106 protein-coding genes and 1 tRNA gene (2 of these 107 only partly in view) are annotated in these 113,534 nt (G+C 65.1%); 70 read left to right on the top strand and 37 right to left on the bottom strand.

The window, feature by feature from the left end:
* The 3 genes from MHY23_RS00795 to MHY23_RS00785 all read right to left on the bottom strand — a co-directional run.
* Positions 1–12 carry the 5' end (the start) of an ABC transporter family substrate-binding protein gene (locus MHY23_RS00795; protein ID WP_239306009.1) on the bottom strand. 1,695 nt of this gene lie to the left of the window's left edge, so only the first 12 of its 1,707 coding nucleotides appear in the window; it begins with the start codon at positions 10–12; its stop codon lies off the left edge, out of view.
* 374 nt (positions 13–386) lie between these two features.
* Positions 387–923: a DUF402 domain-containing protein gene (locus MHY23_RS00790; RefSeq protein WP_239306008.1), complete on the bottom strand. Its 537-nt coding sequence runs from the start codon at positions 921–923 to the stop codon at positions 387–389.
* 3 nt (positions 924–926) lie between these two features.
* Complete coding sequence (locus tag MHY23_RS00785; RefSeq protein ID WP_239306007.1) at positions 927–1,598, bottom strand: hypothetical protein; 672 nt, start codon at positions 1,596–1,598, stop codon at positions 927–929.
* A gap of 164 nt (positions 1,599–1,762) precedes the next feature.
* Between MHY23_RS00785 and typA the strand changes: the two genes are divergently transcribed.
* The 8 genes from typA to MHY23_RS00745 all read left to right on the top strand — a co-directional run bounded on the left by typA (position 1,763) and on the right by MHY23_RS00745 (position 9,807).
* A complete protein-coding gene (typA, locus tag MHY23_RS00780; protein WP_239306006.1) occupies positions 1,763–3,679 on the top strand; it encodes a translational GTPase TypA in 1,917 nt (638 codons plus the stop codon).
* 11 nt (positions 3,680–3,690) lie between these two features.
* Positions 3,691–5,376, top strand: coding sequence for an ABC transporter family substrate-binding protein (locus tag MHY23_RS00775; protein WP_239306005.1), 1,686 nt, complete (start codon positions 3,691–3,693; stop codon positions 5,374–5,376).
* Positions 5,373–6,245: an N-acetyl-1-D-myo-inositol-2-amino-2-deoxy-alpha-D-glucopyranoside deacetylase gene (gene mshB, locus MHY23_RS00770; RefSeq protein ID WP_239306004.1), complete on the top strand. Its 873-nt coding sequence runs from the start codon at positions 5,373–5,375 to the stop codon at positions 6,243–6,245. Before MHY23_RS00775 ends, mshB begins: the two co-directional genes overlap by 4 nt.
* On the top strand, positions 6,242–6,565 hold the full coding sequence (locus MHY23_RS00765) for a hypothetical protein (protein ID WP_239306003.1): 324 nt from the start codon (positions 6,242–6,244) through the stop codon (positions 6,563–6,565). Before mshB ends, MHY23_RS00765 begins: the two co-directional genes overlap by 4 nt.
* Positions 6,566–6,578: 13 nt before the next feature.
* Positions 6,579–6,902: a ferredoxin gene (gene fdxA, locus MHY23_RS00760; protein ID WP_181192369.1), complete on the top strand. Its 324-nt coding sequence runs from the start codon at positions 6,579–6,581 to the stop codon at positions 6,900–6,902.
* A 4-nt stretch (positions 6,903–6,906) separates the two neighbouring features.
* Positions 6,907–8,007 (top strand): succinyldiaminopimelate transaminase, encoded by a 1,101-nt coding sequence (gene dapC / locus MHY23_RS00755; RefSeq protein WP_239306002.1) that lies wholly within the window; start codon positions 6,907–6,909, stop codon positions 8,005–8,007.
* Between the two features lie 60 nt (positions 8,008–8,067).
* On the top strand, positions 8,068–8,631 hold the full coding sequence (locus tag MHY23_RS00750; RefSeq protein WP_239306001.1) for a GtrA family protein: 564 nt from the start codon (positions 8,068–8,070) through the stop codon (positions 8,629–8,631).
* Between the two features lie 87 nt (positions 8,632–8,718).
* Complete coding sequence (locus tag MHY23_RS00745) at positions 8,719–9,807, top strand: HNH endonuclease signature motif containing protein (RefSeq protein ID WP_239306000.1); 1,089 nt, start codon at positions 8,719–8,721, stop codon at positions 9,805–9,807.
* Here MHY23_RS00745 and MHY23_RS00740 read toward each other — a convergent pair.
* The 5 genes from MHY23_RS00740 to MHY23_RS00720 are packed head-to-tail and all read right to left on the bottom strand — an operon-like array spanning position 9,750 to position 15,008.
* Entirely contained in the window at positions 9,750–10,295 is a 546-nt protein-coding gene (locus MHY23_RS00740; protein WP_239305999.1) for a GNAT family N-acetyltransferase, read from the bottom strand. The genes MHY23_RS00745 and MHY23_RS00740 overlap by 58 nt on opposite strands.
* A complete protein-coding gene (gene dapD / locus MHY23_RS00735) occupies positions 10,285–11,259 on the bottom strand; it encodes a 2,3,4,5-tetrahydropyridine-2,6-dicarboxylate N-succinyltransferase (protein ID WP_239305998.1) in 975 nt (324 codons plus the stop codon). The genes MHY23_RS00740 and dapD overlap by 11 nt, the downstream gene beginning before the upstream one ends.
* A gap of 5 nt (positions 11,260–11,264) precedes the next feature.
* On the bottom strand, positions 11,265–12,629 hold the full coding sequence (locus tag MHY23_RS00730) for an amino acid permease (RefSeq protein WP_239305997.1): 1,365 nt from the start codon (positions 12,627–12,629) through the stop codon (positions 11,265–11,267).
* Entirely contained in the window at positions 12,629–14,017 is a 1,389-nt protein-coding gene (locus tag MHY23_RS00725) for an amino acid permease (protein ID WP_239305996.1), read from the bottom strand. Before MHY23_RS00725 ends, MHY23_RS00730 begins: the two co-directional genes overlap by 1 nt.
* Positions 14,018–14,075: 58 nt before the next feature.
* Positions 14,076–15,008, bottom strand: coding sequence for a succinyltransferase (locus MHY23_RS00720; protein WP_239305995.1), 933 nt, complete (start codon positions 15,006–15,008; stop codon positions 14,076–14,078).
* A 29-nt stretch (positions 15,009–15,037) separates the two neighbouring features.
* Between MHY23_RS00720 and dapE the strand changes: the two genes are divergently transcribed.
* Genes dapE through MHY23_RS00685 form a run of 7 tightly spaced genes read left to right on the top strand, consistent with a single transcriptional unit; the run spans position 15,038 to position 19,870 of the window.
* On the top strand, positions 15,038–16,129 hold the full coding sequence (gene dapE, locus MHY23_RS00715; RefSeq protein ID WP_239305994.1) for a succinyl-diaminopimelate desuccinylase: 1,092 nt from the start codon (positions 15,038–15,040) through the stop codon (positions 16,127–16,129).
* Positions 16,130–16,132: 3 nt separating this feature from the next.
* Entirely contained in the window at positions 16,133–16,918 is a 786-nt protein-coding gene (locus MHY23_RS00710; RefSeq protein ID WP_181888174.1) for a TIGR00730 family Rossman fold protein, read from the top strand.
* The gene (folP, locus tag MHY23_RS00705; RefSeq protein WP_239305993.1) at positions 16,911–17,762 is read left to right on the top strand and encodes a dihydropteroate synthase; all 852 of its coding nucleotides are present in this window, start codon (positions 16,911–16,913) and stop codon (positions 17,760–17,762) included. The genes MHY23_RS00710 and folP overlap by 8 nt, the downstream gene beginning before the upstream one ends.
* Positions 17,759–18,475 (top strand): glucosyl-3-phosphoglycerate synthase, encoded by a 717-nt coding sequence (locus MHY23_RS00700; protein WP_239305992.1) that lies wholly within the window; start codon positions 17,759–17,761, stop codon positions 18,473–18,475. Before folP ends, MHY23_RS00700 begins: the two co-directional genes overlap by 4 nt.
* A gap of 10 nt (positions 18,476–18,485) precedes the next feature.
* A complete protein-coding gene (locus MHY23_RS00695; protein ID WP_181888176.1) occupies positions 18,486–18,794 on the top strand; it encodes a cell division protein DivIVA in 309 nt (102 codons plus the stop codon).
* A 15-nt stretch (positions 18,795–18,809) separates the two neighbouring features.
* A complete protein-coding gene (locus tag MHY23_RS00690) occupies positions 18,810–18,980 on the top strand; it encodes a DUF3117 domain-containing protein (protein ID WP_070475087.1) in 171 nt (56 codons plus the stop codon).
* Positions 18,981–19,006: 26 nt separating this feature from the next.
* On the top strand, positions 19,007–19,870 hold the full coding sequence (locus MHY23_RS00685) for an SAM-dependent methyltransferase (protein WP_239305991.1): 864 nt from the start codon (positions 19,007–19,009) through the stop codon (positions 19,868–19,870).
* A gap of 7 nt (positions 19,871–19,877) precedes the next feature.
* Here the strand turns inward: MHY23_RS00685 and MHY23_RS00680 are convergent, their stop codons facing one another.
* Both MHY23_RS00680 and glgA read right to left on the bottom strand, forming a co-directional pair.
* Positions 19,878–21,278: a GH32 C-terminal domain-containing protein gene (locus MHY23_RS00680; protein WP_239305990.1), complete on the bottom strand. Its 1,401-nt coding sequence runs from the start codon at positions 21,276–21,278 to the stop codon at positions 19,878–19,880.
* Positions 21,275–22,432 (bottom strand): glycogen synthase, encoded by a 1,158-nt coding sequence (gene glgA, locus MHY23_RS00675; RefSeq protein WP_239305989.1) that lies wholly within the window; start codon positions 22,430–22,432, stop codon positions 21,275–21,277. The genes MHY23_RS00680 and glgA overlap by 4 nt, the downstream gene beginning before the upstream one ends.
* A 67-nt stretch (positions 22,433–22,499) precedes the next feature.
* Between glgA and glgC the strand changes: the two genes are divergently transcribed.
* Positions 22,500–23,717 carry a glucose-1-phosphate adenylyltransferase gene (glgC, locus tag MHY23_RS00670; RefSeq protein ID WP_239305988.1) on the top strand — a complete coding sequence of 406 codons (1,218 nt, stop codon included), beginning with the start codon at positions 22,500–22,502 and terminating at the stop codon, positions 23,715–23,717.
* Here glgC and MHY23_RS00665 read toward each other — a convergent pair.
* Positions 23,714–24,388: an O-methyltransferase gene (locus MHY23_RS00665; protein ID WP_255713740.1), complete on the bottom strand. Its 675-nt coding sequence runs from the start codon at positions 24,386–24,388 to the stop codon at positions 23,714–23,716. The two genes, glgC and MHY23_RS00665, sit on opposite strands and share 4 nt — an antisense overlap.
* 76 nt (positions 24,389–24,464) lie before the next feature.
* Between MHY23_RS00665 and sigE the strand changes: the two genes are divergently transcribed.
* Genes sigE through tatB form a run of 3 tightly spaced genes read left to right on the top strand, consistent with a single transcriptional unit; the run spans position 24,465 to position 25,865 of the window.
* Positions 24,465–25,058 (top strand): RNA polymerase sigma factor SigE, encoded by a 594-nt coding sequence (gene sigE / locus MHY23_RS00660; RefSeq protein ID WP_239305986.1) that lies wholly within the window; start codon positions 24,465–24,467, stop codon positions 25,056–25,058.
* A 17-nt stretch (positions 25,059–25,075) separates the two neighbouring features.
* A complete protein-coding gene (locus tag MHY23_RS00655; RefSeq protein WP_239306096.1) occupies positions 25,076–25,435 on the top strand; it encodes an anti-sigma factor in 360 nt (119 codons plus the stop codon).
* Between the two features lie 10 nt (positions 25,436–25,445).
* Positions 25,446–25,865, top strand: coding sequence for a Sec-independent protein translocase protein TatB (gene tatB / locus MHY23_RS00650; RefSeq protein ID WP_239305985.1), 420 nt, complete (start codon positions 25,446–25,448; stop codon positions 25,863–25,865).
* Here the strand turns inward: tatB and MHY23_RS00645 are convergent.
* Complete coding sequence (locus MHY23_RS00645) at positions 25,858–26,994, bottom strand: Mrp/NBP35 family ATP-binding protein (RefSeq protein ID WP_239305984.1); 1,137 nt, start codon at positions 26,992–26,994, stop codon at positions 25,858–25,860. The two genes, tatB and MHY23_RS00645, sit on opposite strands and share 8 nt — an antisense overlap.
* Before the next feature lie 52 nt (positions 26,995–27,046).
* On the opposite strand from MHY23_RS00645, the gene MHY23_RS00640 reads away from it, so the two are divergent.
* Both MHY23_RS00640 and MHY23_RS00635 read left to right on the top strand, forming a co-directional pair.
* Complete coding sequence (locus MHY23_RS00640) at positions 27,047–27,562, top strand: general stress protein (protein ID WP_239305983.1); 516 nt, start codon at positions 27,047–27,049, stop codon at positions 27,560–27,562.
* Positions 27,555–28,268 (top strand): hypothetical protein, encoded by a 714-nt coding sequence (locus MHY23_RS00635; protein WP_181888187.1) that lies wholly within the window; start codon positions 27,555–27,557, stop codon positions 28,266–28,268. The genes MHY23_RS00640 and MHY23_RS00635 overlap by 8 nt, the downstream gene beginning before the upstream one ends.
* Positions 28,269–28,359: 91 nt before the next feature.
* On the opposite strand, the gene MHY23_RS00630 is transcribed toward MHY23_RS00635, so the two are convergent.
* The 3 genes from MHY23_RS00630 to MHY23_RS00620 all read right to left on the bottom strand — a co-directional run bounded on the left by MHY23_RS00630 (position 28,360) and on the right by MHY23_RS00620 (position 36,688).
* On the bottom strand, positions 28,360–32,094 hold the full coding sequence (locus MHY23_RS00630) for a multifunctional oxoglutarate decarboxylase/oxoglutarate dehydrogenase thiamine pyrophosphate-binding subunit/dihydrolipoyllysine-residue succinyltransferase subunit (protein ID WP_239305982.1): 3,735 nt from the start codon (positions 32,092–32,094) through the stop codon (positions 28,360–28,362).
* Between the two features lie 123 nt (positions 32,095–32,217).
* A complete protein-coding gene (locus MHY23_RS00625; RefSeq protein WP_370645785.1) occupies positions 32,218–35,826 on the bottom strand; it encodes an ABC transporter ATP-binding protein in 3,609 nt (1,202 codons plus the stop codon).
* On the bottom strand, positions 35,822–36,688 hold the full coding sequence (locus tag MHY23_RS00620; protein WP_239305980.1) for a hypothetical protein: 867 nt from the start codon (positions 36,686–36,688) through the stop codon (positions 35,822–35,824). The genes MHY23_RS00625 and MHY23_RS00620 overlap by 5 nt, the downstream gene beginning before the upstream one ends.
* An 82-nt stretch (positions 36,689–36,770) precedes the next feature.
* Between MHY23_RS00620 and MHY23_RS00615 the strand changes: the two genes are divergently transcribed.
* Together MHY23_RS00615 and MHY23_RS00610 are read left to right on the top strand one after the other, a co-directional pair.
* Positions 36,771–38,354 carry a carboxylesterase/lipase family protein gene (locus MHY23_RS00615; protein ID WP_239305979.1) on the top strand — a complete coding sequence of 528 codons (1,584 nt, stop codon included), beginning with the start codon at positions 36,771–36,773 and terminating at the stop codon, positions 38,352–38,354.
* 91 nt (positions 38,355–38,445) lie between these two features.
* Entirely contained in the window at positions 38,446–39,285 is an 840-nt protein-coding gene (locus tag MHY23_RS00610) for a hypothetical protein (protein WP_239305978.1), read from the top strand.
* A gap of 9 nt (positions 39,286–39,294) precedes the next feature.
* On the opposite strand, the gene MHY23_RS00605 is transcribed toward MHY23_RS00610, so the two are convergent.
* Positions 39,295–39,819 carry a hypothetical protein gene (locus MHY23_RS00605; protein WP_239305977.1) on the bottom strand — a complete coding sequence of 175 codons (525 nt, stop codon included), beginning with the start codon at positions 39,817–39,819 and terminating at the stop codon, positions 39,295–39,297.
* 158 nt (positions 39,820–39,977) lie between these two features.
* Between MHY23_RS00605 and MHY23_RS00600 the strand changes: the two genes are divergently transcribed.
* From MHY23_RS00600 to MHY23_RS00550, 11 genes are all read left to right on the top strand, one after another.
* Entirely contained in the window at positions 39,978–41,186 is a 1,209-nt protein-coding gene (locus MHY23_RS00600) for an MFS transporter (RefSeq protein WP_239305976.1), read from the top strand.
* The gene (locus tag MHY23_RS00595) at positions 41,183–42,178 is read left to right on the top strand and encodes a nucleoside hydrolase (RefSeq protein ID WP_239305975.1); all 996 of its coding nucleotides are present in this window, start codon (positions 41,183–41,185) and stop codon (positions 42,176–42,178) included. The genes MHY23_RS00600 and MHY23_RS00595 overlap by 4 nt, the downstream gene beginning before the upstream one ends.
* A 199-nt stretch (positions 42,179–42,377) precedes the next feature.
* Entirely contained in the window at positions 42,378–43,472 is a 1,095-nt protein-coding gene (locus tag MHY23_RS00590; protein ID WP_239305974.1) for a DNA cytosine methyltransferase, read from the top strand.
* 33 nt (positions 43,473–43,505) lie between these two features.
* On the top strand, positions 43,506–45,419 hold the full coding sequence (locus MHY23_RS00585) for an ATP-dependent endonuclease (RefSeq protein WP_239305973.1): 1,914 nt from the start codon (positions 43,506–43,508) through the stop codon (positions 45,417–45,419).
* Between the two features lie 126 nt (positions 45,420–45,545).
* On the top strand, positions 45,546–46,337 hold the full coding sequence (locus tag MHY23_RS00580; protein WP_239305972.1) for an ECF transporter S component: 792 nt from the start codon (positions 45,546–45,548) through the stop codon (positions 46,335–46,337).
* Positions 46,338–46,346: 9 nt separating this feature from the next.
* Positions 46,347–47,045 carry an energy-coupling factor transporter transmembrane component T gene (locus MHY23_RS00575; RefSeq protein WP_239305971.1) on the top strand — a complete coding sequence of 233 codons (699 nt, stop codon included), beginning with the start codon at positions 46,347–46,349 and terminating at the stop codon, positions 47,043–47,045.
* Positions 47,036–48,190, top strand: a complete 1,155-nt coding sequence (locus MHY23_RS00570) for an ATP-binding cassette domain-containing protein (protein ID WP_239305970.1) — start codon at positions 47,036–47,038, stop codon at positions 48,188–48,190. Before MHY23_RS00575 ends, MHY23_RS00570 begins: the two co-directional genes overlap by 10 nt.
* A gap of 93 nt (positions 48,191–48,283) precedes the next feature.
* Complete coding sequence (locus MHY23_RS00565) at positions 48,284–49,222, top strand: DNA (cytosine-5-)-methyltransferase (RefSeq protein WP_239305969.1); 939 nt, start codon at positions 48,284–48,286, stop codon at positions 49,220–49,222.
* A complete protein-coding gene (locus MHY23_RS00560; protein ID WP_239305968.1) occupies positions 49,219–50,109 on the top strand; it encodes a DNA cytosine methyltransferase in 891 nt (296 codons plus the stop codon). The genes MHY23_RS00565 and MHY23_RS00560 overlap by 4 nt, the downstream gene beginning before the upstream one ends.
* Positions 50,093–51,922, top strand: a complete 1,830-nt coding sequence (locus MHY23_RS00555) for an McrB family protein (RefSeq protein ID WP_239305967.1) — start codon at positions 50,093–50,095, stop codon at positions 51,920–51,922. The genes MHY23_RS00560 and MHY23_RS00555 overlap by 17 nt, the downstream gene beginning before the upstream one ends.
* A gap of 3 nt (positions 51,923–51,925) precedes the next feature.
* Positions 51,926–53,398: an LlaJI family restriction endonuclease gene (locus tag MHY23_RS00550; RefSeq protein ID WP_239305966.1), complete on the top strand. Its 1,473-nt coding sequence runs from the start codon at positions 51,926–51,928 to the stop codon at positions 53,396–53,398.
* A gap of 71 nt (positions 53,399–53,469) precedes the next feature.
* Here MHY23_RS00550 and MHY23_RS00545 read toward each other — a convergent pair whose 3' ends face one another.
* Positions 53,470–54,429, bottom strand: coding sequence for an L-lactate dehydrogenase (locus tag MHY23_RS00545; RefSeq protein WP_239305965.1), 960 nt, complete (start codon positions 54,427–54,429; stop codon positions 53,470–53,472).
* Positions 54,430–54,553: 124 nt separating this feature from the next.
* On the opposite strand from MHY23_RS00545, the gene hisD reads away from it, so the two are divergent.
* A complete protein-coding gene (hisD, locus tag MHY23_RS00540) occupies positions 54,554–55,867 on the top strand; it encodes a histidinol dehydrogenase (protein ID WP_239305964.1) in 1,314 nt (437 codons plus the stop codon).
* Here the strand turns inward: hisD and MHY23_RS00535 are convergent.
* The 3 genes from MHY23_RS00535 to MHY23_RS00525 form a co-directional block, all read right to left on the bottom strand.
* Complete coding sequence (locus MHY23_RS00535) at positions 55,852–56,166, bottom strand: hypothetical protein (RefSeq protein WP_239305963.1); 315 nt, start codon at positions 56,164–56,166, stop codon at positions 55,852–55,854. The two genes, hisD and MHY23_RS00535, sit on opposite strands and share 16 nt — an antisense overlap.
* Positions 56,154–56,822: a hypothetical protein gene (locus tag MHY23_RS00530; RefSeq protein ID WP_239305962.1), complete on the bottom strand. Its 669-nt coding sequence runs from the start codon at positions 56,820–56,822 to the stop codon at positions 56,154–56,156. The genes MHY23_RS00535 and MHY23_RS00530 overlap by 13 nt, the downstream gene beginning before the upstream one ends.
* A 101-nt stretch (positions 56,823–56,923) precedes the next feature.
* Complete coding sequence (locus MHY23_RS00525; protein ID WP_239305961.1) at positions 56,924–58,327, bottom strand: amino acid permease; 1,404 nt, start codon at positions 58,325–58,327, stop codon at positions 56,924–56,926.
* Between the two features lie 660 nt (positions 58,328–58,987).
* Between MHY23_RS00525 and MHY23_RS00520 the strand changes: the two genes are divergently transcribed.
* The gene (locus MHY23_RS00520) at positions 58,988–61,069 is read left to right on the top strand and encodes a DEAD/DEAH box helicase (RefSeq protein ID WP_239305960.1); all 2,082 of its coding nucleotides are present in this window, start codon (positions 58,988–58,990) and stop codon (positions 61,067–61,069) included.
* 109 nt (positions 61,070–61,178) lie between these two features.
* The gene (locus tag MHY23_RS00515; RefSeq protein ID WP_239305959.1) at positions 61,179–61,955 is read left to right on the top strand and encodes a S1 family peptidase; all 777 of its coding nucleotides are present in this window, start codon (positions 61,179–61,181) and stop codon (positions 61,953–61,955) included.
* 224 nt (positions 61,956–62,179) lie between these two features.
* On the opposite strand, the gene MHY23_RS00510 is transcribed toward MHY23_RS00515, so the two are convergent.
* Genes MHY23_RS00510 through putP form a run of 3 tightly spaced genes read right to left on the bottom strand, consistent with a single transcriptional unit; the run spans position 62,180 to position 64,870 of the window.
* Positions 62,180–62,662 carry a DUF2269 domain-containing protein gene (locus MHY23_RS00510; protein WP_181888206.1) on the bottom strand — a complete coding sequence of 161 codons (483 nt, stop codon included), beginning with the start codon at positions 62,660–62,662 and terminating at the stop codon, positions 62,180–62,182.
* Between the two features lie 33 nt (positions 62,663–62,695).
* The gene (locus tag MHY23_RS00505; protein WP_181888207.1) at positions 62,696–63,295 is read right to left on the bottom strand and encodes an HNH endonuclease family protein; all 600 of its coding nucleotides are present in this window, start codon (positions 63,293–63,295) and stop codon (positions 62,696–62,698) included.
* Between the two features lie 6 nt (positions 63,296–63,301).
* Entirely contained in the window at positions 63,302–64,870 is a 1,569-nt protein-coding gene (putP, locus tag MHY23_RS00500) for a sodium/proline symporter PutP (RefSeq protein WP_239305958.1), read from the bottom strand.
* 161 nt (positions 64,871–65,031) lie between these two features.
* Between putP and MHY23_RS00495 the strand changes: the two genes are divergently transcribed.
* From MHY23_RS00495 to MHY23_RS00470, 6 genes are all read left to right on the top strand, one after another.
* Positions 65,032–68,136 (top strand): DEAD/DEAH box helicase, encoded by a 3,105-nt coding sequence (locus MHY23_RS00495; protein ID WP_239305957.1) that lies wholly within the window; start codon positions 65,032–65,034, stop codon positions 68,134–68,136.
* Positions 68,129–68,950 carry a hypothetical protein gene (locus MHY23_RS00490; protein WP_181888210.1) on the top strand — a complete coding sequence of 274 codons (822 nt, stop codon included), beginning with the start codon at positions 68,129–68,131 and terminating at the stop codon, positions 68,948–68,950. Before MHY23_RS00495 ends, MHY23_RS00490 begins: the two co-directional genes overlap by 8 nt.
* 57 nt (positions 68,951–69,007) lie before the next feature.
* Entirely contained in the window at positions 69,008–70,159 is a 1,152-nt protein-coding gene (locus tag MHY23_RS00485) for a metallophosphoesterase (RefSeq protein WP_181888211.1), read from the top strand.
* Positions 70,160–70,162: 3 nt separating this feature from the next.
* The gene (locus MHY23_RS00480) at positions 70,163–72,811 is read left to right on the top strand and encodes an AAA family ATPase (protein WP_239305956.1); all 2,649 of its coding nucleotides are present in this window, start codon (positions 70,163–70,165) and stop codon (positions 72,809–72,811) included.
* 11 nt (positions 72,812–72,822) lie between these two features.
* On the top strand, positions 72,823–73,296 hold the full coding sequence (locus MHY23_RS00475) for a MarR family winged helix-turn-helix transcriptional regulator (RefSeq protein WP_239305955.1): 474 nt from the start codon (positions 72,823–72,825) through the stop codon (positions 73,294–73,296).
* 89 nt (positions 73,297–73,385) lie between these two features.
* A complete protein-coding gene (locus tag MHY23_RS00470; RefSeq protein ID WP_239305954.1) occupies positions 73,386–73,616 on the top strand; it encodes a PspC domain-containing protein in 231 nt (76 codons plus the stop codon).
* Here MHY23_RS00470 and MHY23_RS00465 read toward each other — a convergent pair.
* Both MHY23_RS00465 and MHY23_RS00460 read right to left on the bottom strand, forming a co-directional pair.
* On the bottom strand, positions 73,613–74,431 hold the full coding sequence (locus tag MHY23_RS00465) for a polysaccharide deacetylase family protein (protein WP_239305953.1): 819 nt from the start codon (positions 74,429–74,431) through the stop codon (positions 73,613–73,615). The two genes, MHY23_RS00470 and MHY23_RS00465, sit on opposite strands and share 4 nt — an antisense overlap.
* Before the next feature lie 67 nt (positions 74,432–74,498).
* Positions 74,499–75,026 (bottom strand): YceI family protein, encoded by a 528-nt coding sequence (locus tag MHY23_RS00460; RefSeq protein ID WP_239305952.1) that lies wholly within the window; start codon positions 75,024–75,026, stop codon positions 74,499–74,501.
* A 190-nt stretch (positions 75,027–75,216) separates the two neighbouring features.
* Between MHY23_RS00460 and MHY23_RS00455 the strand changes: the two genes are divergently transcribed.
* Both MHY23_RS00455 and MHY23_RS00450 read left to right on the top strand, forming a co-directional pair.
* Entirely contained in the window at positions 75,217–75,903 is a 687-nt protein-coding gene (locus MHY23_RS00455; RefSeq protein ID WP_239305951.1) for a hypothetical protein, read from the top strand.
* Positions 75,893–76,348 carry a hypothetical protein gene (locus MHY23_RS00450; RefSeq protein WP_239305950.1) on the top strand — a complete coding sequence of 152 codons (456 nt, stop codon included), beginning with the start codon at positions 75,893–75,895 and terminating at the stop codon, positions 76,346–76,348. The genes MHY23_RS00455 and MHY23_RS00450 overlap by 11 nt, the downstream gene beginning before the upstream one ends.
* Positions 76,349–76,399: 51 nt before the next feature.
* Here MHY23_RS00450 and MHY23_RS00445 read toward each other — a convergent pair whose 3' ends face one another.
* The gene (locus tag MHY23_RS00445; RefSeq protein WP_239305949.1) at positions 76,400–76,651 is read right to left on the bottom strand and encodes a hypothetical protein; all 252 of its coding nucleotides are present in this window, start codon (positions 76,649–76,651) and stop codon (positions 76,400–76,402) included.
* Between the two features lie 137 nt (positions 76,652–76,788).
* Positions 76,789–76,983 carry a hypothetical protein gene (locus MHY23_RS00440; protein ID WP_239305948.1) on the bottom strand — a complete coding sequence of 65 codons (195 nt, stop codon included), beginning with the start codon at positions 76,981–76,983 and terminating at the stop codon, positions 76,789–76,791.
* A 1,014-nt stretch (positions 76,984–77,997) separates the two neighbouring features.
* Between MHY23_RS00440 and MHY23_RS00435 the strand changes: the two genes are divergently transcribed.
* Together MHY23_RS00435 and MHY23_RS00430 are read left to right on the top strand one after the other, a co-directional pair.
* Entirely contained in the window at positions 77,998–78,357 is a 360-nt protein-coding gene (locus MHY23_RS00435) for a helix-turn-helix transcriptional regulator (protein ID WP_181888220.1), read from the top strand.
* The gene (locus tag MHY23_RS00430; protein WP_200803038.1) at positions 78,357–78,956 is read left to right on the top strand and encodes a cadmium resistance transporter; all 600 of its coding nucleotides are present in this window, start codon (positions 78,357–78,359) and stop codon (positions 78,954–78,956) included. Before MHY23_RS00435 ends, MHY23_RS00430 begins: the two co-directional genes overlap by 1 nt.
* A gap of 340 nt (positions 78,957–79,296) precedes the next feature.
* On the opposite strand, the gene MHY23_RS00425 is transcribed toward MHY23_RS00430, so the two are convergent.
* The 5 genes from MHY23_RS00425 to MHY23_RS00405 form a co-directional block, all read right to left on the bottom strand.
* A tRNA-Arg gene (locus MHY23_RS00425) sits at positions 79,297–79,373 on the bottom strand.
* A 210-nt stretch (positions 79,374–79,583) separates the two neighbouring features.
* A complete protein-coding gene (locus tag MHY23_RS00420; RefSeq protein ID WP_239305947.1) occupies positions 79,584–80,258 on the bottom strand; it encodes an LUD domain-containing protein in 675 nt (224 codons plus the stop codon).
* Positions 80,259–81,812 carry a LutB/LldF family L-lactate oxidation iron-sulfur protein gene (locus tag MHY23_RS00415; protein ID WP_239305946.1) on the bottom strand — a complete coding sequence of 518 codons (1,554 nt, stop codon included), beginning with the start codon at positions 81,810–81,812 and terminating at the stop codon, positions 80,259–80,261.
* Positions 81,809–82,594, bottom strand: coding sequence for a (Fe-S)-binding protein (locus MHY23_RS00410; protein ID WP_181888230.1), 786 nt, complete (start codon positions 82,592–82,594; stop codon positions 81,809–81,811). The genes MHY23_RS00415 and MHY23_RS00410 overlap by 4 nt, the downstream gene beginning before the upstream one ends.
* Positions 82,595–82,685: 91 nt before the next feature.
* Positions 82,686–84,356: an L-lactate permease gene (locus tag MHY23_RS00405; RefSeq protein WP_239305945.1), complete on the bottom strand. Its 1,671-nt coding sequence runs from the start codon at positions 84,354–84,356 to the stop codon at positions 82,686–82,688.
* A gap of 166 nt (positions 84,357–84,522) precedes the next feature.
* Here MHY23_RS00405 and argS point away from each other — a divergent pair, with 166 nt between their 5' ends.
* The 4 genes from argS (at position 84,523) to thrB (ending at position 89,920) form a co-directional block, all read left to right on the top strand.
* Entirely contained in the window at positions 84,523–86,175 is a 1,653-nt protein-coding gene (gene argS / locus MHY23_RS00400) for an arginine--tRNA ligase (RefSeq protein ID WP_239305944.1), read from the top strand.
* The gene (gene lysA / locus MHY23_RS00395) at positions 86,176–87,540 is read left to right on the top strand and encodes a diaminopimelate decarboxylase (RefSeq protein WP_239305943.1); all 1,365 of its coding nucleotides are present in this window, start codon (positions 86,176–86,178) and stop codon (positions 87,538–87,540) included.
* 86 nt (positions 87,541–87,626) lie between these two features.
* Positions 87,627–88,979, top strand: a complete 1,353-nt coding sequence (locus MHY23_RS00390) for a homoserine dehydrogenase (RefSeq protein ID WP_239305942.1) — start codon at positions 87,627–87,629, stop codon at positions 88,977–88,979.
* Positions 88,980–88,990: 11 nt separating this feature from the next.
* Positions 88,991–89,920 carry a homoserine kinase gene (gene thrB / locus MHY23_RS00385; RefSeq protein WP_239305941.1) on the top strand — a complete coding sequence of 310 codons (930 nt, stop codon included), beginning with the start codon at positions 88,991–88,993 and terminating at the stop codon, positions 89,918–89,920.
* Here the strand turns inward: thrB and MHY23_RS00380 are convergent, their stop codons facing one another.
* From MHY23_RS00380 to MHY23_RS00370, 3 genes are all read right to left on the bottom strand, one after another.
* On the bottom strand, positions 89,921–91,228 hold the full coding sequence (locus MHY23_RS00380) for an HNH endonuclease signature motif containing protein (RefSeq protein ID WP_070474839.1): 1,308 nt from the start codon (positions 91,226–91,228) through the stop codon (positions 89,921–89,923).
* A 331-nt stretch (positions 91,229–91,559) separates the two neighbouring features.
* Positions 91,560–92,705 carry a glycerol dehydrogenase gene (locus tag MHY23_RS00375; protein ID WP_194989515.1) on the bottom strand — a complete coding sequence of 382 codons (1,146 nt, stop codon included), beginning with the start codon at positions 92,703–92,705 and terminating at the stop codon, positions 91,560–91,562.
* Between the two features lie 29 nt (positions 92,706–92,734).
* Entirely contained in the window at positions 92,735–94,465 is a 1,731-nt protein-coding gene (locus tag MHY23_RS00370; protein WP_239305940.1) for a long-chain fatty-acid--CoA ligase, read from the bottom strand.
* 240 nt (positions 94,466–94,705) lie between these two features.
* On the opposite strand from MHY23_RS00370, the gene rho reads away from it, so the two are divergent.
* The 19 genes from rho to MHY23_RS00275 all read left to right on the top strand — a co-directional run bounded on the left by rho (position 94,706) and on the right by MHY23_RS00275 (position 110,924).
* Positions 94,706–96,448: a transcription termination factor Rho gene (gene rho / locus MHY23_RS00365; protein ID WP_370642075.1), complete on the top strand. Its 1,743-nt coding sequence runs from the start codon at positions 94,706–94,708 to the stop codon at positions 96,446–96,448.
* On the top strand, positions 96,448–97,527 hold the full coding sequence (gene prfA / locus MHY23_RS00360; RefSeq protein WP_181888238.1) for a peptide chain release factor 1: 1,080 nt from the start codon (positions 96,448–96,450) through the stop codon (positions 97,525–97,527). Before rho ends, prfA begins: the two co-directional genes overlap by 1 nt.
* On the top strand, positions 97,514–98,359 hold the full coding sequence (prmC, locus tag MHY23_RS00355; RefSeq protein WP_239305939.1) for a peptide chain release factor N(5)-glutamine methyltransferase: 846 nt from the start codon (positions 97,514–97,516) through the stop codon (positions 98,357–98,359). The genes prfA and prmC overlap by 14 nt, the downstream gene beginning before the upstream one ends.
* Before the next feature lie 25 nt (positions 98,360–98,384).
* Entirely contained in the window at positions 98,385–99,041 is a 657-nt protein-coding gene (locus MHY23_RS00350; protein ID WP_070844085.1) for an L-threonylcarbamoyladenylate synthase, read from the top strand.
* 6 nt (positions 99,042–99,047) lie between these two features.
* A complete protein-coding gene (locus tag MHY23_RS00345; RefSeq protein WP_070844087.1) occupies positions 99,048–100,211 on the top strand; it encodes an MraY family glycosyltransferase in 1,164 nt (387 codons plus the stop codon).
* A gap of 19 nt (positions 100,212–100,230) precedes the next feature.
* Positions 100,231–100,629, top strand: coding sequence for a hypothetical protein (locus MHY23_RS00340; protein WP_070844173.1), 399 nt, complete (start codon positions 100,231–100,233; stop codon positions 100,627–100,629).
* A 355-nt stretch (positions 100,630–100,984) separates the two neighbouring features.
* The gene (gene atpB, locus MHY23_RS00335) at positions 100,985–101,779 is read left to right on the top strand and encodes a F0F1 ATP synthase subunit A (RefSeq protein WP_181888242.1); all 795 of its coding nucleotides are present in this window, start codon (positions 100,985–100,987) and stop codon (positions 101,777–101,779) included.
* A 97-nt stretch (positions 101,780–101,876) separates the two neighbouring features.
* On the top strand, positions 101,877–102,122 hold the full coding sequence (locus tag MHY23_RS00330) for an ATP synthase F0 subunit C (RefSeq protein WP_034999811.1): 246 nt from the start codon (positions 101,877–101,879) through the stop codon (positions 102,120–102,122).
* A gap of 47 nt (positions 102,123–102,169) precedes the next feature.
* A complete protein-coding gene (locus tag MHY23_RS00325) occupies positions 102,170–102,742 on the top strand; it encodes a F0F1 ATP synthase subunit B (protein ID WP_239305938.1) in 573 nt (190 codons plus the stop codon).
* Between the two features lie 5 nt (positions 102,743–102,747).
* Positions 102,748–103,581: a F0F1 ATP synthase subunit delta gene (locus MHY23_RS00320; RefSeq protein WP_239305937.1), complete on the top strand. Its 834-nt coding sequence runs from the start codon at positions 102,748–102,750 to the stop codon at positions 103,579–103,581.
* 8 nt (positions 103,582–103,589) lie between these two features.
* Positions 103,590–105,254: a F0F1 ATP synthase subunit alpha gene (atpA, locus tag MHY23_RS00315; protein WP_181888244.1), complete on the top strand. Its 1,665-nt coding sequence runs from the start codon at positions 103,590–103,592 to the stop codon at positions 105,252–105,254.
* 51 nt (positions 105,255–105,305) lie between these two features.
* Entirely contained in the window at positions 105,306–106,274 is a 969-nt protein-coding gene (locus MHY23_RS00310) for a F0F1 ATP synthase subunit gamma (protein WP_181888245.1), read from the top strand.
* A 3-nt stretch (positions 106,275–106,277) separates the two neighbouring features.
* On the top strand, positions 106,278–107,789 hold the full coding sequence (gene atpD, locus MHY23_RS00305) for a F0F1 ATP synthase subunit beta (RefSeq protein WP_236883397.1): 1,512 nt from the start codon (positions 106,278–106,280) through the stop codon (positions 107,787–107,789).
* 11 nt (positions 107,790–107,800) lie between these two features.
* Positions 107,801–108,169, top strand: coding sequence for a F0F1 ATP synthase subunit epsilon (locus MHY23_RS00300; RefSeq protein WP_239305936.1), 369 nt, complete (start codon positions 107,801–107,803; stop codon positions 108,167–108,169).
* 140 nt (positions 108,170–108,309) lie between these two features.
* Positions 108,310–108,774: a DUF2550 domain-containing protein gene (locus tag MHY23_RS00295; RefSeq protein WP_239305935.1), complete on the top strand. Its 465-nt coding sequence runs from the start codon at positions 108,310–108,312 to the stop codon at positions 108,772–108,774.
* A 22-nt stretch (positions 108,775–108,796) separates the two neighbouring features.
* Positions 108,797–109,489, top strand: a complete 693-nt coding sequence (nucS, locus tag MHY23_RS00290; protein ID WP_239305934.1) for an endonuclease NucS — start codon at positions 108,797–108,799, stop codon at positions 109,487–109,489.
* On the top strand, positions 109,489–109,776 hold the full coding sequence (locus tag MHY23_RS00285) for a hypothetical protein (protein WP_239305933.1): 288 nt from the start codon (positions 109,489–109,491) through the stop codon (positions 109,774–109,776). Before nucS ends, MHY23_RS00285 begins: the two co-directional genes overlap by 1 nt.
* A gap of 10 nt (positions 109,777–109,786) precedes the next feature.
* Complete coding sequence (locus MHY23_RS00280; protein ID WP_181888249.1) at positions 109,787–110,089, top strand: MTH1187 family thiamine-binding protein; 303 nt, start codon at positions 109,787–109,789, stop codon at positions 110,087–110,089.
* Position 110,090: 1 nt separating this feature from the next.
* Complete coding sequence (locus MHY23_RS00275) at positions 110,091–110,924, top strand: tetratricopeptide repeat protein (RefSeq protein WP_239305932.1); 834 nt, start codon at positions 110,091–110,093, stop codon at positions 110,922–110,924.
* Here the strand turns inward: MHY23_RS00275 and glgB are convergent.
* Together glgB and MHY23_RS00265 are read right to left on the bottom strand one after the other, a co-directional pair.
* A complete protein-coding gene (glgB, locus tag MHY23_RS00270) occupies positions 110,921–113,110 on the bottom strand; it encodes a 1,4-alpha-glucan branching protein GlgB (RefSeq protein WP_239305931.1) in 2,190 nt (729 codons plus the stop codon). The two genes, MHY23_RS00275 and glgB, sit on opposite strands and share 4 nt — an antisense overlap.
* Before the next feature lie 8 nt (positions 113,111–113,118).
* On the bottom strand, positions 113,119–113,534 hold the 3' end of the coding sequence (locus MHY23_RS00265) for a maltotransferase domain-containing protein (protein WP_239305930.1). The gene runs 1,612 nt beyond the window's last position; only the last 416 of its 2,028 coding nucleotides appear in the window; its start codon lies off the right edge, out of view; the stop codon is at positions 113,119–113,121.

Below are 113,534 nucleotides of genomic sequence, written 5' to 3'. Positions count from 1 at the left end.
GCGTTTGCTCATGGTCCGTTCCTTTCGTAGGTCGTCCGTCCGCAGATTGCTTTGCGACGGTTGCCCAAGGCGGGCAATGGTGCCGGAGAAACTTCCGGCGGCCCCTGCACACGGTTCGTACAGCACCGTTCGGTAAACACGACGTGAATCAGGTTGAACACAACCTACCGCACGTGTCATCCAGTTCACATTGATTTGGGAAAGTATTTTGCGTTTTATGCCCAGCTTGCCTCCAGCAAACTCGAATAGTCTGACAAAACGGCACTTCATGCCGGGTGTGACGTGTGAACAGCGAAAGCTGCCGGACTATAGAAAATGTGAATGATATTCACAGAACGCAAAAACCCCATCCACCGTGGCGGTGGATGGGGTGAACGCGAGGTAAATTACCCGACCGGTGTCAGCTCCACATTGTCGGCCCACGTCAGTTCGATGCCCTGAGCACGTAGCCACTCCATGGCGTCGTCGCCGTGGCGGGTGATGCCTTCGACGGCGGCCAGCGTGACGTCGATAGCCTTCTCCGCGTCCTCGGCGGTGATGTATCCCGCAGACGTGGCGGCGGCGAGCTCGTCGATGTCCAGCACGTCGATCGGATTGCCGGTAAGTGACACGATGTCGACGTAGAGGTCGCGGGTGCGCCACACGTCGCCATCAACTTCGATGTCGGCGATATCGAAGTAGAAGTCATGCTCGTACCCGGCGCCTTCGCGCCAGTGGAAGATGTTTGCCCGTAGCCCAAGCTCCGGCAGTAGCCAGCTCTCCAGGTAGCCAAACTCCGGGTGGTCGGCGCCGCGGCCCATGTACAGGCCGAAGTCGGTGACGTGGAACGTGTCCACCTCGCGCAGAAACCCCTTCGGGTCGGTGTTGATGTTCGTTGCGGTGTCGAACGTCTCCTGCTTCACGGGGTGCAGATCGGCGGCCATTGGTTACCTCACGTCAATAGATGCGGCGGTCGGTGCGAAGGGACAGAGCTTGTCGACGGTGCGCACACTCCCGTCAACGACTGCCAGAACCCGCCCAGAGCCCGTGTCCGCGGTCGCGGACAGGGTGGCCGGTCCTGTTGGGTTAATACCGTTATTGCCCAACGGCGTTACGCCGGTGCGGAAATTGCCCAGGTTGATCCAGTACACCTTCATGCCGCCCTGTTCCTTCGCGGCCGCCGGGGTGCCCAGTGCGGTGAAGACGAAGGTGGTCTGGCCCGCCTTTGCGCCCGGGGCGGGGGATTGGGCCGGGCCGGGCACCGCGATCGCGGAAGCGGTGGAGTGCAGTCCCTTGCCGATGCAGTTGCCGGAGACTGTGGGCCAGTAGAACTGGGTGAACCGTGGGGCGTCGGCAGGCAGGGGCGGTCCTCCGATTTCATCGCCGCCTGCGTAGAACTGCACCGCAGTGCGCAGCGCATTGCCCACTGCCTGCGGGACGTGAGGCTGGTCTGCGAACGCGTTCACGCGCGCGACCGTCTCAGGCGTGGGCCGGCCCAGCGGGTCGAGGAAAGAGGACTGCGCAGAAGCAGTTTGCTTAGCGACGCCTCCGGTCACCAACAAACCGGCAGCGCACACCGCCGCAACGACGGTCCTGGAGAGCGAAAGATAGTTGTGCACTTGCGCCACATTAGTCACATCCGTAACAACGTCAAGCGGAACTGGGATATTACTGTGGGAATCGTGCGCGCGCAGGCTGCGGTTCGCAGGCGGGATAATGCGATTCAGCGCAGGCGGGAGTATCGTTTAGGCGTTATTTCCGCCAACGCAAAGGACCTATCTCTGTGTCGCACCCTGAATTTCGCAACGTAGCCATCGTCGCCCACGTCGACCACGGTAAAACCACCCTGGTCAACGCCATGCTGGAGCAGTCCGGCGTGTTCGGCGACCACGGCGAACACGGCGACCGCGTGATGGACTCCGGCGAGCTCGAGTCCGAGCGCGGCATCACCATTTTGGCCAAGAACACCGCCATCCGTCGCGCCGGCAAGGGCAAGGACGGCGCGGACCTGGTCATCAACGTCATCGACACCCCGGGCCACGCCGACTTCGGCGGCGAGGTCGAGCGCGGCCTGTCCATGGTCGACGGCGTCGTTTTGCTTATCGACGCATCCGAAGGCCCGCTGCCGCAAACCCGATTCGTCCTGGGCAAGGCACTCGAGGCGAAAAAGCCGGTCATCATCTGCGTGAACAAGACGGACCGCCCGGACGCCCGCATCGACGAGGTTGTCGAGGAGGCTCAGGACCTGCTCCTCGAGCTCGGCGCAGGCCTGGAAGACCCGGAGGCCGCCGAGGCCGCCGAGAACCTGCTCGAGCTGCCGGTGCTCTACACCTCCGGCCGCGCGGGCCGCGCCTCCCTGGAGAACCCGGGCAACGGCAACCTGCCGGACAACGAGGACCTGCAGCCGCTGTTCGACGTCATCTACGACGTGCTGCCGGAGCCGTCCGCCGAGATCGACGCGCCATTCCAGGCGCAGGTGACCAACCTGGACTCCTCCTCCTTCCTCGGCCGCATCGCGCTGATCCGCGTGTACAAGGGCGCCGTGAAGAAGGGCCAGAATGTCGCCTGGGTCCACTACGACTCTGAGGGCAACCAGCAGGTTAAGAACGTCAAGGTCGCCGAGCTTCTGGTCACCGAGGGCCTGGACCGCGTCCCGGCCACCGGCGACGTGGTCGCAGGCGACATCGCCGCCATCTCCGGCGTCGAGGACATCATGATCGGCGACACCCTCTGCGACCCGGAGAACGTTGAGCCGCTGCCGCGCATCGCCATCGACGACCCCGCGATCTCCATGACCATCGGCGTGAACACTTCCCCGATGGCCGGCCGCAACGGCGGCGACAAGCTCACCGCCCGCATGGTCAAGGCCCGCCTGGACCAGGAGCTGATCGGCAACGTTTCCATCAAGGTGCTGCCCACCGACCGCCCGGACGCGTGGGAGGTGCAGGGCCGCGGCGAGATGGCCCTGACCGTGCTCATCGAAACCATGCGCCGCGAGGGCTTCGAACTGACCGTGGGCAAGCCTCAGGTGGTGACCAAGGAAGTCGACGGCAAGACCTACGAGCCGTACGACCACATGATCATCGACGTGCCCGCCGAGCACCAGGGTGCCGTGACCCAGCTGATGGCCAACCGCAAGGGCCAGATGACCTCGATGTCCAACACCGGCTCCGGCGACTGGGTGCGCATGGAGTTCGACGTGCCGTCGCGAGGCCTGATCGGCTTCCGCACCACCTTCCTCACCGAGACCCGCGGCGCCGGCATCGCCAACTCCTACTCCATCGAGCACCGCCCGTGGGCCGGCGAGATCAAGGGCCGCCCGACCGGCTCCCTGGTCGCCGACCGCTCCGGTCAGGTCACTGCCTACGCCCTGCAGCAGCTGGCAGACCGCGGCGACTTCTTCGTCGAACCCGGCGCGGAAACCTACGAGGGCATGGTCGTCGGCGCGAACTCCCGCGACGAAGACATGGACATCAACATCACCAAGGAAAAGAAGCTGACCAACATGCGCTCCGCCACCGCGGACGCCACGGTCACGCTGCAGAAGGCCCGCACCCTCTCCCTGGACGAGGCCATCGAGTTCTGCGACGACGACGAGTGCGTCGAGGTCGCCCCCGAGGCGATGCGCGTGCGCAAGATCATCCTCAACGCCACCGAGCGCGGCCGCGCCCGCTCCCGCGCGAAGCAGAAGAACAGCTAGCCTGTTCTTCCATGCACCCAAGTAGAACGCGCCGCCCAGCCACCCGTGCTGCGGCGGCGTTTTCCGTGCTCTGCCTCGCGGCGTCCTGCGCGGCCAATCCGGGCCCGCCGCCGCTGGTGGAGCCGGAGGACCGCCCCGACGCGGTCTCGGAGAACGACAGCGCCGACGCGGACAACGCCGACGCCGAACACGCCGACGAGCAGGACGCCAACCACGAGCCCGCCAGCGGCCGTCCGCAGGCGCAGGTGGGCGTGGACCCGGTGCGCGCGGGGTTCAACCCGCACTTGGTCGGCGACGAGTCCGCCGTCGTGCGCGGCATCGCGGACCTGGTCCTGCCCAGTGCGTTTAGGGCGGGTGGAGCGAAGGACCCGAACCTGCTCGTCGGCGCGTCGGTGCTGCCGACGTCCCCGGCTGCGTTCACGGTCCGCTACGTCATCGCGCCGAACGCCCAGTGGTCCGACGGCACGCCGATCACCGGCGCGGATTTCGCCTACCTGTGGCGCGGTATGACAAAGACGCCTGGGGTGGTGGACCCGGCCGCGTACCGCGCGGTGGCGGACGTGCGCGTCAGCGGGCCCGGCGGCAAGGTCGTGGACGTGGATTTCGCGCAGCCGGTGGGGGACTGGCGCGTGCTGTTCCGTCACCTGCTGCCGTCGCACCTGCTCGCCGCGGACGCCGCCGATTTCGCTTACGCGCTGCGCAACACGGTGCCGGCATCGGCCGGCCGCTACCTGGTGCGCAGCGTGGACCGCGCGCACGGCACCGTCACGCTCAACCGCAACGACAGGTTTTGGGGCCCGGACCCGGCGCCGATTGACATCCTCACCCTCGCCGCGGCGCGCGACACCACCCAGGTGGCCGACCAGTTGCGCAGCGGCCAGCTCGCGTTCGTGGACATGGTGCCGCAGGACACCTCGGCGGATGTGCTGGGGCTCGTTCCGGGCGCGGAGACACGCACGTTCCCGGGCACCCGCACACTCGGGGTGACGCTGTCCGCCACCAGCGGGCTGTCTACTCAGGCGCGCGCGGAGGTGCGTTCGCTTATCGACGTCCCCCTGCTCGCCCACATCGCCGCCCGGCGCAGCACCAACGTGGATGCCGCGGCCCCGACCGACCCTGGTTCGCTGGCGCTGCTTCACGCCCTCGCCGCCGACGGCAAGGTGTTGCGCGTCGCCGCGGACGCGGCTGACCCGGCCGCCAGCTCTGCCGCGCGCTCGCTGGTGGATGTGCTCAACAACGCGGATGTGCCCGCCCGCATCGTGGCCAACGAGTTGCCCGCCATCGCCGCGCGCGGCCTGCCAGCGGGCGAGGTGGACATCGTGGTGCATTGGCGCAACGACGGCGATTTCGCAGACGCCCCCGCGAACAGACTGGCCAGCCGCATCGCCTGCCCTGCAGAAACCGGCCGCGCTGGCAACCTCGCGGGCTTCTGCTCTGTCGCCGGCGACGAGCTGGCACGCGCCATCCTCGCCGGCGACATCCCGCCAGAAATAGCCGCCGAACGTGTCGCGGCGATCGAGCACCGAGAAGCGCTCTGGGTGCCCCTGCTGCGCGAGACCCGTCTGGCCGCCACCGCGGGCGGGGTGCGCGCGGCGGGCACGCAGCCGGGGCAGTGGCCCGGCGGGCTGTCGTCCGCGGGCGCGTGGACGCTGGCCGATACAGTGGGGCGGCGAACAAAAATACAGGAGGTTCCATGACCGATAGAGACCTTTCTGGCTACCGCGTTGTAGCCGTGCACGCCCACCCGGACGACGAGGCGATCACCACCGCTGGCGCGCTCGCAGACCTGTCGGCACGCGGCGCGGACGTGCTGGTGGTCACCTGCACCCTCGGCGAGGAGGGTGAGGTCATCGGCGAGCCCTACCAGCACCTTGTCGCCGACGAGGCGGACCAGCTCGGCGGGTTCCGCATCCAGGAGCTGCAGCGCTCCCTCAACGCGATCGGCGCGCGCGGGCAGTTCCTCGGTGGCGCCGGTTGCTTCCGCGACTCCGGCATGGCGGGATCGCCGGCGAGTAAAAATCCGCGGGCGTTTGTGAATTCGGGTGACGTGGCCGTCGAGAAGCTTGCTGCCATCTTCGACGCGGAAAAGCCGCACCTTGTGCTCACCTACGGCCCCGACGGCGGCTACGGCCACCCGGACCACATCCGCGCCCACGAGATCACCCACGCCGCCGCCGAGCGCGTGCACGTCCCGCGCATTATGTGGGCGGTGCGCCTCGCCGAGGAGACCGCCGCGCTCATGCCCGCCGAGGCGCCCGAGGGCTGGCGCCTGCCCGACGACGGTGAGCTCGACGGCGTGGACACCTCCGACGTCCGCGTCGAGCTCAACGACGCCGCCTACAGCGCCAAGGTCGAAGCGATGCGCGCCCACGCCACCCAGCTGTGGATCGCGGACGGGCGCACCACCGACGTCAACCCCCACGCCGCGCTCGCCGCCGGCCCGGTGGTCTACTACGCGCTGTCGAACCTGATCATCCAGCCGATCCAGCGCGTCGAGCACTACCAACTGGGCGCGGGGCTTCCGCTTGACGACGGCGCTTCGCTGCTCACCGGGATCGCCCGATGACACGACCCGCAGTGCGCGACGACTTCTCCCGGGGCGAAGCGATCGCCGGGCTGGTGTGGCTCAGCGTCGGCGCGCTCGTCTCCCTCGTGCTGGAGGTGGTCTACCTCAACTGGATCTGGGTGGTTGTGGCGCTGCTATTCAACGCGGTGCTGACGAAAACGGCGCGACTGTGGTCGGAAACGTGGGCGCTCGCGCCGCTGGGCGTGTGGGGATGCGCGTTTTTCATTTCACTGGCCGTACTCCCGCCAACCGGCTGGTCGTTGATGCTATTCGTTGCCGGCATAGTGGGTGGCGTTTGGCCCATGATTCAACGGAAGTGACATACTGTTTGCCATGACTTACGTGATTGCTCAACCGTGCGTCGACATCATGGACCGCAGCTGCGTTGAAGAATGCCCCGTTGATTGCATCTACGAGGGCAAGCGCATGCTCTACATCCACCCCGACGAGTGCGTCGACTGCGGCGCCTGTGAACCTGCATGCCCGGTCGAGGCCATCTTCTACGAGGACGACACCCCCGACGAGTGGAGCGAATACTACGACGTCAACGTCGGCTTCTTCGACGAGCTCGGCTCCCCGGGCGGCGCCGCCAAGACCGGCCCGCAGGACTACGACCACCCGTTCGTGGCCGCCCTGCCGCCGCAGAACCAGGACTAAACCGTTGGCTCGCACTCCACTCGGATCGCGGCTGCCGGATTTTCCCTGGGACACCATCGCGGACGTGCGCGAGCGCGCCGCCGCGCACGAAGGCGGGCTGATCGACCTGTCCGTCGGCGGCCCCGTCGACCCGGTTGCGCCGTCAATCCAACTCGCGCTGACCGAGGCCGCCGCAGCCCCCGGCTACCCGCAGACCGCCGGCACGCCCGAGCTGCGTGCCACGATCGTCTCCTCGCTTGCGCGCCGCTTCGGCATCGCGGGGCTGAACGAGCGCTCCGTGCTGCCCGTGATCGGCCTGAAGGAGGCCGTGGCGTGGCTGCCCACGCTGCTTGGCCTGCGCGGCGCGAAGGTAGTCATCCCGGAGGTTGCGTACCCCACCTACGAGGTCGGCGCTCTCATGGCCGACTGCGAAGTCGTGCGTTGCGACGACCCCGCGGCCGCACCGCGCGACACCGCCTTAGTCTTCGTCAACTCCCCGTCGAACCCGACCGGGGCAGTGGCGTCCGCGGACGAGCTGCGCGCCTGGGTGGAATTCTCCCGCGACACTGGCGCGATCATCGCCTCCGACGAGTGCTACCTCTACCTCGGCTGGTCCGCGGAGCCGGTGTCGATCCTGCACCCGTCCATCACCGGCGGCGACAACACCGGGCTGCTCGCCCTGCACTCGCTGTCGAAGACGTCCAACCTGGCGTCGTATCGCGCCGGCACCATCTCCGGCGACGAGGAACTGGTGCAGGAGCTGCTGCTCGTGCGCAAGCACTCCGGCCTCATCGTGCCCGGCCCCATCCAGGCCGCCATGGTCGCAGCCCTCGGCGACGACATGCACGAGGAAATGCAACGCTCCACCTACGCCATGCGCCGCGTCGAACTCATGAAGGCGCTGCCTGAAGCAGGCTTTACTATCGACGACTCTGATGCCGGGTTGTACCTTTGGTGCCGTCGAGAAGCAATGAGCTCCCGCGAAACGTTGGACTGGCTCGCGGACCGCGGCATCCTCGCAGCTCCCGGCCACTTCTACGGACCCGCAGGCGCAAACCACGTGCGTATCTCGCTGACCGCCACCGACGAGCGCATCGCCGAAGCCGCCAAGCGCCTGGTTTCTTAACTTCGACCTCCCGGGACTACACTTACGTAAGTTTTGCGTACTTTTACGAGGAGGTTGTCCGTGACGCACGAGCACGCCGCCGCACCAGCCGGCGGGAGCACCGCGGTGCGATTCGTTGCCGGGCTGCGCCAATTCCTGCGCTTCGGCATCGTCGGCGGCTCCGGCGTGCTGGTGAACTTCGTCGTGTTCTACCTGGCCAACAAGGCCTTGGAAAACGGCCTTGACCTTCACGCCAACGACGTGGTCATGCAACTCGGTGCCACACGGTGGAACGTTCGCTGGTACCACGTCCTGTCCACGCTCGCGTTCCTGCTGGCGAACACCTGGAACTATCAGCTCAACCGGTCCTGGACTTTCCGCGGGGTGCACGCGCGCACCTGGCTGCGCGGCTTCTTCCCGTTCTTGGCTACCGGCGCGCTCGCGTTCGCCGTGTCGCTGACGTGCATGACGCTTTTGATGAACCCCACCACGCCGATCGGGCTGCCGGACCACATCTTCGACGACTCCTCCGGACTGCGCACCAAGTCCTACTGGGCGCAAGCCATCTCGACGTTCATCGCCATGCCGGTGAACTTCATCATCAACAAATTCTGGACTTTCGGAAAGCCAAAATCTGCCGTCTAGCTGGGGATTGTGAAATTCTCAGGAAAAGTTATCCACATTTTCGCCCGGGTCTAGATTTGGGGCTTGCGCGACCATAGCTTGTGTGCCATGACACCATTCCAAGAGTTTCTGAACACACAACCGACCATCCGCGTGCTTGAAGGCTTTGACAAGCGCGCCGCCATCGCCGCCGGCGTGATACCGAACCTGGCCAGCAAGTGGGAAGCGATCCACAAGGTCTACTTCGGGCCCACACGGTGGACCAAACACCAACGCCTCGCCCGCAAGGCCGCCGAAGCGTTCCCGCTGAGCCAGCTGGTCTACATCGAAGACCGGTTAAAGAAGATCCCCAACGAAGCCGAGCGGTGGCGCGTGCGCCGCAAGCTGCTGGAAAAGCTCACCACCCACCGCGAGCTGAAAGCCAAGGCCGACAGGCTGATTCTCAAGCCGGCACGGACAAAGCCGAAACTGCAGGTCAGGTTTGGACGGTCCGTGCATGGCAGGCGCTCGATCCAGATCACTGCCGACGAGCACGACGCCGCCGACATCGAGGCCTACCTGCGCGAGGACCTCGACCCGACCAAGCCGCCGGGGCCGCAGATGCTGCGAAGATTCCTCGATCTAGTACGGGGATGCGGCGGAGGCCTACCTTTCGCCGTTCGCCGCCCGATTGTGGTGGTGGGGCTGGACCAGCACGTGCAGATCCTCTCCGGCGACGGAGACGACGTGATCCTCGGACTCACCGACGGCACCACCATCACCGGCGCCGAATACCTAGCATCGGAGCCCGAGCTCGCAGAGGTAGCGCTGTTTCACCCGACCGAAGGCGCGCTGAACCTGTACCAGACGCAGCGCTACGCCAACGACAAGCAGCGCGACCTCGCCCGGTTGACGCTGACGGTGTGCCCGTGGCCGGGCTGCCGCCATGGTTCCGACGCCTGTGAGATCCACCACATGCAGTCCTGGGCCGAAGGCGGCGAGACGAACATACGCAACCTCGTGCCGGTGTGCCGCTACCACAACCAGGTCAACCACGACATCAGCTCGCACGCGAACCGCCGCGGCAGCGTCAAACGGGTCAAGGGCAGGCCCATGTGGGTATCACCCAACGGGATCCCCGCGGCGAACAGGTACCACCCCTACGGGGCGATGGAGGTGCTGTTCGGCTCCGGTTCCTCTGGAGCGCGGAGCACGTAGCGGGCCAGCGTGTCCTCGTGGCCGCGCAGGCGCACCGGGTCGGGGAGAAGCCCGTCGTATGTGAAGCCTGCTTTCTCGGCCGTGCGGCGCGAGGCGGCGTTGTCCACGGCGATGTGCAGTTCCAGCCGGCGCAGACCTTGGGCAATCGCGTGGGCGGCGACGAGCCGCAACGCCCGGGTAGTCAGGCCCCGGCCCCGGGCCCACGGCGCGGTGCTGTAGCCAAGCACACCGCCGGGGCGCAGCTCGATGCTTCCGGCGTAGTGGCCGTCAACCACATACGCCCACCGCTCGACGCCCTCCGGCACAGCGGCAAGGAATTCGTCGGCGTGCTCGGGCGTGTAGGGGTGCGGCACGGTGGTCCAGCGCACCATTACCGGGTCGTTGCACGACGCGATGATGTCGGCGCGCACCCCTAGCAACGATTCGACATCGCGCCAGGGGAGCAGCGTCAGCTCCGTGTCCCGGAGAAGGGGCACGTTAGTTGGCATGCAGCGCTTCGTTGAGCTCGATGCCCTTCGCGGGCACAGCCTCGACGGAGCCGGTGACGGAGTTGCGGCGGAACTGCAGACCGTTCGCGCCGGAGAGCTCGAGCGCCTTCACCGTGGCGCCAGCGTCCTTGCTCAGAGCTTCGGCAACCGGCGCGGTGAGCACGACCTTGGTGCCGGCGGTGACGTAGAGGCCGGCTTCGACGATGCAGTCGTCGCCGAGCGAGATGCCTACGCCGGCGTTCGCGCCAAGGAGGCAGCGCTCGCCGAGGGAGATGACTTCTTTGCCGCCGCCGGACAGGGTGCCCATGATGGAGGCGCCGCCGCCGATGTCGGTGCCGTCGCCGACGACAACGCCCGCCGAGATGCGGCCCTCAACCATGGAGGCGCCGAGCGTGCCGGCGTTGAAGTTCACGAAGCCTTCGTGCATGACGGTGGTGCCTTCGGCGAGGTGGGCGCCCAGGCGGATGCGGTCGGCGTCGCCGATGCGCACGCCGGACGGCACGACGTAGTCGACCATGCGCGGGAACTTGTCAACGGAGAACACCACTACCGGGCCCTTGGCGGCGAGGCGGCCGCGGGTCATCTGGAAGTCCGAGACGGCGCAGGGGCCGTAGTTGGTCCACACCACGTTGGACAGCAGACCGAACACACCGTCCATGTTGGCACCGTGGGGGCGGATCAGGCGGTGCGAAAGCAGGTGCAGGCGGAGGTAGACGTCGTAGGTGTCCACGGCTGGCTCGGCTAGGTCTTTGATCGCGGTTTCCACGGCTACGCGTGCCACGCCGCGCGCCTCGTCGGGGCCGACGAGCTCTTCGAAGCGGGCGTCGGGCTCTGCCAATCGACGCGTCCCGGTTTCCTCAACCGGCTCATCAACTAACGGGGCGGGGTACCAGACGTCAAGCACGGTGCCGTCGTGGGTGATGGTGGCGACGCCGCGCGCAATCGCGGAAGTTGGGGAATTCATGCCGATTACCTTACGGCACCCCGGTTTCGGGTGAGGAAGGACATGGCGACCAGGATCAACGACAGGACGGTGACGCTGATGACTTGGGAGCGCGAAGCATCGTCGAAAAGCATGAGCACCGTCAGCCCCAAAAGCGCCGCCAGGGTGACCCACGGCACCCACGACGCGCCGCGCACACGCACCGCGGAAGAACGGATGCGCGGGTGGAGCTTGATGAAGCTCAGGGTGATCATGATCCAGGTGACGATGAGGCAGCCGCCGGTGGCGGACATGATGAAGTCGATCATCCCCGGTGGGTTCCACCACTGCAGGCCCACCGCCACGAACGCGAAGAACACGGAGATGAGCACGGAGTTGCGCGGCACGCCGGCGGTGTTGGTGCGCGCCATCCAGGCCGGGGCGTCGCCCTCGAGCGCCTGCTGGTATCCCAGCCGCGAGGTGCCGTAGATCTGCGCGTTGAACGCGGACAGAAGCGCGAGGACGATCACGACCTCCATGAGCGCGGCGGCGCCCGGGATGTTGGCCATTTCCAGCACGGCCGTGAACGGCGAGTCGGCGGCGGAGTCCGCGCCGTCGATGGCGGCGTACGGCAGCAGCAGGATGATCACGGTTACTGAGCCGATGTAGAACAGCGCGATGCGCCAAATAATCGAGTTGACTGCGCGTTTGACGTTGTCGGAGGGATTCTCGGATTCGGCGGCGGCGATGGTGACCACTTCGATGCCGCCGAATGCGAACGCCACCGCGAGTAGGCCGGCGGCGATGCCGGCGATGCCGTTGGGGGCGAAGCCGGATTCGCGCACGTGCTCGAAGCCGACGAAGTCGCTGGCGGGCAGCACCCCGGCCCACAGCAGCACGCCGATGACCAAGAAGCCCAGGATGACGGCGATTTTGATCATGGCGAACCAGTACTCGAACTCGCCGAAGCCCTTGACCTGGGCAAGGTTCACGGCGGTGAGCACCACCACGACGACAAGCCCGGGCACCCATTGCGGCACGCCGAACCAGCCGGCCATCATGGCGGAGGCGCCGGTGAGTTCGGCGCCGCACGCCATGATGAGCAGGAAGTAGTAGATCCAGCCGAGCAGGAACCCGGCCCAGTGGCCGAACGCCATGCGTCCGTAGGTGGCAAACGAGCCGGAGGAGGGGTGCGCGGCGGCCATTTCGCCGAGCATGCGCATCACTGCGATGACGATCAGCCCGGCAATCGCGTACGCGACGAGGATCGCGGGCCCGGCGGCGCGAATGCCCACGCCGACGCCGAGGAACAGCCCGGCGCCCACGGCGGTGCCGAGCCCCATGAGGGTGAGGTGACGCGATTTCAGGCCGGAGCCCAGATCGCTATTGCTTGTCGACGTTCCTCCGGTCATCAGGCGCCCCTATTCTTGTGCACGTTTTGGTGGATCGCGCCGGCGATGGCGATGACGCCGACGACGACGGCGACCGCGAGCATCTGGAAGCGCCCGTCCGCGTCAGCCAGCATCAGCGCAATGACGCCTGCGGCGAGGGCAATCATGACCCACGGCAGGACGGCCGGCGCCCACATGCGGACCTCGGTGATTTCGCCGGTAGCCACTAGCTTCGGATGCAGTCGCACGAACGACAGAGCGACGACGATCCACAGCACGATCAGGCAGCCGCCGACCGCGTTGAGCAAAAACGCCAGCAGCCCTGGCGGGTTCCAGTACTGCAGGGCTACGGCGGCGAACCCGAAGACGACGGAGACGATGACGGCGCGCATGGGCACGCCGCGGGCGTCGGTGCGGGCGAAGGAGGCGGGGGCGTCGCCGCGCACGGCGAGGTTCTGCATGAAGCGCGAGGAGCCGTAGATCTGGGTGTTGCAGGCGGACAGCAACGCCACCACGATGACGGCTTCCATGATGCCGACGGCGCCCGGGATGTTCGCCAGCTCAAGCACGGCGGTAAACGGGGAGTCGGCGGCGGAGTCGGCCTCGCCGATTTCGTCGAAAGGCAACAGCAGCACGATCAGCAGCACGGAGCCGATGTAGAACACGGAGATACGCCAGATGATGGAGCGGATCGCGGAGTGCACGCCCGCCTGCGGGTCTTCGGATTCGGCGGCGGCGACGGTGACCAGCTCGATGCCGCCGAACGCGAACGCCACGGCCAGCAGCGCGGTGGCCACGCCGGACCAGCCGTTGGGCATGAAGCCGACCTCGCTGACGTTGCTCAACCCCACGAACCCGCTGGCGGGCAGCAGACCGAGCCACAGTGCCACGCCGATGATCAAGAACGCGACTATGACGGCGACCTTGATCAGGGCGAACCAGAACTCGAACTCGCCGAAGTTTTTCACTGCGGAGAAGTTCACCACGGTAAACGCCACGATGGCCACCAGCGCCGGGATCCATGGTGAGATGCCGAACCAGGCGGCGACGATGGCGGAGGCGCCGGTGATTTCCACGGCCATGATCATGATCATCATGAACCAGTACAGCCAGCCGATGGTGAACCCGGCCCACGGCCCGAATGCTTGGGCGGCGTAGGTGGAAAACGTGCCGGAGGACGGGCGCGCGGCGACCATCTCGGCGAGCATCTGCATGAAGCAGACGGTGATGAATCCGGCGATGACGTACGCGATCAGCACGGCCGGCCCGGCGGCTGCGATACCCACGCCGGTGCCCAGGAACAGGCCGGCGCCGATGGCGGAGCCGAGGCCCATCATGGTCAGGTGGCGTGTCTTCAGTCCGCGAGCGAGCGCGGTGGATTCCGCGACGGGGGAAACTGGTGTCGACATGTCGAACACCTTAAACGCAAGCTATTGCGCCAACGGCATTATATTCCGCATTTTTGCGCTAATCGACGCCTAAAGTGCGCCGCCGCACCACCGGCGAGGTGGAAAACGGCTCGTGTTCGATGCGCAGGTCGTCGCGCCCGGCGATTGTCTTCGCGGGCACCTGCGCGCCGGCCTCCACGTCGAAGACCATGGTTTCCGGCTCGAGCATCACGCCGACGCCGATTTCGCACCGGTCGCCCAGATCCACCCCGATCACGCCGGCGGACGGGTGCAGCCGGCAGTCCCGACCGACCCGCATCGGCGCGCGCTCGTGCTCGCTCACCCTTGACGCCATCAGCGCCGACGACAGCGACAGGTCGGTCCCGCCGCCGACCACCACAGACGACGACAAACGCCCCTCCAGCCGCGCCGGCCCCAGCGTGCCGGCGTTGTAGGAGACGTAGCCTTCGCGCATCACGGACGTCCCCTCGGCCAGATACGCCCCAAGCCGCACGCGCTCGGCTTCGGCGATGGTCACCCCGGATGGCACGACGTAGTCGACCATGCGAGGCAGCCGGTCGATGCCGTAGACGTGGATCAGCCCGCGCGCCCGGAGGTTTGTGCGCACGGTTTCGAAGTTGTCCGCCAAACACGGGCCTTTGTTGGTCCACACCACCGGCTGCAAAAGGTCCAGCGCGCCGTCCATGTTGATCGTCAGCGGCTCGACCATGCGGTGCGACAGGAGGTGCAGGCGCAAAAACACGTCGTGCGCGTCGATGGGCGGCGCGTCCAGGTCCGCGATGACGGTGCGCACCGGCACGAGTTCCACCAGCCTGTCGTGGTCCGCGCCAATAAGTTTCAGAAACTTCGGGGTGAGTTCGTGGGCGCTGACGCGGTGGGTGCCGGAGGTGGCGTCGATAGGCAATAGCTCCGGCGACGGGAACCAGGTGTCCAGCACCGTGCCGTCCATGGCGATGTTGGCGATTCCGACGGCGCGCGCTCCTTGAGACATGGCTGCGAGTCTAAACGTAGGATCGCCGTGTGACTTCCTTAGATCTCTTCGCCGACCCAATTGCACTTTCCGCGGCGCTCGTGGACATCGAGTCGCCCTCGCACCACGAGGAGGCGATCGCGGACGCCGTCGAGAACGCGCTGCGCGGCCTCGAGCACGCGGAGGTTGCGCGTTTCGGTAACACGGTGGTGGCGCGCACGAACTTCGGCCTGGGTTCGAGGGTGGTCTTGGCCGGGCACATCGACACCGTCCCGCTCGCGGACAACACCCCGCACAAGCTTCTCGACGGCACCCTGCACGGCTGCGGGTCCGTCGACATGAAATCCGGCATGGCCTGCTACTTGGCAGCGTTCGCGCGCCTGGCCGAGCCGGGCAAATCCGCCCACGACCTGACCGTGATCGCCTACGAGGGCGAGGAGGTCGCGCAGGAGTACAACGGCCTGCACCACCTGGAGCGCGACAACCCGGAGTGGCTCGAGGGCGACATCGCGCTGCTCGGCGAGCCGTCCGGCGGCATCATCGAGGCCGGCTGCCAGGGCTCCATCCGTGTGTTCGTGGACGCGGCAGGCACCCGCGCCCACTCCGCCCGCAGCTGGCTGGGCCACAACGCGGCGCACGATCTGGCCGGGGTGCTCACGCGCATCGCCGCCTACGAACCGCGCGCGGTGGAGATCGACGGCTGCGAGTACCGCGAGGGCCTCAACGTGGTCGGCCTGGAGGGTTTCGTGGCCACCAACACCATCCCGGACCACGCGCGGCTGATCGTGAACTTCCGCTACGCGCCGGACCGCTCCGTCGAGGACGCCAAGGCGCACCTCGAGGAAGCGCTTTCGCTTGAGGACGGGCTCACGCTGACCTACGACGACATCTCCCCGGCCGCCCTTCCCGGCCTGGGCGACCCCGTGGCCGCCGGCCTAGTCAAGGCTGTGGGCGGGAAATTCCGCGCGAAGTTCGGATGGACGGACGTGGCGCGCTTTTCTAGCCTGGGAGTTCCCGCGGTCAACTTCGGCCCCGGCGACCCTGGTTTTGCCCACAAGAAGGACGAGCAGTGCCCGACGGACCAGATCACGCAGGTTTTCGAGCAGCTGCTGTCGTATTTGAGCGTCAACGAAAGCGAGTAGTTAATGGCCCCGCTGAACATTCCCCGCCCGGAGCGCGACCGGAAGTTGCGCGGCCCGATCGCGTTGCGCGGTTCGGACCACCAGGCGTCCACGTTCGACCAGCGCCTGCTTGAGGCGTTCGGGCACGCGGACAGTCAGTGGCGTCACGAGGACCCGTGGCGCGTGATGCGCATCCAGAGCGAGTTCGTCGCAGGCTTCGACGCGCTGAGCGAAATGCCGAAGGCCGTCACGGTGTTCGGTTCGGCGCGCCTGGGGGAGGGCACGGAGGAGTACCAGCTGTCCTACGACGTGGGCAGGGCGCTCGTGGAGGCCGGCTACGCGGTGATCACCGGCGGCGGGCCTGGGCTGATGGAGGGGCCGAACCGCGGCGCGCACAACGCCGACGGCCTGTCGGTGGGCCTGGGCATCGAGCTGCCGTTCGAGCAGGGCCTGAACGACTGGGTGGATCTGGGCCTGAACTTCCGCTACTTCTTCGCCCGCAAGACCATGTTTTTGAAGTACTCGCAGGCGTTTATTGCGCTGCCGGGCGGTTTCGGCACGATGGACGAGGTCTTCGAGGTGCTCTGCATGGTGCAAACCGGCAAGGTGACCAACTTCCCGATCGTGCTGATGGGCACCGAGTTCTGGTCGGGCCTGGTGTCGTGGATTGAGGAGCAGCTGCTGGGCCGCGGGCTGATTTCGCCGGGCGACGAGAAGCTCTTTTTGGTCACCGACTCCGTCGACGAGGCGGTGGCGCACATCGTGGATAAGCACAAGGTGATGACGGATCAGCGCCTCAAGGATGAGTAAGCCGCTCGCCGAAGTGATGGCGATTGTCAACCGCACGCCTGACTCGTTCTACGACAAGGGCGCGACGTTCGCCTCCGAGAAAGCACTTTTGCGTATCGACGGCGCCGTGTCCGCCGGGGCCAGCATCATCGACATTGGCGGCGTGAAGGCCGGGCCTGGCGACGACGTGTCCGTGGCCGAGGAGATCGACCGCGTCGTGCCGCTGATCGCCGCCGCGCGCGGGCGCCACCCGGACGTGACGTTGAGCGTGGACACGTGGCGGGCTCCGGTCGCCGAGGCCGCGATCGAAGCCGGCGCGGACCTGATCAACGACACCTGGGCCGGCTTCGACCCGGAGCTGGTGGAGGTCGCCGGACAGCACCGGGTGGGCTACGTCTGCTCCCACACCGGCGGGGTCACGCCCCGCACCCGCCCGCACCGGGTGCATTACGACGACGTGGTCGCCGACGTCATCGCCGAGACCACCGCGCTGGCCGAGCGGGCGGCGTCGTTGGGCGTGCCGGAGGAGCGCATCTTCATCGACCCCACCCACGACTTCGGCAAGAACACCTACCACGGCCTGGAGCTTTTGCGCCGCGTGGACGAGCTGGTGGCCACGGGCTGGCCGGTGCTGATGGCGCTGTCGAACAAGGACTTCGTCGGCGAAACGCTCAACCGCGGGCTTAACGGCGCAGACATCGCCGAGCGCGTCCCCGGCACCCTCGCCGCCACCGCCTGGGCCGCCGCGCGCGGGGTAGCGGCCTTCCGCGTGCATGAAGTGGAGGCCACACTCGATGTGATCCGCATGACCGCCGCCATCCAGGGCGAGATGGCCCCGCTTCACACCGTTCGGGGGCTCGCGTGAGGGTCAGCGTGGTCATTCCTGCGTTGAATGAGGAAGCGACGGTGGCGGGGGTCGTCGAGAAGTGTCTGGCATCGCACGCCGACGAAGTGCTGGTGATCGACCCGGACTCCACCGACGCCACCGCCACACTCGCGGCGGAGGCGGGCGCGCGGGTGGTGCCGTGGCGCGAGGTGGACCCCCGCGAGCCGTGGGAGGGCAAAGGCGAGGCGCTGTGGCGCGGGGTGAAGGCGGCCGCCGGCGACGTCGTGGTCTTCGTGGACGCGGACGTGACCTCGCTCGAGCCGTGGTGGGTCGACGCGCTCGCCGAACCGTTGCGCGACGACACCGTCCACCTGGTCAAGGCCTCCTACGAGCGCGCCCGCGCCGGCGGCCGCGTCACCGAACTGACCGCCAAACCGCTCCTGCGCGCCCTGTTCCCGCAGCTCGCCCACATCCGCCAGCCGCTCGCCGGCGAGTACGCCATCCGCCGCTCCACCGCCCTGCGCCTGCCGTTCGTCGCAGGTTACGGCGTCGAGGCGGGCCTGCTCATCGACGTCGCCTCCGCCCACACACCCGCCTCCATCGCTGAAGTGGAGCTGAGCCCCCGCGAGCACCGCAACCGCCCGCTGACGCAGCTCGGGCCGATGGCGGACGTGGTCTCCCGCACGATCCTGGCGCGCGCCGGGGTGGGCGAAATCCAGGTCCGCGAGCGCCCCGCCTGGGTCGCCGGTTAAACTAGCCGTCATGCTTTCCTGGATCGTGCTAATCCTCATCCTCGCGCTGCTGAGCATCATCGGTGTGCGCGTGTTCGCCTCCGTCTTCGGCCGCGGCGAGGCGCAGCCGCCGATGCCGCCGACCGCCGACGTCAAAGAGGCCAACCGTCGCGCCGTGGAGGAGGGCAACTTCGGCGACATTCAGCTCGAGGTGGTGCACCGCGGCTACCGGATGGATCAGGTGGATGCGCTGCTGGAGCAGTTGGCCGGCGGCAACCTTGGGCCCGTCGAGAGGCAGGATGCTCAGGTAGAATCGCCTACGTCAACTATCGCGAAGTAAAAGGAGCGTAGACGAATGGCAGCAATGAAGCCGCGTACCGGCAGTGGCCCGATGGAAGCGGTGGAGGAGTCCCGCAAGATCGTGATGCGTATCCCGTCCGACGGCGGCGGCCGCCTCGTGGTGGAGCTGTCCAAGGAGGAGGCCGGCGAGCTCGGCCGACTGCTCACGGAGGCCGCAGAAGCCTAACGCGCCGAACGCGGTAGTATCGCCACATGCTCAACGACATTGTGGACGTGCTCGCCGACCCGGCAGACCTCACCCCGCTTCGGGGCGAAGACGACTTTTCGCGTCTCGTTTCCGAATCGGGGCATTCTTATGACGTGGCCAAGCAGGGCTATGTCACCCTCGCCGCCGGCAAGGGCATCGGGCACGAGGGTGACTCGCTGGAGATGGTCAACTCCCGCGAGACGTTTTTGTCCAACGGCCACTTCGCCCCGTTCGTGGAGGCCGTCTCCGACGCGCTCGCCGACGTGGTGGAGCGCGCCGCCGGCGACACCGAACACCCGGTGATCATGGAGGCCGGCGCCGGCACCGGCTACTACCTGGCGCACACCCTGGACCTGATCGAGGGCGCGCGCGGCGTCGGCCTGGACGTGTCCGTGCCGGCGGCGAAGCACCTGGCGAAGGCGCACCCGCGCGTGGGTGCTGTGGTGGCGGACGTGTGGGAGCAGCTGCCCACCCGCACCGGCTCCGTGCACGCTTTATCGGTGGTGTTCGCGCCGCGTAACCCGGCGGAGTTCGCGCGCGTGCTTGTGGACGGCGGCGAGGCCGTCATGCTCGTCGCCGACCAGGGCCACCTGGACGAGCTGCGCGAGCCGTTGGGCATCCTCGGCGTCGAGGAGGGCAAGGTCGAGCGCCTCATCGCCCAGTCCGAGGGCCACCTGGTCCCCGCGGCGGAGCCCGAGCTCATCGAGTTCCCGATGCTGCTGGAGCGCGACGCCATCGCCGCCCAGGTGGGCATGAGCCCGTCGGCGCGCCACTTGGACAAAGAGACGCTTCAGGCCCGCCTCGCGGAGCTGCCGGAGCAGATGCGGGTCACCGCTCGCGCGCAGCTGATCCGCATGCGCAAGGCCTAAAACCGCCTTAGCGCACGTAGCCGCGGCGCCACTCGGAGTGGATTTCCGCGCCGTCGTGGGCGCGGGTGCGGATGCCGGAGCAGCCGCCGTCGAGCCACACGCGCGAGGACATGACCACGCTGCCGCCGCCGGCGTAGACCTCGATGGTGGAGCCGTCGACGATGACGGTGATGTTGTCCTCGTCCTCGTCGTTGAGCGCGGCGGTGGCGGGGGAGCCGTCGAGGCGGTCGAGGGTGATCTGGTCGCCGGAGTGGGTGATCACCACGCCCGGCTCGCCGTCGCCGTCGAGGACTTCCACGACGACGGAGGAGCCCGGCGCGACCTCGCACAGCCCGGCCCACATGCGAGCGCGGTCGGTGCTGTCCACGGCGTCCGGCAGTCCCGGGGCGGGCACCTGGTAGATGCGGCCGCCCTGCAGAGTGACGCGGCGCGGCAGCGTCAGCGCGTTGGCCCAGCCTTCGGCGTCCCAGTTGGGCTCTTTGGTGGGGTCGCCGGCGCGGTCGGTGTTGGTCATGAACCCGTAGAGGTAGGCGCGCTCGTACAGCTTCGCCGTTTCCACCAGGTTGTAGGTGGTGTTGCGGGGGCGGGTGAAGTCGTGGCCGTGGTCGACGATGGTAAACGGGGTGTCCACGCGGAAGACGCTGCCGCGCAGCTCGCCGACGGCGTAGACGGCGGTGTCTTTGCCGTCGCGCTCGAGGGTGACAAACAACACGTCGCGGATTTGGTCGTCCACCTCGTCGCGCAGGCGCACGATGCGCGGGGCGACCAGGGAGGCATCAAGGTCGAAGCCGGTCTCGCCCTCGAATTCGAGGATGCCCTCGAGCGTCCAGTCGCGGCCGTCGCCTGAGGTGAGCACGACCGGCTTCGGCGCGGTTTCGGGCCCGGAGACGGCGAGCATGAGCCAGCCGTCGTGGGCGTCGTCGCGGTCGGTGTCGGCGTCCCAGTCGGGAACGACGCAGGGGGAGCGGAAGTTGCTCACGCCGGCGACGTCTTCGACGACGGCGCCGAGGCGGGACGCGGCCGCGGAAACGTCCAGGTCGGTGTCCTCGTCGAGGTCTGCGCACAGCTCGTCGACGTGCGGCACGTGCGCGACCTGGATCGTGTTGCCGGCCGCGGTGGCGGAGGTGAAGTACAGGTCCACGCCGTCGCCGGCGGCGGAGACGCTGCCGGCGCGCACGGCGATTTCGCCGCCGACGGGCACGATGACGTCGTTGCAGTCCACCCAGCTAAACGCGTCTTCTTCGCTTTGCTGGTGGCCCCAGCGGCTGGGCGCGTCGGGGGTGGGGCGGTACTGGTAAAACATGTTCCACACGCGCTCCGATGCGGCCCCAGTGCGGTAGATGCCGGCGGGGCCTTCGAGGATGCCGCGCTCGGCGGTGACGTGCAGTTCCGGACGGTAAACGGTCATCTGTTCAGCCCCTTGTAAATCTCTACGGTCTCTTGCGCGATGGTTGCCCAGGAAAAGTCGGTTTTGGCCCGCTTGAGCCCGGCCGCACCCATGGCGGCGGCGCGCTCGCTATCGCCTGCGACGGCGTTGACGGCCTCGGCCAGGGCGGCTTCGAAGCCTGCGGTGTCGTTGGCATCGTAGTCCACCAGCACGCCGGTTTCGCCGTCCACGACGACCTCCGGGATGCCGCCGACGCGCGAGGCTACCACGGCGGTTTCGCACGCCATCGCTTCGAGGTTCACAATGCCCAGCGGCTCGTAGATGGACGGGCACACGAACACGTCGGCAAGCGAGTACACCTCGCGCACCTTCTCCGCGGGCATCATTTCTTGGATCCAGAACACCCCGTCGCGAGAAGCTTTGAGCTTGTCGACGAGCCCTTCGGTCTCCGCCGCAATCTCCTCGGTGTCCGGGGCACCGGCACACAGGATGAGCTGGATGTCCTCGTCGAAGGCTTGGGCGGCCTTGAGCAGGTGGGCCACACCCTTTTGGCGGGTGATGCGCCCGACGAAGGCCACGACGGGTTTGTCCGGGTCCACGCCCAGCTCCTCGGCGATGGTGCCGGAGTCGGGGTACCACTTCTGCGGGTCGATGCCGTTTAAGACGGTGTGGACTTTAGAAGCGTCGATACGCGGGTAGGCCCGCAGGACTGCCTCCTTCATGCCGGCGGACACCGCGATGACCGCATCGGCGTACTCGAAGGCGTTCTTCTCCGACCAGGAGGAGACGTTGTAGCCGCCGCCGAGCTGCTCGCGCTTCCAGGGGCGGTCCGGCTCCAGGGAGTGGGCGGTGACCACGTGGGGGATTTCGTGCAGCTGGCCGGCCAGGTGCCCGCCGAGGCCGGCGTACCAGGTGTGCGAGTGCACCACGTCCAGCCCAGCGGCGGCATCGGCCATGCGCAGGCCGGTGGACAGCGTCTTGATCGCCCCGTTGGCGTTCTCCAGCTCGGGGTCGACGCCGTGGACATAAACGCCTTCCGCGTCGCGGGGTGCGCCCATGCAGTGCACGTCCACGTCGACGATGTCGCGCATGAAACGCGTCAGCTCGGTGACGTGGACGCCGGCGCCGCCGTAGACCTCCGGCGGGTATTCGCGGGTGAACATTCCGACTTTCATGACCGCCGAGCCTACTTACGCGCGCGATTCCCTGCAGGGACCTGAAATTCTCATTAGCCTAGCTGTCATGAAAAGCCAGCCTCGAGTTCTCGCCATCGTACTGGCCGGCGGTGAGGGCAAGCGCCTGTTTCCGCTGACCGCTGACCGTGCCAAGCCCGCCGTGCCGTTCGGCGGCAACTACCGTCTCATCGATTTCGTCCTGTCCAACCTGGTCAACGCGGGCTACATGCGCATCGCGGTGCTGACCCAGTACAAGTCCCACTCGCTGGACCGCCACGTGGCCACCGCGTGGAACGTCTCGGGCCCGACGCAGCAGTACATCGCCTCGGTGCCCGCGCAGCAGCGCCGCGGCAAGCGCTGGTACTCGGGCTCGGCGGACGCGATCGTGCAGTCGCTGAACCTGATCTACGACGACGCGCCGGACTACGTGCTGGTCTTCGGCGCGGACCACGTCTACCGCATGGACCCGTCGCAGATGGTGGAGGACCACATCGCCTCGGGCAAGGCCGCCACCGTGGCGGGCATTCGCGTGCCGCGCTCGGAGGCGCACGCGTTCGGCTGCATCCAGGCGGACGACGACGGCACGATCACCGAGTTCCTGGAGAAGCCCGATAACCCGCCGGGCACCCCGGACGACCCGGAGACCACGTTCGCGTCCATGGGCAATTACTGCTTTTCCACCGAGGCGCTGATCCAGGCGCTGCTGGAAGACGAGCAGAACGAGGACTCCGCCCACGACATGGGCGGCGACATCATCCCGTACTTCGTGGCCCAGGGCGAGGCGAACGTGTACGACTTCTCCCGCAACGAGGTCCCGGGCGCGACCGAGCGCGACCGCGGTTACTGGCGCGACGTGGGCACCGTGGACTCGTTCTACGAGGCCCACATGGACCTGATTTCCTCGCACCCGGTGTTCAACCTCTACAACAAGGCGTGGCCCATCCACGCGACGGAGGAGGACAACCTGCCGCCGGCGAAGTTTGTCATGGGCGGCATCGCGCAGGAGTCCATCGTGGCGTCCGGCTCCATCATTTCGGGTGCGACGGTGCGCAACTCGGTGCTCTCCACCGACGTGCGCGTGGAGGAAGGCGCCACCGTGGAGGGCTCGGTGCTGATGCCGGGCGTGCGCGTGGGCAAGGGCGCAGTGGTGCGCCACTGCATCCTGGATAAGAACGTCTACGTCTCCGACGGCGAAACCATCGGCGTGGACGCGCAGCGAGACGGGGAGCGCTTCACCGTCTCCGACAACGGCGTGGTCTGCGTGGGCAAGAGCGAGGTAATTTAGCGGCGCTTGGTCAGAAGCGTCAGCCCGCCGTCGAGAGGCAGGCGCGCAAGGGCGGCATCTTCGAGCGCAAGCGTATCGACGTAAGCGTCCGCCTCGCGCGCGGCTTCAGTGTCGCGGTCGCGGCGGGTGGGGTCGGCCACGGTGCCGTCGAGAAGCGAGCCCGCGATGACGAGCGTGCCGCCGGGGGCGAGCAGGGGCCACGCGGCGTCGATGAGCGGGCGCAGCTCCACGGCGGAGACGTCGGCGTAGATGAGCTGGTACGCGCCGGTGGCCAGGCGCCCCATCACGTCCAGCGGGCGGGAGGTGAGGAAGCGCACCCGCGACGGCGCGAAGCCCGCGGCGCGGAACGCCTCCTTCGCGCCCGCCTGCAGCGCCGCCTCCGGCTCGATGCAGGTCAGGGTGGCTTTCTCGCGCAGGCCGGCGAGGATGTGCAGGCCCGCAACCCCCGCGGCCGGGGTCACCGCGACCGCGCCCTGGGAGGCCTCGTTGCCCGCCGCCAGCACGGACAGCAAACCGCCCACGACCTGGCTGGGAACCGGCACGCCGTTTTCCTCGGCGTCCTCGCGGGCGCGGGCGAGCGCTTCGCCCACCGCCTCCGGCAGGTGGTCCCGGCGGGAGTCGATGTAGGTGCTCAGTTGGGTAAACGCAGTCTCACTCACACCGGCAATCATAGCGGGGCCCAAGTGTCCAGGGAGCTCACAGGAGACGCGCTGGATTCCGAAAGGTCGGTCTGGAACACTGTCCGTTATGACCTCTGAGGAAAGCCAGCTGTCCGGCACTGCCGCGTTCGACGCAGGCGAGGGGGCAATGCCCACCTGGTCGGAGCTGGTGCAGGAACACGCCGACAGCGTCTACCGCCTTGCCTACCGCCTCTCCGGCAACCAGCACGACGCGGAGGACCTGACGCAGGAGACCTTCATGCGCGTGTTCCGCAGCCTGAAGAACTACCAGCCCGGCACCTTCGAGGGCTGGCTGCACCGCATCACCACCAACCTGTTTTTGGACATGGTGCGCCGCCGCGCGAAGATCCGCATGGAGGCGCTGCCGGAGGACTACGAGCGCGTGCCCGGCACTGACATGACGCCGGAGGAGGCCTACAACGTGGCCAACCTGGACCCGGCGCTGCAGCGCGCGCTGGACGATCTCGCGCCGGATTTCCGCGTCGCCGTCGTGCTCTGTGACGTGATGGGCATGACCTACGAGGAAATCGGCGACACCCTTGGGGTGAAGATGGGCACGGTGCGCTCCCGCATCCACCGCGGGCGCGCGCAGTTGCGGGAGTCGCTGGAGAAGCAGGCGCTTGACGACGCGCACGCGAAGGAACTCATCCGCACCCGCTAACAAGCGACGTGATGTCAATGTCCAAACGCGAATTCAACTCCACCGACCACCTGAACCCGGAGGCGGTCGCCGCCTTCGTGGACGGCGAGCTGTCAGATGCGGCGTTCCGTCGCGCCGCCCGCCACTTGGAGGATTGCGAGGAGTGCAGCGCCGAGGTCGACGCCCAGCGCCGCGCCGCGAACCGGCTTCGCGTGGTGGATAACTCCAGCGTGCACGCCCCGGTGTCGCTGGTGGAGCGCCTGGCGGGCATGTGCGCCGAGGACCTCGACGGGGTGGACGAAGCACAAGCGTCGAGCGGTCGGGGCAGGAAGCTGGCCACGGACCTCGGATCGGCGCTGCAGTCGGCTCTGGGCGCGCTGAAGCGCCGCGGGGAGTAGGGTGTTGTAGGTGTTTTCCAACATCGGCTGGGGCGAGATTTTCTTCATCCTGATCATCGGGCTCATCGTGATCGGGCCCGAACGCCTGCCGTCTGTCGTGGAGGATGTGCGCGCGGCGATCTACGCCGCGAAGAAGGCGATCAACAACGCCAAGGCCGAGCTCAACGGGGAGCTGGGCGAATTCGAAGAGTTTAAAAAGCCCATCAACACCGTCTCCCAGTACGCGGCGATGGGCCCGCGCCGCGCGATGGCGAAGGTGCTGTTCGAAGACGAGGCAGGCACGGCGCAATCAGAGCCGGAACCCACCCGCTCCGGACCGCGTTCAGCGCAGTCGCAGCAGAGCCAGCCTGCGCCGCAGGAGCGGCCGAGGCCGGATCAGGCGGAGCGGCCGTCGAAAGGCAGGAGCTTCTCCTGGGAGGACATCACTTAACCCGTGGGTTGAGACTCTTGCCGGCGAGGGACTCGCGGCGCACCTTCAGCTGATCCGCGACCGCCTGGATGGCCTTGGCGGCGGGGGAGCCCGGCTCGGAGATGGTGACGGGGGTGCCGGTGTCGCCGTGCTCGCGCAGCTTCGGGTCCAGGGGGATGGAGCCGAGCAGCTTCACGTCGGAGTCCGTGAGCTGGGTCAGGCGCTCGGCGACCTGCTCGCCGCCGCCCTCGCCGAAGATATTCATGACGGTGCCGTCGGGCATGGTCATGCCGGCCATGTTCTCGATGACGCCGGCGATCTTCTGGTCCGTCTGCTGCGCGATCGTGCCGGCGCGCTCGGCCACCTCGGCCGCGGCGGCCTGCGGGGTGGTCACGATGAGCAGCTCCGCGTTCGGCACCAGCTGCGCCACGGTGATGGCCACGTCGCCAGTGCCGGGCGGCAGGTCCATGAACAGCACGTCCAAGTCGCCCCAGTACACGTCGGCGAGGAACTGCTGGATCGCGCGGGTGAGCATGGGCCCGCGCCACACGATCGGCGCGTTGCCTTCGACGAACTGGCCCACGGAGATGTGGCGCACGCCGTGGGCGATCGGCGGCATGATCATCTCGTCGACAACCGTGGGGCCCTGGTCGGTCGAGCCCATCAGGCCGGGCACAGAGTGGCCGTAGATGTCCGCGTCCACCACGCCCACGCTCAGGCCCTGCGCGGCTAGCGCGGTGGCCAGGTTCACGGTCATGGAGGACTTGCCCACGCCGCCCTTGCCGGAGGCGACGGCGAAGATGCGGGTGCGCGTGTCCGGGTCGGCGAACGGGATCGCAGGCCCGGTCTGCTCGTCGCGCAGCTTCAGCGCGAGCGCGCGGCGCTGCTCGTCGCTCATGGTGTGCAGGGTGACGGTGACGTCGCCGACGCCGTCGAGCTCCTCCAGCACCGCGCGTGTGTTGTCTTCGATGGTGTCGCGCATCGGGCAGCCGGCGATGGTCAGGTAGATGCCCACGGCCACGTCCGCGCCGTCGATACGCACGGATTCCACCATGTCCAGCTCGGTGATGGGCTTGCCGATCTCGGGGTCCTCCACGCGCTCGAGTGCGGCGAGGACGTCCTGCTCTGTGATGTTGTGTTCAGTAGCCATGTTGCCCTGCAGTATAACGGTGCCTCGCGGTCGAACGGATACACTGGTGGGCATGACAAATCCCATGAGCAACTCGTCTCGCGTGCCCGCGCGCGAGGTTCCCACGGGCTGGCCTGTCGGCAGCTTCAAAACGTACGCGGAGGCGCAAGCCGCGGTGGATGCGCTTTCTGACCGGGAGTTCCCGGTGGAGAAGCTGTCCATCGTGGGCGTGGACCTCATGCAGGTGGAAAAGATCACCGGCCGCCTGACCTGGGGCAAGGTGCTGGGCACCGGCGCGCTTTCCGGCCTGTGGATGGGCCTGTTTTTGGGCCTGATCCTCTCGGTGTTCACGGAGCCGGGCTCGGGCTGGGTGACGTTTACCACCACGCTGATCCTCGGCGCGATCTTCGGCGTGATTTTCGCGGCGGTGGCCTACGCGTTCACGGGCGGCAAGCGCGACTTCTCTTCGGCGACGGCGATCGTGGCGGGCCACTACGACGTGCTCTGCGATCCGGATGCCGCCCCGCAGGCGCGCGACCTCATCGCGGGCCAATTGCCTATCGACGACACGTCGCAGCCTAATGCGTAGACACACCCGCGCCCTGGCGGCACTTTCCGTGTGCGCGATCACGCTGTCCGGGTGCGCCGCGCTCGGACAGAAGAGCACCAGCAAGGAACCGATCGCGATCGGCATCGACGCCGACGACCCGGAGCAGCGCGTCCTGGGCGAGATTTACAGCCGCGTGCTGCAGCAGCTGGGCCGTCCCACTAGCGTCACCGCCGCCGATTTCTCGGCGGGCGACACGCTGCGCGTGCTGAAGGAAACGCCGGTGGACTTCGTGGTGACCTGCACCGGCCGCCTCGTGGAGGAAACCGACGTGGAGGCCGCCAAACGCCTGAAGAAAGAAGCGAAGGAGGAGCCGGCCGGGTTCTCGGACGTGGTCTACGACCAAGCCATCGCGGGCCTGCCCAGCACCCTGCGGACCGTGGATCCTTCGCCGGCGCAAAGCTGCGGGCGTTCCGGTGAGCTGCCGCAGAACATCATCCCGCTGTTCGACAAGTCCGGCTTCGACCGCGGCGAGATCAACCGCCTGAACTTCATCACCCGCGTCATTTCCACCAAGTCGCTGGAGGAAATGGTCGAGGACATCGAGGGCGGCGCCGACGTCCAGGACACCCTGGCGGCGTGGATGATGGAAAACGCCCACATCAACATCTACAACGACGAGCTGCCGGAGGCCGACGAGGACGGTGCCGCCGCAGGCGATTCCGCCGACAGCGCCGGCGCGCGCTAAACACGCATACCAGGCACGAGGAAGGGCCCCGGGGTCAACCCTGGGGCCCTAGCGCTTGTGGGGGAGCGCGGTGACGTGCTCCGTCGTCAAGCTACTTTGCAAATGCCTCCTCGAGCAGCTGCTTCTCCTCCTGCTGGTGCACCTTGGCCACACCGGTTGCGGTGGTGGACTGGGCACGGCGGGACACGCGGACCATCTCCGGCATGTCCGGGATCAGGGTGCGCAGGTGCTCGTTGTAGAACGGCCATGCGCCCTGGTTTGCCGGCTCGTCCTGGACCCAGCGGATCTCCTTGGCGTTCGGGTAGTTCTTGAACGCATCCGAGAGGCGGTTGAACGGGATCGGGTGGAGCATCTCCACGCGGATGATCGCGATGTCGTCGCGGCCGTCCTTCTCCTTCTTCTTCGCCAGCTCCCAGTAGATCTTGCCGGAGCACAGCAAGATGGTGGTGACCTTGTCGGTGTCGCCGACGACCTTGTTGCCGCGCTCGACGAAGTTCGGGTCGTCGATGACGGACTGGAAGCGCTCCACCTCGATGAAGTCAGCCGGCTGCGAGACAGCCGCCTTGTTGCGCAGCATGGACTTCGGCGTGAAGACGATCAGCGGTCGCTTCATCTCGCCGAGCGCCTGGCGGCGCAGCAGGTGGAAGTGGTTTGCCGGGGTGGACGGCTGAGCGATGGTCATGGAACCTTCCGCCACGAGCTGCAGGTAGCGTTCGATGCGGGCGGAGGAGTGGTCCGGGCCCTGGCCCTCGTAGCCGTGCGGCAGCAGCGCGATCAGCGAGGACATCTCGCCCCACTTGGTCTCGGAGGAGGAGACGTACTCGTCGATGATGGTCTGCGCGCCGTTGGCGAAGTCGCCGAACTGCGCCTCCCAAGCGACCACGGCTTCCTTGTTGCCCAGGGTGTAGCCGTACTCGAAGCCCATGCCGGCGTACTCCGTCAGGGCGGAGTTGAACACCTGGAAGTGGCCGCCGTCGCCGTTCTCCTGCGCGTTGTGGTCCAACGGGTTGTACGGCTCGGCGTTGTCCGGGTTGTACAGCACCGCGTGGCGCTGGGTGAAGGTGCCGCGCTGGGAGTCCTCGCCGGCGAGGCGGACAAACTTGCCCTGCTCCGCCAGGGAACCGAAGGCGAGCAGCTCGCCCCAGCCCCAGTCGATGTCGCCGTCGGTGAACGAGCCGCCGCGCTTCTTCAGCACGGACTTCAGGCGCTTGTTCGGCGTGAAGTCCTCCGGCAGGTTCGCGTACGCGTCCGCGAGGCGCTTGAACTGCTCCTCGGGGATGTTGGTGTCCAGGCCGCGGGTGAGCTCCTGGGACTCGGTGATGCCGGTCTGCTCGCTCGGCTGGCCCTTCTCTGCCTTGACGTCGGAGAAGACGGAGTCCAGCTGGTCGTGGAAGTCCTGTGCGGCCTTCTCTGCGTCTTCCTCGGTGATGTCGCCGCGGCCGATGAGGTCCTGCGTGTAACGGGTGCGCACCGACGGGTGGGAGTTGATGCGGTCGTACATGACCGGCTGGGTCACCGTCGGGTCGTCGGCCTCGTTGTGGCCGCGCAGGCGGTAGCAAATCAGGTCGATGAAGACGTCCTTGCCAAACTCGCGGCGGTACTCGGTGGCCAGCTGGGCAACCCATGCGGCGGCCTCCGGGTCGTCGCCGTTGACGTGGAACACCGGGCAGTCGAAGCCCTTGGCCAGGTCGGTGGCGTAGTAGGAGGAACGGCCGGAATCCGGGGTGGTGGTGAAGCCGATCTGGTTGTTCACCACGATGTGGATGGTGCCGCCGACGGTGTAGCCCGGCAGGCGGGACAGGTTCAGGGTCTCCTGAACCACGCCCAGGCCGGTGAAGGAAGCGTCGCCGTGCAGCATCAGCGGCACGACCGGGTGGTCCTCGCGGCCCTTGGCAAGCTTGATCTGGTCTTCCTTGGCGCGGGCCATGCCCACCAGGACCGGGTCCACGGCCTCGAGGTGGGACGGGTTGGCGGCCAGGGAGACCTTGATCTCGCCGTCGCCGAACATCTGGATGTGCTCGCCCTCGAAGCCGAGGTGGTACTTCACGTCGCCGGAGCCGCCCTGTTGGGCTGCGCGCATGTTGCCCTCAAACTCGTTGAAGATGGTGGCGACCGGCTTGCCCACGATGTTGAACAGCACGTTGAGGCGGCCGCGGTGCGGCATGCCGATGACAACCTCTTCGAGGCCCTGGCCTGCGGCGGTGTCGATGATGGCGTCCATCAGCGGGATCAGGGTCTCGGCACCTTCAAGCGAGAAGCGCTTTTGGCCGAGGTACTTGGTCTGCAGGAAGTTCTCGAAGGCCTCAGCGGCGTTGAGCTTCTGCAGGATGTACTTCTGCTCCGGGCCGGTCGGCTTGGGCATGCCGGCCTCGACACGGTCGCGCAGCCACTCGCGCTCGTCGCGGTCCATGATGTGGGAGTACTCGGTGCCCACCTTCAGGGTGTAGGCGGCGCGCAGGCGGGACATGACCTCGCGCAGAGTCATCTGCTCCTTGCCACCGAAGCCGCCGACGTGGAAGACGCGGTCCAGGTCCCACAGGGTCAGGCCGTGGGTTTCCATGAGCAGGTCGCGGGAGTCCGGCTTGGGCAGGCCCGGCTGGTGCCAGTGCAGCGGGTTGGTGTCGGCGATGAGGTGGCCGCGGGAGCGGTACGCCTCGATCAGCTGCATGACGCGGGTGTCCTTGTTGATGCCGGTGTTCGGCTCGTCCTGTGCCCAGCGCAGCGGCGCGAACGGGATCTGCAGGGAGCGGAAGATCTCGTCCCAGAACTTGTCGTCGATGAGCAGCTGGGAGATGTCGCGCAGGAACTCGCCGGACTCCGCGCCCTGGATGACGCGGTGGTCGTAGGTGGAGGTCAGGGTGACCAGCTTGCCCACGCCGAGCTCGGCGAGGCGGTCCTCGGAGGCGCCTGCGAACTCCGCCGGGTAGTCCATTGCGCCGACGCCGACGATGGTGCCCTGCCCCTTGGTCAGGCGCGGGATGGAGTGGCGGGTGCCGATGCCGCCCGGGTTGGTCAGCTGGATGGTCACGCCGGAGAAGTCGTCCATGGTGAGCTTGCCGTCGCGGGCGCGGGCGACGATGTCCTCGTACGCCTCGACGAACTCGTTGAAGGACTTGTTCTCGCACTCCTTGATGGCGGCGACGACCAGGGAGCGGGAGCCGTTCTTGCCCGGCAGGTCGATGGCCAGGCCGAGGTTGATGTGCTCCGGCTGCACCGCGAAGGACTTGTTGCCGTCCTCCTTGTAGTTCTTGTTCATGTCCGGGTGCAGCTTGGTGGCCAGGACAATGGCGTAGCCCAGGATGTGGGTGAAGGAGACCTTGCCGCCGCGGGTGCGCTTGAGGTGGTCGTTGATCAGCGCGCGGTTTTCAAACATGAGCTTGACCGGCATGTCGCGCACGGTGGTCGCCGTCGGCACCTCGAGCGACTCGTTCATGTTCTTGGCAATGGCCTTGAAAGCGCCCTTGAGCTGGAACTCGCCGGGCTCAACCTCGATCTGGTTGACCTTGTCCAGCGGGGAGGACTTCGCCGGGGCCGCGGGGCGCTTCGGCTTCGCCGCGACCTTGGCTGCTGCCTCGTCCACCTTGGTCTCGCGGCCGTCCTGGCTCGGGGCGCCGGTGCTGCGGGAGACCTTCGGGTCGGTCTTCGGAGTGCTTGCGCTCTCGTCGGAAGGGGTGACGTTGGGGGTGCCCTTCGCGGTCTTCGGAGCGCCCTTGTTCTCGAAGAGTTCGCGCCATTCGGCGTCCACCGAGTTGGGGTCGTCCTTGTACTGCTGGAACATCTCGTCAACCAGCCAGCTGTTCTGGCCGAACGTGTTTTCGCTGCTCACGGCAGGTTCTCGCCTTCCTTCTGGGTTGTGTTCGCGGAACGTTTCTTTGACTGTAATCGTCGGCGCTGGTAACGCGCTAACTTGGGTTGTTCCTCTCCACGGGGGCCCATAGTTTCACCCCCGTTATCGGTTAACAGCCCACATATGGGCATATCTTCCGCCTGCGGAGATGAGGTCCTCGTGGCAGCCGTCTTCAATGATACGTCCTTCATCCACGACGAGTATGCGGTCGGCCCGCGCGGCTGTGGCGAGGCGGTGCGCGACGACGACGGAGGTGCGCCCCGCCATCGCCTTGTCGGAGGCATCGAGCACGGCGCGTTCGGTGGCGGGGTCGAGGGTGGCCGTGGCTTCGTCCAACAGCAGCACCGCGGGTGTGAGCATCTCCGCGCGGGCAAGCGCGATGATCTGGCGCTGCCCGGAGCTTAAGCCCCGGCCGCGTTCGCCGACGCGCGCGTTGAAGCCGCCGGGGATGGTGCCGATGACGCCGAGGGCACCGATGCGCTCCACCGCGGCCTGCACCTCGGCGTCCGTGGCTCCGGCGGCGCCGTAGGCGATGTTGTCCGCGACGGTGCCGGGGAAGAGGTAGGACTCCTGCGGCACCTGCGCGAGCGCGCGCCGCCACTCCGCGAGCGGGAACTCGGCGACGTTCGTCCCCGACGCGCGCACGGCACCTTCCACCGGGTCGTAGAAGCGGGCCAGCAGCTTGACGACGGTCGACTTGCCCGCCCCCGTCGGACCAACGAGTGCCACGGTGGAGCCGGGCGAAAGGGACAAATCCATGCCGTCGATGACTGGCTCTGAATCCGGCGAGTAGCCGAAGGTGACGTCGTCAAGCGAAAGCTCCCCGGACGCGGCGGTGTGCGCACCGGGGCGGGTGCCGGTGTCGGGGACGGTGGTGCGCTCGTCGAGCAGTTCGCGGATCCGGTCGAAGCTGACGGTGGCTTGCTGCCAGGAGTCGAAGATTTGGCCGAGCTGCTGGATCGGGCCGTAGAGCTGGCTGAGGTACATGGTGAACGCGACGAGCACGCCGACCGACAGCGTGCCGTCCGCGATGCGGGTGGCGCCGACGCCGATGATCACCGCGGTCATGACCTGGGAGACGAACTGCATGCCGGGGAAGTACAGGCCCACCAGGCGCACAGAGTTCATGCGGATGCGCCGGTATTCGTCGCTCATCGCGGAAAAGCGCGACTCGAAGTGGTCTTGGGCGAGGTGGGTCTGGGTGACGCGGATGCCGCCGATGAGCTCGGCGAACTCGCCGTTGACCGCGGAAATCTGCGCTCGCGCGGCGGCGTAGAAGCGCTTGGAGAAGTGCCTGAAGCCCCAGGTGGCCAGCGCGATGACGGGCACGGCGGCAAACGCGACGAGCGCGAGCTGGCCGTCGGTGGCCACCAGCATCACCGTGACACCAGCGAGCGAGCCGACGGCGACGATGGCTTGGGCCAGCCCGGTTTGCAGGAAGCTGGACAGGGTGTCGATGTCCGTGGTCATGCGCGTCATGATCTTGCCGGACAGGCGCGACTCGAAGTAGCTCAAGCCCAGCTGCTGCAGGTGGGCGTAGGAGCGCAGGCGCAGACCGTAGAGGAGGCGCTCGCCGGAGCGCGAGGACAGCACCGTCATCACGGTCATGGACGCCCACGCCACCGCCACCACGGCGAGTGCGACGAGCCCGGTGCGGATCAGGCTTGCCTGGTCCGAGTTGGCGATGCCGCGGTCCACGGCCGCGCGCACGAGGGTGGGAAACGCCAGGTCCGCCACCACACCGACCACCAGCAGCGCCACGGTGCCGGCGATGAGCCAGCGCACTGCGCGGAACAGGTCGCGCACGTGGAAGTCGCTGGACGGGGTGCGCAGCTGCTCCAGGCGCTCGGCGCTCAAATCCGGCTGCTCGGTGGCCGCCGGGAGCTTCTCCACCCGCGCGAGCAGCTCCGGGGTGGCGTTGACCGTGGACGCGCGCCCGGTGGTGGGCACGATCACGCGCTCGCGCTCGGGCTCGGTGACCTCGGGCCACAGATCGGTGCGGGTCGGGGCCGCGGGCAGCTCCGTAGGCGTGTCCGCGGACATGGTGGCCAGGTACTCCGGGCTCTCAACCACCTCATCGCGGGGGCCACACTTGACGACGGCTCCGCCGCGCACCACCGCAACCTCATCCGCGTGGTCCACGGTGGACTGACGGTGCGCGACCGTGAGCACCGCGACGTCTGTGAGCTCCTCGCGCAGGTTGGCCAGGATGCGGGATTCGGTGACGGCGTCGATGGCGCTGGTGGCGTCGTCGAGCACGAGCACCTCCGGCTTCGCCATGAGCGCGCGGGCCAGCGCGATGCGTTGGCGCTGCCCGCCGGAAAGCGTCAGGCCTCGCTCGCCGACTTCGGTTTCGTAGCCGTCCGGCAACCGCTCGATGAATTCGTCGGCGCAGGCCAGGCGCGCCGCCTCGCGCACCGCGGCGTCGAGCTCATCCGGCGGGAGGTGAGAGCCCATGGCGATGTTGTCGCGCACGGACGAGGAGAACAAGAACGCCTCGTCGAACACACACAGGACCTTCTGGCGCAGCGCGGTGGGGGAGGCGGAGCCGTCGAGAAGCTTCACGCTCCCGGAATCCGGCTGGTAGAAGCCGCCGGCGAGCTGGACGGCCATGGTTTTGCCCGCGCCGGGCGGGCCGACGAGTGCGACCGTTTCGCCCGGTCGGACGGTGAGCGAAAAGCCGTTGAGGACGGGGTTGCCGCCGGTGGAGAAGTGCACGTTGTCGAAGCGGAGGCCGGTGCCGGTCGCGGGGGTCGCAGAGGGTTCGGCGGCCGGGGCGAGCCCCAGCACGTCGTCGAGGCGGTCGAAGGAGCTCATGCCCATCTGCAGGCGCACGTACTGGTTGGTCAGCATGGACATCATCGACGTCATGGAGGTCAAATACGCCGTGAACGCCACGAACTGGCCGATGGTGATCTGCCCGCGGATGGCCAGCATGCCGCCGGCGATGATGGTGACCACCAGCGCGACCTTGGGCAGCTGCGAGAGGACCGGCTGGAAGCGCGCCGTGAGCTTCGCCGCGCGCATCTTCACCGCGTAGAGGTGGCGGCCCAGCTGATCTAGCTGGTCGATCTCGCGCTGCTCCTGTCCGAACGCTTTGACCACGCGCACGCCGGAGACGGTCTGCTCGACGTGCTCCGCCAGCTCCGCGGTGGCGTGCTGGTTCACCCAGGTCGCGGCGTAGAGCGTTTTGCGCGAGCGGTTGGCCTCCCACAGGATCAGCGGCAACAGCGCCAGCGACATCAGGGTCAGCGGGATGTCCATCCAAAGCATCACCGCAAGCGTGAGCGCGAGCTGCACCACGCGCGTGAGCAGCATGGGCAGGTTGGCCAACACCATGTGGTACTGGTTCAAATCCGAGATGGAGCGGGAGACGATCTGCCCGGTAACAATGTCGTCCTGGCCCGGCCCGTCCAGGCGGTGCAGCGTGCGCAGGATTTCCGTGCGCAGCCAGTGTTGGGAGGTGGATGCCAGCCGGCCCGACGTGACGCGGCGGGTGAAGCTTAAGGCGTAGGTGGCCGCGGCGACGGCGACCATTGCCCACGCGGTGCGCGTCACCGATCCTTCCGCGTTGCCGGTGGCGATGTCCACCGCGTGGCCGGTCAGCGCCGGCACCGCCGTCTGGAACACGGCGGCGAGCGTGGCGGCGGCAAAGGCGGCGACGGCTGCGGGCCGGTTGGCGCGAAGGGATCTGGTGAGCAGGGGGTTAATTGTTGTCGCCGTCCTTGTCCTCGTCCTTGAACTGGCGCAGGATCCAGGCGGCGAAGTCCTTCTGGTTCAGGCTCAGGCCCTTGCCATCCTCGTCGGTGTCTTTGTCCGGCAGCGGGGTGGCAAAACCTGCCGGCACCGCGCCGAGGCCGGACTGGATGTTGCCGATCACGCCGTCGGCCAGCTTGCGGTTGGCGGTGGTGCCGGCGACCGCGCCGATGCCCAGTGGCATGAGCTTGCCCAGCCACGCGCGACGCTGGGACTTGCGCATGGAGCGCATGGCGATGCGCTGCAGCACGTTGTTGGTGTTGGACAGGGTCGGGCCGGAGAATTTGGCCAGGGTGGACTTGCCGGGGATCTTGCCGGCGTCGTCGCCAAGCATGGCGTCCACAATCGCCAGGCCCTTCGCGCCCATCAGCAGCGAGAGCACGAGCGCGCGGCGGCGCTCCGGGTCCTCGATGTCCTCGCCGCGTAGGTAGGCGGATGCCACGGCGTAGAACGCGGCGAGGTCCAAAAACAGCACAGATTCGCCCGCCACTGCGGCCGCGCCGGTAAACAGGCCGATGCCGGGCACGGCGGCTGCGGCACCCACGCCCGCGCCGGTGCCGGTGACGGTGTTTTTCAGGTGCTCGTCCATAAGATTCTGAATCTCCGCAGGCGTGGCCTCCGGGTTCTGGCGGCGCAGCCAGTTCACGTAGGTGCGGATGGTGGAGGTCTGCATCTGAACAGCCTTATCCACCGCGCCGATAAACGCGCGCCCCAGCGGGCCGGCGTCCTTTTCTAACTGCGTCGGGTCTTCGCGCAGCGCCTCTTCAATTTCCTGGCGGACGGCGAGGTCCTGGTTCTTTTTCTTGTTGCCAAACATGTAACTGTCACTTTCGTTAATCGGTTTTTTACGTCGGTCCAGCATAGTTGGATGCTGTGCGCTTGCGTCTACGCTGGATGCCATGACTGCCGTCGAGCACCCTGTCGCAGACACCACCGCGGGCAAGGTCCGCGGCGTGGTGGACGCGCGCTCCGGCATGCGCACCTGGCGCGGCGTGCCGTTCGGCGCCTCCACCGCACACACTGGCCGTTTCCGCGCCCCACAGCCGGCGCAGAGGTGGCAGGGGCTTTACGACGCCTCACGGTTCGCCCCGCCCGCCATGCAGGGCACATTCGGCTGGCGCGACGCCGTCATCGGCACCGAGGACTGCCTGACGCTAGACATCGTGCGCCCCGACACCGAGGAGGAGCTGCCGGTGGTGGTCTACTTCCACGGCGGCACCTTTGTCACCGGCGCGAGCAACGAGAAGGTGCTGCAGGGGCATTTGCTTGCCGACGCCACGCAGGTCGTCTACGTCTCCGTGAACTTCCGCCTGGGCGTGCTGGGGTATTTGGACTTCCGCTCGCTGGGCCACGACTGCGTGGCCACGCCCGCGCTGTTGGACCAGATCCTGGCGCTGGAGTGGGTGCGCGCGAACATCGCCAACTTCGGCGGCGATCCGAACCGGGTGACCATCATGGGCGAATCTGCCGGCGGGGCGGCCGTGGTGCACCTGATGTGCTCGCCGTCTGCGCGCGGGCTGTTCCACGGCGCGGTGGCCCAGTCGCCGCCGCCGGCCAGCGTGCACTCACGCCTGCAGGCCGCGATGTGGGTGCGCGAACTGGTCACCCGCATGGGCCTGCCGCGCACGACTACGCTCGCGGACCTGCGCGAGACCCGCGCCGAAGAACTCGTGCGCGCCGGGCAATCCATGCTGCTCAACACTAAGGAACTGGTGCAGCTGAACACCAGCTTCATGCCCACAGTGGACGGGGAGACGCTCACCGCGCACCCCATCGACACCTTCGAGGCCGGCGAGCAGGCGGCCGTGCCGCTGATCGTGGGCACCAACTCCGACGAGGCGAGCTTTGCCAAGGCGATCTACCAAACCACGAAGACTCGCCAGCGGGCGGCGCGCCGGGCGCTGGAGGCGTTCGACCCGGACAACGCCCAGTCGGTACTGCGCGCCTACGACTACGCCGGGGAGCGCGGCGACTATGCCGACCTCATCGCCGACGCGGTGTTCTGGGCGCCGACGGTGATCCTGGCCACCGCACACCGCAGGAAGGCGAGCACGTGGATGTACCGCTTCGACCACGCGTCTGCCGCGATGCGCATGCTGGGCTTGGGCGCGATGCACACCGCCGATCTGGGCGCGGTGTTCGGCGAACCGAACGCCACGAAGGCCTCGCGCTGGGACGTCTTCGGCGGATCTGAGGCGTTCACTGAGGTCAGCCGGGTGATGCAGCACCACTGGGGGCAGTTCTTCCACACCGGCGCGCCGGGCGAGGAGTGGCCGGTCTACGGTTTCCGCTCCGACGATAGGCCGGGACGTGCGACGGCCGTGTTCGACGCTGGTATGCGGGTGGAGTGGGACCCGAAGGCGTCGCAGCGCAGGGCGTGGGAGGGCTTTGACATGCGCGAGTGGGGCATCCACCGCCAGGACCTGATGGATTCGGCCGCATCGCTGCTCGGTGCCGCCCATCCGTCATGGGGTGACAGTTAACCCCGCCGTGACAGGGAAATGCCACGCATGCGCAAGCATTCGTGGCTAGGCTTGTGCCCGTTGTGGCCGAGCTTGGGAAGGAACCACCGACATGAGCTTTTTCGAGGACATCGCAGCGGCGCTCGACCGCGAAGGCATCGAGTCCCGCGTGGGCGGCGACACCATGTTCGTGCCCATGACGGCGGCGCTGGAGATCCAGTTCGTGGAGATCGATCCGCACTTGCCGGCCGCCAACGTCTACATCGCGGCCGCGGACGTGGACGAGGACGACGAGGATTTCGAGGCCGTGCTGGTGGCCGTGGTGTTCTCCGTGGAGGACGCCGTGGCCGCGGTTGCGGAGCACATGGCCACCGACCAGGTGATCACTGTGCTGCGCGACCTGTTGGAGGGCACCGACGAGCGCATCGGGGACCTGGAGTTTTTCCAGGACCACCTGAATCCGCAGCAGGTGCGCGCCGAGGTCGGCGACAACGCCGAGCTTCTGGTCACCATCGACACCGTCGAGGGCACCCCGCACGCCAAGGTGACCTTCATCGCGCTGCCGGACGATTACGACGACGTGCTCGACGACGCCGAGGGCGAGCTCTGGGAGTCCGACGGCGACGCGGAGCTGACCGAGGAAGACCGCGCCCGGCTTTTCGACGCCATCCACGACGAGGCCCTCATCGACGCCGAACGGCTCGAGCTGGGCAGCTTCACCGACTTTGACAGGCTTTTCGACGTGCTCTCGCTCGCCGCCGACCAGGCTGAGGACTGGGAGTCGCAGCTTTTGCCCGTGGACGACGAGTTCGACGAGCCGGAGATCTACGACCTGTTCGGCCAGGACGACGAAGACGACGACGAGACCGACGATGTCGAATATGACGAGGACGACGACGAGGGCGTCCCCGGTATCGACGAGGACGACAGCAGCGACGCCGCCCGGGGCTAGTCTGAGCCGTTAAGCAGCGCTGAGCCCATCAAACATCGACGACGGCGAGGCGACCGGCGTGAATGTGCCGTCGACGAGCCACACGTAGTTCGCCGTGCGCGTCCTGGCCAGCTCGTGCACCGCGTGCGCGCAGTCGTCGGGGATCAGCGCGCGTACCCACGCTTCGGTGAGCACCGTGTCCACAACCGCGCCGGTCGTGTCGGCGATGCGGACCTCAATCAGATAGGCCGGCACCTGGTTGCCTCCGTAGCCCTGTATCCGGGCCCGCGCCCGTGGGCCGACCCTGCGCCGTGTCACGGCCAGTGTCAGCTGCGGCCCGTTGGCCACCCGCGGCAGGGTGAGCACCGGTGGACGCCACGCGGCGGTGGGGCGGGAGAGTGAGCGCGGGTGGTGCATGACGGCCTGGGCGGACTCGAGGATCGCGGGGTGACGCTCGCGGATCTCTTCGGCGAGGGCCTCCGGGGTGTAGGCGGGGGAATGGGACTTCTCGTTTCGGCTGACGCTACGCAGCGGATTCTTCGTGTTGAACTTCATGGCGCACACACTACGAAGCGCCTCCGACACCACAGGCCGACCGTTCGAACATGTTGTCGAAAGTATCGCCTCTACCTGGGGTGATTTTGCTTTGTGGAAATTATCTGCCACATTGCCAAATCAGACCACCCCTACCCAGCGATGTACCCTAACCAGCAATGAACGCCGACAGTCCAACTCAACAGCAGACACCCCGCACTCAACCGAAGATCCCGCGCACGATCTGGGTCCTTGTCGGCGCCGCGTTCATCATCGCCCTCGGCTACGGGCTCATCGCCCCGGTGCTCCCGCAGTTCGCCGGCAGCTTCGGCGTGTCCATGGCTGCCGCCGGCGCAGTGATCTCGATCTTCGCGTTCGCGCGGCTCATTGGTGCGCCGGGGGCCGGCCGGCTCGTCGATAGGCTTGGCTCCCGCCCGATCTACCTCACTGGCCTGCTTATCGTCGCCGCCTCCACGTTCTTCGTGGCTTTCGCGCAGGCCTATTGGCAGATCCTCGCCCTGCGGTTTATCGCCGGGTTCGGCTCCACCATGTTCACATTGTCGGCCCAGGCGTTGATCGTGCGTGTGACGCACCCGTCCATCCGCGGGCGCGCGAACGCGCTGTACGCCTCGGCGTTTCTGGTCGGCAACGTCGTTGGCCCCGTCATCGGCGCCGCGCTATCCTTCCTCGGCTTCCGCGCGCCGTTTGTCATTTACGGCATCGCGGTGGCGGGCGCGGCGGTCGCCGTCGGCGCACTGACCCAGCCGAAGCCGGGCTCCGAGCCGCTGCCCGCGGCCAAGCCGAAGATGCGCGTGCGCCAGGCGTGGCACACCTCCACCTACAAGGCGCTGCTGGCCGCCGGGTTCACCAACGGCTTTGTCAACATGGGCTCGCGTGTGGCCATCTTGCCGTTGTTCGCCGCGGCCGTGTTTGAGCGCGGGGGAGCGGCCGCCGGGCTGGCGCTGACCGCCTTCGCGTTCGGCATGGCCGTGACTCTGCAGTTCTCCGGCCGCCTCGCCGATAGCCTCGGCCGCCGCCCGCTGGTCGCCGCGGGTCTTGCCACCTCGGGCGTGTTCACGACACTCCTTGGCGGCGCGACCAGTTTCTGGCCGCTCGTGCTGATGTCTGCCGCCGCAGGCATCGGCGCGGGCCTGATGAGCCCCGCGACCCAAGCCACGCTCGCGGACATCATCGGCAACGAGCGCTCCGGCGGTACAGTGCTGTCCACGTATCAAATGACGCAGGATGCCGGCACCATCCTCGCGCCGGTGCTGCTCGGCGCCGTCGCGGAGGCGGCGGGCTTCCAGGCCGCGTTCGGCGTGTGCGGGGCGGTGTGCGCCGCCACGTTCATCATCTGGCTTGTCGCCGGAAAGGAAACAAAACCGTGAGAGTCATCCTGGATTGCGACCCCGGCATCGACGACACCTACGCAATCATCTTCCTCACCGCCGCGGCCCACGCGGGGCTCATTGAGCTCGATTGCCTAACGACGACCTCCGGCAACGCCCCCGCCGACCAATGCGCCCAAAACGGCGCCTGGATCCTGGGGCTGAGCGGCCTGCCCATCATCTCGCTGGCCGCCGGCCTGCCCGAGCCGCTCGAGGTGGAGCTGACCACCACGCCCGAGACCCACGGCGACACCGGCCTGGGCTACGCTCACGCTCCCCACCGCCACGTGGAGCACGACTGGGACGCGTTGTGGATCGACTCCATCGAGCGCGGCACAGACGACCTGCACCTGATTGTCACCGGCCCCATGACCAACCTGGCCGCGTTCGCGCACACCCACCCGGAGCACTTTGCCAAGCTCAAGCACATCACCGTCATGGGCGGGGCGGTGAACTACCCGGGCAACACCACGCCGAGCGCAGAGTGGAACTTCTGGGTGGACCCGCACGCCGCCGCCGACGTGTTCGCCATGACACAGACCCCGATCACGCTGTGCTCGCTCGGCGTGACGGAACGGATGGTGCTCAGCCCGGAGGCGTTGGCGGAGTTCGTCGATAAGCTTGGCGGTTCCCCGCTCGCCGAACACCTGGAGGCGATCACCCGCTTCTACTTCGAGTTCCACGAGGAGGTGGGGGAGGGCTACCAAGCCCAGATCCACGACCTGCTCACCGTGCTGATCGCGCTGGGGCACGTGGAATACACGTGGAAGGACGCTACCGTCGATGTGGAGGCGGACTCGCAGCTCATGCGCGGCACCTCCGTGGCGGACCTGCGCGGGATTTGGGAGCGCGAACCCAACGCGCGCCTAGTCACCGGGGCTGACATCGCGATGGCCTGGGGCTGGTTCACGTGGGCCTGCGAGGTACACGCGAAGGTCGCCGCAGGCGACGCCGAGATTGTGGAGCTGCGCCACCTGCGCGCCGACGACTAGGAGTGCAACTGTATCGTTACTTTAAAGGTCTGCAGGGATCTCCTTGCGTATAGAGCGCCGAGCATCAATCTCTTAGTGCATGAGCAGGCTGCGATCTGAATCTTCGCTTGCAGTATGGTCGCATTGCGATCTTCTGCTAATAGTTATCCTTGAAGATGCTTCCGCATAGGCAAATTTCGGAAAAACTGAGGGTCAAATTGTGTATTCCGTAGTCGATCTGTTTTCGGGGGCGGGCGGGCTGTCCTGTGGTTTTCAGGCGGTGAAAAATGGGAGCGATGGCCAAATATTCAAAACTCGAATGGCTGTCGAGCTTGAAGCAGATCCAGCTGCAACGTTTAGCGAAAACTTCCCGGAAGCAACAGTGCTGCAAAGAGACATGCGGGATGTTGTCCAGGACAGGTCTATTCCGGAGTGCGATGTTGTCATTGGTGGACCACCGTGCCAAGGGTTTTCTCGTTTGGGGAAGGGAGACCCCGCAGGTCTTTACAACGACCTTTGGCGCTCTTACGCACAAGCCATAGGCCAAGCGCTTCCAAAATATTTCCTGATGGAGAACGTTCCACAGTTTTCGCAGTCCCCCGAGCGACAGTTTTTTGAGCGTGAGCTTTCGGGCGGTCTCCTTCAAGATTATGTAATCGCACCAATTAGGACAGTTAACTGTGCTGATTACGGGGTACCCCAAAACCGTAGAAGGATGGTTATCCTGGGCTCGCGTAGGGATCAACCAACGCTAGATTACCCGCCTCCCACCACAAAGGCTCCTTTAACAGTAGGTGACAGCTTCGAAGATGTGAAACAGAGGGTGAGTGACATCGATCTGCCTTCGCGTTTTACCTACTTCAACGGACTAAAACGCCCGGGTCCTTTTGAGTCGAGAGAGCTTCATCTTGGGCGGCGCTACAGTGACCTATCGCTTAAACGGTTTAAATACATTTCGGTACCTGGAGGTAATAGGTTCGATTTACCTGAGCATCTGAAGGCAGATTGTTGGAAGAGACACGAGAAGGGAAACACGGATGTGATGGGGCGTCTATATCTGGATCGGCCCTCAGTTACGATCAGAACCGAGTTCTTCAAACCAGAAAAAGGGAGATATCTACACCCCACTGAAGATCGTGCTATCACCCATTATGAGGCAATTCGATTGATGGGGTTCCCGGACGATTATCGATGGGTCGGAAGTAAGACAAGCATTGCACGGCAAATTGGCAATGCTGTACCCCCGCCTTTTGCGAGGACCATGGGTGATGCGGTGGCAAGGCTACTAGCGAAACGCTCAACCCATGTCCACTAATTAACAACTGACAGACTACTGGAGACGAATCTGATGAACGGAAGTGCCACCTCCCCCGAAGAGAAGCTTGGAAGCGTTTTCGAAAATAATCGGAAGGCCTTCGAGCCGTTCATCTCGGCGATCTGGTTTCCGCACTATAAGTCGCTTGAGGATGGCTTCCGTATTGAATTTACCTGGCCCATCACGGCGATAGTAGGACCTAACGGAACCAATAAAACCTCAATTCTTCACGCTTTAGCTGCTGCGCCTGAAAGTAGAAGTATCGCAGAGTATTGGTTTTCCACCAAGCTCGATGACATAGACAAGTGGGGCGGCGGTGAAGGTGCAAAGGCAAATACAGATCCCCATAGGTTTGTCTATTCCTACGGAGGCGAGCCGGGGCAAGCCGAGTGTAGGAAAGCACGCGTTACGCGTAAGTTTCGCGGTAAGGATGTGCCTGAACGTCTTCAAGGGAAAGCTGACCCCGACTATTGGGAGCCTACGAAGCCAGCGATCCGTGATGGAATGAAGAAATTCGAAGCTGATCCGAGTCAAGATAACAAACATCAAGACCGATGGGCGCTCATTAAGAAACCGATCTTGTTCCTTGACTTGAAGGCTGAAATCAGTGCTTTTGACAAGTTCTTAAACCACAGTAGCCCGGACAGGTTCACTGACACTTCAACGAAAAAACGCATCAGAGCGCAAGCGCGAGCCGCAAGACTTGATAAAGCACTAAAGGGTGATACAACCGCGAAAGACATCCTCTCAAGAGTCCTGGAGGGACCGCGCAGCTTGGATCGGGAGGCAGTAAAGGAAATCTCGACCATTCTTGGAAAGGACATCGACGGGATAGATGTCATCAAGCACACTCTCTTCGGGGCTCCTGGTACAACCTTTCGATTAAACCTTAAATCCTCAAGCATTGAGTACTCCGAGGCGCATGCGGGAAGCGGCGAGTTTACGGTCGTACGTCTCGTGGACGAAATACATCGAGCTCCCTCGCAATCGCTAATCTTGCTCGATGAGCCAGAGATCTCACTGCACCCGGGGGCGCAGGAAAGATTCATGGATTTCCTCATGCGCCAAGCTTTGGCTAAGAAACTGCAGGTAGTGCTCTCAACCCATTCTCCGGCAATTGTTGACACTCTACCCTCCGGCGCAATTAAGGTCTTGGGATTTGATGATGTTACGCATCAGGTCAAATTGCTTGCCCAAAGCTGTAGTCCATCCGAAGCCTTTAATGCCTTAGGGTTCAATCCTCGCAACAATACGCGCCTATGCATTTATTTAGAAGATGAACTTACCAAGGAAATCGTAGAGGCGAGTTTGAGGCGTAAACGGCCAAACTGGATGGATTTGGTCGAAATTCAGATTATTCCAGGTGGTGCTAGCTCAATAGTAAGAAAAGTTCTGCCGGTTCTGGCTATGGAAAGCAACCCGAAAACGGCTGCCACTGTGATTTTGCTAGACGGAGATCAGAAAAAGCCTGCATTCGAGAAATTCCTAGGCTTGTCAGATTTTGATCTGGATACTCATATTCGCAGAGAAGGCTTCGAAAAAACATGGGATGAATATGTTCATGAAACTGAGCCTGAAAAGTTTATCCACTGTGATGCTTCGAACGCGCAGGATGTAGAAAGCGGCCTAATTAATTTTGCTCGAACACGACTAGGGTTTTTGGGTAACTCATGGCCGGAAAGAATGCTCGCGGAGCAAATATTTCCAGACGATTTCAAAGAGGCGTTTCATGAGGGGGATTCAAGGGAAAACGAGTCGGGTAAGAGTTGGAAGCTCTGGTGGCTGTCAAAAACTGCCGATGATTTTAAGTTATCCGCTAGCGAAAGCCCAAGTGTCAAACAAACGTTCGAATATCAAAAAGTTCTTTTAAACACGCTTCGCGAGGACAATCCGATTTTCGACATGGTGGTCAACGAGATAGAGCGTATTGCTAACGGTTTCGTCTGAGTATCGGCATGATTCGTGACGTGCCAACATTCATTGCTACAATGCCCAGCCGATAGCCCAGCCGAGGTGACATAGGCGATTAGGGCTGTACTTCCTGTTCCTCCCCGCACACCACTCGGAGTTTCCATGTCACACACCGTTTCCACGCAGGCCGCACAGAAGGCCGAATGGACCCCCGCCCGCCGCGCGCTCGTCATCGCAGGCGCCGTCCTCATCGCCGCCACCTGGCTGTACTTCGTTCTGGTTCACCCGGCGGACTGGGACCAGGTCACCGGCTCCGGCCCGGGCATCGCGCTGCTCGCCGGCTATGGCATCGGCACCGCGCTGCTGCTCGCAGCCGTCATCCCGGTGCTGCCCGCGCGCACGCTGGGGCTGATCCCGATTGCGATCATCATCAACTCTGTCGTCGGCGAGATCGTCGGCTCCATCGGCCTGCCGCTGTACCTGGACTCCGTGGGCACGGTGCTCGTCGCGGCGCTCGCTGGCCCGGTTGCAGGCATGGCCACCGGCGCGCTGAACAACGTGGTGTGGGGCCTGCTCAACCCGGCCGCGCTGCCGTTCGCCGCGGGTGCGGCGCTGATCGGCTGGCTGGCCGGCGTGTTCATCCACCGCTTCAACGCGCTGCGCAACATCGCCACCGTGATCGGCTTCGGCCTGGTACTGGGGCTTATCGGCGGCATGGTCGCCGCCCCGGTCGCGGCCTACGTCTACGGCGGCACCGCCGGTGTGGGCACCGGCGCGCTGGTCAGCCTGTTCCGCGAGATGGGCGGCTCGCTCATCGCGTCCGTGACCACCCAGGCGTTCATCTCGGACCCGGTGGACAAGGTCATTGTCATGCTGGTGGCGTACTTCACTGTTAAGGCGTTGCCGAAGCGCACCGTCGCCGCCTTCGCCCCGCAGAGCAAGCAGCCCAAGTAGCCACCCAACATGCCCCAGCCCCAGACCCGCCTGAACCCGCTGACCGCCCTGGTCATCGGCGCGTCCGGCTGGATTCTCGCGCTGGGGCTGAACACTCCGCAGGCCTCGCTCGCCATCATCGCCGCGGCCCTCGCTGCTGGCACGTGGCGTACCCGCAACCCGTCCGTCGTGGCGGCCACCGCAATCCTCGCCGCGCCCGTTGCCGCGTCGATGGTGCTCATCCACGCGCCCTACGGCGAGCACCGCATCGCCCCACTGCTCACCTCCGACGGGCTCGCGGACGCCGCCCACCTCACCGCCCGCTTCACCGCGCTCGTCGCGTGCCTGCTCGCCGCCGTGGCCTGGACGCGCACCCCGGATCTGGCCAAGGCCCTGCAGAACACCAGGGGAGGCAACCGCATCGGCTACATCGCCGGCACCACGCTGCAGCTCGGCCCCCAGGGTGCCAACCGCGCGCGCATCACCCGCGACGCCAACCGTCTCAAGAAGCGCCCAATCACAACCAAAACGGTCGTCCCGCACCTGATCATGCCCGTGCTCACGGAGCTGCTCACCCAGGCCGGCGCCCGCGGCCAGGCGCTGGAAACCGCAGGCTACGACCTCACCGGCCCCCGCACCGTCCTGCGCCCGGTCCACGACAGCCCGGCCCAGCGCGCCGCCCGCATCCTCGTCCCGCTTACCTGCGTGGCGGTGGTCCTATGGATCTAACCCCGCTCAAGCAAGCACTTAACCAGCACCGCACCGTCGAGGTCATCGGCAACTCTGGCGCGGGCCTGACCACCCTCGCCGCCCAGGCGCACAACGAGTGGGCAGGCGTCGCCGTGGTCCAGCAGGACGCCACCGCGCACGTGTCCTACCTGCGTGACACGGTCATCGAGGAGGTCGCGCTCGGCCTCGAGCAGCGCGGCACACCCACCCCGGAGATGCAGCGTCGCTGCGAGCGCATCCTCAGCGCCGCGGGACTCACAGAACTCGCCGAGCGCCACCCCGCACAACTCTCCGGCGGCCAAACACGCCGCCTGGCCATCGCGGCCGTCGCGGTCCTGGAGCCGGCCATCCTGCTTCTCGACGACCCCTTCGCCGGCCTCGACCCCACCTCCGCCACCCACATCATCCGCCTACTCGAAGCCTTGCCGTCGCGCATCGTGGTCCTCGGCAACCGCCCCCGCCTCAACGCAGCAAAGCTTTCGCTTATCGACGGCATCCTGTCTCCCTCACCCCCTCCCACCCACGAAACCAGCCTGCCTCCACGCGTGGAGCCCACAGGCGAACCGATCGACCTCGGCGCGATCACCGCCACCCGCGGCGGAAAACCCCGCAGGTGGTGGCAGTTCCGCGCAAACGAGGACCCGGAGTTCACCGTCGGTCCGATCCACCTGACCGTGCGCCCCGGCCAGGCCGTGTGGCTGCGCGGCGACAACGGTGCTGGCAAGACCACACTGCTACGCGCGATGGCCGGCCTAGACGGCAACCCGGGGCTTGCTCTCGGCGTCTCCCTCGCGCTGCAGCGCGCCGCCGACCAACTCGCCGAATCCACGGTGGGGGAGTTCGTCGGCGACCCGGACGCCGTCGCCGCACTCGGACTCGACCCGGAAACCCACCCCCTGGACCTCCCGGCCGCGCACCTTCGCCTGACTCAGCTCGCCCAGGTCTTCGCCCAGAACCGCCCGCTCGTGCTTCTCGACGAACCCGACGTCGGCCTCGACGCCCCCTCCCGTGACCGCGCCCACGCCCTCATCGCCGAGGGACTTCGCTCCGGCCAGGCCGTGATCTTCACCTGCCACGACACCTCATTCGCCGCGGAGGTGGGGGAGTACGCGACAATCGGTTCTTCGCATTGTCGGAATACCTGAGATTGACCCAGGTTGAAACAAGTGTGCGATTTCGCTTAGGTCATATCGATTAGAGAGCTTAGAGTCATCCTCAATACGATTTAGAAGATTGGTGTGGAAGAGGGACGCGGTATGGGCAGTGGACAACCCTTAGGTCTAAAAGTTGTGGATTTGTTCTCCGGATGTGGAGGAATGTCCCTGGGGTTTCTAGAAGAAGGATTCAAGATTCAGGCTGCATTCGATAATTGGGGGCCTGCTGTAGAAGTTTATCGGCGAAATTTTGACCATCCTGCGTTCAAAATGGATCTTTCCGAAATCGATAGATCAATTGAACGTATCGTGCCGTTTGCACCCGACGTAATTATCGGCGGTCCTCCCTGCCAGGACTATTCGACGGCGGGTAGACAGGATGAAGGGCGTGGCCGAGCCGCGCTTTCCTTAGCTTTTAGCGAGATTGTGACGGCGCTCAGGCCAAGGTTCGTGGTGATGGAAAACGTAGCCAACAGTCAGAAATCGCAGATCTGGCAGCGATCGGTTGAAACGCTCAGAAACGCTGGCTATGGGCTGAGTATTCAAACACTCGATGCCGCGTTTTGCGGTGTACCTCAGTGGCGAAAGCGCACTTTTGTTGTCGGCTGCCTTGGTGAGGCAGACGGGTTCCTGGATCGAGGCTTAGTTGACGGGCTGGCCGAAAAACCGATGACGATGCGCGACTATTTCGGGGACTCTTTAGCGATTGAGCACTATTTCCGGGTGCCTACCAACTACAGCAGACGTGCGGTGTTTAGTATCGATGAGCCGTCAATGACGATTCGAGGCGTGGAGCGTCCTATTCCTCCTGGTTATAAAGGAAACCCTCGCGACTCTGCGCCAGTGAATGAAACTCGCCCGCTCACGATTAAAGAAAGAAGTATGGTGCAGACTTTTCCCGAGGGCTTTGATTTTTTTGGTGGCAAATCTGATTTGAACCAAATGATTGGCAATGCGGTGCCGGTAAACATGGCCCGGCATGTCGCCAAAGCATTGAAGACTTACCTGGAGGAGGGTAAGTGAAAGTTATTGACTTGTTCGCTGGCTGTGGCGGTATGACACAGGGTTTCCAAGACGCCGGACACGAGGTTGTCGCCGGGTTTGATCACTGGAAACCGGCGTTGGAAATATATGCAGCGAATTTCAATCACCCAATCTACGATCTTGATCTTGCGGACGCGGTAGCGGCCAAGACTCTTATGCAATTCGAGGCTGATGCGATCATCGGTGGCCCTCCTTGCCAAGACTTTTCAATTTCTGGTAAGAGGCATCAGGGTGAGAGGGCAAACCTGACAGTTCAATTTGGTCGCCTGGTGGCGCAGGTGAGACCTTCCTGGGTCGTCTTTGAGAATGTTTACAATGTGACCCGATTCGAATCGCTGTCCAGGATGAAAACTGTTTTGTCGGAAGCGGGTTACGGCTTAAGTGAAACAGTGCTAGATGCAAGCTATTTCGGAGCGCCGCAGGCACGGAAGCGATATTTTCTTGTAGGCAAACTCGGAGAACGCGATGGGTTTTTCGACGAAAAACTACTTGAGGGGCGAGATGAAGTGCCTATGACTGTAAGGGATTACCTGGGGGATCGTTTACAGACAGACTTTTATTATATGCACCCAAGGAGCTATAAGCGCCGAGCGGTTTTTTCGATCGATGAGCCTGCCGCAACCATACGAGGAATCAATCGCCCGATTCCAAAGAACTATGTTGCGCATCGTGGTGACGCAGCGAGGATCGAAGATGGAGTCAGGGCTTTGACTACCCGAGAGCGAGCTCTGATCCAGACCTTTCCTGATCATTTCAAGCTGCCTGGAGCCAAAACAAACGTCGAGCTAGCGATTGGAAATGCAGTTCCCCCCAAGCTGGCATTCCATTTGGCCTCTAGGATTAGCGAGTATGGACTTCCAAGCTAAAAACCAGCCGGGTTCAAGTTACTTTCGCCTGATCCAGGCTCCAGAGACATACGCGCAATCGGAGGATGACTTTCACTTTCACTACAACAGGAATAGTGGAGGCGGCCAAGCATTTCTCGGTGGGGTCTTTTTCGATGAGGAAGGTAGGCCGCAAACAGCTTCTGAACTGAATAATAAGCGAGCGAAATTGCGGATTGGCTTCCGGGACCGATTTGGCTTCCCAGCGAGCATCGATCTGGATGATCCGGAGGCTGAATATGAAATCAAACCCCGGGGTGCTGGGTCTAATTCCATGAAGTTCGTAATTGAAAATCGAATCCGACCAAGTCTCGTGATCGATGCTGCGCTCTGCCTACCCCCCACAACGACGGTGGGTAGGATTGCTGCGCCTGCCGCCTCTCCTCTTACCAGTCGTAATTACTGGTTGCAATCAATGTGGCTGGAGGTTGAGGGCTCGGAAACTAGAACTCCGATGCTGGTTCCTCGTGATCTTGTATTTGCTTCGAGTGCAGCGCTGGATGGCGAGGACACACCGCTCCGGTTCTGGAACGTTGATTTTCAAACAAGAATTCGTGACTTCCTTGAGTTCGATCTTGATTCGATTGAGCGCGGTACCGCTAGGGAGGCGGTTGAACTCTTTCAGGCTTTTTACCGAGGGGAAGCAAACTTCGAATACCAAGTGTTCTCGAAGTACCGAGATAGCTTAATGCAGTATCTAGCGAGCACATACCCAGCGGAATACGACGGCTACTCGGATCCGTTGCCCTTCATGATCGGAAAATATGATGCTCCGGCAGGAGAGATTGACCGGCAGCCCAGTAAGCTCGGAATACCCAAAGATATTGGAGAGAGTCGAAACTTAATTTTCTTTGGGGCGCCAGGAACTGGGAAATCCTACCGGTTGAATCAACTAGTAGAAGCGCACTTCGCTCCAGAGGAGCGACGCCGGATTACTTTCCATCCGGAATACACTTACTCGCAGTTCGTTGGATCGTTTAAACCGGTTTCGGACCCCAATGACTCAGGGGAGATAGCGTACCTATATGTCTTCGGTCCTTTCCTCGAAGCTTACGTGGATGCAGTTTCGAATCCTGAAAAGAATTTCGTTTTGGTGATCGAGGAGATCAACCGAGCAAACCCCGCAGCAGTTTTCGGTGAGTTGTTTCAGCTACTGGATAGGAATTCAGACGGCGAGAGTGAGTACGGAGTAAGTACGTCTCGCGAACTACGAACTGAGTTAGAGCAAAATTTCAACCACCTCGTAGCAGGGGCAGAATCTCACCCGCGTGCGTTGGAGTTGAAGCTTCCCCCGAACTTGTATCTGTGGTGCACGATGAATAGTGCCGACCAAGGGGTGTTTCCAGTTGACACTGCGTTTAGGAGACGTTGGGACTTCCGATACGTGGGGCTTAACGAGGGCTCCGCCGAGATTTCGAGCTATGCGGTTCCATTAGGGCAAACCGGATGGGTTAATTGGAATGATCTTCGGAAAGAGATAAATGGGGCATTGCGTTCTGCGGGAGTCAATGATGATCGTTTGCTGGGTCCATTTTTTCTGAAGCCATCGGATCTGGTTAGTCCGGATTTCACTCGTATCTTCAAGGAAAAGGTGCTCCTGTACCTGTACGAAGATGCCGCAAAGTTGAAGCGCAAAGCCGTATTTCGAAGTGAAGTTGGCACGAGCTACGAGGCACTTTGCGAAAGTTTCGATGAGCTAGGTGAACAGGTTTTTCAAAACATTGGAACGCTCCAACGTCAGGCGAAAATCCCCGAATTCGCTGACCGTCCGAACTCTGACCCCGATGGACTGTAAGAATTGCTTGAGCAGAAATTTATCAGCTTTCTCGAGCTTGATGTTTTTACAGAGGAATCCTTTGTGGAGTCCGCCCGCCTGGGTACGGATTTCGTATCGGAGTTTCTAAAGCAATCTCTGGAGATGGGGATCGTCAAACCAGTAGCAGCTGATAAAACTCGACAAGGTGAGCGCGTTTACCAGTGGACGTTCGTGGGGGTTGTTTGCTACCGACAGCTTTCGGTCTGGGTATATCCCAAATATATGGATGCTGAAGAACCTGATCTAGACCATTTTCAGACCGTTATGCGGGCGATTGATTCGCTTGAATCAAGCACCTTGATCGAAGAGGAGGCTCGGGAGTTATTCGTAGAAGATAACCTGCTTTCCAGCAGTGGCACGTTCTTCCTCAGACTGGTACAGCTCTTTGAGGAGTATGGACTCTACGGTGCGGAAGAGTCCACCTACGAGATTAACGGTTCTGGGGACATTGACTGGCCGCGGACTTTCGCTCTGGGCCCTTCATTCGTAAAGGGAGCGAGTTTCTATTACACCAATACGTACACGCGTAAGCAGGTTGCAGATACCGCTAGTTTAGTGAGGCAGATACATGCTGGATTACTTACTGCGAGCGGGCAGTTTCTGGAACGGAGCGGACTTGATTTTCTCTTAGGTTTGGAACTACCCCCACTAGCAGGAACGCCGCTGGAAGAACTAGGGGATACGACTACCTTGATCCACCACATTGATCGGGAAGCGATTGAACAAAACCTGCACTGGAAGCGGCAGGTGCTTGATTGTATGAGGGCGCTTCTCAGCGAGGACTACAGCGGGGTTGCTATGGAATCCCTCGTAGTCTTTGGAACTAGAGCTTTTCATGTGTTCTGGGAGGAGGCATGTAGTGCCTTTCTTGGAAACGATTTGAAGGCTTCACTGCAGAGCCTAAAATTCCCGCTCTCTACTGGGACAGACTTTGATCCAAAGGCCTCCATCGATTCACTAATTCCAACGCCTACTTGGGAGTTACAGGGGCAAACTTTTTCTACAAATAGGAGGTTACGTCCGGACTTAATTCGTTTAATACCGTCTAAAGATGGAGTATGCCAGACGTGGACATTTGCCATTTTGGACGCGAAGTATTACCAGGTGACAGCAGAAGTCGGACAAAATGGCATGCCAACCATCAGTGGCGAACCAGAACTTGAGTCGGTAACCAAACAATTTTTGTACCGCACGGCTTTTCGTGCCCTTGTCGAGAACGACGGCGTTGACAATATGGTGAATGCATTCCTTCTGCCGAGCCCGTCAGCCCAAGTCGAAATACTAGGAACGGTCAAGTTTCCAGTTGTCACAGAGGTTTTAGAACCGCCTGCGACCAATGAAATATCAGTCTGGTCGCTTCCGGCTGAAAAGGTTTTACGGTCGATTTTCGAGCCTGCTGACGCAGATGGCAATTTGCGCACAATGCTTGATCTCGTAGCCTCAAGTGATCAGTAGGAAGATTGCCTTCAGCATGTAGCCATACTAAACGGGCAAGGGTGGAGCTGCCGTCGATAAGCAAAAGGCTCCTAGAACTCGGCGCGGTCGATGACGTCGCGAAGTGTGGTGGCGGAGTGGCGGAACTTCTCCAGCTCGTCGGAGTCGAGGCGCAGTTCCACGACGTTGCGTACGCCGCTGCGGTTGAGGACGGTGGGGGTGCCGAGGTAGAGGTCGTCGAGCCCGTACTCGCCCTGCAGGAGTGCGGAGACGGGCAGGACCACGTCCTCGTTGCGCAGGATCGCACGCGTGATGCGGGCGAGTGCGTTGCCGATGCCGAAAGCGGTGTTGCCCTTGCGTTTGATGATGTCGTAGGCGGCGTCGCGGGTGCGGACGAACATCTCGTCGATCTGGGTGTAGATGTCCGGGTTGGTCTCCGCCTCGGTCTCCAGCAAGGCGCTCAGCGGCACACCGCCGACGGAGCCGGAGGACAACACGGGCAGCTCGGTGTCGCCGTGCTCGCCGATGATGTGGGCGTGCACCGCGGACGGGGCGATGTCGAAGTGCAGGCCCAGGTTGTGGCGCCAGCGGGCGGTGTCCAGCACGGTGCCGGAGCCGATGACCTGGTTCGACGGCAGGCCGGTCTGCTTCCAGGTGATGTAGGTGAGCACGTCCACTGGGTTGGTGGCCACGACGTAGATGCCGTTGAAGCCGTTAGCCATGACTTCCTTGTTGATGGACTCGAAGATGGCGGCGTTGCGGGCGATCAGGTCGATGCGGGTTTCGCCGTCGCGCTGCGCCACGCCGGCGCAGTTGACCACGAGTGCGGCGTCGCGGCAGTCCTCGTAGGTGCCTACCGTGACGTCCATGTGGTGGCCGGAGAACGGAACGGCGTGGTTTAAGTCCTCAACCTGGGCCCAGACGAGGTCCTCGTTGAGGTCGATGATGGCCAGGTGGTCTGCCAGGCCCTGGTTGACAATTGCGTATGCGAAGGCGGTGCCGACAGCGCCGGCGCCGATAAGGACGATCTTGTTGCCATGAGTCACGGTCATGCGACCAAGTGTGTCAGAAACCGGGCGATCGCGTGCAGTGGGGTTGGACGGAAAACGGCCTCGGCGCGAGCGCTGGGCGGATACCATGCAGAGAAGACTTCGAAGGGAAGAGAAGGGGAGCGACATGCTGTCGGTGACAGATCTCAGGGGCCGTGCGTTGACGGTGCGCGAACTGCGGAAGGTGCTTCCTCGCGCGGGTGCGGACGTGAACTCGGTGGTGCCTCAAGTGGCTCCGATTGTGGAGGCGGTGCGTGAGCGCGGTGCGCAGGCGGCGCAGGAGTACGGGGAGCGCTTCGACGGCGTGCGCCCGGCTTCGATCCGTGTGCCTGCTGAGGTCATCGCGGAGGCCGTGGACGGTCTCGACGCGGACGTGCGCTCGGCGTTGGAGACCTCAATCGCACGCATCCGCGCCGTGCACGCCGATCAGAAACCCGCTGGGCACACCACCGAGCTCGCGCCGGGTGCCACGGTGGCCGAGGTGTTCCGCCCGGTGCAGCGTGTGGGCCTGTACGTCCCCGGCGGCAAGGCCGTGTATCCGTCGAGTGTGCTCATGAACGCGATTCCCGCCCAGGAGGCTGGCGTGGGTTCGATGGTGGTGTGCTCGCCGCCGCAGGCAGACTTCGGCGGCTGGCCGCACCCGACGATCCTCGCGGCGTGCGCTCTGGTTGGGATCGATGAGGTGTGGGCGGCTGGTGGCGCCCAAGCCGTCGCGCTGCTGGCCTACGGCGACGAGGACCTGGAGCCGGTGGACATGGTCACCGGTCCCGGCAATGTCTTCGTCGCCGCCGCGAAGCGTGTGGTCAACGGGGTGGTGGGCATTGACGCGGAGGCGGGCCCCAGCGAGATCGCGATCATCGCCGACGAGACGGCCAACCCGGTATATCTGGCCTACGATCTGATCTCCCAGGCCGAGCACGACGAGCACGCCGCGTCGATCCTGGTCACCGATTCGCCTGCGCTTGCCGAGGCGGTCAACCGCGAGATTGCCGAGCGCTACCAGGTCACGCTCAACGCCGAGCGCGTGCGCGCTGCACTCGAGGGCCCACAATCGGGCATCTTGCTTGTCGACGACCTCCGGTCCGCCGTCACCGTCACCAACGCCTACGCACCTGAGCACTTAGAGATCCACACCGGCAACGCCGGTGACGTAGCCGCGCAGATCACCAACGCCGGCGCGATCTTCGTCGGGCAGCACGCGCCGGTGCCGCTCGGAGACTATTCCGCGGGATCCAACCACGTGCTGCCCACATCCGGCACGGCCCGCTTCGCGGCGGGGTTGAGCACCCACACCTTCCTCAAACCCGTCAACGTGGTCGAGTACTCCGCGGGCGCGCTGGCCGAGGTGACGGATGCCGTGATCACCCTCGCCGACGCCGAGCGCCTCCCGGCACACGGCGAGGCCATCCGAGCGAGGCGGGAGGACTACCAGGGCTCGTAATTGTTGTCTCGGCCAGGAAGGGACTTCTCAAAAATCTGCTCGTCTCCGCGAGCTTGACCCAGAATGAGGAAGAACAGCTGAGCAGCATCCAAATTGGGTAGCTCGCGGACTACTTGCTCCATCGTCTCTGCAACGTTTCCCCAGGGTTGCTCGCGAATCTCTTTTGCGAACACCCTCCAGTCGAAAATGTCGCCGTACTGGAGCGTGGCAGCGTAGACCTCATACGGCCAAGACGCTATAGGGTCCGACGGCGAGGCCGCTACGTTGCGGAACATAGCCTCACTGATCACGTTAGGCATGCTGCAATTTCCTTACACACCGATTCAACCTTTGACCATGAATCCCACCCGGACACGACGCCCTTGTAGCTACCAAGGGAATCCTTATTGTGACTGTCAGCAGGGTTAGGAGCCGAAAGCATGTAAACCAGCTCCGATAGAACCGAACCGTCCGTGTTGGTGAACTCGCTGTAGAACGAGTCAATCTCTTTCAAAACCTCGCACGCGGTGGAAATACCAAGTGTTGAACCTACCGCTGCGACATCGAGGTAGTCACGAACCTGGTTCCGCTGGACGATCAAGAATGCCTTGGTACGAAGAACCTCGGCAATCGTAGGGATCTGAAGCTGAGAGCCGTTAGGCAGTTCGACTGTCTCCACCTCCAGAGGGGTCTTGCGGCGCAAGTTGCGCAAACCAGCCTGATAACCGTCTAGAGATCCCATGATGGTCATCGGCGGACGGGACGCGCGGGGATTTGTCGACCACCCGTCCAAACCCACGACAGCTTCTAGAACTGCATCGTAGCGGCTCTGGAGATGCTCAATGACGTGGTCGTGGTCGAACGACATGCGGTGGTGCGCATAGAACGCAGCTGCGCTCCCGCCTACGAGTACTGCGTCAGGCGCTACCTCCTGCAGTTTGGCTGCAGATTCATACAGCTTTTGCATGTCGTTCATGCTTTGAGAATAGATTCAGTGTTGTCGCAGCTCAACCACCCGTCCATGCGTAAGAAAACCCAGCGCTGGGAGAGCAGCGTTGGGTCCATTCGTTTGCGGGGCTATTTCGCCTCGTACTCGACCTCATCTTCCGCGATTGCCTGCGGGCGGCCGGTGACGAGGTAAAGGATCGTCATCAGGATCAGGAACGCGACGCCGACAATGAGCGCGGTGTGGAACTCCTCCATCCACACCATCGTGCCGAAGGTGAACAGGATGAACGCGACCGCGAACCATTGCCCGTACGGCCAGAACGGCACTGGGAACTTCAGGTCTTGCTCTTCGGCGGGGGAGATGTTGCGTCGGGAAGCAATGTGCGCGAGCAGGATCATCAGCCACACGAAGATGGTGGCGAAGGTAGCCAGCGCCGCGACAGTTTCGAAGATGTCGGGGTAGCGCTGGTTCAGGAAGACGCCGACGACGAGGGCGATGATCAGCATGACTACGGTCATCACCGGCACGTCGCGGTAGGTCTTCGCCATCGCCCGCGGTGCCAACTTCTCCTTGGCCAGCCCCGCGAGGACGCGGCCGGTGCCGAACAGGTCAGCGTTGATCGCAGACAGGGAAGCGCTCAGCACGACAACGTTGAGCAGTGCGGCCGCCCAGCTGACGCCGAGCGTGTCGAAGATTTGAACGAAGGGGGAGTCCTCGCCGTTGATGGTGCGCCACGGGTTGATCATCAAGATGATCAGGATGGACAGCACGTAGAAGATCAGGATGCGCGCCGGGACGGTGTTAACCGCCTTGGGGATGGAACGGTCCGGGTCCTCGGCCTCAGTGCCGGCAACGCCGATGATCTCGGTGCCGCCGAACGCGAACAGCACGAGGATGAAGGACGCCGCCATGCCGGAGATGCCGTTAGCGAAGAAGCCGCCGTCGCTCCAGAGGTTGCTCACGCCCATCGTCTCGGGCTGCGAGCCGAGGTTGAAGGCGAGGATTGCGGCACCACCGACGATCATCGCCACCACGGCGCCAACCTTGATCAGCGTGAGCAGGAACTCAAGCTCACCGAAGAGCCGGACCGCCGCCAGGTTCGCCGCGCTAATGATCAGCAGCGTGACTGTGATCCACACCCACGCGGGCGTGGTGGGGAACCAGAACTTCATATAGATCGTGATGGCCGTCAGGTCCGCCAGACACACGATCATCATCTCGAAGGCGAACATCCAGCCGGTGATGTAGCCGCCCCAGCCGCCGAGGTACTTGCGGCAGTACACGGCAAACGAGCCGCGGACCGGGTTGCGCACGCTCATCTCGCCGAGCGCGCGGAGCATGAAGTACACCACCGCGCCGCCGAGCAGGTACACTAGCAGCACGGACGGGCCGGCGGCCTGGATCGCACCGGCGGAGCCGTAGAACAGGCCGGTGCCGATGGCGGAACCGAGCGCGATGAAGTGGATGTGGCGGGCGGAAAGGCCCTTGCGCTTCGGTTTGGGCTTGTTAGCGGATTCAGATGGTGCAGTCATAACAGACATAACTGTGCTCTTTCGGGAAGCAATGCGCGAATCGGAGGCGCAGGGAATGGGATTGAGGTGTGCCCGAAGCTGGGCGGCGGCGTCCCGGTTGGCCATCGATAGGCAAAGTGCAATGCTTCGCGGACGGATCCGGGGGCGCGGCGCGAACGACATAAGCCTTGAAGCGTTGCCCGTGCTAACAAGAAACCCCCTGCGCGTTGAGCAGCAGAGGCTGTTAGCGCAGGGGGCTGGAGTCGGCCGGCACCGCGCTACAGATGATGATGCAGGCGGGCCGGCTGGGTATTCAGCAACGCAGAACGCTCGGCCGTGGCCGAGGTCGCAAATGCGGTGCTGTTGATCATGCCGACGACCGTAGCACGGCGGGTGGTGCCTTCGCAGCGGATTGTGGAAACTATTTGCCACAATGCTCGAAGAGCTAGGTCTGAGGTGGTCGTGATCCTCTAACGGCTCCCACGCGCCTACTGTCCGGAGCACTCGTTGCCGCCCGCGCCGGGGTCCATCGTCGGGGCTCCTTCGAGGTGTGGGGCAGGGGTGGCGTCGATAGGAAATGTGACCTGCACCACGAACTCTAGCGGGAGGTGTGTGACTTCGCCCGCCGAGAAAATCCAGGAATAGTTACCGGGGCGCACAATGGCGTACGCTGGGCCAGCGATGAGCATTTCCGAAAACGCCACCGGCGGCGAGAACGAGCCGGATATGAATGTGTCGGAAAACCAGAAAGACCCGCAGGATGTCGCGGCCGAAATCGTTGAGGCCGTAGTAGAGGACACCAGGGATGCGGGGGTTTCTGAGGAGACCGGCGCCACGGACACCGTGGCCATTGAAAACGACAATGATGTGCTGAAGCTTAACGACGAACCTTCGGCCGAACCCGCCGCCGAGCCCGAGAAGCCCGAAAACGGCTTTGAGAAGCTCGGCCTGCCCGACGAGGTCATCGAGGCGGTCAAGCGCGTCGGCTTCGAGCAGCCCTCGCCGATTCAGGCGCAGACCATTCCGCTGCTCATGGACGGCCGCGACGTGGTCGGCCTCGCACAGACCGGCACCGGCAAGACCGCGGCGTTCGCGCTGCCGGTGCTGTCCCAGATCGACCCGGAGAAGCGCTACCCGCAGGCCCTCGTGCTCGCGCCGACGCGTGAGCTGGCGCTGCAGGTGTCCGACTCCTTCCAGAGCTTCGCCGACCACATCGACGGCGTGAGCATCCTGCCGATCTACGGCGGCCAGGCCTACGGCATCCAGCTGTCCGGGCTGCGCCGCGGCGCCCAGGTCATCGTGGGCACCCCGGGGCGAGTGATCGACCACCTGGAGAAGGGCTCGCTGGACATCTCCAACCTGAGCTTCCTGGTGCTGGACGAGGCCGATGAGATGCTCAACATGGGCTTCCAGGAAGACGTCGAGCGCATCCTGGAGGACACCCCGGATTCCAAGCAGGTGGCGCTGTTCTCGGCGACGATGCCGAACGCGATCCGCCGCATCTCCCGCGACTACCTCAACGCCCCGGAAGAGGTCACCGTCAAGTCGGAGACGCGCACCAACACCAACATCACCCAGCGCTACCTGTTCACCGCGCACCGCAACAAGCTCGACGCGATCACCCGCATCCTCGAGGTGACCGAGTTCGAGGCAATGATCGTGTTCGTGCGCACCAAGAACGAGACCGAGGAGTTGGCCGAGAAGCTGCGCGCCCGCGGGTTCTCCGCCGCCGCCATCAACGGCGACATCGCCCAGCAGCAGCGCGAGCGCACCGTGGACCAGCTTCGCGACGGCCGCCTGGACATCCTCGTGGCCACCGACGTCGCCGCCCGCGGCCTGGACGTCGAGCGCATCTCGCACGTGCTCAACTACGACATCCCCAACGACACGGAGTCCTACGTCCACCGCATCGGCCGCACCGGCCGCGCGGGGCGAACCGGCGAGGCGATCCTGTTTGTCACCCCGCGCGAGCGCCGCATGCTGCGCTCCATCGAGCGCGTGACTAACGCGACCATCGAAGAGATGGACCTGCCCACCGTGGACGAGGTCAACGAGTCGCGCAAGGCCAAGTTCATGGACTCCATCACCGAGTCGCTCGAGGCCACCGACCTGCAGATCTTCAAGACCATGGTCCGCGAGTACTCCGCGGCGAACAACGTGCCTATGGACGACATCGCCGCCGCCCTGGCCACCCAGGCCCTGGCTGGCGACGAGTTCCTGATGAAGGAGCCGCCGCGCGACAAGCGCGACCGCCGCGACCGTGACCGCTTCGACCGCGACGATCGCCGCGGGCGCGGACGCGACCGCTTCGACCGCGACAACCGTGGCGACAGGGGCCGCGGCCGCCGCTTCGACGACAGCGGCAACTTCGACACCTACCGCCTGGACGTGGGCAAGCGCCAGCACGTCCGCCCGGGTGCCATCGTCGGCGCCCTGGCCAACGAGGGCGGGCTGAGCTCTAAGGACTTCGGCCGCATCACCATCGGCGGCGACTTCACCCTGGTGGAGCTGCCGAAGAACCTGGACCAAGCTGTGCTGGACCGCCTGGAGGACACCCGCATCTCCGGCCAGCTGATCAACATCCAGCGCGACCACGGCGCACCCCCGCGCGATCGCGGCGGCCGAGGCCGCGGCGGACGCGGGGGCTACCGCGGCGGACGCGGCCGCGACGACCGTGGCGACAGGGGCGATCGCGGTGGACGCGGAGGCTACCGCGGAGGCCGTGGCCGCGGCCGCGACGACAGGCGCGACCGCTGGGATTAATCCCCAATATTGAAGCAGCCGGCACAGCTCAAAAGCAGCGTGCCGGCTGCTTTGGGTTTGGGTGGGGGACTGGAGGGCGTCGATAGGCAAGGGTGCTAGGTTAATGCGCATGTCTTCCCAGCGCACGCGCCGAATTTCCCGAGCTCTCCTAGCAGCGGCCGTGGCGCTGGGGATGCAGTCCGTGCCCGCCGAGGCCCAGGTGCGTGTGGAGCAAGGCGCGCCCGTGCGCATCGACGGCACCGGCACCTGCACCATCGGCTTCAATGATCCCGCGCGCCACCGCAGCCTCGTCGCCGCGCACTGCGGAGCCGAAGGCGCGCGGGTCAACGCCGGCGGCGCCACCGGGACGCTATTCCGTTCCAAGGCCTACGACGGCCACCTGAGCAACGACTGGGCCGCCATCCAATGGGACGCAGGCGTGGCAGTCGGCGGCAACCGCTTTTCCGGCGACGCGTGGGTCCACCCAAATGACGTGCGCCTCGGCGAGACGATCTGCTACTTCTCCCGCACCCGCGGCGCGCAAACTTGCGGGCGCTTCTCCGGCTCCGCCGACGGCACCTTCTTCGTCGCGGCGCCGCTGAGCCACCCCGGCGACTCCGGCGGGCCCATGTGGGTGCCCGGGCGCGGCTTTGTCGGCGTGGTCTCCAGCATGTGGACCTCCAACCCGTTGCCGTTTTTGCGCGGCGGCGACTACGTCATCGGCATCGTGCCCCACGATGGCCCCGCCGTCCCCGAAGCTCGCCTCGTCGGCGTGTGGGGGCAGAACGTGCTGTTCGGCGGGCTGACCGGGCCTGTGGCGGAGGTGCTGCGCAAGGCGGTGGACGCAATCTTCCGCGTCTTCGCCGGCCTGGGCCTCGGCGGGCCGTCTGCGCTGCGGTACTCGTAGGGGGCCGGGCAGAACGACTCATACGCACAGACCCTGGGAGGCAAAGCCTGGGATCGCGCCGATTTTGGCCATTGCCAGGGTTTGCCTCCCAGGGTCTGTGCGCGGGGGAGGCGTCTCGAGCTCCGGCAACCGGGGCGAAACTGGCCCTACCAACAAGGCCCAGCCATTCGCCGAAGAATCGGGAATAGCTGGGCCTGTCTCAAGCGGAAACGCCCGCGCGTTCCTTACGCCGGGGTCGGCAGGAACATCAGGATCAGGGTGAGCATCCACAGCAGGTTGAAGATGCCGGCGCCGGCGGTTGCCTTTGCCTTGGACTTCTCAAAGTTGGTGGTCTGGTCGGCCGGGTCTGCGTCAGCGGCCGGCAGCGCGCCGAGGGTGCCCATCATCTTGCGCTGCTGCGGGATGACCATGCCCAGCAGGATCGCCCAGGCGATCACGGAGAGCACGATGGCGGTGTGGAACCAGTAGTTGGCCTTGTAGGTCTCCCAGTCGGAGGCGAGCACGGCGCCGCCGAGTAGCGGGACGAGCAGGGAGAGCATGCCGTAGGTCTTGGTGATGCGGTAGAGCACCGATGCACGGCCGGTGGCCTCCTCGCCGCCGGCGCGGGATTCTGCGACCTGGCGCGGGAACATCGAGGTAGACACGACAACGGGGCCGAGCAGCAGGATGGCCGCGACCACGTGCAGGAAGATGAGGAATGTAGTCATGTGCCCACACCTTACGGCATGGTGGGAAAATCCTCACAGCTCGCCGCGCGCCAGCAGCCCGGCGACCCCGGAGCACGCGCGCCGCACCGCCCGCAGGTCTGCCCGGGGCAAAGGAAGGGCATAGTGCTTTGCGACGTCCACGAGCCGGCGCCCATACGCACACCGCGCGCGCCTATCCGTGGGCATCCATTCGGACGGGAGTTTGTCGCCTTTGGCCTGGTTGGCGGCGGAGGACACGGCGACCAAATTGCGCGGGTCGTTGTAGAAGCGCTCGCGGGTGGCGGCGTCCCACCGGTGGGCGCCTAAGTCCCAGGCGGCGGAGACGGGCAGGACGTGGTCGATCTCCACGTCGTGGGGCAGAAGAAAATCCCCGGTGTAGGGGTCTACAACTCGGGGATTGCCCCACTGCGGCCAGGGCTGGGCGCAGTCCGCGTCAAAGGCGGCGGCCATCACCGCGGCGCGGGTGTCGCACCCGCCGGTGCCGGCGGCCCAGCCGGGGCCGAACTCGGCTCTGTCGTAGCCGAGGATGGTGGTGCGGTGGGGCACCGTTGGGACGTCGATAGGCAATCGCCCCGTGGGGAACGGCACCACCAGCACAGTGAGGGCGGAGAGAATACGAAGGTATAGGCGCATACCTTCTTAGACTGCGGTGGAGCCTCCGCGGTTCCGCAGCGCTGCGGCGAAGTCCTCGTCGGGGTGGGCGAGCGCATAGTCGGTGGCGGCCGCGGCGGTGTCGAACTCCTCTTCCACACCCTCCTTCGGGCGGGTGGCCAGGGAGACGACGACCATGGCCAGAGTAGCCAGGATGACGCCCGGGACGATCTCGTAGATCATGCCGGACAGCGCGTCCACGGAACCCCAGACAAACGAGGTGACGGCGCCGACGATCATGCCGGCGATCGCGCCCTGGGAGGTGAGGCGCTTCCAGTACAGCGACGCCACAACCACCGGCCCGAACGCGGCGCCGAAGCCGGCCCACGCGAAGCCGACCAGGCCGAGGATGGTGTCGGACGGGTTCAGAGCCAGCAGCATGCCAATCAGGGCAATGCCGATGACCATGGCGCGGGAGAGCACGAGCAGGGTGGTGTTGTTCGGGTTCTTCTTGAAGATGCGGTAGATGTCCTCGATGAGCGCGGACGAGGTGACCAGCAGCTGAGAAGACATGGTGGACATGATCGCGGCGAGTACGGCGGTGAGCACGATGCCGGCGATCAGCGGGTGGAACATGATGCGGGCCAGGTCCAAAAAGACGGTCTCGTAGCCGGACTGGTCGGTCACGGACGCGGACTTCTGGCCGAAGTAGACGGTTGCCACCAGGGCGGTGAAGATGCCGCCGAGGTAGCAGATGGCCACCCAGATGGTGCCGGTGCGGCGGGCCGCCTTCGCCTCAGACGGGGAGCGCAGCGCCATGAAGCGGGTGATGATGTGCGGCTGGCCGAAGTAGCCCAGGCCCCATGCGATGTTGCCGATGATGGTGGCGGCGGACACGCCGGCGACCATGTTGAAGTAGTCCGGGTTGCCGTGCTCCCAGGGGCCGTACGGGTTTGAGGTGGCCCAGCTGAAGATGTCGGACGGGTTGTCCAGGGACATCAGCGCCATGACCGGCACGGTGATCAGGGCGAGGAACATCAGGCCGCCCTGCACAACGTCGGTGTAGCTCACGGCGAGGAAGCCGCCGATGAAGGTGTAGAGCACCGTGATGGAGCCGACGATGAGCACGCCGTGGATGTATTCGCCGCCGAAGGTGGATTCGTAGTAGCGGCCGCCGGAGACCATGCCGGAGGAGACGTAGAAAGTGAAAAAGAAGATGATGATCACGGCGGAGGTGAAGCGCAGCACGCGCGAGGTGTCGTGCGTGCGGTTTTCAAAGAAGCTGGGCAGCGTGATCGAGTTCTTAGCTACTTCGGTGTAGGCGCGCAGCCTTGGTGCGATCCACTTCCAGTTGGCCCAGGTGCCGATGAACAGGCCGATGACAATCCACAGCTCGCTCATGCCCGCGACGAATAGGGCGCCGGGCAGACCCATGAGCAGCCAGCCCGACATGTCCGATGCGCCCGCGGAGATGCCGGCGACCAGTGGGCCGAGGCCGCGGTCGCCGAGGACGTAGTCGTCGTACTTCTCCGTTTTGCGCCAGGAATAGAACCCGATGGCGACCATCAGCCCGAAATACAGGACGATGGCCAGCACGAGCCAGAAACTGTCAGACATGTGCACTCCCTTACGTCGGTGGTCGGTGTAAGTTTCGCCACACTGTAACGCATCCTTCCGTCGCGCTGTATTGATTTGCAGAATCGGCTGAGTGTGGGCTGAAAGATTTTGTTCGAACGCTCGGCGGGGGCGATGTCGGCGTCGGTGGTATAAGGGTGGGTATGCCTGAATACCTTCTCCATGGCCTGTGGCTCCCCGAGTCCGGGCTTTCGGTGTGGGTTGAGCGCGTACAGGGACACCGCATTGTGACCATGGATGACGTGCCGCCCGGCACGTTTCCGCCGATCGTGCATTCGCTTTTGGACGACCAAAGGTTCCGCCACTTCCATACCCTGATCCTGCAAACCCCGAAGGGCCGGCACGTCAGCTTGCGGGCGCCGTTGGCGCAGTTCGCGCCCGAGGATGCGGTGCGCTTTTTGGACAACCTGGCGCACCTGGACGGGGATTCGCCGGCGGCAACGCCCGCGCAGCGCGAGGCGGTCGCGCCGGACATGTACTGGATCCTGCGCATGTATCGGGGTCTGACCCAGTTCGTGCGCGCGGGGCGCGTGAGCATCAACGTGCCGTACCACGACGGGCTGTGGTACGCGCAGTGGCAGTTGGGCACCGGACTGGAGGAGCGCAGCTGGCTGGCGGAGATGATCGCCGCCTCGCCGGGTGTGCTCACAGTGAACAACGCGAACCTGAGCGAGGACTGCGCGCAGATGCTCACGCACTGGATCGCCACGGAACGCCTGCAGGGCGCGGTGGAGAAGGCGGCGACGAGGCCGTACCCATGGCACGATTTTGTGAAGTCGCTGCTCTACAGCATCCCGCTGCGCCGCGGCGGGGCGGTGCTGGCCCGCCAGATGGGGGATTGGAACGGCACGATCACGGCGGTGAACATGCAGCTGGTGTTCATTGTGGAGTCGCCAGACGGGGCCGAGGAGTCGGGCCCGGACACGCTGTGGCCGGTGCGGGTGCAGGTACGTTCCAGCGCGGATTCGCCGCGGCCGGTGCGGCTGGGGGATTACGACTCGAAGACGGCCGACGTCCTGCGCGGCCAGCTCGACCGGGCAATCGCGGTGACCTCGCTGGCGGATCCGGCACAGCACGGCCGGTTCCGCTCCACCGTGGACCAGGGCTTCGACCCCAACGCGGGCGACTGGGACCTGTACTTGAACGGCGACGAAATTGTGAAGTTCGTCCGCGAAAGCGCCGCGACCCTGCGGGCCCACGGCTTTGTGGTGCTGCTGCCGCGTGCGTGGGCGACGGCGGAGACGGCGTCGAAGCTCAAGGTCAGCGAGCACCAGGACCCGCACGATTCCTCCACCGTGACCATGATGGGCTTTGACGCCCTGGTCAAGTACGACTGGCGGCTGTCCGTCGGCGGCGTGGAGCTTTCGGACGAAGAGATGGCGGAGCTGGTCAAGTCCAAGTCCGGCCTGATCAAGCTGCGCGGCGAGTGGGTGCTGGCGGATAGCCGCGAGGTGGCCAAGACGGCGAAATACCTGGAGAAGCTGCGTGACACGTCGCTGAAAAACGCGATGCTGGAGGCGGAGAGCGCCATCAAGCGCGCCCGCATCGCGCAGGCCGCCGGCTCAGAGGACGCCGAGGAGCTGCAGCGCCTCGCCGAGGAGGCGCAGGCGGAGTACGAGCGTCTGAAGGCCGCCGAGGGCGAGGGCGTGGTGTCTGCCGCGGAGCTGCGCCAACTCGCGTTGGAGTCGGGCACGGACAGCCCGATCGAGTTCACCGGCTCGCCCTGGTTCACCTCCCTGGTCGGCGGCACGGACCGCCCGGCGCCGGAGCGGGTGGACATCCCGGACACCGTCACCGCCGAGCTGCGCGAGTACCAGCGCCGCGGCGTGGACTGGCTGTACTTCATGTCCCGCAACAACTTGGGCGCGGTGCTTGCGGACGACATGGGGCTGGGCAAGACCCTGCAGCTGCTCACCCTGCTCGCGGTGGAAAAGGCGAAGGGCACGAGGTGCGGCCCGTCGCTGATCGTGGCGCCGACGTCGGTGGTGAACAACTGGGCGCGCGAGGCCGCCCGCTTCGTGCCGGATATGCGCGTGCGCGTGCACCACGGCGCGGGCAGGCTCAAGGGCGACGACCTGTTCGCAGCCGCCGAAGACTCCGACATCGTCATCACCTCCTACGGCACCGCCGCGCGCGACGCCAAGGATTTGGCGTCGGTGCAGTGGGATCACGTGGTGTTGGATGAGGCGCAGGCGATCAAGAACGCGGGCACGCAGTCGTCGAAAAGCGTTCGCGCAATTCCCGCACGACACCGCATCGCGCTGACCGGCACGCCGATTGAAAATAAGCTTTCTGAGCTGCGCAGCATCCTGGATTTTGTGAATCCGGGCATGCTGGGCTCGCAGAGTTTCTTCCGCAACCACTTCGCCAAAGCCATCGAGTCGCGCAGGGACCCGGAGCTTGCGGACGAGATGGGCGAGCGGCTGCAGCGCCTCACCGCGCCGTTTATCCTGCGCCGCCTGAAAACGGACACGGCGATCATCTCGGACCTGCCGGACAAGGCCGAGCACGTCATCGCCGTGGACATGACCCCGGAGCAGGCCGCGCTGTACAAGGCGCTGGTGGACAGCACGCAGGCGGAACTGGACGAGCGCAAGGGGATTGCGCGAAAGGGGCTCGTGCTGGCCACGATTACCCGCATCAAGCAGGTGTGCAACCACCCGGCGCACTTTCTTGGCGATGGCTCCGCGGTCACCGACAAAGGCCGCCACCGCTCCGGCAAGGTGGAAAAACTCATGGAGCTTCTGGAAGAAGCCGCCGCGTCCGACCAGCGTGTGCTGATTTTCACCCAGTACAAGGCGTTCGGCGACTTTTTGAAGCCCTACCTGTCCGAGCGCCTCGGCGAGGACGTGCCGTTCCTCCACGGCGGCGTGGGCAAATCCGCGCGCGACGCGATGGTGGAGCGTTTCCAGCAGCCGGACGGGCCGCGCGCGATGATCCTCAGCCTGAAAGCCGGTGGCACCGGCTTGAACCTGACGGCGGCGTCCATGGTCATCCACTTGGACCGCTGGTGGAACCCGGCGGTGGAAAACCAGGCCACGGACCGCGCGTTCCGCATCGGGCAGGAGAAGAACGTCACGGTGTACAAGATCATCACCCGCGGCACGATGGAGGAATCCATCCAGGACATTCTGGACGGCAAGACCCAGCTCGCCGGCGCCGTGGTGGGCCAGGGCGAGGGCTGGATCACCGAGCTGGGAACCGAGGAGCTCGCCCAATTGATCAGTTACAGGGGGCAAAATGACTGAGAAGAAGAAGCGCCCGCAGGATAACAACGTCATCTACGCCAACTTCGGCGCGCGCAAACGTGTGTCCAGCGCGGCGGAAACTGGCGGCACGGACGTCGGCACGTTCCGTCCGCGGTCGCTGTCGCCTGCGGCGATGACCATTTACAACGCCGCGGTGCGCCAGACCGACGTGGGCCGGGCGAAACGTGGTGCGGAGTACGCCGCCCGCGGGCATGTGGTGGAGCTGCAGGCGGTGTCCCACGGTGTGCGCGCGGCGGTGGTGGGCAGCCAGAATGACCCGTTCCGGGTGGCTATGTACTTGCCGCGGCGCCACGCCGAGGAGATCCGCGAGGCCACCAGCGCGATCGTGCGGGCGCCAGGGTCCATCGCCGCGGCGAAGGCTGGCACGCTCGCGGAGGATGTCTTGGAGATTCTGCTGTGCAGAACTCCGCAGGAGGTCACCTTCCACTGCGACTGCCCGGACGGCGCGGCCGTGTGCAAGCACGCCGTCGCCGTGGCGCAGCGCACCGCGGAGCTGATAGATAAGGACCCGAGCGTCATCTTCACCATGCGCGGGCTGCGCCTGGAGGAGCTGGAAAACCGGAAGCGCAACCAGGCGGATGACCTGGCCAGGGAAAACGCCGAGCCCGGCTCGGAGTACTTCTGGTCCGGCCGGGAGCTTCCAGAGCTGCCGCGTCCGAAGGTGGCGCCGATGATCGAGGACTCCGACATCGACCTGCTCCACCGCGCGATGCAGACCGTGTCGTTCACCAACATCGACCAGTTGCGCGCCGTGGCGGACATCGAAGATCTCTACGACGAACTCACCCGTTAGCTCATGTGTTCGAATGTCTGTGCTGGCGTGTCGGGCGCGGTGGTAGGTGTATAAGACATGACGCACACCACCTTCATCCACACCTCCGACCTGCAGTTAGGCATGCGCCGAAAATTCTTGTCGCTCGAAGCGCAGTCGCGTTTCGACGACGCACGCCTCCGCGCCGTCACCCGCTTGGGGGAGATCGCCCAGGACCGCGGCGCCGAGTTCATCGTCGTGGCCGGCGACGTGTTTGAGCACAACTCGCTCGAGCCGACCACACTCGGCCGCGCGCTCGAGGCGCTGCGCAAGCTCCCCGTGCCGGTCTATCTGTTGCCCGGCAACCACGACCCGCTGGTGGCGGACAGCATCTTCCAGCGCACCGAGGGGATCGAAGGCGTCACGGTGCTCGCAGATTCGGAGCCGGTGGTCGTGCGCGAGGGTGTCGAGGTGGTGGGCGCCCCGCTGCTAACCAAGCACGCCTCGGAGGACCTGTGCGCCAAGGCGATCCGCGACCTAGAGCCGACGGAGGCGGTCCGCATCCTCGTCGGCCACGGCGCCGTGGAGGGCTTCGGGGAAGAGGAGGCACATTCGCTTATCGACGTTGCTTCGCTCGACACCGCCATCGACCAGGGCACGATCGACTACGTCGCGCTGGGCGACACCCACTCCACCGCGGCACTTACCGCCTCGGAGCGGATCTGGTACTCCGGTGCGCCGGAGACCACGGACTACTTCGACCGCACCCCTGGTGTTGCCGGCGGCGAGGTGGATTCCGGCAACGCGCTGGTGGTCACCGTGGACAAAAGCGGCGGGCGCGCCGACGTCTCGGTGGAGAAAGTCTCGGTCGGCGCTTGGACGTTCGAAGCCCGCTTCTGGGAGGTCGCCGGTGCCGAGGACGTGGCCGGGGTGATCGAGGACCTCAAGGCGTACCCGGAAAAAGACCGCACCGTGATTAAGTACGCGCTTTCTGGCACGCTAGGCCTAGAGGACACGCGCACCCTCGAGCGCGAACTCGCCGAGCTCGAGCCGGTCTTCGCCGCGCTTTACCCGCGCGAGCGGCTGATGAGCCTGCACCTCGAGCCCGACGAGGAAGAGATGGAAAACCTGCCCTTAACCGGCTTCGCCCAAGACGCGATGCGGGAGCTGATCGGCCAGGCGGCCGAGGACAACGCCACCGCCCGCGACGCCGTGAACCTGCTGTTCCGCCTGTCCAAGGAGGTGGGCTAGACCATGCGCATCCACGACCTTGTCATCGACAACTTCCGCGCCATCGAGCACCTGGAGCTGCGCGACCTGCCGGATACCGGCGTGATTGTCATCTACGGCCAGAACGAGGCCGGCAAGTCCACCATCCTGGACGCCATCGGCACCGTGCTGCAGGAGCGCCACTCTGCCGGCGGCAAAAAGATCAAGATCTTCGCCCCGGTCGGCCGCGACGCGTCCCCCGAGGTCACCATGACCGCGACGGTGGGGGAGACCACCTTCACAATCCACAAGCGCTGGCTGAAGGGCAAGCTCTCGGAGCTGGAGATCCTCTCGCCGGTGCACAAGAACTTCACCGGCCGTCAGGCGGACGATGAGCTCGCCCGCATCATCGCCGAACAGATGGACACCAGCCTGGCCAAGACGCTGTTCCTGCGCCAGGGCGAGCTGGACCCGGGCATCGCCGCCGCCGGCATCCCGTCCATCTCCCAGGCGCTCGACGCGGAGAACGGCACCGAGCGCTCCGGCGAGGAGGACACCGAGCTCATGGCCGCCATCGAGGCGGAGTACGCCCGCTACTGGACGGCCGCGACCCCGCCCAAGCCCAAAGCCTCCTTCACCGCCAAGTCCGACGCCGTGGACACCGCTCGCGAGACCCTGCGCGCCGCGGAAAATGAGGTGCAGCAGCTGGCCACCTTTGTGGACGAGGTGGCCCGCCGCGAAGACGAAATCCGCGCGGTGGACACGGAGCTGCCGCAGGCCCACGAAGAGCTCGCCGAGCGCGAGGCCGAGTTCGCCCAGGCCAGCCAACTCGCCGAGAAAGCCAAAACTGCGGCTGAGCAGCTCGAGCGCGCCACCGTCGCCAGGAAGCGCGCCGAGCAGGACCTCGCCGAGCGCACCGCCCTCTCCGAGCGCGTGGCCAAGCTGCGCGAGGAGGAAAAGAACCTGCAGGCCGCCCTTGCGCCGGCGCAGGAGGCGCGCGATGCCGAACGCGAGAAGATTACCGAGCTGACGGCGCAGGTCGAGGAGGCGAAAACCCGCCTCGCCACCGCTCGCACCACCCTGCGCGGCGCCGAAAACGTCCGCGACCACGTGCGTGCCTCTCGGCGCCTCACGGTCGTCACCGACCAACTCACCCTCATCGGCAAAGCAGAGGAAGCCTACGCAACCCTGCTCAAAAACGCCCCCGCCCTGCAGGTCACGGACGCGGACGTGCGCAAGCTGGAGCAGGCCGAAAGCGAGCTGACGCTGCAGCGGCGCCTGCGCGAGGCGGCCTCCGCCAAGCTGGAGATCACCGCCGATGGAAAGACCATCCAGGTCGACGGCGAAAGCGTGGGCGTGGACGGCACCGAGTCCGTCGCCGTCTACGAAGGCACGCGCCTCACCCTCGACGACTTCGATGTGGTCTTCCGCGCCGCCCAGGGGTCGGAGGACCCCCGCCGCGCTGTGGAAAAGGCCGAGGACGCCCTTTCCAGCCTGCTGTCCAAGCTCGGTTGCGCGGACGTCGACGAGGCCCGCGCCGCCCGCGACGCCAGCAAGGCGCACGAGGCAGAGGTGAAGTCCGCCCGCCAGCGCCGCGACGACGCGCTGGCCGGCACCGACGCCGACGAGCTCGCGGCCGAGCGCGACCGCCTCACCTCCCAGTTAGAGGAACTCGCCGAGGCGATCGACACCGCCGAGCTCCCCGACACCGAGCAGGCCGCGGAACTGGCCGTGAAGGACGCACAGAAGGCGCTGGACAAGGCGGAAAAGGACGTCGACGCCGCCGACGCCGCGCTCAAGCCCTACGCCGACCGCACCGCCGCAAGCGAGCTGACCGTCGTGCAGACCAAACTCGAGGCGAAGCAGGCCGAGGCCAGCCATGCCGCCGACGAGCTGGCACACGCCGAGGACAACGCACCGAAGACCACGCTCGAGAGCGCCCTCGAATCGGCCAGCGAGCAGGAGCGCGAGGCCAACGAGGCGCACGCGGCGCTGTCCGCCGAGCTCGCGGCCGCCGACCCGGAGATCGTCCAGCAGATGCTCGAGGGCGCGAAGACTCGCCTGCAGAACCTTGAGAAGCGCCAGGCAGAGGCGAAAAACCGCATCACCGAGCTGACCGGCCGCATTGAGATCGCCGCCGGCACCGCTGAGAAGGCGGATCGCGCGGCCGCGGAGCTCGATGCCGCGGAGACCGAGCTGGCCCGCACCACCCGCCGCGCCGACGCGGTGCGCTTGCTGCGCGAGACGATGCACGCCCACCGCGACGCCGCCCGCGCCCGCTACACCGCGCCGTTCAACGAAGCGATCCGCAACCGCGCCCGCGTGCTGTTCGGACCTACCGTGGACTTCAACTTCGGCGACGATCTCACCGTCACCGAGCGCACCGTCGACGGGGTGAGCGTGCCGCTGGACCAGCTCTCCGGCGGCACGAAGGAGCAGCTGGCCATCCTCACCCGGTTCGCCATCGCTGACCTAGTCACCGCCTCCGGCGAAACCACCCCGGTGCCGGTGGTGGTCGACGACGCCCTCGGCGCCACCGACCCGGAGCGCCTCGCCCGCATGAACTCGCTGTTTTCCCAGGTGGGGAAGACATCGCAGCTGCTGGTGCTGACCTGCTTCCCGCAGCGCTTCGACCGCGTCGCCGCCGCGCGCACGTACTCCATGGACGAGTTGAAAACCGCGACCATGGGCTAGGATCTGCCGGTATGACTACACAACCGCGGTGGCTTGACGACGAAGAACAGCAACTGTGGCGGCTAATCCTGGCCGGATTCAACAAGATCTCCCGCACCATCGACGACCGCCTCCAAGAGGGCAGCGAGATTTCTTCGTCTGAATTCTCTGTCCTCGTCGCGCTGTCGGAAGCGGAAGACCACACGCTGCGTCTCCGCGAGTTGTGCGACGAGCTCGGCTGGGACCGCTCCCGTGCCTCCCACCAGGTCACCCGCATGAAAAAGCGGGGTCTGCTGACCAAGAGCAAGTGCCCCGGCGACGCCCGCGGCGTTCTGGTCACGCTCACGGACCAGGGCATGACGCATCTCGAGGACGCGGTTCCGGACCATGTCGAAACCGTCCGGCGCCTCATCTTCGACCACCTCAACGAGGACCGCGCCGATAAGATCCGTGAGTTCTTCGCCGACGTAATCGGCGCCCAAGAACTACCCACCCGCCAGTGCTAACGCGGTTTTGCACGACGCCCGTCCTTGCGGGCTTCCGCGAACGGGGGTTGGATGGGACGCACCAATTCCGAGCACGAAAGGACAGCGCTATGTCGAGCCCCTACAACCCGCAACAGATCAACCCCGGCAATTCCCCGAAGCGCCTCGAGCGCTCCATGACCGACAAGTACATCGCCGGCGTGTGCGGCGGCATCGCCCAGTACCTCGGCGTGGACCCGACCGTCGTGCGCGTCGTTTTCGTCCTGCTTGCACTCATCGGCCTGTTCCCGGGTCTGCTGGCCTACGGCGTGGCCTGGATGATCATGCCGGCCGAGTTTTAGGGCCCGCTCCCGTCGAGGAACGTAAACCGCACCGCGTCGCCGCGCAGCTGCTCCAGCGCGCGGCGCACACCCGGCCCGGTGCCGGAGGAGGGGTGGTTCATGTGCGCCAGCACGATCGCCCCGTCGGGGGCATGCATGATTGTCGACGCCACATGGCCCGCCGCCGCAGTCGCCCCAGCGTCGCCGTTGACGGAATAGCCCGCGATTTGTACCCCGCGCTCGCGGGCGATGTGGACGGCGACGTTGTCGTAGTGGGCCGTGCCTGAGCGAAACCACGTCGAATCCACCCCGTATTCCGCCAGCAGCGCCCTGTTGCCGTCGATTTCCGCGATGGCCTCCGCAGGCGTCGCAGTGCCCGCGATGCCGTAAGCCGCCTGGCCGTTGACGCTTAGCGGCAGGTGGCGAGTGCCGTGGTTTTCCAGGCGGAACAGGGGATCCGCCGCCAAGTTCCGCGTCGCCTCCGGGTTCGCGTCGATCCAGGTGGCGCTCAAAAACAGCGTTGCGGGCACGGCATGCTCGCGCAGCCCGTCTATCAACCCCTGGTCCACGGCCGAACCACTCGGCCCGCCGCAGGCGTCGAAGGTCAGCGCAATCGTGCGCCTGCCCGGGGTCACCGGCACCGTCTCCACGATGCCGCGCAGTGAAGTCCCGAACGCTTGCGGCACCCGGCCCGCGTAGCGCTCCGGGCCGGGATACGCCGTCACCGTCTCACGGACCGTCGTGGTCGCCGTCTCCGTCACAGTTATGCCTGTGGTGCCCCGCGGGCCGGCACACCCCACCAACGCAGAAAAGCCCGCCACTGCCGTGGCGGACATGAAGGTTTTCCTGCTCAGCACAGACTGAAATTCTAGTGGGTGGGGGAGCGGAGTGCTCGTCGAGAAGCTACTGCTTGATCGCGGAGCCCTCGATCTCGATGCCCACCTTCTCGCTGACCAGCATGCCGCCGGAGTTCAGCGGCGCCTGGAAGTCGATGCCGTATTCACTGCGGTTGATGGTGGTGCGGGCCTCGAAGCCGAGGCGGGTGTTGCCGAACGGGTCCTCCTCGACGCCGAAGGTCTCGACGTCGAAGGTGACCGGCTTGGTGGTGGTCTTGATGGTCAGGTCGCCGGTGACAGTGCCGTTGCCCTGCGCGTCGACGTCGAAGCTGGTGGCGGTGAAGGTCATCTCCGGGTATTGCTCGACGGCGAAGAAGTCCTCGCCGCGCACGTGTGCGTCGCGGTCGGCGTTGCGGGTGTCCACGCTCGCGGTGCGCACGGTGCCGGAAGCGGTGCTTGCGGACGGCTCCTCCGCGATAGTCACGGTTGCGTCGAAGTCGGTGAACTCGCCGCGGACCTTGGTCACCATGGCGTGGCGCACGGTGAAGCCGATGGAGGAGTGGGCGGGGTCGAGAGCGTAGGTACCGGTCTGCATGATTGTCTCCTTCGAATTTTGTTGATGGGTCAACTATGGAACGAGAGTGATGCTACGCGCGCCATGGTGACGTGTCAACAAGTTCTCCTGCCGGCACCTACTATGTCGAACATATGTTCTTGACAATTCCCCTAGCGGGTCTTACCGTACTGATCGGTCTAGTAAAAAGACGGAAACAAAGGAGAACCATTTGGGAGAAATACTTTCTGACGCAGTGATGCAGGTGATGACCCCATCACTGGAGTACCAAGACAAAACGGCCCTCGCACATGTGAGCAAATACGCCGATGATTACACCGGCGAGATCATTGACCGCCACGGGAACTTCCGCCGCGGGTGCATCGGGATGATCCACTACATCCCGGAGGAGGCCTATGAGCGTCCCTGGTGGCGCGAACCCAACTTTCCGCTCAAAGGATGTATCGAGCGATTGGTCAATGCCGGTTGGATCACACGCGTGGACGGCGAAGAGTTCGACGGAGCGCTGATACTGAACACGTCGCGCCTGATCCGCCTGATGGACATTGCGGAGACGGAAATGGCGCAAAACCAGCACGTCATCGACTACGTGTACCTCCCGGACGGGACTGTCATCGACCCGCCGTGCGAAGACTTCGCTGACCCGCTGTTCTTACCGTTCATTCGCTGGGCTGACCAGATGTTCGACGGCGACTTCGCCCACACCCTGGCCGACGACGTCACCGACGCGACCACCCGCCTCCTGGACGCGCACCTTTCCATCGAACGCGACCACAGCTGGAAAGAAACCGATCCGGGCCGCTGGACACGCGCAATTGCGAACTGGAAGGACCACCATCTGGGCGATGGCAGTTTCCGCATCCCGCCGCAGTGGAAGGTGACCGCCGATGATCGCTAACTCGAACCCCAACATGACCGCCGGCATGCTTCGCGCCGAAGTCGACCATTGGCGCGGCAGCGACGCTCCCGCCGAGTTCCTCGTGCTCATCGACCCACGCGACAACCCTCTGCTCACCCTGCTCCAGGTAGCCAAGCTGCACGCCGCCGACGCCCTCGAGCCGGGTTGCGACTACACCTTCGGCACCGTCGAGGACGCCTCCACCCGCTACATAGCGTTCACCTACAGCGGCAGCCGCGACGACTTCTGGCGCGGCCTCACCGTCGTCACAGAGCAGGTGATTATGGAAGCGGAGGAGCTTATCGACGAGCGCAGCCCCAGCCACCGCGCCTTCGCCCGCATGCTCATGTCGTACGGTCTCCCGCCCCTGGAAGTGCTGCCGCCTGTCGCCACGGACAGCGGCGGACACGTGCTCGTCGATGCTGAATGGGACGAGCTCGCTTAGAGGTGAATTAAAGGCGGGGGCTTCGGTCCGCCTTAGGTCAGAGATTGCGCATCATTCGAGTTTGTCATCTTCTTCCCTGCGAACAGTCCTGACAAACTTTCCTAGGAATTGAAAAACTGGGGGCGCGAGGAAGACACCAGCCAGCCACTCAGAACCCCCGCCGAAGTAAACGGCCAAGGCAGCGCCGATCGAGGCCAGAAACATGCCGAAACTCAAGTATTGACCACGTTTGAGAGCGTCCACATCCCCTTTGGCAAGCCACTCTTTCTCGTGGTTCGAGGCTGCAATGCTTTGTTCCGCCATGCGCATTGCGCGGTCGGCAAAAGTGGGGTCAACTTGTCGGTAAGCTTCCAGCGTCTCCGGTGCTGGTGCAGGGGCACTCTACAGGTAAGCGGAACTCGCAATCTGGCGGGTGACCTCCTCGACGAGTTCAGCGTCAATTACTTCGCCGGGAGAACCGTCCGAATGATCTTGTCCATTGCGTTGAACGTCACTTTCCACCCGTTGTAAATCGTCGCCCGGGGATCGTTGGCCTTCATGCGTGCCTGCGTTCGCAGCGGGCGAGGGTTCGTCTCCATGACGTCCACTCCCCGGCGGCGTGCTCGACCGGCGGCGCTCATCATCTTGAGAGTCATCGTTCATGCACCTGCTTCCTTCCGGTAATGGCATTATCCACGACTGTTCGGGCTGTGGAGTCTAGGGTTAATTGAACCACAATTAGTTCCTCACCGGCATGCAGAACCCCGATTGTGCACGCCGGCGAATCATTTCGCGCCAGATTGAATGTTGTCGGGGTCAGTCTCTCCGAAAGTCACCCGATTTGAAAGCAGGGTTAAATCTGGCAGCGTTTCCTGAATTGAACGGGAAAAGAAACCAGAACCCCTGCTCGGAGCTTTCAGTAAACTCCCCGACCAGTTGTAGCGGGTTCGTGGCTACACCCCGGTTACACCGGGTTCCGACTCCGGTTACACAACAGAAGTCAATTATGTGACGTGAGCAGGAGCGCTCCTTAGAGCGGGAAGTCAGGAAACTCCGCTTCCGCCTCTTCCTACCTCTCGGCAAGCTCCACGCTCCACCGTGAACGCTCGACAAGCTCGTCAAAGGTGAGCACCTCCGGTGACTTGCGGTTCGAGCGGAAACTTTCAAAGCTACGGAACTTCGAGCCAATTCGGTTGCCTTGGGCGCGGCACACAAATCGCACATGGGCCGATCATCAGAAACGAGCGTGGTTCAACCAAGTATGCACCGTCGCCAGTGTTGTCTCCCTCGTTGTCCCTCTCGGCAATCCATCCGGCAAGGCTCTCCTTGGCGGCGCGAACCGTCGTCGAACCCCGATGTGTCCCCGCTGCAAACGGGAATCGAGTCGAGGCTGCGGATGAGGTAGATAAGTTTGTTCGAGCCTTCCCGGTTCAAGATGATGAGGCCATCGAGTTTTGTCCCGTTCGGATCATTGCTTGGGGCCTGAAAACCGATCTCCCGAACTACGCCAGGCTCGTGCGCAACTTGAATCTCGAGCCGGCGACGCTGTTTTCGCAACTTTGCCGGAATCTCTGCCAGCTCTGCTCCTTCCACTGTCTCTTGAGCAGCACACACAGCTGCACCGCTACATCGGGTTTGACACGTTCAGCGCTCGCTGTATAGTTCAGTGCATGCTGACTATTGCTTCGCGTCTCGACGTGATGAACCGCCTGGGTCGTGCACTGGCCGACCCCACTCGATCCCGGATCATCTTAACCCTGCTCGACCATCCCGCTTACCCGGCGGAACTGGCTCGAGCTCTGGACCTGACACGCTCGAATGTGTCCAACCACCTGGCATGCCTGCGCGATTGTGGGATCGTCGTCTCCGAGCCCGAGGGGCGTCGGACGCGATACGAGATCGCCGATCCGCACCTGGCGCAGGCGCTGACTACATTGGTCGATGCCACCTTGGCAGTAGACGAAGATGCCCCGTGCATGGATCCCGCCTGCACGCTTCCCGGATGCGATGTAGCTGGGGTGGGCGCGTAATGCTCACCACGGTCTTGCAGGCGATAGGCCTGTTCGCAGCTACCAACATCGACGACATCATCGTGCTCTCCCTCTTCTTCGCGCGAGGGGCAGGCCAGAGCGGCACCACCGCCCGTATTCTGGCCGGCCAGTACCTCGGATTTGCCGGCATCCTCGTCGCCGCGATCCTCGTGACCATCGGCGCCGGAGCATTTCTGCCCCCGGCAGCTATTCCATACTTTGGTCTCATCCCGCTGGGCATCGGCCTCTGGGCCGCATGGGAGGCCTGGCGCGGAGACGATGACGACGATGACGACGAGGCCAAGGTTGCCGGCAAGAAGGTCGGCGTGGGGACAGTCGCAGGCGTCACTTTTGCCAATGGCGGCGACAACATCGGTGTCTACACCCCTGTCTTCCTCAGCGTGGAGCCTCTCGCAGTAGTCGCCTACTGCGTTATCTTCCTCGCGCTCGTTGCGGTCCTGGTGGCCCTGGCAAAGTTCGTCGCCACCCGCCCCCCGATCGCGGAAGTGCTCGAACGCTGGGAGGACATCCTCTTTCCCATCGTTCTCATCGGCCTCGGCATCGTGATCCTCGTCAGCGGCGGAGCTTTCGGGCTCTGACGTAGCGGCAGTGTTCCAAACGGCCCCGACCGGGCGTACCCCTCTCGGTTCAGACCCCAACAACTACCCGCAGCCAGTCCTGCGTGATCACAGCAACAAGACCGCTATGAAGCGCTGCAAAAACCGCGCCACCAGATGAGTACGGAAACTCTTCCGCGGCTCGGTCCGCTCTCATAAACAATCCGCGCTATAACCCGAGCAGGAACGGCGTTCAGACAAAGAAAAATGACCCCTCCGAACGAACGGAGCGGGTCATTTTTGTGTTCGCGGCCGTTTTTCTTCGGCCGGCAGGAGGTTTCGTGAAAAGATTGGAACAGTTTCGTGAAACCCCCTGGTCAAGTGGTGTCCCCGACAGGATTCGAACCTGCGACCTTCGGTACCGGAAACCGATGCTCTAATCCACTGAGCTACGGAGACAATGCCGTCTAGGTTAGCACCCGGCATTACAGCCAACGAAATTGGAACGAACCCTAGGGCGACTCCCAGCTTCACCCCATGGTTTTGCAACACCCATGTCCCATAATCATTGGTGCGCGCCGCGGGAACGGCGTGACACGGGAAACAATGACAGCGAAACGGCCGGCCCCGAAAGGGACCGGCCGTTTCGTTATGCCAGCTAAGCGCTGGCTACTTCACAACCATCACGATGAGGTCGCGCGGGCCGTGCACGCCCTCGACGCGCACGAGCTCGATATCGGAGGTCGCGGACGGACCAGAGATCATGGTCGCCGGGCGCTCCGGATCGATGCGGGAGATCATCTCCGGCACGCCGAAGACGACGGATTCCGGGCGCACGATGCAGATGTGGCGGTCCGGCACCAGTGACAGGGCGCGGCGGCCGCACACGTCGCCGGACTCCAGCACGATGGAGCCGGTCTGCGCGGAGGTAACCTTGGAATCGGTGATCACGGCGTCGACATCGGAAAGCTCACGCGGGTCCGTGTCGTTGGAATCCGGGCGGGCGGTGCCAGCGAAGCCGTCGAAAAGCGAGGCGTCCAGGCCGGGCGCGTAGACGACCTCGTTGCACTTGCGGTCCGCGAGCACCTTGACGATGTCCTCGGCGAGGGTCGCCTCGGTAGTCTCCACAACGTCCGCCTTGTAGTCCACGAGGCGGTCGATGAGGATCTCGCGCAGGTCGTCGCCGGAGATGTCGGAGGAGGTGTTGTAGTTGCGAACCACTTCCACCTGCTCAGGCGTGTTGGACAGCTGCTGCGCGTCGCGGATGCGCTTGAGGATCTCGCGCTTCGCGTCCTCGTTGCGGGTGTCGCGCGGGGCAGAATTACCGGTTACTCGAGTAGTCATTTACTTGTCCTCTTCCTCGAAACGCTTGCCGGTGACCTTCTGGCCCTCCGGGACGCCCTGCTCGCGGGCCTCGGCCAGCAGGCGCTCGGCTTCCTCGGAGCCCCACCACTGGCGGAAGGACTTCTTCGGCGGCACCGCGACATCGCGGTACTCGGTCCAGCCGGAGATCGGCGGCGGCATGAGCTCGATCTTGCCGTTGAAGCCGCCGAGCACGCGGCCCAGAGCCACCATGCGCACCAGCTTGTCCCACACACCGCTGTGGCCCCAAACCTGGGCCAGGGAAGCGAACGCCGCGCGCTCGATGTGGCTCGGCTCGTTCTTCGCCTTCTGGTAGCGCAGCTCCAGCAGAATGTCCGTGATCGGAATCTTCACCGGGCAGACCTCGTTGCAGCGACCGCACAGGGAAGACGCGTACGGCAGGGAGCCGTTCGGGTCGTCCGAGGAGTCGATGCCGGTCAGCTGCGGGGTGATGATCGCGCCGATCGGACCCGGGTAGGTGGAGCCGTAGGAGTGGCCGCCGGCACGCTCGTAGACCGGGCAGACGTTCAGGCAGGCGGAGCAGCGGATGCACTTCAGGGCCTCGCGGCCGATCTCGCTGGACAGGGCGGCGGTGCGGCCGTTGTCTAGGAGGACGATGTGGAAGTTCTGCGGACCGTCGCCCTCGGTCACACCGGACCACAGGGAGGTGTACGGGTTCATGCGCTCGCCGGTGGAGGAGCGCGGCAGCAGCTGCAGGAACACGCCGAGGTCCTCGAAGTTCGGCAGCAGCTTCTCAATGCCCATGACGGTGATCAGGGTCTCCGGCAGGGTCAGGCACATACGGCCGTTGCCCTCGGACTCCACAATGGAGACGGTGCCGGTATCCGCGCAGCCGAAGTTGGCGCCGGAGATGGCCACCTTGGCCTCCATGAACTGCTGGCGCAGGTACTTGCGGGCAGCCTCAGCCAGCTCCGCCGGATCCTGGGTCAAAGTCTCGTCCGTGTTCGGCATCTTCGCGGCGAAGATGTCGCGGATCTCTGCGCGGTTGCGGTGGATCGCCGGGACCAGGATGTGGGAGGGGAAGTCCTCGCCGAGCTGCACGATGAGCTCTGCCAGGTCGGTCTCTTGCGCGAAGATGCCGGCCTTTTCCAGCTCGTCGTTCAGGGCGATTTCCTGGGTGGCCATGGACTTGATCTTGACAACCTTGTCCTCGCCGGTGGCGCGGACCAGGTCCTGGATGATCTCGTTGGCTTCCTTGGAGTCGCGCGCCCAGTGGACGTGGCCGCCGCGGGCGGTGACGTTTTGCTCGAACTGCTCCAGCAGCTCGGGCATGCGCGCAGCGACGTCGCGCTTGATGGTGGAGCCCGCCTCGCGCAGGTCCTGCCAATCGTCTACCTCGTCCACAACAGCCTGTCGCTTCACGCGGATGGTGGTGGTGGCGTACTGGTAGTTGCGGCGCTTGGTTACGTCGTTGAGCTCGTGGTGCGCAGCCTTCTGGAACTTCTCCTTGCCGCGCAGGTGGGACGGGCCGCTCGCGTACGGCGGCATGGTGGGTTGACCGAGTGCGACCTTCACAGCATCTTCTCCTTCTTGTATGCCGCGGACGTCGGGGTCAGCGGGTGCTCCTTGGTGGAGGCGAGGATCTCCGCCATGTGCACAGCGCGGATGCCCTGGTGCTGGCGGGACATTGCGCCCGCGATGTTCATCAGGCAGGAGGAGTCGCCGGCGGTGACGTACTCGGCCTGGGTGTCCTTGATGTGGCGCACTTTGTCCGAGACCATGGCGGAGGAGACCTCCGGCATCTTCACGGAGAAGGTACCGCCGAAGCCGCAGCACTCCTCGGAGTTCTGCAGGTCCACCAGCTCCAGGCCCTCGACGTGGCGCAGCAGCTCGGTCGGGCGGTCGCCGACCTTGAGGAAGCGCAGGGAGTGGCAGGAGGAGTGGTAGGTCACGCGGTGCGGGAAGAAAGCGCCCACGTCGTAGGTGCCTGCGACGTCAACGATGAATTCGGAGAGGTCGTAGGTCTTCTTCGACGCGGTCTTCGCGCCGTCGACAAGCGCCTTGGAGCCAAAGCGCTCTGCAAGCTCGACGTGCTGCTCACGCACGGCGCCGGCGCAGGAGCCGGAGGGGGCGACCACGTAGTCGATCGACGGATCCGAGAAGGCGTCGACGTAGGTTTCGATGATCGGAAGGGCCTGCTCTTTATAGCCGGTGTTCACGTGCATCTGGCCGCAGCAGGTCTGCTGTTCGGGAAAGACAACGTCGTAGCCCAAGCGGGAAAGCACAATGGCCGTAGCCTTGTGCGCGTCGGGGAAGAGGGCGTCGCCGATACAAGTAGAAAACAGCGCTACTCGCATGTTCGGACTCCTAAAATTGTGAGATCACAGGGAAAAATGAAAGCCCCCGCAGGCTGTGATGACCTCGAGGGCTCCGATATTCGGTTGTCAGTTACGGAACGACCGGCGCAAGCACGCTCAGAACGTTCGACTGAAGGAAGACTATCACGCACACTGCAACCAAGAAGCCGAAGCTCCAGCCGACGACATTCTTGAAGATCTCGGATTCCTTGCCCTCCATGTTCACCGCGGTGGCGGCGATGGCGAGGGACTGCGGGGAAATCATCTTGCCCACAACACCACCGGTGGTGTTGGCTGCCAGCATGAGGTCCGGGTTGAGCCCCAGGTTGTTCGCGGCGGTGACCTGCAGGTTGGCAAACAGGGCGTTGGCGGAAGTGTCGGAGCCGGTCACAGCCACGCCAACCCAGCCGAGGACCGGGGAGAAGAAGGCGAACGCCGGGCCGAGGTTGGCGAAGAACTCGCCGATGGTCACGGTCTGGCCGGAGTAGTTCATCACGTACGCCAGCGCCAGCACGAGCACGATGGTCAGCGCGGACCAGCGCATCTTCCACACCGTGTCGGTGAATTCCTTGCCCACCTGGCCCCAGGTCAGGCTGTAGCGGCCGTTCTCGTTGAACACCATGTAGGCCACGGACACGATAAGGGCGGAAATGACCAGCAGCGTGCCCGGGTTGTTGATCCAGGCGAAGTTGTAGTCGCTGTTGACGGTCTCACCTGCGGCGTCGAGAAGCTTGCCGTCCAGGCCCGGCCACGGGAAGGAGATCTTGAACTTGTTCAGCCAGTCCGGGATGGTGCTGCCCAGGTTGGCCAGACCGAAGATAACCACAACAACTGCGTACGGCATCAACGCCATCCACACACGGTGTCCTGGCAGTTCTGCTTCCTCGGAGCGCTCCGGGAGTTCGAGGCGCTGGCGCATCTCGTTGATGCCCTTCGGCTGCCAGAAGCGCAGCAGCAGGAACGCCGCGCCGAGCGCGACGATGCAGGCGACGACGTCGGTGAGCTGGTAGGCGAAGTAGTGGGAGGTCCACCACTTGGCCACGGCGAAGGTCAGGCCGATGGTGAACGCGGCCGGTGCGGTTTCGCGCACGCCGCGCTTGCCGTCGATGATCAGCGCGATGATGAAGGGGACGAAGAACGCCAGGATCGGGGTCTGGTTACCGATGATCGCCGCGATGTTCTCGGTCTGCTCGACCGTGCGGCCGCCGACCTCGCCGGCGGTGGTGATCGGAATGCCCACGGCGCCGAACGCGACCGGGGCGGTGTTGGCGAGCAGCACCACGGTGGCGGCCTTCAGCGGCGGGATGCCCAGCGCGAGGATCATGGTGGCGGTAATGGCCACCGGCGCGCCGAAGCCGGCGAGCGCCTCAAGCAGGCCGCCGAAGCAGAACGCGATGAGCATCGCCTGGATGCGCACGTCGCCGTTGCCCATCTTGTCGAAGACCAGGCGCAGGTCTTCAAATCGGCCGGAAGCGACGGTGATCTGGTAGAACCAGATGGCCGTCAGGATGACAAAAACGATGGGGAAGAGGCCGAAGAGGCCGCCGCGGAACGCCGCGGAGATGGCCATCGCCGTGGGCATGTTGAAGCCGAGGATGGCAACGAGCAGCGCAACGACGAGCGCGACCGCGCCGGAGGTGTGTGCGCGGGCCTTGAAACCGAGCAGCATGATGAAGAAGGTGAGCAGCGGCAAGGTAGATACCAGTGCCGAGAGGCCCACGCTGCCACCGATTGCGTCGGTGAAGACTTGGAATTGATCCATGGGGGAGGCTCTTTCGAGTCAGTACGGGCAATGACTGGGAAACAATATGCCACTATAACCCCGGAAGTGACCAATAGAGGGGTATTCCTTTGGTGTGACCTATTGCACCGTGGTGCCTGTAGGCATGCTGCGTGCGGTGTCGGCGGGTGTTTTAGACTTGTGCCCCATGACGCCAGCTGAACTCGCAACCACCGTGAAAGAGGCCGCGACCCGCGTGCTCGCCGCCCACGAACTCGACGCCTCCGTCGTCCCTGAGACCGTGACCGTGGAGCGCCCCCGCAACCCCGAGCACGGCGACTACGCCACAAACACCGCGCTCCAGGTGGCCAAGAAAGCTGGCACCAACCCGCGCGAGCTTGCTACTTGGCTTGTCGACGACCTGTCGGCCAACCCCGCAATCGACTCCGCCGAGATCGCGGGCCCCGGCTTTATCAACCTGCGCCTGGCCGCCGGCGCGCAGGGCCAGCTCGTGGCGAAGGTGCTGGAGGAAGCCGAGAAGTTCGGTCACTGCGACCTGTACGCGGGCGAGAAGATCAACCTCGAGTTCGTCTCCGCCAACCCCACCGGCCCGATCCACCTGGGCGGCACCCGCTGGGCGGCGGTGGGCGACTCGCTCGGCCGCGTGCTCGAAGCCGCCGGTGCGGAGGTGACCCGCGAGTACTACTTCAACGACCACGGCGGGCAGATCGACCGCTTCTCCCGGTCACTGGTCGCCGCGGCGAAGGGCGAGCCCACCCCGGAAGACGGTTACGGCGGCGATTACATCCGCGAGATTGCCCGGGCGGTCGTCGAAAAGCATCCTGATGCTCTCGACGGCACCGACGCCGAGGTGCAGGAGACCTTCCGCGCGGCTGGCGTGGAGATGATGTTCGCGCAGATCAAGCAGTCCCTGCACGAGTTTGGCGTGGACTTCGACGTGTACTTCCACGAGAACTCCCTGTTCGAGTCGGGTGCCGTTGACAAGGCCGTGCAGACGCTGAAGGACAACGGCAACCTGTACGAAAACGACGGCGCGTGGTGGCTGCGCTCCAGCGACTTCGGAGACGACAAGGACCGCGTCGTGCTCAAGTCCGACGGCGACGCCGCCTACATCGCCGGCGACATCGCGTACGTGGCCGACAAGTTCGACCGCGGCCACACCCTGGCCATCTACATGCTGGGTGCGGACCACCACGGCTACATTGCCCGCCTCAAGGCCGCGGCGCAGGCGCTGGGCTACAACGCGGACGCCGTCGAGGTGCTCATTGGCCAGATGGTGAACCTAGTGCGTGACGGCCAGGCCGTGAAGATGTCCAAGCGCGCCGGCACTGTGATCACGCTCGAGGACCTCGTGGACGCCATCGGCGTCGACGGCGCGCGCTACTCGCTGGTGCGCTCCTCGGTGGACTCCACCCTGGACATCGACCTGGACCTGTGGACGAAGCAGTCCTCCGACAACCCCGTCTACTACGTGCAGTACGCCCACGCGCGCCTGTGTTCCATCGGGCGCAAGGCGGAGGAAGCAGGCGTGTCCTTCGCTGACCCAGACCTGGCGTTGCTCACCCACGACAAGGAGGGCGACCTCATCCGCACCCTCGGTGAGTACCCGGCCGTGGTGCGCGCCGCCGCCGAGCTGCGCGAGCCGCACCGCATCGCCCGCTACACCGAGGAGCTGGCCAGCGCGTTCCACAAGTTCTACGACTCCTGCCAGATCCTGCCCAAGGCTGGCGAGGACGCGGAGCCGATCCACACCGCCCGCCTGGCGCTGGCGATGGCGTCGCGCCAGGTCGTCGCAAACGCCCTCGGCATGATCGGCGTGAGCGCACCGGAGCGGATGTAAATGACCGTTTTTGTCTCCACGCCCTACGAGAAAGACAGCGGCGATTTCAACGACCTGCCCGCACACGTCTGGCCCCGCTGCGCCAAGCGCGAAGAAGATGGCGTGGTCACCATCGCCGGTGTGCCCCTTTCCGAGATCGCCGCGGAGTACGGCACCCCTGTCGTGGTCATCGACGAGGACGACTTCCGCTCCCGCTGCCGCGACATGGCCGCCGCGTTCCTGGCGCCGGGCAACGTGCACTACGCCTCCAAGGCGTTTCTGACCCGCCGCGTGGCGCGCTGGGTGGACGAGGAGGGCCTCGCCCTCGACGTGGCCAGCGAGAACGAGCTTCGCATCGCTTTGGCCGCGGACTTTCCGCCGGAGCGCATCACCGTGCACGGCAACAACAAGTCGGACGAGTTTCTGCGCCTGTGCGTGGAGTCCAAGGTCGGCCACGTGGTCATTGACTCGCATCAGGAGCTGGCGCAGCTCGAGGCCGTCGCGAAGCAAGCTGGCGTGAAACAGGACGTCTTCGTCCGCGTGAAGCCCGGCGTGGACGCGCATACGCACGAATTCATCGCCACCAGCCACGAGGACCAGAAGTTCGGCATCTCGCTCGCTACCGGCGACGCGCTTTCCGCCGCCACCGCAGCCATCGCATCCGACTGGCTGGAGCTGACCGGCCTGCACTGCCATGTCGGCTCCCAGGTTTTCGACGCCGAGGGCTTCAAGCTCGCCGCCGAGCGCGTGCTGGGCCTGTACGCCGAGATCTGGAAGACCCAGGGCGTGGCGCTGGGCTACCTCGACCTCGGCGGCGGCTACGGCATCGCCTACATGCCGGGGGAGTCGCCTTTGGACGTCAACGCTGTGGCCCGGGACCTGCTCGCCGCGGTGCAGGAGGTTGCCGACGAGCTGGGCATCGCCGCGCCCACCGTGGTGGTCGAGCCCGGCCGCGCGATCGCCGGCCCGTCCGCGGTCACCGTCTACACCGCCGGCGTGATCAAGGATGTGGACACCTCGTTTACCACCTCACGCCGCTACATCGCCGTCGACGGCGGCATGAGCGACAACATTCGTCCCTCGCTGTACGGCGCGCTTTACGACGCCCGCGTGGTCAACCGCTTCACCGATGGCGCCCCCACCGACACGCGCCTGGTGGGATCCCACTGCGAGTCCGGAGACATCCTGGTGGAGGAGGCCTCCTGGCCCGACGACATCGCCCCGGGCGACCTCATCGCTCTCGCCGCCACCGGCGCCTACTGCTATTCCATGGCCTCGAACTACAACGCGTTCGGCCGCCCGGCAGTGGTGTCCGTGCGCGGCGGTGAGGTGACACCGATGGTGCGTAGGGAGACGGTCGAGGATCTCATCGCCCGCGAATATTAATTGACCGTCGGTGCCATTTGCGCGATAGTAGACAAAGCGGTTCACCGCTGATCCCCGCCACGCACGACGAAGGAGCTACACGCAACATGACTTCCGCCACCGCCGAGGGATACAACGGCAACTACCCGGGCAAGGGCATCGGCACCCCCGTGGGCATCGCCGTGCTGGGCAAGGGCACCGTCGGTACCGAGGTGCTGCGCCTGCTGTCGGAGTTCTCTTCCAGCTTGGAGCACCGAATTGGCAGCCCGATCGAGGTGAGGGGTGTCGCGGTATCGGACGTCGAGAAGCATAAGGATGCTCCCGAGGTCCAGGGCTTGTACTTGACCGGGGATGCGCGCGAGCTGGTCACCCGCGACGACGTGGACATCGTGGTCGAGCTGATCGGCGGCATCGACTACCCGCGCGAGCTCGTCCTCGAGGCGCTGAAGGCGGGCAAGTCCGTGGTCACCGCGAACAAGGCCCTTGTGGCCGCCCACAGCGCCGAGCTTGCCGACGCCGCCAACGCCGCCGGCGTCGACCTCTACTACGAGGCGGCCGTCGCCGCCGCCATCCCGGTGGTGGGCATGCTGCGTCGCTCGCTGGCGGGCGACCAAGTGCAGAGCATCTCCGGCATCGTCAACGGCACCACCAACTTCATCCTCGACGCCATGGCCTCCACCGGCGCGAGCTACGAGGAAGCGCTCGCCGAGGCCACCCGCCTCGGCTACGCGGAGGCAGACCCGACCGCGGACGTGGAGGGCCACGACGCCGCATCCAAGGCCGCGATCCTCGCCTCCATGGGCTTCCACACCCGCGTGACCTTCGACGACGTGTACTGCGAAGGCATCACCAAAATCACCGCAGACGACATCGAGGCCGCGAAGAAGTCCGGCCACACCATCAAGCTGCTGGCCATTTGCGAGCGGCTTGTCGACGACGCCGGCAACACCACCGGCGTCAACGCCCGAGTCCACCCGACGCTGGTGCCCAACGAGCACCCGCTCGCTACCGTGGACAAGTCCTACAACGCCATCTTCGTCGAGGCAGAAGCAGCAGGTCGACTTATGTTTTACGGTAACGGCGCCGGCGGCGCCCCCACCGCATCCGCAGTGCTCGGCGACCTCGTCGGCGCCGCCCGCAACAAGGTCCACGGCGGCCGCGCCCCGGCCGAGAACCCCTACGCGGACTACCCGGTCGTCGCGTTTGAGCAGGTGACCACTCGCTACACCATCAACATGACGGTCAACGACCGCGTCGGCGTGCTCGCCGGCCTCACCGCCCGCTTCGCCAAGGCAGGCATTTCCCTGTCCGCGGTGCGTCAGGAGGAGTCCGGCGACGAGGCCCACCTGATCGTTGTCACCCACGCCGCGCTCGAGGAGGACCTCAAGGCGATCGTGGAACAGCTTTCCGGCCACGACGACGTGCTCGCCGTCAACTCCGTCATCCGCCTCGACTCCTAAGGTTTCCGTCTATGGCTATCGATCTGCAGCCCGGCCTGAAAGTCAAGGTCACCGTCCCCGGCTCGTCGGCGAACCTGGGCCCCGGCTTCGACACCCTCGGCATCGCGCTGAGCATCTACGACACCGTTGAGGTGGAGGTCACCGAATCCGGCCTCGAGGTGGAAATCTTTGGCGAGGGCGCCGACGACCTACCCCGCGACAGCTCCAACCTCGTCGTCCGGGCCATCCAGTCCGGCTTGTCCGCCGCCGACGTCTCCGCGCCCGGATTGCGCGTGGTGTGCCACAACACCATCCCGCAGTCCCGCGGCCTCGGCTCCTCCGCCTCGGCCGCCGTCGCGGGGGTGGTCGCCGCCAACGCGCTGGCAGGCTTCCCGCTGGACGAGGATGCGGTCGTGCAGCTGTCCTCCGAGTTCGAGGGCCACCCCGACAACGCCGGCGCGTCCGCCCTCGGCGGGGCAGTAGTGTCCTGGACGGACATCCCCGTCGACGGCCAGTCCAAGCCGTCTTACCGCGCCGTGCGCATCCCGGTGGACGAGTCAATCAAGGCCGTCGCCCTCGTTCCTGATTTCCACGCCTCCACCAACGCCGTGCGCAAGGTGCTGCCCAGCCACGTCACCCACACCGACGCACGCTTCAACGTCTCGCGCACAGCAGTGATGACGGCCGCGCTGCAGCATCACCCGCAGCTGCTCTTCGAGGGCACCCGCGACCGCCTCCACCAGCCGTACCGCGCCGACGTCCTGCCGGTGACGGCTGAGTGGGTCAACCGCCTGCGCAACCGCGGCCACGCCGCCTACCTCTCCGGCGCCGGCCCGACCGCGCTGGTGCTCACCACGACCGGGGTGGAGCCTTCGCTTCTCGACGAAGCCCGTTCCGCCGGCCTCCGCGTCATCGAACTCGACGTCGCAGGCCCAGCCACCGCGGAGCTCGTGCGCGACTAACTATTCCGCGAACGAGTCACCCGGCGTAACTGTGTCGCGCAGCGGACCAGTGTGGTCGCGCGTCCTCGTCGGCAGGGAGCGGTTCCTAGACACATACTGCGTTCCGTCCTGAAGTCGGAAGTACAGGTCAGGGCCGTGCGGCTGAATATAGGCGAGCCCGTGGCTAATCTTTGCGTGGCAGCTCGAGCACAGTGGGATCAGGTTGTCCATGTTCGTCTCGCCACCTTCTTCCCATTCCCGGATGTGGTGGATCTCGATGAAACGCTTGTGGTTGCAACCGGGCATCGCGCACTGGTGGCCCCAGGCCGTGAGCAAGGCGAGCACCTGGGCGTCCGTGGCGAAGCGGCGGGACCGGCCGACGTGGATAGTCAGTCCTTTCTTGTCTAGCAGGTGCAGCCGAACATTCGCGTTTGCGATGTAGCTTCGAACCTCCGCTGAGCGAGCCGAGGTGTTCTGCGGCATCCATGCCCCGCCGTCCTCCGTGAGCACAATATTGACGTGGGCGCCCGGTGCGCGCAGGGCGCTGACTGGGTTCGTACGCACCATCTCCATCATGGCAACAAAAGCGGGGTAGAGGTCCTTCCTTTCCGGATTGCCGTAGCGGGACGGGGGCCGCAAGATGCTGTCCATGTCCAACTTTGTCCGTGGGCGTTCTGTTTCCACCGTCTCGTCTGCAGGGCACGCCTCCGGTTCGTTTTCTACTGCGTCAATGAGCCTCTCTAGCTCCTCTGGGTCTGCAAGCTCGTCCACATCGGGGAGTTCTGCGCAGTAGTTCGCCAACTGCGCGATTTTCAGCGCGCAGAGCAGCGCCTGGCCCTGGACAGCCGGAAGCAGTGCGCGGAAATCGAGCATGCCGTCCGTGCGAAACTTCGCGGTCACCACTGGTTCCTCCGGCTCCCGTTCCTCGGCGGGATCGCTGCCGGCAAGGACCTGCTCGAGTTCGGAGTAACCGTGAATTAGAGCGAGGTCTACCAGTTCTTCCTCGTTCTGCTCGTGCATGTAGCGCAGCAGCAGGCGCATGGTGGAGTACGGCATGATGCCGGAGCGAAACGTCTCATACAGCAGGCGGAATCTGCGAAGACCCCGGGAGACGTGGACGTATTCGTAAGCCGTGGCCGTGGCAAGGTTGAGCTCGCGTTTGAGCCAGGTGGCGGTGGATGTCTCACCTCGCTGGGAGGCGATGTCGGCTTCATCGAGTTGGCCGAGGGCGTTAAGCATTTCGGCGCGGTGGAAGTGGGAATTGCGGTGGTGGTGCTTTAGCTCGTCGATAAGCAGAGATGTGCGCTCGGTTTCGATGGCTGCTGTCATGGCAGGTCCCCCGGGGATGGTTTGGCGGTTGCTGTTTGGCGTCGAGCGTAAACGCAAGAGTGTTCGATATAAAGGATTTTTGTGTTTATTTTAGTGGACATCTGGGGGCGGATTCTGCAATTGCGGAACCATCTCAAGTGCACATTTAGGGAAATGTCCGATTGTGTCCGATCGTTCCGCAACTGCAGAATGGAAAATGGAAAATGGAAAACGGGGGTATGTTCGATATGTCCGATTGTGTCCGAACGTTCTGCAATTGCGGAAACAGGCATAAAAACGGGCATAAAAAGGGGCCGCACGAAAGCATCGTGCGGCCCCGGATCGCGCGAGCTTAGTGCTTCGCCTCGTACTTCTTCGGTTCCGGCAGGCCGCGCTCTTCGCGGACGCGGCGGGCGGTGTGCTCGAGGGTGATCAGCGCCTCGACAACCTGGGCCGGCTCGACCGGGAACGGCATGTTGTGGATGGTCTCCTCTTCGGCGGTCGCGGCCTTGGCAACAGCCTCGAGGACGTCGGTGTCCTCGGGGGACAGGCCCACCTCAGTCAGCGTGGTAGGCAGACCGACCTTGGTGGTGAACTCGATGAAGTCTTCGATCTCCTCGGAGTCGGCGCCCTCCATGATCAGCTGGGCGAGAGTGCCGATGTTGACCTTCTCGCCGTGGGAGAGGCCGTGGGTTTGCTCGGCGGCGGACAGGCCGTCGTGGATGGCGTGCGCCGCGGCCAAGCCGCCGGACTCGAAGCCGAGGCCGGACAGCAGGGTGTTCGCCTCCACCACGGCGTCAAGCGCCGGGGTGACTACGCCTGCGCGAACCGCATCGAGGGCGGCGAAGGAGTCCTTGCGCAGAATGTCAGCGCACAGCTCTGCAAGAGCAGCGCCTGCGCGAGTGGGGTGGCCGCCGTTCATGGTGGTGCCGTTGCCCCTTGCGGTCGCGCGTGCCTCCACCCAGGTAGCCATGGCGTCGCCGATGCCAGCGACGAGGAACTGCTCCGGGGCGCCGGCGACCAGCTGGGTGTCAATGAGCACCAAGTCGGGGTTGCGGGGGAAGAAGCGGTATTCGTCGAAGGCGCCGTCCTCGGTGTAGATCACCGAAAGCGTGGAAGTCGGAGCGTCGGAAGACGCCGCGGTGGGCACCGAAGCCCAGCGGATGTCCGCCTCGAAGCCGGCGGCCTTCGCGGAGTCGATGGCGGAGCCGCCGCCGAGGCCGACCACCACGTCGTAGTTATTGTCCTTGATCAGCTTGACCGTGTCGTCGACACGCTCGGCGGTTGCGAAACCTTCGAACTTGACGCGGTTGACCGGGAGGCCTTCCTTTTCAAACCCGTCGGTGAGGGACTGTTCGACGAGGCCCCACACCGTGTCGTCGGAAAGCAGCAGCGGGTTCTCGCCGAGCTGCTTCAGGTACTTGCCCAGCTCGTGGATGGCATCTTTGCCCTGCACGTAGCGGGATGGACTGGAGAAAATGCTTGGCTTTGCTGTCATGCCCCGCCATCGTACCGTGACTTTTCGCTTTACGACGTCGCCTTCGGCCGGCTGCCGGGGCCGGGCAAGGCGATGATGTCGAACTCGTCTTTGGCGAGGTGTTTGCGCAGGTCCTTCTTGTCGAACTTGCCCACGGACGTCTTGTCGATGGAGTCGACAAAGGTCCAGTACTCGGGCGCCATCCACTTCGGCAGCACGTCGGCGAGCCCGGCGCGCAGGCGAGCGGCGGTCTCCGCAGTGGGGGCGACCTCGGCGGTCAGCTTGGTCACAGCGAGGGGGCGCTCGCCCCACTTGTCGTCGGGGATGCCGATGACGGCGCACTCGATGACTTCTTCGGATTCCATGATCAGGTTTTCCACCTGGGCGGAGTAGATCCATTCGCCGCCGGAGCGGATGACGTCGCGGGCGCGGTCGTAGAGCGTGAGGAAGCCGGCGTTGGTCACGGTGCCCACGTCGCCGGTGCGCAGCCAGCCGTCGGCGGTGAAGTGCTCGCGCTCGTCGTCGACATCTTCGCCGCGGAAGCGCGAGGCGATCTCGCCGGGCTCCTGGGTGGGCGAGTGGTAGTAGCTGGCGGCGACCATGTTGCCGCGCACCTGGATCTCGCCCTGGGTGAGGTCGGTGGGCGCCATGACTTGGCCGTCGTTGACCACGCGGTACTGCAGGGTGGGGGCGAAGCGGCCCTGGGAGACGCGGTAGGCCCAGCGGGCCTCACCCGACGCGCCCGACGGCGGCCGCGCCACGGTGCCGACGGTGGAGGTCTCGGTCATGCCCCACACGTGCACCACGTCCACGCCGTAGCGCTCCTCCCAAACCTTGATCAGTGCGGGCGGGGCGGGGGAGCCGCCAACGAAGATCTCCTGCAGGCTCATGCGCTCGGGCGGGTTGTGCAGGTAGTGCACCATCAGCTGGATCCACAGGGTGGGCACGCCGTGCGCCACGCGAGGGTGGGTGCCGGCGATGAGTTTGGCCAGGGTGGGCGCGGACATGTCCGAATCCGGCAGCACCAGTGGAGTGCCGGCCAAAAACGCGGCGAGCGGCACGCCCCAGCTGAGCACGTGGTAGATGGGGATGCAGCACAAAAAGGTCTCGCCGTGGGTCACGGCCAACGAGTCTGTGGCGCGCAGGCCCGTGGCCTCCAACCACAGGGAGCGGTGCGAATACGCCACGCCCTTCGGGGCGCCGGTGGTGGAGGTGGAGTACACCAGCGCTGCGGCGGTGTTTTCCGGCAGTTCGGGCCATGGGTAGGACGTCGGCCGGCCGTCGAGAAGCTGCTCGTAGCTGTACACCTGGACTGTGTCGGGGAGGTGCGCAGCGGCGTCGTCAAGCGGGGCGATGCCTGTAAACGCCACCGCGCGCACGGTGGGGCAGTCCCGCAAGATTGCGCCGAGCTTCTCCGCCAGGCGCGGGTCCGCGACGATGACTTCGGACTCGGAGTGGTTGACCACGTACGCGATCTGATCCACCATGAGCTGCACATTCAACGGGTTGAACACCGCGCCCTTCGCGGCGACGGCGAACATCACCTCGATGTGCTCCGCGCAGTTGTACAGCAGCGTGGAGACACGCTGGTCGCCGTCGATGCCCAGGTCGCTGTGCAGCGCGTGCGCAAAAGCCGCGGCGCGCGCGCCAATCTCGGCGAACGTAGTCTCCTCCGCGCCGGATGCGCGCCACGTCGTGCACTTCGTGTTGGCGTGGGCGGTGGTGCCGAACTCCAAAATCCTGGCGACGGAGAACGGCACCTCCTGCATCGTTGAAAGCATGCAGGCCATGTTAGCGCGGGCCTGATTAGCGCAGGGCCTTCTATGCGCTACACTTTTGCGTGGATCGTGCGAATTGCACCCGTCCCGGAACTTTTCCGGTCGAGGGTGCTGGCGGAGCAACCGGGAGGAACGTTTCCCCGGGCCCGCGGGATCCGTAAGACCGCACACGACCGCTACCGGTGTATGCAAACGCGAATATCTGCGCGATGAAGCAGCTGGCTTAGCGACGAAAGGACACACGTGACCGAAACCGGCACCGCGGCCGACCTCGCCGCAATGAAGATTCCGGAGCTGCGCAAGCTCGCCGCCGAGAAGGGACTCAAGGGGATCTCTGGGCTCCGCAAGGGGGAACTCATCCAGGCCATCGTCACCGGGCAGGTGCCGCGCAAGGCCGCCGCCGAAAAGGCTGCGCCGGTGGAGAAGCCGGAGAAGGCGGAGAAGCCGGCCGAGCCAGCTGAGAAGCAGCAGCCTGGCGACGACGACGAGTCCCGCGGGGCGTCGCGCTCCGCGGCACGCCGCGCCCGCCGCAACCGCGCGCGCTCGCAGCACGACGAGCAGCAGGGCGGCGAAAACCGGGACAACCGGGACAACCGCGACGAGCAGGACGGCAATCAGGAGCGCGGCAACAACGACCGTGGCGGCCGCAACAACCACGGCGGCAACAACAACCACGGCGGAAACAACAACGACGACCACCACGGCGGGGGCCGCCGCGGCCGCCGCGGGCGCCGCAACCGTAATCGCAACCGGGACCACAACCACGGCGGCGGAAACAACGCCAACAACGACAACCAGAACTTCAACCCGGAGGACCTGCAGGATGTCGCGGGTATCGCAGACGTGCAGGACAACGGCTCCGCGTTCATCCGCACCACCGGCTACCGCCAGTCCAACGCGGACGTCTACGTGCCGCAGAAGCTGGTGCGCCAGTCCGGACTGCGTTCCGGCGACGCGGTGACGGCGCAGGTGCGCGCGAACGGCCAGTCCCACTCGCAGGGCAACGGCCGCAACCGCCGCAGCTACAACCAGGTCGTGCGCGTGGATTCCATCAACGGCCAGACCACGGAGGCGGCGAAGGCGCGCAAGGAGTTCCACAAGCTCACCCCGCTGTACCCGAACCGCCGTCTGCGTCTGGAAACTGAGCCGAAGATCCTCACCACCCGCGTGATCGACCTGGTCATGCCGATTGGTAAGGGTCAGCGCGCGTTGATCGTCTCCCCGCCGAAGGCCGGTAAGACGACGATTCTGCAGAACATCGCCAACGCGATCGCCACCAACAACCCGGAGTGCTACCTCATGGTGGTGCTGGTGGACGAGCGTCCGGAGGAAGTCACGGACATGCAGCGCAGCGTCAACGGCGAGGTGATTGCCTCCACGTTCGACCGCCCGCCGTCAGAGCACACCGCCGTGGCCGAGCTCGCAATCGAGCGCGCGAAGCGCCTGGTGGAGATGGGCCAGGACGTGGTGGTCCTGCTGGATTCCATCACCCGACTGGGCCGCGCGTACAACAACTCATCCCCGGCGTCCGGCCGCATCCTCTCCGGCGGCGTGGACTCCAACGCGCTCTACCCGCCGAAGCGTTTCCTGGGCGCCGCCCGCAACATCGAGGAGGGCGGCTCGCTGACGATCATCGCCACCGCGATGGTGGAGACCGGCTCGGCCGGCGACACGGTGATCTTCGAGGAGTTCAAGGGCACCGGCAACGCCGAGCTCAAGCTGGACCGCAAGATCGCGGAGCGCCGCGTGTTCCCGGCTGTGGACGTCAACCCGTCCGGCACCCGCAAGGACGAGCTGTTGATGAGCCCGGAGGAGGCGCGCGTGATGCACAAGCTGCGCCGCATCCTCTCCGCTCTGGATCCGCAGCAGTCCATTGACATGCTGATCAAGCAGCTGAAGAAGACGAAGACCAACGGCGAGTTCCTCATCGGCGTGGCCAACTCCGCGCCGATGGCGCAGACCGAGATGGAGGAGGACTACTCCTAATGGCAGACAAGACGCAGGTTTCGCTTGTCGACGACTACGTCGCCGAATACCAGGGCATCCAGGCCCAAATGGGCGACCCGGAGGTAGCGGGCGACCAGGACCAGTTCCGCAAGCTGTCCAAGCGCTACGCGGAGCTGCAGCCGATCATCAACGTCTACAACGACCTGACCCAGGCACAAGAGGACCACGAGGCCGCCGCCGAGATGGCCAACGAGGACAAGGAGTTCGCCGAGGAAGCCAAGCGCCTCGAGGGCGAGATTGTCCGCCTGGAGGAGGAGCTGGCCGACCTGCTCGCTCCGCGCGACGAGCACGACGGCGACGACATCATCATGGAGCTCAAGGCCGGCGCCGGCGGCGAAGAAGCCGCGCTGTTCGCCGGCGACTTGGCGCGCATGTACCAGAAGTACTGCGAGAAGCATGCCCTGACCTGGGAGGTCCTCGACGTCGCAGAGTCCGATCTGGGCGGTGTGAAGGACATGACCGTCGCGGTCAAGTCCAAGAACCCGTCGCGCGACGGCGCCTGGTCCAAGCTGAAGTTCGAGGGCGGCGTGCACCGCGTGCAGCGCATTCCCGTCACCGAGTCCCAGGGCCGCATCCAGACCTCTGCCGCCGGCGTGTACGTCTTCCCGGAAGCCGACGAGATTGAAAGCGTCAACATCGACGAGAAGGATCTGCGCGTCGACGTGTACCGCTCCTCCGGCAAGGGCGGCCAGGGCGTGAACACCACCGACTCGGCCGTGCGCATCACCCACCTGCCCACCGGCATTGTGGTGACCTGCCAGAACGAGCGCTCGCAGATCCAGAACCGCGCCCGTGCCATGCAGGTGCTGCAGGCCCGCTTGGACCAGCTCGAGCGCGAGAAGCAGGAGGCGGAGGAGGCCGAGGGCCGCGCGTCCCAGGTGCGCACCATGGACCGCTCCGAGCGCATCCGCACCTACAACTGGCCGGAGAACCGCATCTCGGACCACCGCATCAACTACAAGTCCAACAACCTGGATTCGGTGCTGGACGGCAACATGGACGACCTCATCACGGCGCTGCAGACCCACGAGCGCCAGGAGCGTCTTGAAGCAGAGTAGCGTCCGCTCCCAGATCGCGAGCGCCACAAACACGCTGCGCGAGGCGGGCGTCGACTCGCCTGAGGTGGATGCGCGCCTGCTTGCCGCGCACGTGCTCGGCGTCGCGCCGATGCAGCTCATGTTCGCTGAAGCGCCGGCGGACTTCGGCGGGCGCTACACCGAGCTCGTCGACCGCCGCGCCGGGCGCGAGCCGCTGCAGCACATCACCGGCACCGCGCCGTTTTACGGCGTCGACCTCGCCGTCGGCCCCGGCGTGTTCATCCCCCGGCCCGAAACAGAGGTCCTCGCCGAGTGGGCGGTGCGGAAGCTTATCGACGCACCTCCGGCCCCCACCGTCGTCGACCTCGGGTCCGGCACCGGAGCCTTAGCCATCGCGGTGGCCCGCGCCAGGCCGGACGCGAACGTCTACGCCGTGGAACGCTCGGAGGCGGCGCGCGCCTACCTGCAGCGCAACGTCGAGAAGCTTGCGCCTCAGGTCAACGCGGTGGCGGGCGACATGACCGACCCGGAGCTGCTCGCCGGGATCAACGCGGACGTGGTGGTGACCAACCCGCCGTATGTGCCGGAGACGCCCGAGCTGCAGGCGGAGGTCTACGCGGACCCGCACGAGGCAGTGTTTTCAGGCGCGGACGGGATGGCGGCGATTCGCGGGCTCGTGCCCGCGGTCAAGCAAATGCTCAAAGATGGGGGAGCGGTGGGCATCGAGCACGACGACACCACCTCCGAGGCTGTGCAGGCCGAGCTGCGCGCCGGCGGTTTCGCGGACGTGCGCCCGCTGGAGGACATGACTGGGCGGGCTCGGTTTGTCACGGCGAGTAAGCTAGCCCGGTAACTGCCCGACGGCCAAGGAGCGAACATTGAGGGAAACGTACGACTGCCTCGACCCGCAGAAGCGCATCGAAGGCGTGCGCGCGGCCGCCGACGCCGTCCGGGCCGGCCGCTGCGTCGTGCTGCCGACGGACACCGTGTACGGCATCGGCTGCGACGCGTTCAACAACGACGCCGTGGAAACACTTCTGGCCACCAAACGCCGCGGGCCCGACATGCCGGTGCCGGTGCTGGTGGGCTCCTGGGTGACCATCCAGGGGCTCGTGCGCGAATTCACCGAAACCGCCAAGACGCTGGTCGAGGCGTTTTGGCCGGGTGGGTTGTCCATCGTCGTGCCCGAGGCACCCAGCCTGCCGTGGAACCTGGGCGACACGCGCGGCACCGTGCTGCTGCGCATGCCGAACCAGCCGCTGGCGCTCGAGCTTTTGCAGGAGACCGGGCCGATGGCCGTGTCCTCCGCCAACATCTCCGGCAACCCGCCGGCGACCACCGCCACCGAGGCGCGGCAGCAGTTCGGCGACGAGGTGCCCATCTACCTCGACGGGGGCACGGCGGAGATCGGGGAGCCGTCCACAATCATCGACATTTCCGGGCCCGCGCCGCGGATCTTGCGTGAGGGGGCGATTTCCGCCGAACGCATTGGTCAGGTCTTAGGACTTGACCCGGAGAGCTTGCGGAGGAAGTAGCCGCCGATGAACGCCTCCGGTGTTCCGCTGCGTGAGCTGGGACTTGTCCTGCTCGTGGCGGCCGCAGTCACGTACCTGGCCACCGGGCCGGTGCGGTCCATGCTCGTGCGCACGGGCAGGGTGGCGGAGATCCGCCAGCGCGACGTGCACACGCAGCCGACCCCGTCGCTAGGCGGGCTGGCCATGTTCACCGGATTCTTGGCTGCCTACGGGCTCGCGCAGCAGTTGCCGGCGCTGACCCGCGGGTTCGCCCCAGTGACCCCGGAAATGACTGCGGTACTGGTGGGCGGGCTCGCCATCGTGCTCGTCGGCGTGGTGGACGACCTGTACGAGCTGCGCGCGCTGACCAAGCTAATCGGGCAGTTCGCCGCCGCGATCATCATGACCGCGCTGGGCATTATCTTCACCGTGTTCTATCTGCCGTTCGGGGAGGGCACCACGCTCATCCTGGATCAAGCCCAGGGCATGGTCTTGAGCGCGCTGTTTACGGTGCTGCTCATCAACGCAGTGAACTTCGTCGACGGCATCGACGGGCTCGCCGCCGGGCTGGGCATGATCGCGGGCTCTGCGATCCTGATCTATTCGCTGGCGGTGCTCCACGACCAGGGCGGGGCAGTCTCCGCCTACCCGCCGGCGATCATCTGCGCGATCCTGGTGGGGATCTGCGCGGGATTTTTGCCCCACAACTTCGAGCCCGCGCGCATCTTCATGGGCGACTCCGGGGCGATGCTGATCGGGCTGCTGCTCGCCGCGGCGTCGATTTCGGCATCCGGCAAGATCAACATGTCGCTCTACGGCGCCGCCGACCTAGTGGCGCTGGTCAGCCCGATCATCGTTGTGCTGGCCGCGATCGCGCTGCCAGTGCTGGACCTGGTGTGGGCCGTGATCCGCCGCACCGCGCGCGGGCAGAGCCCGTTTGCCGCGGACGCAGGGCACATCCACCACCGCCTACTTCGGCTCGGGCACACGCACCGCCGCACCGTGCTGGTGCTCTACATGTGGGTCTCCGCCGTCGCCTTCGGTGCAGTGAGCTTTTCCGTGGTGCCGTTCAAAGTCGCGGCGTCGTTAAGCGTGGCGGCGCTGCTGGTTGCGTTTTTGCTCACGCTGGTGCCCTTGGCCAAGGGAAAGATCGGCCCGGCGGGTAGGATGACGCAGCGTGAAACCGCTTGAAGTCAACGACGCTAACGCCATGACCGACCACCGCAAGCCTCTCGTGCGCGCGCTGAAGGTGGCCAGCTGGGCGCTCGTGGTGCTCACTGTGGTCGCGCTGATGGGGTGGGGCGCCGCCCGCGACCTGCCCGGCATCTGGGCCGCGCTGATGGGCGTCGCAGTGGGCGGAAGCTTCGTGCTGCTCACCGCCGCAACCGTGCTGGCCACCTCGAACTCCACCCCGAACGCCACGATGGCGATCGTGCTCGGCGGCTGGCTGCTCAAGATGGGTGTGCTGGTGCTGTTTTTCCTGTGGATCCGCGGCTTCGACTTCTACGACCACCAGGCGTTCGGCATCACCACGATGGCGGCGCTAGTTGTCGCCCTGGGTGCCGAAACCTGGGGTCTGATTACCACCCGCACCACCTACCTGGATTAGAGGTACGCGCAAGCTGTGACAGACCTAACAGCAGGGCGGAAAAGCGTCCGAGCTGGGTAGTTGCCCGGTTTCGTGGGTTGGGGTGGTGCGTCGGGGGGACAACTACACAGGTAAAACCTACTTTGCGCGGACGGCCTGTTAGGATTACCGCTGGGTTTGTTCCGAGTCGATATTAACCCTCGTAAGCAGGGGAAACCGGCGCAAGAACGACATCCCCTGCCCCCGCGGAAGCAGATGTGCGACGGAGTCCGCCGCGGAGGCAGTCTTTGTTGAAGACGTCCATCGCACCGCGCGCCGAGCGCATCGGAGCGCGGCCCGAGAACGGGAGAGAACGCTGAGCGTTACAACTTTGGCCATGAAGGGTGAATTCCACGCACCTTCGCTTGGTCCAGAATTTTTCCCGGGGCAGACGTACGGCCAGCTCATTGGCGAAGACTTCGCTAATGGGTGGTTCGCACTCGATCGCATCATGCTCGTCCGCCTGTTCATGGCGGCGATTTTGGTGCTCCTCTTTGTTATTGCCTTCCGGAACCCGAAGCTGGTTCCCAAGGGCTTGCAGAATGTCGCCGAGATCGGTGTCGATTTCGTCCGCGTGCATATCGCGGAGGACACGCTGGGGAAGAAGGACGGCAAGCGGTTCCTGCCGCTGCTGTGCACCATCTTCTTCACCACGCTGTTCATGAACGTCGCAACGATCATCCCAGGCCTGAACATCTCGCCTAACGCACGTATCGGCATGCCGATCGTCATGGCGGTTGCGGCCTACATTGCGATGATTTACGCCGGCGTGAAGCGCTACGGCATCGCATACTTCAAGCACTCGACCGTGATTCCCGGCCTTCCGCCGCTGCTCCACCTCCTGGTGGTGCCGATCGAGTTCTTCTCGACGTTTATTCTGCGTCCGGTCACCCTGGCTCTTCGTCTTATGGCGAACTTCCTGGCTGGCCACATCATTCTCGTCCTGCTGTACTCCGCCACGAACTTCTTCTTCTGGCAGCTGAACGCATGGACGGCAGTGAGTGGCCTGACCCTCATCGCAGCGCTGCTGTTCACCGCATACGAGTTGATCATCATCTTCCTGCAGGCGTACATCTTCGCTCTGCTGACTGCGGTGTACATCGAGCTGTCGCTGCACGCGGATGCGCACTAACAAAGCGCGACCACACGGCCAACTGAATAACCCCACCATCTGTCACTCGCTCACCCGCACCCCGCGGGAGAGCACCTAGAAAGGGAACGACTTTCACATGAACGACATCATTCTTGCTCAGGCAGCGGAGACCGTGAACCGCTACGAGGGTCTCGGCACCATCGGCTACGGCCTCGCAACCATCGGCCCGGGCATCGGCATCGGCATGCTCGTCGGCAAGACCGTCGAGGGCATGGCTCGCCAGCCGGAGATGGCTGGCCAGCTGCGCACCACCATGTTCCTGGGTATCGCCTTCGTTGAGGCGCTTGCCCTGATCGGCCTCGTCGCCGGCTTCCTGTTCTAAAAAACACGAACGAGTAACCCGTACATTTTTTAGATCAGGAGCAACCAATGACTGACGTCACTGCATTCCTCGCTGCCGCAGAGGCCAGCGAGAAGCTGCCGCTGGAGAAGGAACCTTCCATTCTTCTGCCGGCAGCGTACGACGTGGTTTGGTCTCTTGTCGTTTTCATCATCGTCGGCCTACTTTTTGCGAAGTACGTCATTCCGAAGTTCCAGGAAGTGCTGGCGGAGCGCGAAGACCGAATCAAGGGTGGCATCGAGCGTGCTGAGGTCGCCCAAAAAGAAGCCAAGGCTGCCCTGGAGAAGAACAACGCCGAGCTTGCGGAGGCGCGCCACGAGGCCGCTGAGATCCGTGAAGCCGCCCGCACCCGCGGCAAGGAAATCGAGGCTGAGTCTCGTGCCCGCGCCGAGGAAGAGGCCCGCCGCATCATCGCCTCCGGCGAGAAGCAGCTGCAGGCCTCCCGCGAGGAGGTTGTCGCTGAGCTGCGCAACGAGATGGGCCAGAACTCCATCTCGCTGGCTGAGCGTCTGCTGGGCACCGAGCTGTCGGATTCGACCCGCCGCTCGAACACGATCGACGAGTTCCTGAGCGAGCTCGACCACGTGTCGACGAGGAAGTAGGCGAGATGAAGGCAGCTAGTCGCGAAGCACAGTCGCACGTTACGGGCAAGCTCGAAGAGCTGATCCGGAACGCCGACAATTCCGTCGCCGTGGCTGCGCAGATCGGTACCGAGCTGTTCCTCACCGTGGACCAGCTCGACACCGAGCGCGCACTGCGTATCGCCGTGGCCGACACGTCGCTTAAGTCCTCGCAGCGCGAGGGCATCATCCGCGACGTCTTCGGCAACAAGGTTGCGGAGCCCACCTTGAACATCCTCACCGCTGCAGCGCAGCAGGAGTGGTCGACCCCGCGCGAGTTCCGCGCTGGTCTGGTCAACCTCGGCCGTCGCGCGCTGGAGCTGGGTGCCAAGGAGCAGGGCCAGCTGGAGCAGGTGGAAAACGAGCTGTACCAGCTCTCCACGCTGCTCGAAGGGGAGAAGGAGCTGACCCAGCTGCTCTCCGACCGCACCGCGACCCCGGCGCAGAAGCGCGGACTGTTGGCTAGCGTGATTTACGGCAAGGTGACGATGTTCACCGAGGCACTGGCATTGCAGGTTATCGGCCGCCCCAACCACAACCCCGTCGACGACTTGGCCGAGCTGGCCGCGGGCGTCGCGGAGCTGCGTGGCAAGGCTGTCGCACGCGTGAAGGCCGCTGAGGCACTCAGCGACACCCAGCGCGATGCACTGGCCCGCAAGCTGGAGCAGATTTACGGTCGCGAGATGGCCATCCACTCTGAGGTTGACCCCAGCCTCCTCGGCGGAATGGTTGTCCGTGTGGGCGATGAGGTCATCGACGGTTCGACGCGCGGGAAGATTAACCGCCTGCGCACCGACATGGCGGCCCAGGCGACCAAATAGAAAACAACATGCTGGAAGAAACTACCGAGAGCAGGAAGAACATGGCGGAGCTGACGATCTCCTCCGATGAGATCCGTAGCGCGATAGCGAACTACACCTCGAGCTACTCCGCGGAGGCCTCCCGTGAGGAGGTCGGCGTGGTGACTTCGGCTGCAGATGGTATTGCCCAGGTTTCCGGGCTGCCAGGTTGCATGACGAACGAGCTGCTCGAGTTCCCGAACGGCGTCATCGGCGTCGCACAGAACCTCGAGACCGATTCCATCGGTGTCGTGGTGCTGGGTAATTTTGAGACCCTTTCCGAGGGCGACGAAGTCAAGCGGACGGGCGAGGTTCTCTCGATCCCGGTCGGCGAGAACTTCCTCGGCCGCGTGATCAACCCCCTGGGCCAGCCGATCGACGGCCTGGGCCCCATCGAGTCCAACGAAGAGCGTGCCTTGGAGCTCCAGGCCGCAAGCGTGCTCGACCGCCAGCCGGTCGAGGAGCCGCTGCAGACCGGCCTCAAGGCGATCGACGCCATGACGCCGATCGGCCGCGGCCAGCGTCAGCTCATCATTGGCGACCGCAAGACCGGCAAGACCGCAGTCTGCATCGACACCATCCTCAACCAGAAGGAATTCTGGGAGACCGGTGACCCGTCGAAGCAGGTGCGCTGCATCTATGTCGCCGTCGGCCAGAAGGGCTCCACCATCGCCGGTGTGCGCCAGACTCTGGAGGACAACGGCGCACTGGAGTACACCACCATCGTGGCGGCTCCGGCATCCGACTCCGCAGGCTTCAAGTGGCTGGCACCGTTCTCCGGCGCCGCCCTGGGCCAGCACTGGATGTACCAGGGCAAGCACGTCCTGGTGATCTACGATGACCTGACCAAGCAGGCCGAGGCATACCGTGCCATCTCCCTGCTGCTGCGCCGCCCGCCGGGCCGCGAGGCATACCCGGGCGATGTGTTCTACCTGCACTCCCGCCTGCTGGAGCGTGCCGCCAAGCTCAACGACGAGCTCGGTGCCGGCTCCCTGACCGCGCTGCCGATCATCGAGACGAAGGCGAACGACGTGGGCGCCTTCATTCCGACCAACGTCATCTCGATTACCGACGGCCAGGTCTTCCTGCAGTCTGACCTCTTCAACCAGGGCGTGCGCCCGGCTATCGACGTGGGCATCTCCGTGTCCCGTGTCGGTGGCGCCGCGCAGACCAAGGGCATGAAGAAGGTTGCCGGTAACCTCCGTCTTGACCTCGCCGCATACCGCGACCTGGAGGCCTTCGCGGCCTTCGCGTCCGACCTCGACGCCGCTTCCAAGAAGCAGCTCGAGCGCGGCCAGCGTCTGGTGGAGCTGCTGAAGCAGTCCGAGAACTCTCCGCAGGCAGTCGAGTACCAGATCATCTCGATCTGGTCCGCGAACCAGGGCGTTTTCGACGTCGTTCCCGTCGAGGATGTCCGCCGCTACGAGGCAGAGCTGCACGAGGCCATCCGCGCCAACGCACCGCAGGTCTACGACCAGATTGCGGGCGGCAAGCAGCTTGACGACGACTCTCAGGCCGCGATCCTGCGCATCAACGAGGACCTGGCGCGTAACTTCCAGGCTTCCTCCGGCGAGCGCATCGTCCGCGAGGCCGAGGCGGAGCCGCTCGACTCCAAGCACGTGGCCAAGAACCAGCTCAACGTCAGCCGCTCCTAGTGCGCGTGCAACGCGACTAGGACTACTACATAAAGGAAGGGAGGAAACACCATGGCAACGCTTCGCGAATTGCGCGACCGCATCAGGTCCGTCAACTCAACGAAGAAGATTACGAAGGCCCAGGAGCTGATCGCCACCGCGCAGATCACCAAGGCCCAGCAGCGCGTCGAGGCGGCTAAGCCGTACGCCGACGAGCTGAAAGACGTCATGGAACGCCTCGCGTCCGCGAGCTCCCTGGCCCACCCCATGCTCCACGAGCGTGAGAACGGCCGGGTCGCGGCAATCCTCGTGGTCACTTCTGACCGCGGTATGGCCGGCGGTTACAACCACAACGTCCTGAAGAAGGCCGCGCAGCTGGAGCGCATGCTCACCGATGCCGGGTACGAGGTAGTGCGCTACGTCACCGGCAACAAGGGTGTCACGCACTTCAGGTTCCGCGACATGGACGTTGAAGGTTCTTGGACCGGGTTCTCGCAGCAGCCGTCGTGGGATGACACCCACGGCGTGCGCCACCAGATCATCGACGGCTACATGGCAGGCTCCGAAGGCTCGGTGCCGCTGCGTGTCGACGGTGCCGAAGGTGCATCCGTGCGCGGCTTCGACGTCGTGCACGTCGTCTACACCGAGTTCGTCTCCATGCTGTCGCAGGAGGCCCGGGTCACCCAGCTCCTGCCGATTGAGCCGGTGCTGGAGGAGTTCAAGTACGAGCAGCAGGACATGCTGACCACCTCCGGCGAGGTGGGCCCGGACATGAGCTTCGAGCCCGACGCTGACACGCTGATGGAAGAATTGCTTCCGGTGTACGTCTCCAGGTTGCTCTACTCGATCTTCCTGGAGTCCGCTGCAGCGGAGTCGGCATCGCGCCGCACGGCTATGAAGAACGCGACGGATAATGCTACGGAGCTGGCTAACGACCTGTCCCGTGAAGCTAACCAAGCCCGTCAGGCAAAGATCACCCAGGAAATCACCGAGATTATCGGCGGCGCTGGCGCGCTGTCCGGTAGTGGAGAAAGTGACTAAATCATGACTACTGCTCACTCTTTTGATGAGCGCAACGACGAGCTGGCGGGTGCGGCTTCTGAGACCGACACCGCACCGGCTCAGGTCGAGAACACTCAGAACCCGCGCGGTTCTGAGAATGGCCGTGTCGTGCGCGTCATCGGCGCAGTCGTCGACGTGGAGTTCCCGCGTGGCGAGCTGCCCGCTCTGTACAACGCGCTCGAGGTCGACATCGACCTCGGCGAGATGTCCAAGACCATCGTGCTCGAGGTCGCCCAGTTCCTGGGCGACAACCTCGTGCGCACCATCGCTATGGCGCCGACCGATGGCCTCGTCCGTGGCGCTAAGGTGGCAGACTCCGGCAACCCGATCTCCGTGCCGGTGGGTGACCAGGTGAAGGGCCACGTGTTCAACGCGCTCGGCCAGTGCCTGGACGACCCGTCGGTGGGCGAGAACGGCGAGCGCTGGGGCATCCACCGCGAGCCGCCGGCGTTCAAGGACCTCGAGGGTAAGACCGAGATCCTGGAGACCGGTATTAAGGTCATCGACCTGCTCACCCCGTACGTCAAGGGCGGCAAGATCGGCCTGTTCGGTGGCGCTGGTGTGGGCAAGACCGTGCTGATCCAGGAGATGATTACGCGTATTGCACGCGAGTTCTCCGGTACCTCGGTCTTCGCCGGCGTCGGCGAGCGCACCCGTGAGGGCACCGACCTGTTCCTCGAGATGGAGGACATGGGCGTGCTGCCGGATACCGCGCTTGTCTTCGGCCAGATGGATGAGCCGCCGGGGGTCCGTATGCGCGTGGCCCTGTCCGGCCTGACCATGGCGGAGTACTTCCGCGATGTGCAGAACCAGGACGTGCTGCTGTTCATCGACAACATCTTCCGCTTCACCCAGGCGGGCTCCGAGGTGTCGACCCTGCTGGGCCGCATGCCTTCCGCCGTGGGCTACCAGCCGACCCTGGCCGACGAGATGGGTGTGCTCCAGGAGCGCATTACCTCGACCAAGGGCCGTTCGATTACGTCGCTGCAGGCCGTCTACGTGCCGGCGGACGACTACACCGACCCGGCTCCGGCCACCACCTTCGCCCACCTCGACGCGACCACCGAGCTTTCCCGTTCGATCGCGTCGAAGGGCATCTACCCGGCCGTGGACCCGCTGACCTCCACGTCTCGTATCCTCGAGCCGGGCATCGTCGGCGAGCGTCACTACGCGGTCGCGCAGAAGGTGATCGGTATCCTGCAGAAGAACAAGGAGCTGCAGGACATCATCGCCATCCTCGGTATGGACGAGCTGTCCGAGGAAGACAAGATCACCGTGCAGCGCGCGCGTAAGATCCAGCGCTTCCTGGGCCAGAACTTCTTCGTCGCAAAGAAGTTCACCGGCGACGAGGGCTCCTACGTGCCGCTCGAGGAGACGATCGACGCGTTCGACCGTCTCTGCGAGGGCGAGTTCGACCACTACCCGGAGCAGGCCTTCAACGGCCTTGGCGGTCTGGACGACGTCGAGGCTGCGTACAAGAAGCTGCAGGCGTAGGAGGGTAGAAGATGGCTGAACTTACCGCTCAACTGGTCGCGGTCGACCGCATGCTCTGGAAAGGCCAGGCAAGCATCGTCACCGCCCAGACCACGGAGGGTGAGATCGGCATCCTTCCTGGCCACGAGCCGCTCCTTGGCCAGCTCAAGGACAACGGTGTGGTGACCATCCGCCCGGTGGACGGCGAGCGCATTGTCGCCGCCGTCCAGGGTGGCTTCCTGTCCGTTGTGGGCGACAAGGTGACCATCTTGGCCGACTACGCGATCTTCGCCGACGAGGTTGACACCGCTGAAGCGGAGTCCCACCTCCACGACGAGGACCGCGTTGTCAAGGCACGTTCCGAGGCGGAGCTCGCCGCGGTTCGCCGCCAGAGCCAGTAGACGTCTCTGGCAAGGAAGGCATAGACGCCGACCGCCACGAACACACCCCCTCCCGGGAAACCGGGAGGGGGTGTTTCAGATTTGTGCGATATGATCACTGGCAAATGTCTATCCAGCGTGGTCGAGGAGGTTTGGCCGGGATGATGGTCGTCGCAGTTGTTGCAGCGCTATTCCTGGTAGTCCTCGCAGCGGCCGCGGGGTGGCGCTTTGCCATGGTGCGCAACTCCGGCGCGCGAGCGATGATGCGCGAGCTGCCGGCAGAGGGCATCCACGGCTGGCGGCATGGCGTGCTGCGCTACGACGGCGAGCGGCTGCTGTTTTTTAAGCTGCGCTCGCTGACATTCCACCACGACGTGGAGTTGGATCGCCGCGGGGTGGAGTTTGAGGGCTTCAGGGACGTGACCGAAGGTGAACGGGAGTTCATGCCGGAGATCGGTCACGTCCTCCGCTTTACTGGCCCGCAGGGCGATTTCGAGTTCGCGGCGGACCGCCACACGGAGATGGGGCTGGTGTCGTGGGTGGAGGCGGCACCGGATGTGCGCCAGGAGCGTATCGACGTGCGTTCGCTGGCCCAGCGCGCGCAGCGCGATGCAAACCAGCGCTAAGGGCGGCTGTACCCTGACAGGCATGCGTCTTGTCATAGCCCGTTGCTCTGTGGATTACGTCGGCCGCCTGGATGCGCACCTGCCGGAGGCGATGCGCCTGATTCTGGTCAAGGCGGACGGGTCTGTGTCCATTCACGCGGACGACCGCGCCTACAAGCCGTTGAATTGGATGACGCCGCCGTGCACCACTCGGGTGGAGCAGGTGGTGGACGTGGACGGCGAGGACACCGGCGAAGAGCTGTGGATCGTGGAGAACCCGAAGGGCGAGCAGCTGCGGATCACCATCTCCGAGGTGCTGCTGGACGAGACGAAGGAGCTCGGCCAGGATCCCGGCCTGGTCAAGGACGGCGTGGAGTCCCACCTGCAGGAGCTTTTGGCGGAGCACATCACCACGCTCGGCGACGGGGTGACCTTGGTGCGCCGCGAGTACCCGACCGCGATCGGGCCGGTGGACATCCTGGCGCGCGACCCTCACGGAGGCACGCTGGCGGTGGAGGTGAAACGCCGCGGCGGCATCGACGGCGTGGAGCAGCTCAGCCGCTACGTGGAGCTGCTCAACCGCGACGACCTGCTGCGCCCGGTGCGCGGCGTGTTTGCAGCGCAGGAGATCAAGCCGCAGGCGCGCACGCTCGCGGGCGACCGCGGCTTCGAGTGCGTGACCCTGGACTACGACGAGCTGCGCGGCATCGAGTCCGCGGAGCTGCGCCTGTTCTGATGCCGCGGAGGAACCGACGCCAGCACCAGGTGTCGCGGTACGTGCTGCCCAGGGACGGCTCCACGTTCATCGGCACCCAAGAGATGGAGGGGCCGAGCTGGACCAACGGGGAGATCTTCAAGGTCCGCCAGATCGGGTCGGCGGCTGCGACGAAGTACTACATCTGCCCGGGCTGCAACCAGAACATCCCACCCGGGGTGGCGCACGTGGTGGCGTGGCCGCGCGATACCGGCCGTGGCGCGGACGACCGGAGGCACTGGCACAAGCACTGTTGGCAGCGGCGCTAGGATTGGCCGCATGATTGCAGCGTTTTCTGTGGCACCGACCATGACCGAAAACTCTAACGCGGAGATGTCCGACGTTGTCGCCCGGGCGGTGAAGGTGGTCCGCGAGTCGGGCCTGCCGCACGAGACCACGGCGATGTTCACCACCATCGAGGGGGAGTGGGACGAGGTCATGGACGTGATCAAGCGGGCGACGCAGGCGGTGGAGGAGGTCTCCCCGCGCGTGTCGCTGGTGGTCAAGGCGGATATCCGCCCCGGCTACGAGAACATGATGCAGCAGAAAGTCGAATCCCTGAACAAGCACCTGGAGGCGTAATATGACCAACCCGCAGTTCACCGGCGGCGCGATCGACCTGGGAGCGCTCGCGGACCGCAACGACGAGGCGCAGGGCGGCTTCGAGCCGTTTATCACGGTCTCCGAAGCCAACGTTGAAAAGGACATCTTCGAGCGCTCCATGCAGATTCCCGTGGTGCTGCTCATCGGCACGCCGCGCAGCCCGGATTCGGAGAGCTTGAAGGCCCAGTTTAAGAAGTTGGCGGCGGGCCAGCGCGCCTTCCTGGTCGGCTACCTGGATGCGGACACCACCCCGCAGGTCGCCCAGGCGATGGGCGTGCGCGTGCTGCCCACGGTGGTCGCGCTTGCGGGCGGGCGCCCGGTGGCCAACTTTGAGGGCAACCAGCCTGCGGACGAGCTCGAGCAGTGGGTGGGCGCCCTGGTCAGCCAGGTGGGCCCGCAGCTGCAGGGGCTTGCCGACGACACCACGCCGGCCGAAAAGGCCGAGGACCCGCGCCTGGACCGCGCGACGGAGGCGCTCAACGCGGGTGACTTCGACGCCGCCACGGCGGTCTACGACGAGATCCTCGCGGACGATCCCACCAACGCGGACGTCAAGCAGGCGAAGGCAACCGTGGCCGTGCTCAAGAGGGTGCAGGGGCAGCGGGAGCCGGAGGGTGACGTCGAGAAGCTGTTGTGGATGGCGGACAAGGAGTTTGTCGCAGGCCAGCCTGAGGCGGCCTTCGACCGGCTGCTGGAGCACGTGAAGACCGAGCCGCGCGCGAAGGAGCGGCTGCTGGAGCTGCTGACGCTTTTGGAGCCGGGCGATCCGCGCGTGATCGCGGCGCGCACCCGGCTCGCCAGCGCCCTGTTCTAGCGGCGCAGGATGTAGTACTGCGCGCTCATCGCCGGCACGTGCAGCTCGGCGGACTGCTCGAAGCGGTCCCACTCGGTCGGCTCGGTGGTGAGCACCTGCGGCAGGTCGTTGCCGGCGCCGCCGTAGACGGCGTCGTCGGTGTTGACCGAAAGCTCCCACTCGCCGGCCTCGGGAAGCCCGAGGCGGTAGTTGGGCTGGGAGGCACCGGAGAGGTTCACCACGGCGAGCACCGGGGTGGCGTCCACGCCCCAGCGGATGTAGGCGAGGATGTTGTTCGCGGCGTCGTCGCCCTTGACCCACTGGAAGCCCATCGGGGTGTTGTCCTGCGAGTACAGCGCCGGGGTGTCGCGGTAGACGCGGTTTAAGTCGCGCACGAGGCGCTGGATGCCGCGGTGGTAGCCGTGGCCCCAGCTGTCGGCAATGTTGTCCCAGTTCACGGAGTGGGCCTCGTCCCACTCGGTGGTCTGGCCCCACTCGCAGCCCATGAACAACAGCTGCTTGCCGGGGTGCGAGAACATGTAGCCGTACAGGGCGCGAAGGCCCGCGGCCTTGTTCCAGTCGTCGCCGGGCATGCGAGTCCACAGCGAGCCCTTCCCGTGGACCACTTCGTCGTGGCTAAAGGGCAGCACGTAGCGCTCGGAGAACGCGTAGACCAGCGAGAACGTGATCTCGTTGTGGTGGTAGGAGCGGTGGATGGGATCCAGGGAGAAGTACTCCAAGGTGTCGTTCATCCAGCCCATGTTCCACTTCAGCGAAAAGCCGAGTCCGTCGGCGTCGGTCTGCGCGGTCACGCCCGGCCAGGCGGTGGATTCCTCGGCGATGGTGAGCACGCCGGGGTGCTCGCGGTGCACGGTGGCGTTCATTTCCTGGAGGAACTGCACGGCCTCCCAGTGCTCGCGGCCGCCGTACTGGTTGGGCAGCCACTCGCCGGGCTCGCGGGAGTAGTCCAGGTAGAGCATCGAGGCCACGGCGTCCACGCGCAGGCCGTCCAAGTGGAACTCCTCGCACCAGTACAGGGCGTTGGCCACCAGGAAGTTGCGCACCTCGCGGCGTCCGAAGTCGAAGACGTAGGTGCCCCAGTCCTTCTGTTCGCCGCGGCGCCAGTCGGGGTGCTCGTAGAGCGCGGAGCCGTCGAAACGCGCGAGCGCGAAGTCGTCTTTGGGGAAGTGGGCGGGCACCCAGTCCACCAGCACACCGATGCCGTTGGCGTGCAGGGTGTCCACGAGTTTGCGGAACTCGTCCGGGCAGCCCCAGCGCGCGGTCGGGGCATAGTAGCCGGTGACTTGGTAGCCCCAGGAGCCGCCGAAGGGGTGCTCCGCCACGGGCAGAAACTCCACGTGGGTGAAGCCGTTTTCCACCAGGTAGGGCACGAGCTCCTCGGTCAGCTGGGCGTAGTTGGAGCCCTGCTTCCAGGACCCGATGTGGCACTCGTAGACGCTCATGGCGGAGTTGGTGGCGTCGATGCCGGCGCGCGCATTCATCCACTCTTCGTCGGTCCACTCGAACTCGCTCGGCGCGGCCACCACGGAGACGGTCTCCGGCGGGGTGAGCGTGCGTTTGGCCAGGGGGTCGGCCTTGTCCACGCGGGTGCCGTCGGCGGTCTGGATGGCGTATTTGTAGGTCGCGCCGTCGCCGATGCCGGGGATGAAAACCTCCCACACACCGGAGGAGCCGAGGGAACGCATGGGGTACTGGTTCGGGTTCCACTCGCAGAAGTCGCCGATGACGGCCACGCCCTGGGCGTTCGGCGCCCACACGGCAAACGAGGTGCCGCGGACCTCGCCGAGCGAGGTCTCGTAGGAGCGCACGTTCGCGCCGAGGACCTCCCAGAGGCGCTCGTGGCGGCCCTCGTTGATCAAGTGCAGGTCCAGCGAGCCCAGGGTGGGCAGGAAGTGGTACGCGTCCGCCACAATGCGCGGTTCGGCACCCGGGTAGGTGACGCGGAAGCGGTAGTCGGGCGCGTGCTCGTCGTCAAGCGAGATTGCCCAGATGTCGTCGCCGATGGGCTCCATGGCGCGGGCGCCGTTGTGGATGAGCAGCTCCACGCGCTCGGCGCCGAGGAAGCGGGTGCGCACGACGGATCCTGCGCCCACGCGGTGCCAGCCGTAGAAATCGTGGGGCGCGTGGTGCTTGCACTCGGTCAGGCGCTGGCGGTCGCCTTCGGGGATGAGCAGGTCGGTGTTCATGAGCTTCCTTAGGGACGGTAGTCGTGGTCTGAGATCTGACGGTACGCAAGTGCTTCTCGACGAACCGAAGGCACCTCCGGCAACCGGAAAATATGCGCGACGTTCTTCTCGGGGGCGAGGCGGATGAAGTTGCCGGTCTCGGCGGTGGTCCAGGTGTAGCGCTCGCCGGTGATCTGGTCGTGCACCTCGAAGGTTTCGCCGTCATTGAGGCCGACCGCGGAGGCGTCGACACGCAGCATGCCCTCCTGGGTGGCGGAGGGATCCAGGTTGACCACCACGAGCACCGCGTTGCCGGTCTCCGCATCGACCTTGGAGTAGGCGATGATCTGCTCGTTGGCGATGTCGTGGAAGCGGATCTGGCGCAGCTGCTGCAGCGCCGGGTTGTCGCGGCGGATGGTGTTGAGCAGCGTCAGGTACGGCTCGA

Origin of the sequence: Corynebacterium sp. ACRQP, from assembly GCF_022345915.1 — a bacterium.
GTDB lineage: Bacteria > Actinomycetota > Actinomycetes > Mycobacteriales > Mycobacteriaceae > Corynebacterium > Corynebacterium lehmanniae.
The sequence above is the reverse complement of the archived record's forward strand: the minus strand, read 5'-3'. Positions and strand labels throughout refer to the sequence as shown.

What these genes read in the sequence shown, in the direction of transcription:
- MHY23_RS00405 (WP_239305945.1), bottom strand. Translation starts at nt 84,356, where the DNA reads ATGGATCAATTCCAAGTCTTCACCGACGCAATCGGTGGCAGCGTGGGC.
- dapD (WP_239305998.1), bottom strand. Translation starts at nt 11,259, where the DNA reads ATGAATTCCCCAACTTCCGCGATTGCGCGCGGCGTCGCCACCATCACC.
- MHY23_RS00600 (WP_239305976.1), top strand. Translation starts at nt 39,978, where the DNA reads ATGAACGCCGACAGTCCAACTCAACAGCAGACACCCCGCACTCAACCG.
- thrB (WP_239305941.1), top strand. Translation starts at nt 88,991, where the DNA reads ATGGCTATCGATCTGCAGCCCGGCCTGAAAGTCAAGGTCACCGTCCCC.
- glgA (WP_239305989.1), bottom strand. Translation starts at nt 22,432, where the DNA reads ATGAAAGTCGGAATGTTCACCCGCGAATACCCGCCGGAGGTCTACGGC.
- atpA (WP_181888244.1), top strand. Translation starts at nt 103,590, where the DNA reads ATGCTGGAAGAAACTACCGAGAGCAGGAAGAACATGGCGGAGCTGACG.
- MHY23_RS00615 (WP_239305979.1), top strand. Translation starts at nt 36,771, where the DNA reads ATGACTGCCGTCGAGCACCCTGTCGCAGACACCACCGCGGGCAAGGTC.
- MHY23_RS00580 (WP_239305972.1), top strand. Translation starts at nt 45,546, where the DNA reads ATGTCACACACCGTTTCCACGCAGGCCGCACAGAAGGCCGAATGGACC.
- MHY23_RS00440 (WP_239305948.1), bottom strand. Translation starts at nt 76,983, where the DNA reads ATGACTCTCAAGATGATGAGCGCCGCCGGTCGAGCACGCCGCCGGGGA.
- MHY23_RS00460 (WP_239305952.1), bottom strand. Translation starts at nt 75,026, where the DNA reads ATGCAGACCGGTACCTACGCTCTCGACCCCGCCCACTCCTCCATCGGC.
- MHY23_RS00545 (WP_239305965.1), bottom strand. Translation starts at nt 54,429, where the DNA reads ATGACCGTGACTCATGGCAACAAGATCGTCCTTATCGGCGCCGGCGCT.
- MHY23_RS00380 (WP_070474839.1), bottom strand. Translation starts at nt 91,228, where the DNA reads ATGACAGCAGCCATCGAAACCGAGCGCACATCTCTGCTTATCGACGAG.
- fdxA (WP_181192369.1), top strand. Translation starts at nt 6,579, where the DNA reads ATGACTTACGTGATTGCTCAACCGTGCGTCGACATCATGGACCGCAGC.
- lysA (WP_239305943.1), top strand. Translation starts at nt 86,176, where the DNA reads ATGACCGTTTTTGTCTCCACGCCCTACGAGAAAGACAGCGGCGATTTC.
- mshB (WP_239306004.1), top strand. Translation starts at nt 5,373, where the DNA reads ATGACCGATAGAGACCTTTCTGGCTACCGCGTTGTAGCCGTGCACGCC.
- MHY23_RS00445 (WP_239305949.1), bottom strand. Translation starts at nt 76,651, where the DNA reads ATGGCGGAACAAAGCATTGCAGCCTCGAACCACGAGAAAGAGTGGCTT.
- MHY23_RS00310 (WP_181888245.1), top strand. Translation starts at nt 105,306, where the DNA reads ATGGCAACGCTTCGCGAATTGCGCGACCGCATCAGGTCCGTCAACTCA.
- MHY23_RS00605 (WP_239305977.1), bottom strand. Translation starts at nt 39,819, where the DNA reads ATGAAGTTCAACACGAAGAATCCGCTGCGTAGCGTCAGCCGAAACGAG.
- MHY23_RS00690 (WP_070475087.1), top strand. Translation starts at nt 18,810, where the DNA reads ATGGCAGCAATGAAGCCGCGTACCGGCAGTGGCCCGATGGAAGCGGTG.
- MHY23_RS00275 (WP_239305932.1), top strand. Translation starts at nt 110,091, where the DNA reads ATGACCAACCCGCAGTTCACCGGCGGCGCGATCGACCTGGGAGCGCTC.
- MHY23_RS00515 (WP_239305959.1), top strand. Translation starts at nt 61,179, where the DNA reads ATGTCTTCCCAGCGCACGCGCCGAATTTCCCGAGCTCTCCTAGCAGCG.
- MHY23_RS00525 (WP_239305961.1), bottom strand. Translation starts at nt 58,327, where the DNA reads ATGACTGCACCATCTGAATCCGCTAACAAGCCCAAACCGAAGCGCAAG.
- MHY23_RS00655 (WP_239306096.1), top strand. Translation starts at nt 25,076, where the DNA reads ATGTCCAAACGCGAATTCAACTCCACCGACCACCTGAACCCGGAGGCG.
- sigE (WP_239305986.1), top strand. Translation starts at nt 24,465, where the DNA reads ATGACCTCTGAGGAAAGCCAGCTGTCCGGCACTGCCGCGTTCGACGCA.
- MHY23_RS00490 (WP_181888210.1), top strand. Translation starts at nt 68,129, where the DNA reads ATGACTGAGAAGAAGAAGCGCCCGCAGGATAACAACGTCATCTACGCC.
- MHY23_RS00585 (WP_239305973.1), top strand. Translation starts at nt 43,506, where the DNA reads ATGAACGGAAGTGCCACCTCCCCCGAAGAGAAGCTTGGAAGCGTTTTC.
- MHY23_RS00295 (WP_239305935.1), top strand. Translation starts at nt 108,310, where the DNA reads ATGATGGTCGTCGCAGTTGTTGCAGCGCTATTCCTGGTAGTCCTCGCA.
- MHY23_RS00330 (WP_034999811.1), top strand. Translation starts at nt 101,877, where the DNA reads ATGAACGACATCATTCTTGCTCAGGCAGCGGAGACCGTGAACCGCTAC.
- MHY23_RS00710 (WP_181888174.1), top strand. Translation starts at nt 16,133, where the DNA reads ATGGCCCCGCTGAACATTCCCCGCCCGGAGCGCGACCGGAAGTTGCGC.
- MHY23_RS00745 (WP_239306000.1), top strand. Translation starts at nt 8,719, where the DNA reads ATGACACCATTCCAAGAGTTTCTGAACACACAACCGACCATCCGCGTG.
- MHY23_RS00570 (WP_239305970.1), top strand. Translation starts at nt 47,036, where the DNA reads ATGGATCTAACCCCGCTCAAGCAAGCACTTAACCAGCACCGCACCGTC.
- MHY23_RS00320 (WP_239305937.1), top strand. Translation starts at nt 102,748, where the DNA reads ATGAAGGCAGCTAGTCGCGAAGCACAGTCGCACGTTACGGGCAAGCTC.
- MHY23_RS00470 (WP_239305954.1), top strand. Translation starts at nt 73,386, where the DNA reads ATGTCGAGCCCCTACAACCCGCAACAGATCAACCCCGGCAATTCCCCG.
- nucS (WP_239305934.1), top strand. Translation starts at nt 108,797, where the DNA reads ATGCGTCTTGTCATAGCCCGTTGCTCTGTGGATTACGTCGGCCGCCTG.
- MHY23_RS00370 (WP_239305940.1), bottom strand. Translation starts at nt 94,465, where the DNA reads ATGCTTTCAACGATGCAGGAGGTGCCGTTCTCCGTCGCCAGGATTTTG.
- MHY23_RS00575 (WP_239305971.1), top strand. Translation starts at nt 46,347, where the DNA reads ATGCCCCAGCCCCAGACCCGCCTGAACCCGCTGACCGCCCTGGTCATC.
- MHY23_RS00765 (WP_239306003.1), top strand. Translation starts at nt 6,242, where the DNA reads ATGACACGACCCGCAGTGCGCGACGACTTCTCCCGGGGCGAAGCGATC.
- MHY23_RS00510 (WP_181888206.1), bottom strand. Translation starts at nt 62,662, where the DNA reads ATGACTACATTCCTCATCTTCCTGCACGTGGTCGCGGCCATCCTGCTG.
- MHY23_RS00535 (WP_239305963.1), bottom strand. Translation starts at nt 56,166, where the DNA reads ATGCCTAACGTGATCAGTGAGGCTATGTTCCGCAACGTAGCGGCCTCG.
- MHY23_RS00640 (WP_239305983.1), top strand. Translation starts at nt 27,047, where the DNA reads ATGACAAATCCCATGAGCAACTCGTCTCGCGTGCCCGCGCGCGAGGTT.
- MHY23_RS00740 (WP_239305999.1), bottom strand. Translation starts at nt 10,295, where the DNA reads ATGCCAACTAACGTGCCCCTTCTCCGGGACACGGAGCTGACGCTGCTC.
- MHY23_RS00730 (WP_239305997.1), bottom strand. Translation starts at nt 12,629, where the DNA reads ATGACCGGAGGAACGTCGACAAGCAATAGCGATCTGGGCTCCGGCCTG.
- MHY23_RS00375 (WP_194989515.1), bottom strand. Translation starts at nt 92,705, where the DNA reads ATGACAGCAAAGCCAAGCATTTTCTCCAGTCCATCCCGCTACGTGCAG.
- atpB (WP_181888242.1), top strand. Translation starts at nt 100,985, where the DNA reads ATGAAGGGTGAATTCCACGCACCTTCGCTTGGTCCAGAATTTTTCCCG.
- MHY23_RS00610 (WP_239305978.1), top strand. Translation starts at nt 38,446, where the DNA reads ATGAGCTTTTTCGAGGACATCGCAGCGGCGCTCGACCGCGAAGGCATC.
- MHY23_RS00345 (WP_070844087.1), top strand. Translation starts at nt 99,048, where the DNA reads ATGAACGCCTCCGGTGTTCCGCTGCGTGAGCTGGGACTTGTCCTGCTC.
- MHY23_RS00695 (WP_181888176.1), top strand. Translation starts at nt 18,486, where the DNA reads ATGCTTTCCTGGATCGTGCTAATCCTCATCCTCGCGCTGCTGAGCATC.
- MHY23_RS00555 (WP_239305967.1), top strand. Translation starts at nt 50,093, where the DNA reads ATGGACTTCCAAGCTAAAAACCAGCCGGGTTCAAGTTACTTTCGCCTG.
- MHY23_RS00645 (WP_239305984.1), bottom strand. Translation starts at nt 26,994, where the DNA reads ATGGCTACTGAACACAACATCACAGAGCAGGACGTCCTCGCCGCACTC.
- argS (WP_239305944.1), top strand. Translation starts at nt 84,523, where the DNA reads ATGACGCCAGCTGAACTCGCAACCACCGTGAAAGAGGCCGCGACCCGC.
- hisD (WP_239305964.1), top strand. Translation starts at nt 54,554, where the DNA reads ATGCTGTCGGTGACAGATCTCAGGGGCCGTGCGTTGACGGTGCGCGAA.
- MHY23_RS00325 (WP_239305938.1), top strand. Translation starts at nt 102,170, where the DNA reads ATGACTGACGTCACTGCATTCCTCGCTGCCGCAGAGGCCAGCGAGAAG.
- MHY23_RS00790 (WP_239306008.1), bottom strand. Translation starts at nt 923, where the DNA reads ATGGCCGCCGATCTGCACCCCGTGAAGCAGGAGACGTTCGACACCGCA.
- MHY23_RS00280 (WP_181888249.1), top strand. Translation starts at nt 109,787, where the DNA reads ATGATTGCAGCGTTTTCTGTGGCACCGACCATGACCGAAAACTCTAAC.
- MHY23_RS00680 (WP_239305990.1), bottom strand. Translation starts at nt 21,278, where the DNA reads ATGACCGTTTACCGTCCGGAACTGCACGTCACCGCCGAGCGCGGCATC.
- MHY23_RS00665 (WP_255713740.1), bottom strand. Translation starts at nt 24,388, where the DNA reads ATGATTGCCGGTGTGAGTGAGACTGCGTTTACCCAACTGAGCACCTAC.
- MHY23_RS00300 (WP_239305936.1), top strand. Translation starts at nt 107,801, where the DNA reads ATGGCTGAACTTACCGCTCAACTGGTCGCGGTCGACCGCATGCTCTGG.
- glgB (WP_239305931.1), bottom strand. Translation starts at nt 113,110, where the DNA reads ATGAACACCGACCTGCTCATCCCCGAAGGCGACCGCCAGCGCCTGACC.
- MHY23_RS00475 (WP_239305955.1), top strand. Translation starts at nt 72,823, where the DNA reads ATGACTACACAACCGCGGTGGCTTGACGACGAAGAACAGCAACTGTGG.
- MHY23_RS00520 (WP_239305960.1), top strand. Translation starts at nt 58,988, where the DNA reads ATGAGCATTTCCGAAAACGCCACCGGCGGCGAGAACGAGCCGGATATG.
- MHY23_RS00720 (WP_239305995.1), bottom strand. Translation starts at nt 15,008, where the DNA reads ATGTCTCAAGGAGCGCGCGCCGTCGGAATCGCCAACATCGCCATGGAC.
- MHY23_RS00285 (WP_239305933.1), top strand. Translation starts at nt 109,489, where the DNA reads ATGCCGCGGAGGAACCGACGCCAGCACCAGGTGTCGCGGTACGTGCTG.
- atpD (WP_236883397.1), top strand. Translation starts at nt 106,278, where the DNA reads ATGACTACTGCTCACTCTTTTGATGAGCGCAACGACGAGCTGGCGGGT.
- MHY23_RS00430 (WP_200803038.1), top strand. Translation starts at nt 78,357, where the DNA reads ATGCTCACCACGGTCTTGCAGGCGATAGGCCTGTTCGCAGCTACCAAC.
- MHY23_RS00450 (WP_239305950.1), top strand. Translation starts at nt 75,893, where the DNA reads ATGATCGCTAACTCGAACCCCAACATGACCGCCGGCATGCTTCGCGCC.
- MHY23_RS00685 (WP_239305991.1), top strand. Translation starts at nt 19,007, where the DNA reads ATGCTCAACGACATTGTGGACGTGCTCGCCGACCCGGCAGACCTCACC.
- folP (WP_239305993.1), top strand. Translation starts at nt 16,911, where the DNA reads ATGAGTAAGCCGCTCGCCGAAGTGATGGCGATTGTCAACCGCACGCCT.
- MHY23_RS00620 (WP_239305980.1), bottom strand. Translation starts at nt 36,688, where the DNA reads ATGTTTGGCAACAAGAAAAAGAACCAGGACCTCGCCGTCCGCCAGGAA.
- MHY23_RS00485 (WP_181888211.1), top strand. Translation starts at nt 69,008, where the DNA reads ATGACGCACACCACCTTCATCCACACCTCCGACCTGCAGTTAGGCATG.
- MHY23_RS00505 (WP_181888207.1), bottom strand. Translation starts at nt 63,295, where the DNA reads ATGCGCCTATACCTTCGTATTCTCTCCGCCCTCACTGTGCTGGTGGTG.
- MHY23_RS00435 (WP_181888220.1), top strand. Translation starts at nt 77,998, where the DNA reads ATGCTGACTATTGCTTCGCGTCTCGACGTGATGAACCGCCTGGGTCGT.
- putP (WP_239305958.1), bottom strand. Translation starts at nt 64,870, where the DNA reads ATGTCTGACAGTTTCTGGCTCGTGCTGGCCATCGTCCTGTATTTCGGG.
- MHY23_RS00635 (WP_181888187.1), top strand. Translation starts at nt 27,555, where the DNA reads ATGCGTAGACACACCCGCGCCCTGGCGGCACTTTCCGTGTGCGCGATC.
- MHY23_RS00530 (WP_239305962.1), bottom strand. Translation starts at nt 56,822, where the DNA reads ATGAACGACATGCAAAAGCTGTATGAATCTGCAGCCAAACTGCAGGAG.
- prfA (WP_181888238.1), top strand. Translation starts at nt 96,448, where the DNA reads ATGGCAGACAAGACGCAGGTTTCGCTTGTCGACGACTACGTCGCCGAA.
- MHY23_RS00390 (WP_239305942.1), top strand. Translation starts at nt 87,627, where the DNA reads ATGACTTCCGCCACCGCCGAGGGATACAACGGCAACTACCCGGGCAAG.
- MHY23_RS00495 (WP_239305957.1), top strand. Translation starts at nt 65,032, where the DNA reads ATGCCTGAATACCTTCTCCATGGCCTGTGGCTCCCCGAGTCCGGGCTT.
- MHY23_RS00725 (WP_239305996.1), bottom strand. Translation starts at nt 14,017, where the DNA reads ATGTCGACACCAGTTTCCCCCGTCGCGGAATCCACCGCGCTCGCTCGC.
- MHY23_RS00340 (WP_070844173.1), top strand. Translation starts at nt 100,231, where the DNA reads ATGACCGACCACCGCAAGCCTCTCGTGCGCGCGCTGAAGGTGGCCAGC.
- glgC (WP_239305988.1), top strand. Translation starts at nt 22,500, where the DNA reads ATGAAAAGCCAGCCTCGAGTTCTCGCCATCGTACTGGCCGGCGGTGAG.
- MHY23_RS00420 (WP_239305947.1), bottom strand. Translation starts at nt 80,258, where the DNA reads ATGACTACTCGAGTAACCGGTAATTCTGCCCCGCGCGACACCCGCAAC.
- MHY23_RS00480 (WP_239305956.1), top strand. Translation starts at nt 70,163, where the DNA reads ATGCGCATCCACGACCTTGTCATCGACAACTTCCGCGCCATCGAGCAC.
- MHY23_RS00410 (WP_181888230.1), bottom strand. Translation starts at nt 82,594, where the DNA reads ATGCGAGTAGCGCTGTTTTCTACTTGTATCGGCGACGCCCTCTTCCCC.
- MHY23_RS00465 (WP_239305953.1), bottom strand. Translation starts at nt 74,431, where the DNA reads ATGTCCGCCACGGCAGTGGCGGGCTTTTCTGCGTTGGTGGGGTGTGCC.
- MHY23_RS00775 (WP_239306005.1), top strand. Translation starts at nt 3,691, where the DNA reads ATGCACCCAAGTAGAACGCGCCGCCCAGCCACCCGTGCTGCGGCGGCG.